The following is a 113,644-nucleotide window of genomic DNA, read 5'->3' as shown; positions in this document are numbered from 1 at the left end:
TCCGAAGGCCGGATGCTCTACGCGGTGGGTGGAAATCCCGAGGTGGCCCGGCTTGCCGGCATCAATGTCGGCCTTGTGACGATCGGCGTGTATGTCCTGTGTGCCGTGCTGGCGGGCCTGGCCGGGATCGTGCTCGCGGCACGCCTTGATGCCGTTCAGCCTTCGAGCGGTTTTGGCTACGAACTCGATACGATCGCAGCGGTCGTGATCGGCGGCACCTCGCTTTCCGGCGGCGCTGGAGGCATTGGCGGAACGCTCATCGGCGTGCTCATCATCGGCGTTCTGCGCAACGGCCTGAATCTGCTCAACGTCTCACCCTTTCTGCAGCAGGTCATCATTGGTGTCGTCATCGTCCTTGCCGTTGGCGCCGAGACGCTCCGCCGAAAGAAAGCATGAGGTTGGCCGCGCATTGGGCCGGCTAGAGAAGAATTCCTCTTCAGCAAATGGAGGGGATGTGAAGCCCGAGGACGGAGGACGTAACCGAGGGCAGGTTAAATATGGAGGAACTTATGAAAATTTCCCGCATTCTTCTGACCTCGGCTGCCGCCCTGGCCCTCTCTTTCGGTTCGGCGCAGGCTCAGGAAGTCAAAAAGCTCGGCCTGGCCGTAGCAAACCTTCAGGCAAACTTCTTCAACCAGATCAAGCAAGCCGTCGAGGCCGAAGCCAAGACTCGCGGAATTGAAGTCATCACCGTTGATGCCAAGGGTGACGGCCCGACGCAGGTGAACCAGATCCAGGATCTTCTCACGCAGGACATTGACGCGCTCATCTACATCCCGGCGGGTGCCGCGGCTGCTTCCGTCCCGGTAAAGCTTGCTCATCAATCGGATGTCCCGGTCATCAACGTCGACCGTAACGCCGACGGTGCCCCGGGCGACACCTTCCTCGCAACGGACTCGGTTGCTTCGGCCAATGCCGTTTGCAAGCACATCATCGAGAAGGCCGGCGGCAAGGGCAATATGGTCATCATCCATGGCCAGAAGGGCACGACGCCGGAAGTCGATCGCACGAAGGGCTGCATGGACGCTGTGAATGCCAATCCCGGCGTCAAGGTCGTCGCCGAACAGTGGTCCAACATGTGGAGCCAGGATGAGGGCTTCCAGATCATGCAGAACATGCTCCAGGCAAACCCGGATGTCTCCATTGTCTTTGCCCAGGCCGACGGCCTCGCATTGGGTGCCGCCCAGGCGATCAAGGTCGGCAACCCGTCGCAGAAGATCGTCGTTGGCGGCTTCGATGGCGACACCGCGGCTCTCGAAGCTCTCAAGGATGGGGTCTTCGATGTGACCGCGACGCAGCAGACCCAGAAGATGGGCCGCACGGCCGTCGATATGGCAGTCAAGATCGTCGCTGGCGAGAAGGTCGAGCCTGTACAGTTGATGGATGCGACGCTTACCACCAAGGACAACGTAGACGGGTTCATCGCCAACCATCCGTAAGGTTAGCGAAAGGAGCGGCGCCATGACTGATCCGGTTCTCTCACTCAGGGGTATCTCCAAGCGCTATGGCCCGCTGGAGGTGCTTAAGAACGTTAGCCTCGACGTTTATCCCGGAGAGGTCGTCGCGTTGCTTGGCGAGAACGGTGCCGGCAAGTCCACCTTGTCGGGTATCATTGCCGGATCCCGCACCCCTTCCGAAGGCACCATGACATGGCAGGGGCAGCCTTATGCCCCTGCCTCCCCGCGCGAGGCGATCGACAAGGGCGTTGTCCTCATCCATCAGGAGCTTCAACTGCTGCCGGAATTGACGATCGCGGAAAACGTCTTCATCGGGCGCTGGCCAATGAAGAACGGCGTTGTCGATCGCGCAGAAATGATCAAACGAGCGCAGGAGCAGCTCTCTCGCTTGAACCTGCATGTTCCCGCGACGCGAAAGGTTGCGGGACTATCGACCGCCAACCAGCAGCTCATCGAGATTGCCAAGGCCCTGGCGCTCGACGCGAAGCTGTTGATCCTCGACGAACCTACCGCCGCACTCGGTGGCGCGGAAACCGAGGCGCTTTTCGAGCAGGTTCGAAAGCTGCGTTCCGAGGGTGTCGGGATCATTTACATCTCGCACCGGATGGAGGAAATCAAACAGATCACGGACCGCGTCGTCGTCCTGCGGGATGGCGAGCGCGTCCAGGAATTCGCAGACAGCGCGACACCAGTTCGCACGATCGTCGAAAGCATGGTTGGACGGCCGCTCGACAGATTGTTCCCGGCATTGCCGGTTCCTCGGCAGCAGCCCGTGCTGGAGGTCGACGGGCTGACGGCTGCAGATGGCACGTTTCGCGATGTCACCTTCGAGGTTCGGGCTGGCGAGATTCTCGGCATTGCAGGGCTCGTGGGAGCCGGTCGTACGGAATTGGTCCGTGCAATCGCCGGTGCCGATCCGGTCAGGTCCGGCACGGTGCGCCTCAACGGAGAGGGGCTGACGCTCCGCAGCCCGGCCGATGCCATTGCGAAGGGCATTGTCATGGTCCCCGAAGACCGAAAGCTTCAAGGCCTGGTCGTCAGTCATCGCATCGGCGAAAACCTTGTCTATGCCAACCTCGATCGCTTCGGCGGGCGGTGGATTACTCCGTCCATGAAACGCGACCTCGCCAGGAAAGCCATCTCGACCTTTGGTATCAAGGGACGCGGCGAGCAGCTGGCATCGGACCTCTCGGGCGGAAACCAGCAGAAGATCGTGATCGCCAAGTGGCTCATGCGCGATCCGAAGGTTGTCGTGCTCGATGAGCCGACCCGAGGCATCGACGTCGGCGCTCGAGCCGGCATCTACGATATCATCGTCGGCCTCGCGAAAAAGGGAGTCGCGGTCATCGTCGTCAGTTCCGATCTGGAAGAGGTGCTCGGTGTTTCGAACCGGATACTCGTCCTTGCGCAGGGCAAGCAGGCTGGCATCCTGGATCGCGAGCAGGCGAATGATGTCTCGGTCATGGAATTGGCTACAATCTGAAAACGAAACGAGAAAGGAAGAGCGATGCCGGACATCACTCTCAACGCGCCCAAGCTTTTCGATCTTTCTGGCCAGATCGCCTTCGTGACAGGCGCCGGCAGCGGTATTGGACAGCGTATCGCGATCGGCCTTGCGCAGTGCGGCGCCGACGTTGCCTTGCTTGACCGCCGGAACGACGACGGTCTGTCGCACACGGCGGAGTTCATTCGCCAGGCCGGGCGCCGATCCATCCAGATCGCCGCCGACGTCACCAGCAAGGCGTCGCTGGCGGACGCTATTGAGCGGACTGAAAGCGAGCTCGGCCATCTTTCCCTTGCCGTGAATGCGGCCGGGATCGCGAATGCCAATCCCGCCGAGGAAATGGAAGAAGAGCAGTACCAGACGCTGATGGACATCAACCTGAAGGGTGTCTTCCTGTCATGTCAGGCCGAGGTGCGCTCCATGCTCAAGCGCGGCAAGGGCTCTATCGTCAATATCGCATCCATGTCGGGCGTTATCGTCAATCGTGGCCTCAGCCAGTGCCACTACAACGCTTCCAAGGCGGGCGTGATCCACATGTCGAAATCCATGGCGATGGAATGGGTGGATCGCGGAATCCGGGTCAATACGATTTCGCCGGGTTATACCGCCACGCCGATGAACACCCGACCGGAGATGGTTCACCAGACGAAGCTTTTCGAAGAGCAGACACCTATGCAGCGCATGGCAACCGTCAATGAAATGGTTGGTCCCGCGGTCTTCCTGCTCTCGGACGCTGCGAGTTTCGTGACGGGTGTCGACCTTCTGGTTGACGGCGGATTCTGCTGCTGGTGAGGAGAACGCCGAGGTGACGCCGCCTTGGATGCGACCCTTTCCAAGAGATGTGGAGCAAGCGAGATGGGCTTGTTGGCGGCCGCCCCCGCGAGGCATCCGACTTCGTCACGATCGTCGCGCTGCGCCCCTGAGGCAAGAACCCAAGCGCGATCGATGCGTCGGGAGGGTCCGCGCACGCATGCGGAAATGAAAAGGAGACGTGAATGCATCGCTTCGAAAACAAGACTGTCGTCATCACCGGCGCAAGCCGAGGCATCGGTGCAGCCATTGCGAGGCGCTTCGCCCGGGAAGGGGCCAACCTGCTTTTGTCCGCGAACGAAGAATCCGTGCATGCGGTCGCTGAAGACATCACGAGCAGCGGCGGTCGTGCAACAGCCTTCGTCGGCGATGTTACCGACAAAGCGAGCGTCGTCGCCCTGTTCAATGCCGCCGAGAGCACCTTCGGTTCCGTGGATGTTTCCATCCAGAACGCGGGCATTATTACCATTTCGCGGATCGAGGATCTGGCGGAGGCAGACTGGGACAGGGTCATGGCGGTCAATACGAAGGGTGTTTTTCTATGCGCGCAGGAGGCGATCTCGCGCATGCGCAAACATCGCCGTGGCGGTCGCATAATAAACACCGCGTCGGGCCAGGCCCGGGACGGCTTTATCTACACTCCGCATTATGCCGCGTCCAAGATGGGGGTCGTCGGAATAACGCAGAGCCTCGCAAAGGAAGTCGCGACCGAGAGCATCACCGTCAATGCCTTCTGTCCCGGTATCATCGAGACCGACATGTGGGCCTACAATGACCAGGCGTGGGGCAAGCTGCTTGGAAACTACGGTCCTGGCGAACTGATGAAGGAGTGGGTGCAAGGCATCCCGATGAAGCGGCCCGGATCGGGTGAGGATGTCGCAGGACTGGTTGCGTTCCTTGCCAGCGACGATGCGGCCTACATTACCGGGCAGACGATCAATGTCGACGGCGGCCTGATCATGTCCTGATCGCCTGACCAAGATGGCGGGCGTCGCTGGATCGCCAATGCCGTTGTCCGCCTCCAACCGCGCCAACGATGGTGCATCGGCGCCTATGTCACTTCCGAAAGGTTCGGCGGCCGGCAGGTCCAGTGTCCCGCCGCGCCCAGCTTTCCGACGACGGAAAGCAATATCTTGCGCACCTCGATCACCGCCCGCGTGGGTGGATGATTAACCGGCATGTCGAGGACGAAGCGACGCGCAAGGTCGGGATGCGTCAGGGCGGCGGCGGTCAAGGTTCTGCTTTCCTCATCGGTGTGCACTGCGCCGCGCCCGAGGATCGTCAGGCCGAGACCGGCACGGATTGCCGCCTTGGTGCTCGCCACGCCTTCGATTTCGCGCACGATATTGAGGTCTCGTCCGAATATCAGGGCTTGCCGCTCAAGGAGAATGCGGATCCCGTGCCGGCGAGTGGGCAGGATCAGTGGCAGGCCCAACGCTTCCTCGACCGTCAACGCGGCATCGGGCGCGAAGTGCCCGGAAGGCCCGACGACGTAGAGCCTTTCGTCGAAGAGCGGCGCGGATGCCGGCTTGGCGACATTGTCCAGCGTAACGGCCAAATCGTGGACACGCGTATCCACCGCCGTGCGAAGCGTCTGGCTGTCGCCCTCGCTGACCGTCAGGCGGATTTTCGGGAAGCGTCGAGCGCATTCCTCGATCACAGGGATCGAGAGTATCGGGCAAATCGAGCTCAGAATCCCGAGCGAGACGTCGCCTGTCGGATATTTCGCCTGTTCTTTCGTCGCTGCTTCTGCCTGATCGAGCGCGCGCAGGATGGCCTGCGCATGCGACAGCAGCGTCACTCCTGCTTCGGTGGCGACCACCCCCCGCGGCGTACGGGTAAGCAGCTGGACCCCCAGTTGCTCTTCGAGCGCACGGATATGCAGGCTGAGCGCGGGCTGCGCAACGCCCAGTTCGCTGGAGGCACGCGTAAACGAACCCAGTTCGGCAATCTTGGCGAAGTAGCGCATCTTCAACAGGTCGAGGGCCATACGGATTCCCAAAGGGACATATACTGAACCGATATAGCTAATATCTCCGATATATATTTGTTTGAATAGTCTCCCCTCGCTTAAAACAGGTTGGGAAGGGGAGGATGCGCCGTGGCGAAGCGACTTTCGAAGCACGCCCGGACTGTTTCGTCTCAAAGGACGCGCCTTCTCGTTCGCCGCAATCATCTTAAAATGACCGAGGACCGACATGATTCATATCAAGCCAATTCCTGAGCGCCCGGCCAAAGCCGACATAGACGCGATTGCGCCTTTCTCGCCAGCGACGCTCCATGAAGCGCAGGGGCGGCGCGGTGCATTGTCCTCTCGCATCAAACCGGTTGATTACCGAATGAAGCTGTGCGGACCGGCCTTCACGGTCAAGTGCGCGCCGCGCGACAACATCATGCTGCAGCTTGCCATCAACTACGCCAATCCCGGCGATATCATCGTGGTCTCCGCAGGCGAATATGAGGAGGCCGGTTCGTTCGGCGACGTCCTGGCCAATGCTTGCCTGGCCAAGGGCATCGGCGGGCTTGTCACCGACACCGGCGTTCGCGACACCTTGCAGCTTCGAGAACTAGGCTTCCCGGTCTTTTCGCTGAGTGTCTGCATCAAGGGAACGGTCAAGGAAACTCTGACGGCCGTCAACGATCCAATCATCGTCGGAGGCGAACTGATCCATCCGGGCGACATCATCGTCGGCGATGCGGATGGCCTGGTCGTCGTCCGCCGGAACGAGGCGCAGGACGTTGCGAAGCTCGCCCAGGCCCGCGAGGATGCCGAAGCCGGCTACATTGCCGCCTACAAGGCCGGCAAGTCGGTGATCGAAGTCAGCAATCTTGAACCGGTTCTCAAGGCCAAGGGCTTCAAGATCGACCTCTGACCGACGACCTCGCAGGCGATTCATGCCGAGAAAACATCGCCTGCGAGGCCAGAATTCGTCAGCATTTCGACCTTTCCAAGGCGTGCACCGCAGACAGCGCTTCAGCCTGTTCCCGCCCATGACGCCTGGGAAAAACCGGCAGCCGCGGCGATCGCGGCTCTTTGCCGTGGCGCCGGCCAGGGCGGAAACCGCTCGTGAAAACCCGCTCCATCAAAACTTCGTCTGACCCCATCGCGCCGGCACTGATGTACTCAGGATGCAGACCTGACGCTGGTCTTGCCAGCGGAATGAGGGCAGCCTTGAGTATGGGTGACGCATGGATCTTTCAAAAATAAGGACGTTGATCGACTTCGTCGGCCGGTCCAACATCACCGAGCTTGCGGTCACCGAAAAAGACACGACGGTGCGGATCTTCCGGACACGTTGCTCGCACGAAAGCGCGCCGCGCCTGGATGCGCCGGCAGCCGAGTCCACCGCGTCACCCGCCACAGCGCCGACCGAGACGACAGCCGCCATCCTTGCCCCGATCTTCGGAGTGCTGCATGTGGCGCCGGCGCCCGGAGAGAAAGCCTTCGTCACTTTGGGCGACGTGGTCGAGGCTGGCCAGACCCTGTTCATCATCGAGGCCATGAAAGTCTTCAACCCCATCGCCGCCCCCCGCGCCGGCCGGATCGCCCGCCTTGCCGCCATCGACGGCAGCGAGGTCGAGGCTGGCGACCTTCTGGCGGAGATCGCCGCATGACGGAGGGACAAAAGGACAGGGCCGGTAAGGATTGCCGCTTCGATACGGTGCTGATCGCCAATCGTGGGGAAATCGCGCTGCGGATCCTCAGGGCCTGCAGGGATCTCGGTCTGAAGACGGTCGTCGTTTGTTCACAGGCGGACCGGCAGGCAAGCTACGGCACGCTCGCCGACACCTTCCTGTGCATCGGCCCGGCCAGCGCCGGAAAAAGCTATCTGAACAGCGATGCGATTCTTCTCGCCGCCCGCACCACCGGGGCAGGGGCGGTCCACCCCGGTTACGGATTCCTGTCCGAGAACGCGGCATTCTCGGAAGCGGTCGAAAAGGCGGGAATGGTCTTCATCGGCCCGACGGCCCAGGCGATAGCGACCATGGGCGACAAGATTGCCGCCAAGAGCGCGATGATCGCGGCCGGCGTTCCCTGCGTTCCAGGGCCCGATTCGGCCCTTCCCGATGATCGAGCTGCGATCGAGGCGATTGCTTCTGAGATCGGCTATCCGGTCATCGTCAAGGCCGCGGGTGGCGGCGGCGGGCGCGGCATGCGCGTGGTGCTCGATGCCGGCGCGCTGCATGAGTCTGTTGCGCTTACCCGGGAGGAGGCGCGCCAGGCTTTCGGAACACCGGCTCTCTACATGGAAAAATTTCTTGAGTACCCGCGCCACATCGAAATCCAGGTGCTCTGCGATGTGCACGGGAACGCGATTTGGCTTGGCCATCGCGACTGTTCGATGCAGCGGCGCCACCAGAAGGTGATCGAAGAGGCGCCGGCGCCCGGCATCGCCTACGATATCATCGGGCCGGTCGCGGAAGCCTGCCTCAAGGCCTGCCGGCAGATCGGCTATCGCGGCGTCGGCACCTTCGAATTCCTCTATGAGGACGGTAGTTTCTATTTCATCGAGATGAACACGCGGCTGCAGGTCGAACATCCGGTGACGGAAATGACGAGCGGCATCGACATCGTCCAGGCGCAAATCAAAGCCGCGCAGGGCATTGCGCTCGACATCGCGCAGAGCGACGTCAAGATCGACGGCCATGCCTTCGAATGCCGGATCAATGCCGAAGACCCGGACACCTTCCTGGCATCCGCCGGCACGATTACCGCGTTGAAGCTGCCGTCGGGACCCGGCATTCGCGTCGATACCCATGTGCACGCCGGCTACAAGGTTCCACCCTATTACGATTCTCTTATCGGCAAGCTGATCGTGCATGCGCCGACGCGGGCCGAGGCGATCGCCGCCATGCGGACGGCACTTGCGGAAACCGAGATCGAGGGCATTTCGACCAATCTTCCGCTGTTGCGCGCACTTTTCGACGACGACGGCTTTGCGGCCGGCGGGACGGATATCCACTACCTCGAGAAATGGCTGAAACGGCGGAGTGCATCATGAGCGCGGTGGACTTCAGCGATCCGGCGACGATCGCCTTTCTCGCCGCTGCCCTGCAGGCCGCCGGCGTCGACGGCATCGAAATCGAGCAGCCCGCGCGCAAGGTGCGGATCGTCGTCGAGCGCGACGCTCCCGGTGCGGCGCCGCTCGTCCAGACATTGCAGACGAGCCCGGGTGCCACGCAGCTGGAGGCGGTTACGGCGCCAATGGCAGGGATCTTCGACGCGAACCATCCCGACTCCCCCGCTCCATCGTCGGAGCCTCCGCGAGAGGTCGGGGCCGGCGAGACCTTGGGCTTCATCCGGGTCGGCTCTGTTCTCCTGCCGGTCAAGGCATCACGGCCAGGCATGCTCACGGGCCGCGTTGCCAAGGATGGCGCCGTCGTCGGCTACGGCGATCCCCTCTTTGAAATCGAGCTACGCCCATGACCTCGTCCATGCCTCAGCCAGTAGACCGCTCGGCGGACACCCTTGCGAAAAAGCCGCCGAGTACACCGGCGTACCGGCGCCAGGCGCATATTTCGACGATCGGTGCCCGGGCATTTCTGCTCGAAGCGCCCGGCGACTTCGACCTCCCCGCGCAGCGGCGTATCTGGGCGCTTGCGCGCGCGCTGCGCCATTGGGACGACCTTGGCGAGATCGTGCCAGGAATGACCAATCTCCTGGCGATCTTCAAGACGACGCCCGAGGATCCGGACGCGGTCACGGCGCGGCTTCTCGACGCCTGGGAACGGGCCGAGAGTATCGACATCCGGGGCAAGACCATCGAGATCGGTGTCCATTACGGCGGCGAGCATGCCATCGATCTAGCAGAACTCTGCAATCGTTCGGGACTGAGCGCCCGCGAGGTCGTCCGCCTCCACTACGAGGGGACCTATACTGTCTTTGCTTTGGGGAGCGCCCCCGGTTTCGGTTATCTGCACGGCCTCGATCCACGCATCCACATGCCGCGCAAGACGGTGCCGTCGCTGAATATGGCCAGTGGCTGCGTCACCATCGGCGGCATGCAAACGGGCGTCGCGGTCCTCACCGGTCCGAACGGCTGGAACTCTATCGGTTTCGCCGATCTCCAGATGTTCGATCCCACCGCGGACGTACCGGCGATCATGGCGCCGGGCGACACTGTGCGCTTCCTGCCGGAAAGGATCGAGCTGTGATCGAGATTGTCGACGCCGGACCTTTCAACACGATCCAGGACCTCGGCCGGCCGGGCTATCGAAACATCGGCGTCACGGCGAGCGGCGCAATGGATCCGCTGGCGCTGAAGATCGCCAATCTGCTGGTCGGAAATGACGAAGGCGATGCCGCGATCGAAGTCCAGACCTTTCCGTTCCGCCTGCGCTTTCGCGAGGCCACGGTCTTTGCCGTGACCGGCGGCGGCGACGCAACGCTCGACGGCGTCGCCCTGCCACCCTGGTGGATGCAGACGGCCGGTGCCGGGCAATGTCTCGAACTGCGACCGTCTCCATCGGCGCGCGCCTATATCGCTTTCGGCGGAGGGGTTGACGTCCCGCCCGTCATGGGTTCGCGCAGCACCTCTCTGCGGGGCGCTTTCGGCGGTATCGACGGGCGTTTCCTGAAAAAGGACGATACGCTTCGCCTTGGCGAGCCCGCAGGCACCCTGCCGGTCGATGGGCTGGGGGCCGTGCCCCCGGCAAAGGCGCTGGCCGCATTCTTCCCCAACGCGCCGGACGGTACCTTGCTCATCCGGGCGCTGCCGGCGGGCGAACACGACCTATTTGGTGCCGATGCCGAACGCTTCTGGAGCCAGAGCTGGAAAATCTCCTCGCAGAGCGACCGGACCGGCTATCGCCTTTCGGGCGAGCCGGTGCGGGCTCCGGCGTCGGTGGAGATGCGCTCCTACGGGATCGTTCCGGGCGTCGTGCAGGTGCCACCGGGCGGCGAACCCATAGTGCAGATGAGCGACGCCAACACCGCAGGCGGATATCCGAAGATCGCCGGCGTCGTCGAAGCCGATCTCTGGCGTCTCGGCCAGGCGCGTATCGGCAGCCGTCTGCGCTTCGTCCGCTCCTCGCATGCCGAGGCGCGGACACTTGATCGGGCGCTCGCTGACTATGTGGAGGATGTTCGCAATACCTCGCAGATGGTCGCCCGTGCGCTAAAGACCATTGCAGGGCGATAAACGACCGTCCGGAAAGGAAGAACCGATGAAAATCGACGTAAATTCGGACATGGGCGAGGGCTTTGGGCCTTATCGGCTCTGTGACGACGAGGCGCTGATGACGGTCGTCTCCTCGGCCAACATCGCCTGCGGTTTCCATGCCGGTGATCCGGAGACGATGGCGCGCATGGTTCGCCTCGCCAAGGCGAACGGCGTCGGTGTCGGCGCTCATCCGGGATTGCCGGACAGAATCGGCTTCGGCCGCCGCGAATTGCCTTTCTCCGCCGACGAACTACGCCAGCAGATGCTCTACCAACTGGGAGCCCTGACGGCGATCGCAAAGGCGGAGCGCGTGCCTGTCGCCCATATCAGCTTTCACGCGGCCATGGGCAACATGGTCAACCGCGACCCCGCTCTGGCCGATCTGATGATGGATGCGATCCGCGCAGTCGATCCGAACCTCATCGTTTTTGCCATGCCCGACAGCACGATCGCGCATGCCGCAGCCCGCGCGGGCCTGAAAACCCTGCTCCTCTTCCTTGCCGACCGGGCCTATGACGCCGACGGCAAGCTCGTTGCACGCGGCCTCCCCGGGGCTGTCGTCAAGGAAGAGGAAGCGCTTCGCGCCCGTGTCCGCCAGTTCCTCAAGACCGGCACAGTCACGACCATCGAGGGCGCGACCCTTGCCGTGCCTGCCCGATCCGTTCTCGTTCACAGCGATACGCCGGGCTCGCTGGAACTCGCGCGGATCGTCCGCAGCGAGATCGAAGCCACGGGCGCAACCATTGCGCCGGCGGCCGAGATCGTCGGGTAGCCGCAGGGCCTGCCCAGTTTTCATTCTCACATCATCGAAAGCAACTCCGATGCCAGTAATTGCCGACCGCCTCAAGAATGTTTCCATTTCCGCTTCCGCCGCCATGACGCAGCGTGCCAGGGACCTTGCCGCGCAGGGCATCAAGGTCATCAGCCTTTCCGCTGGCGAGCCCGATTTCGCCACGCCGTCCCACGCGATCGAGGCGGCACATGCGGCAGCGCTTGCCGGCGACACGAAATATCCGTCGATGGACGGTACGCCGGCCCTGAAAGCCGCTATCGCCCGCAAGTTCAAGCGCGACAACAATCTCGACTATGATGTGAGCCAGATCGTCGTCTGCGGCGGTGGCAAGCAAGTGATCTTCAATGCCATGCTTGCGACCTGCAACCCCGGCGACGAGGTAGTGATCCCTGCGCCGTCCTGGATCAGCTATGCGGACATCGTCAAATTCGCAGGCGCCGTGCCCGTGCCGGTCGCCTGCCCGCAGCAGGCCGGCTTCAAGCTGCGCGCCGAGGATCTGGAAGCCGCGATCACGCCCCGGACGAAGTGGCTGTTCCTCAACTTCCCGAACAATCCGACCGGTGCCGCCTGCTCGCGCGCCGAGATGAAGGCGATCGCCGACGTCATGCTGCGCCACCCGCATGTGTGGATCATGACCGACGACATGTACGAGCACCTGATCTATGACGATTTCGAATTTTGCACGATCGCCGAGGTCGAGCCGAAACTCTACGATCGGGTGCTGACCGTCAACGGCGCGTCCAAAGCCTATGCCATGACGGGTTGGCGGCTCGGCTTCTGCGGCGGCCCGAAGGACCTGATTTCCGCCATCAGCAACGTCAACGGCCAGAACGGCGGCGGTACGGCAACCGTCGTGCAGGCGGCGGCAGCCGCTGTCCTTGACGGGCCGCAGGACCTGCTCAGGGAACGGGCCGCCATCTACAAGCAGCGGCGGGATTTCGTTCTTTCGCAACTCGCCGAGATCGACGGACTGAGATGCCACAAGCCGGAGGGCGCCTTCTACATTTTCCCGAATATCTCCGGATTGATCGGCAAGACCAGCAAGGGCGGGCACAAGATCGCGACCGACACCGATTTCGTCATGGCCTTGGTCAACGAGCATCACGTGGCGACGGTGCAGGGCGCTGCCTACGGCATGAGCCCGTTCTTCCGCATCTCCTATGCCACCAGCATGGAAAAATTGACGGAAGCCTGCGCCCGGACTGCCCAGTTCTGCGCCGAGATGCGCTGAGCCTCCTCGGTTACCCGCGCGGTGGCTTCAGCCGCGCGGTCAGTTCGATCAGGATGTCCTTGACCGCGGTCGCCGGTTCCGAGAGCGGCGTATTGTCGGAGACGCACAGCGAGAGCGTCTCCTCGATCCGCGGCGAGACCAGGCGGCAGATCAGCGGCTCGCTCGATTCCGTTACGATCCGGTCGGCGATGGCCTTCGGCATGATCGTCGCCCCGAGACCGCTGCTGACGGCCCGTGTCAGCGTCCTGACGATTTCCACTTCGCCGACCACCTTCAGATTGGTCCGCGACCGCGTGAAGGCGGTGTCGACGGCACGCCGCACGAAGTTGTAGGCGGGCGGCATGAGCAACGGAAGACCTTCGAGCGACGTGACGGAGACCGGCGCGTCGTCGGCCCCGATCGCGAAATCCGGATGCGCGACCAGAAAGAACTCCTCGCTGAGCGCCCTTGATCGGTCCCGCACCATGGATCAGTGCCATCTCCAGACGCCCGGTCATGATCATCTGGCTGTAGGTCTGGCCGACGCTTTCGGTCAGATGCAGGAGAATGCCGGGATGGCGCTTGCGCGTCTCCGCCAGCAGGTCGACGGAGAGCGTCGCCGCGCTGCTGAAGGGTACGAGTCCGACCGACACGCGTCCGGCGAGCGAGTTTCCGGCCGCAGAGGCATCGGCCTGGGCCTGCTCCATCTGCCGCAGGATGATCTGCGCGTGGCGATACACGGCATGTCCGGCATCGGTCATGCTGACGCCCTGCTGGCTGCGGATCAGAAGCTTTTGCCCGAAGTGCTCCTCGAGTGCGGCGAGTTGCTGGCTGAGCGCCGGCTGAGCGACATGCAGTATATCCGCAGCGCGCGTGATGCTGCCGGTGTCGACAATGACGATAAAGGATTTGAGCCGTCTGATATCCATCGTGATGCAACAGGATCCGATCTTTGTTGAGCGCATCGTACAGCCCGGCCGGGCTTTTGCAAATCTTGGAATCCCAGAAATTTCATGCCCTTACCCAAGCCGAGGAAACGCGTCGCGCGGCTTTGACAGTCCGGCGCCTGCCTCGCCCCGCGGCATCATAAGGCTTGCTTATTGCTCCAGAGATAATCGGTCTTAGGCAGCGCTTCGAAGTTCCACTAAAGTCCCAAAAAAAGCAGATGAGGAACAGAAATGTCATTTTCCGATTACAGGACAGCGTTGGTGACGGGCGCCTCTTCGGGGATTGGCGCAGCTGTTGTCGAGCGGCTCCGCCGTGAAAATATCGAGGTCCATGCGCTTGCCCGCAGCGCCGAGCCGCTGCAGAAGCTCGCTGAGAAGACCGGCTGCATTGCACATGCGATCGACGTGACCGACCGCGCCGCGCTGGCCGAACTGACGGCCCAGATCGAGTTCGACATCCTTGTCAACAATGCCGGCGTCGATCGTCCGAAGAAGTTCCTGGAAGCCGACGAAGGCGACATCGACCTTCTTGTCGACGTCAACCTGCGCGCCGTCCTGCATCTCTGCCGCATGGTCGTTCCGGGGATGGTCGCGCGCGACAATGGCCATGTGATCAACATTTCCTCGATCGCGGGCGCCTATAACTTCGGCGGAAATTCCTCCTATCACGCCACGAAGGCGGCGGTCAGCATGCTGTCCAACCAGCTGCGCCTCGATGCCTTCGGAAAGAGGGTGCGTGTGACGGAAATCTGCCCGGGCCGGGTGGCGACCGACATCTTCGCGCACGTCCACGGTGACGATCCCTCGATACGCGAACGCTTCATCGACGGTTTCGAGCTGCCACAAGCGGCCGATATCGCCGACGCCATCGCCTTCGCCATCGCCGCACCCATTGCCGTCAACATCGGCCACATGGAGATCACGCCGACCCTGCAGGTGATGGGCGGTCTGCAGACGGCCAAGCCGGCAACGCCGCGCCCGGCGGCTTCCTCGCAAGGATCAAAGCCGTGACCGGGTTCAATCTCTCAGCGATCCTGACCAATCCGGACTATGTGGCAATGCTGCTGCACGGCATCGAGATGACCTTCGTCATCGCGATCGGTTCCTGGCTCCTGGCGATGACGCTGGCCATCCTGCTGCTTGCTATCCGCTTCTCACCCGGTCGCTTCGGCGATTGGTTTGTGGCGGGCTACGTCTCCTACCACCGCAACGTCCCGACGCTCGTCCAACTGATGCTGTGGTACTTCGGCATCTTCACGCTGATGCCGGACTGGCTGACCTATTGGCTCGCCGGCCACAATGCCGAGGCGATATTCGCGGTCATCGGGCTTGGGCTTTGCCAGGCCGCGTATTTCAGCGAGGATCTGCGCTCGGGTCTTCGCTCGGTCGGCCCGGGCCAGATGGAAGCCGCCCGCGCGCTCGGTCACGGCTACCTGTCAGCGATGCGCTTCGTCCTGATACCGCAAGGGGTGCGCAATGCCTTGCCGCCGCTGATCAACCACAGCGTCTCGCTTTTCAAGAACAGCAGTCTGGGCGTGGTGATCGGTGCGTCCGAGCTCACCCATGCCGTCAAGGAAATCGAGAATCTCAGCTTCCAGACCTTTGAGATCTACCTGGTCGGAACCGTGCTCTACCTGTTCTTCTCGCTGATCATCATGGCCGGTGGCGCCTATGTGACGATGCGCGCCGATCCCGCCTGGAGGGCACGGGCATGATCAGCGATATCCTTGTCATCATTCACGACTACTGGCTTCTGCTGCTGATCGGGCAGTATCCGAACGGTCCGCTGGGCGGGCTTGCCAACACGCTGATCCTGTCGGCTTTGAGCATTGCCCTGGCATTCCCCATCAGTATTGTCCTGGCATTGGCCCGCCTGTCCAAGTGGCCGATCCTCCGCTGGCCGGTCACGGTGCTGGTCTACGTCACCCGCGGCGTGCCGCTGCTGATGCTCATCCTCTGGAGCTACTTCCTGGTGCCCTTGTTGACCGGCGCCGATGTGCCGAGCTTCATTACGATGCTGACAACGCTGGTCGTCTATCAGGGCGCGTTCCTGAGCGAGGTGGTGCGCGCCGGCATCGTGGCGCTCGGCAACGGCCAGATGGATGCCGGACGGGCGCTCGGCCACAGCTATCTGGGCACGATGCGCTACATCATCCTGCCCCAGGCACTCTACAACATGATCCCGAGCATCCTGTCGACCTTCGTCTCGACGATCAAGGACACGACGCTCGGCTATGTGATCAACGTGCCGGACCTCACCTTCGCCGCGAGCCAGGTCAACAACCAGCTGCTCACCCAGCCGTTCCAGGTCTTTCTCATCCTGGCGCTCGTCTATTACGCGATCTGCTGGAGCCTGACCTATGTCGCCCATCGTCTCGAGCGCCGGATCACCCGCAGGCGCGCCGGCCTGGGCGTTCGGCTCGCAGCGGTGATCGCGCCCGCCAAAATCGTATCGGAGCAGTCATGAGCACACCAGAATTGCAGCAGGATTTGCACGCGATCCGCATCTCGAAGGTCTCCAAGCGATATGGCGATTTTCCGGTCCTGAAAGAGATCAATGCCGAGGTTACCCGCGGCGAGGTGGTGGTCATCTGCGGACCTTCGGGTTCGGGGAAATCGACGCTGATCCGCACGATCAATCGGCTCGAGGAGATCAACAGCGGATCGATCTCCTTCGACGGGCGAGACATCCACGCGCCGATGAAGACGCGCGAGCTCAACCGCATGCGCAGCCGGATCGGCTTCGTTTTCCAGAGTTTCAATCTTTTTCCGCATCTCTCCGTCGTCGACAACGTCGCGATGTCGCCAATCCGAGTGAAGGGTGTCGCGCCGGACGTCGCCCATAAAAAGGCGCTGCTCCTTCTCGATCGGGTCGGGCTGGCCGACAAGGCCAACGCCTATCCCGGCCAGCTGTCCGGCGGCCAGCAGCAGCGCGTGGCGATTGCCCGTGCGCTGGCCATGGAGCCGCCGGTCATGCTGTTCGACGAACCGACCAGCGCGCTTGACCCGGAGATGGTCGGGGAAGTCCTGGCGGTGATGAAGAGCCTGGCTGCCGAGGGCATGACGATGCTGTGCGTGACCCATGAGATGGGCTTCGCACGCGATGTCGCCGATCGGATCTGGTTCCTCGACGCCGGCCAGATCCTCGAGATCGCGACGCCGGAAGAGTTTTTCAAGCATCCCCGCCATCCCCGCGCTCAGCGTTTTCTCGCTGATCTGCGGCACTGACCGTTCAATAATAACCAAAGGAGAACAGCAATGACCTTGAAATGCATCACCCTCGGCTTCGCACTTGCGGCGACTGCCGCCATCACTCCCGCCAAGGCCGACCGGCTGGACGACATCATGGCCGCCAAGACGCTGCGCTGCGCGACCTTCGCCGACGTGCCACCTTTTGCCTCACCTGATCCTAAGACCCGCGAAATGGCCGGCTTCGATGTCGATCTCTGCAACGCGATCGCCAAGCAGCTCGGCGTGGCGGCCGAGGTCAAGCCGGTTTCCGTCGAGGCCCGCGTGCCGGAGGTCAAGCTCGGCCGCGTGGACATCACGGTCGCTAACCTTGCCTATACCCAGAGCCGCGCCGAACAGATCCAGTTCAGCGACCCGCCAAGGAAATGCTGATCGTTCCGGCCGATGATCCGGGCCAGGCCAGGGCCGATTTCGCCGGTCAGCGCATCGCGTCCACCAAGGGATCGACCTCCGAAATGTCGATCAAGCTCAATAAATCCGAGCCGCTGACGTTCCAGGACACCGCATCGGCCTATCTCGCCGTCCAGCAGGGCAAGGCGCGCGGTATGGTTGCCAATACGATGACCACGACGAAGTTCGTCAACGAGTCCCAGACCAAGGGCAAGAAGATGCGGATGATCCAGGATCCGATGCTCTTCCAGCCGATCGGCGTCGGCATGGCCAAGGATCAGCCGGCTCTGACCGCCAAGATCAACGAGGCTCTGCACGCGCTCGACGCCTCCGGCGAACTCAACAAGATCTGGGACAAATGGCTCGGCCCGGATACGGAGTACAAGATGACCCGCACCGACAAGGTCGTGCCGATCACCGAATTGAAATTCACTCCGATTCCTTGAGTTGAGATCACTCTCATAATTCCTTAAGTCGGACTCGATTTAAGGAAATTATGCGGCAGTTTCATAGTACTACAGCGCCGCGTGTCATGGTTGACCCGCGGCGCTGTAGTCTTGATTTTACGGACAACCCCGATGCGCGACTGCGAAGGAGGAGCGTCGACCTTCGCGCGCCTCAAACTGCTTGCATCCGCCGTCTCTCAGGCCTTGCCGTAGCGAACCGCCAGTACCGAGAGTGCCGCGATGACCATGACGACGCCGTAAGGGACTTTGCGCGTCGCGCGGATTTCCTCGATGCGCATGAACAGGCTCAGATGCGCCAGCTGCAACGGCATCGGCAATCGTAAAGCCAGCAAAGCAAGGATGCCGCCGATCAGCAGAAAGACGGCGAAGGGCAGCATGCCGTGCCAGCCGATGAAGAGACCGATCGGCAGAAAAAGCTTGGCATCGCCGGCGCCGAAAAGGCCCAGGCTCCAGAGAACCACCCCAAGGACGAACAGCAGGAGGCCGGCGGCGGCATCGCCGCCGAAACCGGCGGTGGAGAAGAGCGCTGCGCCGAGATCGCCGGCCGTCAGCAATTCCGCAAGGGCCCGCAGGCAATAGAGCGCGAGGAGGGCGAGGATGGCGCCGTTCGGTATTTTCCAGCTGCGGAAGTCGCTCCAGGCAGCATAGAGGAAAAGTAATACTGAGTGCGCAGTAATAATGTGGATTATTTGCGTCATGTTCCCCTCGGTCGCTGAAAATCCTGTATTTTTACAAAATCAAAAAGATGCCAAACGGCGACTACGTCATTGGGGGTAGATGACGGTCAATCAATACTACCATACCTCCGGTTTGTACAGCATATGATCTAGCGATTGACGCCCCTCCCATCCTATCGGATTTTAACCATGAAATACAGATCCCAAAAATGACCATGCGTTAGCAATTGACGAAATAATAATTAAGGGATTATTAATAACAACAGTCGGAGGGGCGGTCTCGACGACGTGGCGGGCCAGGGGCACATTGCGGGCGCGTCGAATATTTTGGAGGTAATTCTCGATGAAAGCACTTTTGTCTGCAGTACGCGCTTTCGCGCGGGAAGAAGATGGCGTTGCGCTGACTGAATATCTGATCCTTCTTGCCTTGCTTGTCGGCGGCGTCATCACGGCGGTGACTTTGGCTGGTGACAATCTCGCCACCGTCTGGAATGCATGGGCAGGCTGGTTCACAACCGAACTGGCAGTTCCGGCCTGATATTACATTTATAATATGGAGAGGGGATGTTTATTAACCCCTCTCCATTAAAAATAAATTTAAGAAACGGACGTATTCTGTCCAGTGTTGCGAGTACCGGCGATGCGTTTCTCAACGATCCTTAGTCTAGTTGTTTCCATTTTACTTGCCGGCACCGCGGTTTTTGCGATGCGCAGTTATCTCGCCGACCAGCAGGCGCAGCTTGCGGCCAGCGGTGATAAGAAGGGGCAGGAGAAAATTCTCGTTGTCGCGGCCAAGGCGATGCGCTTCGGCGATGTGGTGCGGCCCGAAAGTCTCAGGGCCATTCCCTGGCCCGCCGGCGAGCGGCCGGACGGCTCGTTCGACAGCATCGAGGCGGTGGTCGGTGATGCCGACAAGCCACGCTACGCCATGGCGGCGATCGATCCCGGCGAGCCGGTGCTCGCCTCGAAGATCACCGGCGCCGGCGAGCGGGCGACATTGTCGGCGGCGCTCGACCAGGGCATGAAGGCCGTGTCGATCCGCGTCAACGACGTTCTCGGGGTTGCGGGCTTCGTGCGCCCATCGGACCGTGTCGATGTGCTTCTGACCCGTGTCGTCCAGAACCGGGAGAACAACAGCGAGCAGACCTATGTCGATGTGCTTCTCCAGGGCGTGAAGGTGCTGGCGGTGGACCAGACAGCCGACGAGCGCAAGGATGAGCCCTCCGTCGTCAAGACGGTGACCTTCGAAGTCACGACTGAAGAGGCGCAGCGCCTGACGCTGGGTGCCAATATCGGCACGCTGTCGCTCACCCTGCGCAATGTCGCGTCTGCGACGGCGGAAGAGACGCGGCCGATTACCGTTGCGGACCTCGGCGGCGGGCCGATCGCGACGGAACTCAGCAACGATATTGCGAAGAAGACGGACGACGGGAGATTCGACATCCTCGAGCGGCTTGTGCGCAAGGTTGGGGACGACCTTGGCAAGATAAAGATGCCGGAGCGCGAAAAACAAGTACAGATTGTTGAACGCAAACTAGAACCGGTCTTGCCGATCGAGCCAAAGTGGGCGACGGTAGGCGTCTGGAACGCGACGAAGCGCGAGGAGCACCGAGTCGGCCTGATCCAGTGACTTTGAAATGCGGCATGCCCGCATGCGCAGCAGCCAAGCGGCAGCAGCCAAGCGAGAGAGGGGCTTAAGCGGAATGACGAGGGGAAGCATCAAGGGGAAGGCGCGAGCTGGGGCGCTCGCGGCGACGACCGCAGCAATTCTGGCGTGTGCCAGCTGGGGTCTCGGCCTAGTCGGCCGGGCCGATGCCCAGGAGAAATTCATCAGCCTTGCCGGCTCCGTGCAGCAGGTGACGATACCTCCGAACGACACGATGACGATCACCACAGGCAAACCCTTTGGCGATCTGGTGATCGGCAGCGCCGAATTGATCGATGTCGTGCCACTTTCTGACAAGTCGCTGTTCATTCGCGGCAAGAAGAACGGCGCCACCAACATTTCGGTCTATGGCGACGACAAGTCGCTTCTCGGCGTCATCGATATCCGCGTGGCCAGCGATTTCACCGAAGTCGCTTCCGCCATTCGCTCCACCGCACCGTCTTCGCAGGTCAGGGTCTTCAATTCCAACGACCGCATTCGCCTGACGGGCATGGTGCGCGACGCGGTCGAGCTGCAGCGCGTGATGGAAATCGCGCAGTCCTATTCCGAATTGCCGGTGCTCAACCAGCTTCGCGTCGCTGATTCGCAGCAGGTCATGCTCGAGGTTCGGGTGATCGAGGCCCAGAGATCGACCGGCCGCGACCTCGGCATCGGCTGGTCCGGACAGGGCAGGAACGGCATCGGCAAGGCAACGACGAGCCAGGGTATCGGGGTCAATGATGACGACCAGCTCGTCCGCACCCTGGAAGATGCGTCGGGCGTCGCAACGGGCTTGCAGCCTTTCGGCCAGCTGATTGCCAAGGTGCTGGAAATTTCCGGCGGCCAGATCGACATCGTCATCAATGCGCTCGAGCAGAAGGGGCTGGTGCGCCGGCTGGCGCAGCCGAACCTGATCGCCATGAGCGGCGAGACCGCGAGCTTCCACGCCGGTGGCGAAGTGCCGATCCAGACGACGGTGGCGAACGGCGCAACAGTCGCAACCGAGACCGACTATCGGCCATACGGTGTTCGGCTCACCTTCACGCCGGTGGTGCTCGACGGCGGGCTGATCAACCTGAAGATCGAACCGGAAGTTTCCGAGCTCGATACGTCGGTCAGTGTCAACGGCAATCCCGGCTTCATTTCGCGCGCGGCGAAAACCACGGTTGCGCTGCGCGACGGCCAGAGCTTCGCCATGGCGGGCCTGCTGCAGTCGATCAATTCCAAGGACATCCAGCAATTGCCGGGGCTGGGAAAGCTTCCCATCATCGGCGCGCTGTTCCGCTCGACCAGCTTTGCGAAAAACGAGTCCGATCTCGTCATCGTCGTCACGCCGCATATCGTGCGGCCGTCAGCGCCTGGCGAGGATCTCTACAGCCCGCTCGAACAGACGCGCTCGTCGAATGACGTCGAACTCTTCGCGCTTGGTATGCTGGAGGTCGACAAGGATATGCTGCGCCGCTTTCGCAATGGCGAAGGCGTGAAAGGACCCTATGGTCACCGTCTCGATCTCGACGTGGGAGGCACCCTTGCTGTTGCAAAGAAATAAGCGAGTCCTCCTGGTTCTGGCTGCCGCAAGCCTAGTCTCGGGCTGCGCCGACTACATGAACCACCGTGATTCGATCACGTTTGGATTGGGCAATGCAGTGGAGGCCAACAAGGGCATCCACATACAGGATCCTTTCCCGCAGGTGGCCGAGAACACCCGCATCACCACGGACGGCAAGACCATCCAGAAGGTGATGCGCAACTACAACGGCGCCAGCCAGCCGGCCGCGACGCCGCAAACGGCGGTGATCCTGCCGGCGGCAACAATGGGAACGAACGGATCGCCGCTGTACGGGCAGTAACGGGGAGCCGGCGACGAGCGGGAATTGACGAGCGGAATAAAGAAGCAGCGGCGGAAAGGAATGCAGTAAACGCAACACGTCACGGCGGAAGAGGCGCCGTGATCGGGGGATAGGCCAATGTTATTGAGTACGGCTATCAGGCGATTCTGGAATGACAATCGTGGCTACGTCATCGCTTTGACGCTGATATCCATGCCGCTGCTGCTGGGCTTTTCGCTGCTGGTGATCGATGTCGGTCGCACCGGCAATCTTCATACCGACCTTCAGAACGCCGTCGATGCGATGGCGCTGACCGGCGCCCGTGAACTCGACGGGCGCGATGATGCGATCACGCGGGCCGAGGCCGCGATCGAGAAGCTTGCCAATACCGCTGCCTTTGCCGGCGGCGGCGCCGGCATGTCGCTCGGCTCCAGCCTCACGGTGTCCTACGACGCCGGTGACGATGCCGCGAGTACGGTCACCGTCACGTTCCTCACGGCTATTCCCGATGACGATGACGATCCCATCCCCGGTTCCATGGTGACGACGGATCCAAACGAGGCAGCCTATGCCTGGGTCGCTGCCAAGCCTCAGGCCATGCAGACGATCTTCCCGATACCGGTGGGCTTCAATCGGGATACGATCAATGTTTCGGCGGATGCGGTTGCCGTCTATCACGCAAGTGCCTGCGATATCACGCCGATCTTCATCTGCAATCCCTATGAGCCGGCTGGAAATACGAGCCAGGCCGCCAGCGAGCAGGCGGCGGCGGATCTCCATACCAACTTTGCGGCGGGCAATCTCTACGGCCGGCAGATCGAGATGCACACCACGTCTTCGTCCAATCCCGGGCCTGGCAATTTCGGGTTCCTGAGAACCCCTCTTGGCAATGGCGCGAACGTGCTGGCCGAAGCCCTTGCGACCGGCAATCCGGGAGCCTGCTATACGCAGGATAGCCTGGATACCCAGACCGGTGCCGTCGCCGGGCCGGTGGAGGCCGGCGTCAATACGCGCTTCGGTATTTATGAGGGTTCGTTCAAGAACGCGCGCAGTGATGGCCGTTATCGCCCCGCCCAGAACGTGCGTTCCGCACAAAAGGAAACGGGACAGAACGCCTGCAAGGGCTATGAACCCGTGATGGTCGGCGACATCGTCGGAGATGTCACCAAGGCGGTACCATTGGGTTACGGTGCAGCCATGTCCCCGCTCGGCGGCGGCAAGATCAGCAGCAGCAACAATTGGGACTACGCAAACTACTGGAGCGTCGCACAGGGCGGCACGGCGCCGTCGGTCAGCGCGGTCCTCAGCAACCACTCCAGCTATCCGCCGCAGGCAGGCGGAACACCGAGCCGGCCCTCCGCCTACGATGTCTATCGTTACGAGCTCAACACCGCGGCGCTGCTCAGCCATGCCTCGGCGAACGGCGAGATCGGCACGCCCACGACAGGCGGCGGCCAGTGCTATTCGGGCCCTGACCTTTCGAATTACACGGCGGACGAATACGGCGATCGTCGCGAGATATTCGCCGCGATCGTCAATTGTGGCTACGAGGCATCGGTTGATCATCTCAACGGCCACAAGCAGACGGAGGCGGTTGCCTTCGCGCGCATGTTCATGACCAAACCGGCGGTCAAGGCCGGCAGCGAGCGCTATCTTTCGCTTGAAATAATCGACATCACGGGCAAGGGCGGCCGCGGCACGCTTGATGAATTCCTGCGGGAAGAGGCGGAGCTGGTCAGATGATGGCGCTGCGAACCTTCATTCTCCGCCGGCTGCGGTTCGGCTTCTGGCAGAAAGAAGACGGGGCCGTGCTCGCCGAGGCGCTGCTGGCCGTGCCCTTCGTGACGCTGTTCGCCGCAGGCATCCTCGAATTCGGCAACATCTTCTGGGAGCGAATGCAGATCGACGCGGGTTTGAGGGATGCCGGGCGCTACCTGTCGCGTTGCAGGCCAACCTCGCCGACCTATACGTCAAGCTGTTCAACGGCGACCGCGAAACTGATCGCTTTCTATGGAACCCAGGGGCCGGCGGACGGCGCTGCGCTACGCGTGCGTGGCTGGGGTCCCGATCTTGCCGATATCACCGTCATTCCGGTCGATGCCGATGGCACGATCACCGTGCAGACAGCACATCTCTATGAAACCTCGCCGCTGTTCGCCTGGCTCGGTGTCGACGAGATCACCATCAATTCCTCTCACGAAGAGAGGTATATGGGATGGTAGATCTTCGACTTTCCTTCTGGAGGGACGATCGCGGCGTGTCCCTGACCGAAGGCCTGATCACGATCCCGATCGTGCTTCTTGTCTTCGCCGCCTTCGTCGAGTTCGGTTACGCCATGTCGCAGTGGAACCAGACGGTGAAGGCGCTGCAATATGGCGCGCGCCTTGCGGCCGTATCCGATCCGCTGACAAGTGATTTCGATGATGTCTTCCCGGCCGACGCTGACGATCCGCTGAATAATGGCGATGCAACGCCGAACGATTCGACGATATCCTCGGTGTGCGGACCTGGGCTTGCGAACTGCAGCGCTGAATTGAGCCGGATTGTGCAGGGAAGCGACGGGACCTGTGAGGCGGGGGATCCGCGGCCGGGCATTTGCGATTTAAACTGGCGCATTACCCCGGACAAGCTGGTGGTCACTTATCAGCGCTCGGGGCTCGGCTATTGGGGTCGGCCGGACGGGCCGGTGCTGACGATGCGGCTGGAAGTTCGTGATATTACTTTTGATTTGCCGGTTCTCGGTGCTTTGCTGGGGCTTAATGACGTCGTCATTCCCGCCCATCCGGTAACCATTACGACCGAAGACTTAAAGACATGTTCCACCTGCTGAAAGCTATAATGCTAAACCCTTGATATTGCGTGGTAAGCGACATGACGGCTCATATGAACTTTGCAGCGACCACTAAGATTCTTGTTCTCTCCGACGATGCGGCTGCTGCGAGCTTCATGCTCGACACGTTCGGTTCCCTTTCGCGCTACGATGTGCGCCATATGGCCGTGATGGCGGTCAAAGACGCAGCACGGATCGACGTGGCGCAGTTCAACCTGATCGTGCTGGATGTCGACGACGGGGAGATGCTGACCCATCCGGAGTTGTTTGCCTTCCGCAGCAAGCATCGCAGTACGCCGTTGGTGGTCGTCTCGGAAGATCTGCCGGATGATAAATTGCGGCTGCTGTTTCGCCTGAACGGCAACGACTGGCTGAAGAAACCGCTCGAACGCCGCGCGCTGATCGACATGATCTCGACCCACGCGCCGACCGCAGGCGCCAATGAAAGCCGAGTCCATGCCATCGTCTCGGCCGTTGGCGGGGCAGGCGCCAGCGTGATTGCCTCCTCGCTCGCCCACGTCTTGGCCCAGCCGACAAAAAATTCCTCGCCGCGCGTCGATCTGTTCGACATGGATTTCTCGTCCGGGTCGCTGGGCTACTATCTCAACCTTGTCAACGACTATGATCTGAAGCCCATCATGGCAAATCCGTCACGGGTCGATCTCGAATTCATCGATCTCGTGCGCAAGCGCCATCCGGGCGGCTTTTCTTTGCTATCGTTCAAGCAACCGTCGGTGCTTCTGACGCCCAAGGGTGCGGAACTTGTGCTGCGGATGCTGGATGTCGCAGCCTTCGAGAGCAATCACACGGTGCTCGATATTCCCTACTACAACACGCCGTGGAAGGAGGATGTGCTGGGGTCCGCCAACAGCATCTGCATCGTCACCGAAATGACGATCCCCGCGCTGCACGAGGCCAAGGAACTGTTCCTCAACCTGGTGCGGCTGCGCGGCAATTCGGACCAGATTTTTGTCGTCATCAACAAATACCGCACCAAGCTCTTCAGCCTTGGTGTGCGCCGCCAGCAGATCGACAAGATCTTCAAGGATGTCCGCGCGCAAATCATCGCCGATGATTGGGATACGCTGAACGAGGCGGTGAACCGCGGCGTATTGCCGTTCGAGGTCAATGCGCGTTCGCGTTTCTGCGGCTCTGTCAGCAAACTGGGAGCGCTCGTCAGATGAAGTGGCGCAGCCGACCAGAGGCACTGAGCGGCAAAAGGGTCGCCTGGCAACGAGTGATTCGCGGTATCGTGGTCGCTGCGTCTTTCTGGTTTGCGATCCCTGCGACGCAGGCCCTGGCGAGCGGGCTGGTGCCGCGAAACCTTGGGCCAACCACCGGCGTGATCGTGGCTGCGCAGCAAAATTATCCATCCGGCACCATCATCATCGTCAGCAAGGACCGGACGCTCGATCTCATCGTCTCCGGCAACCGTGCCATCCGCTACAAAATCGGCGTCGGCCGCGACGGCTTCCGCTGGAGCGGCGTTGTCAGGGTCGGTCATAAAGCCGAGTGGCCGGATTGGCGGCCGCCGGCCGAGATGAAGGTGCGCGCACCGGATCTTCCCGAGCTCGTGCCTGCCGGCCCGTTCAATCCGCTCGGCGCTCGTGGGATCTATCTCTACCGGGGAAATGCCGACACGCTCTATCGCATTCACGGGACCAACGATCAGTCGACGGTCGGCGGATTCGCGTCCTCGGGATGCTTCCGCATGAGCAATGCCGACGTGATCGATCTCTACAACCGGGTGAAGGTCGGAGCCACGGTAATTGTGAAATAGTCGACCAAGGGGGAAACTGATGACAAGCGGGTTCATCGGACGTTTTTACAAGCAGCGGCAGCCGGAAGGCGAGGAACATTCGGAGATTGCCGACCTCGCCGTCGATGGAGCCCAGATCGCGCCGCAGGCAAGCAGCGGGCCTGTGGCGACCGAACAGGAAACATCGCTTGGCCGGGACATGGTGGCCGAACGGGTCAACCTGCATCGCTATCTGCTCGATCGCATCAATCTCGGCATTCTTGACATGCTCGACAATGAAGAGATTGCGGCCGAGATCCGGCCGCTGGTCAAGGACTATATCCGACAGAACAACTTTCCGCTCAATGCCAAGGAAATCAATGATCTGATCCAGGACATCACCGACGAGATGCTGGGGCTGGGGCCCATTGAGCCGCTGCTGGCCGACGATTCGATCGCCGATATTCTGATCAACGGTCACAACAGCGTCTATGTGGAACGGCGTGGCAAGCTCGAGTGCACGGCGGTGCGCTTCAAGGACGAGGATCACCTGCTGCGGGTGGTCAACAAGATCGTCTCCGCCGTCGGGCGACGCGTCGACGAATCGACACCTTTGGTCGATGCCCGCCTCAAGGACGGGTCACGTGTCAACGTCGCCATCCGGCCGATCTCGGTCGATGGCCCGCTCGTTTCAATCCGCAAATTCACGCGTTCGCCGCTGACGCTGGAACGCCTGGTCGAATACGGGGCGATGCCAAACGCAATGCGCATCCTGCTCAGCGCCGCCGTCAAGGGCAAGGTCTCGATGATCATCTCCGGTGGTACCGGCTCGGGCAAGACGACCTTGCTCAACGCCATGTCGTCGCAGATCTCCGAGAAGGAGCGCCTGATCACCATCGAGGACGCGGCCGAACTCCAGCTGCAGCAACCGCATGTCGGTCGATTGGAAACCCGACCGCCGACGCTTGATGGTCGCAACGAGATTCGCCAGCGCGAACTGCTGAAGAATGCGCTGCGTATGCGTCCCGATCGCATCATCGTCGGCGAAGTCCGTGGCGAGGAGGCGTTCGACATGCTGCAGGCGATGAACACGGGTCACGAAGGATCGATGACGACGATTCATGCCAATACGCCGCGGGACGCCGTCGGTCGCCTCGAGCAGATGGTCGGCATGGCCGGCATGCCGATGTCTCAGCTCAGCGTCCGTTCCCAGATCGCGTCTGCGATCACGCTCATCGTCCAGGTCCAACGCCTCAGCGACGGCACTCGCAAGGTCGTCTCGGTTTCCGAAATCACCGGCATGGAGGGCGAAGTCGTCCAGATGCAGGAGATCATGAAATTCAAAAAGACCGGCACGGATGACGATGGCCGCATTCGCGGGGAATTCCGCGCCACCGGCCTTCGCCCCCGCTTCGTCGAGGAATTCGCCGAACTCGGCATCATCGTCCCTGCAGCGATCTTCGAACCCGGAGCACCCTTGCAGACGGGAGGTAAATCATGACCCTGACCTTGCTCCTCGTCTACGGCACTGTGTTCATCGCTGCGCTGATTTCCGCTGAAGTGCTGCTGCGCGGCTATTTCACGACGGCCGCCCGCCACAAGGCGGTGAACCATCGCTTGAGCCTGCTTGACGGAAGCGTCGATCATCGCAAGACCTACCGCGACATGCTGAAAGAGCGCGGTGCGGACCAGGACTGGCGATCGCTGCCCCTCATGCAGCGGCTCCGGCGGTTCTATGCGCAGTCCGGAATCAAGTTTGATGCGCTGCGGTTTGCGCTTTACGCCGTCGCCGGCGCACTGCTGATCTGGCTGGCTCTTCAGTTTGTGGTGCCGAGCACTCTGATCCGGATCGTGATTTTCCTGGTGGTTTGCCCTCTCGTCCCCGTCGTTGTCATTTGGCGGGTGCGGGCGATGCGGATGCGCAAATTTACGCAGAAGCTCCCTGAGGCGCTCGACGTTGCCGTCCGCAGCCTCGCTGCCGGGCATCCGCTGCCCGCGGCGATCGCTCTCGTTGCGCGGGAAATGCCGGACCCTATCGGCTCAGAATTCGGCCTGCTGTCGGACGAGCTCACCTATGGCGTGGCGCTGGAAGATGCGCTCGTCAACCTTGCGGATCGCGTGGGGGTCGAAGACTTGAACCTGTTGGCGATATCCCTGAGCGTTCAGGCCGGAACGGGCGGCAATCTCGTCGAAATCCTGCAGAATCTCTCAAAGACGCTGCGTGACCGGTTCATGTTGAAGGCGAAGGTCAGGGCGATCTCCTCGGAGGGTCGGATCACCGCGATATTCATGTCGGTCTATCCCTTCCTTCTTTACGCAATGATCAGGACGCTTTCGCCGACCTACTTCGATCCCGTCTGGGACAGCGGCCACGGACCTACCGTCGTTACTGTGTTGCTGGTCATCATGGCGATCGGGAATGTCATTCTCTACAAGCTGGTTAACTTCGAGTACTGAGGCTGCAATGTTCGGAGAGTATGGAATATACATCGTCGTATTTTTTGCGGTGCTGATCTTTTCCACTGCCGCTTCAGAATTTGTCTTCCGGCGGCGCGAGGTGGGCGCCCGTGTTTCGGAAACCGCCGAGGCGGCGGGCCAAGATCCGTACCTGGGCGACGGGGCAATTGCCGATCTGGGCGAGGCGGAAAATCGCTTGGTCCGCCGGTATTTCGAGATCACCCGGCGCGACACCAATGTCAACTCCACTCAGAACCGCCTGATTCGGGCGGGATATTTCAGCGCCGGCGCCGTCGCAACGTTCCAGACAGTCCGGGCGCTTGTATGCGTCGCGATGCTCGTCGCCGCCGTCTGGACCATCGACCATTTCTTTCCCGAGATGTCACGGCTCTCGACGCTCGTCATCGCGATGTTTGCCGCGGCCATCACCTTTATTCTGGTGAATATCTACATCGACCGGCGCGGTCAGGCCAAGGAACGCCAGTACCGGCGGCTCTTTCCGGATTTCATGGACATGCTGATCGTCTGTCTGGATGCCGGCATGAGCCTCGAGGCGGCGGCAAATCGCGTCGCACGGGAGTTCGTCAGCAAACGGCAGGATTTCGGTTTGCATCTTTCGATCATGATGCTGGAAGTGCGCGGTGGACGTCGGCTGCGGGAAGCCCTGGCCAATCTTGCCGCTCGATTGCGGATAGACGAGGCCCGGGCACTTTCCGTCCTGTTCCGGCAGTCCGAGGAACTGGGCACGAGCGTTACGCAGACACTGCGGGTCTACAGCAAGGAAATGCGCGACCTTCGCATTGTCCGCGCAGAGGAGAAGGCCAACGCCCTGCCGATCAAGATGCTGTTGCCGCTCGGTGCCTTCCTGTTTCCAGTCAGCCTGATCATCGTGCTCGTACCCATTGTTATCCGCGTCGTCACCCTTATCGTCGGCATGACGCCCGGTTCCTAAAAACAGCGAGGCTCACATGCAGTATCTAATGGACCAAGATCGTGGAGATATTGCCCTGGCGATCGACCCGCGCATGCCGCTGGCGCCGGCAAATCCCGAAGAGACCGGGCTTGAACTGTCCTTCATGCTGCGCCTCGCCGCAAAATGCGCGGCCGAACAGGATACCGTCACCCCCACGCATCTGGCTGACCGGATGAAACTGCCGAAGGTTCTGATCAATCTGCTGATCAAGGAACTGGTGAAGCTCGCCTTCCTCGAGGCACGCGGGCTTGCGGGAGAGGACGTCAAGTCTGATATTCGCTACGCGCTTTCGACCAAAGGCATGGAATACGCACGCGAAGCGGCACGGCTATCACAATATGTCGGGCCGGCTCCGGTGCCGCTGGAGGCATTCTCGCGACAGATCGGACTACAGTCGATCCATAACGAGCGGATAACACGTGCCCGTTTGATCGAAAGCCTCGAAGGGCTGGTGTTGTCGCCTTCCCTGGTCGGAAAGCTTGGGCCGGCCATGAATTCGGGGCTCTCCATTCTGCTCTACGGTCCGCCCGGCAACGGCAAGACAAGCATTGCTGAGCGAACGTCGCGCCTGTTTTTGCAGACGATCTGGGTGCCATACGCCATTGAGGTCGGTGGGCACGTAATCACCTTCTACGACGAAGCCGTGCATCAAGCCACGACCAGGGAGACGGGCAAGCCTTACCCGAAGGCGGATCAACGATGGATCGAATGCCGTCGCCCGGTCATCAAGACCGGTGGGGAACTGACGCTCGATCTGTTGGACCTGACGTTCAGCGAAGGCTCAACTGTCTACGAAGCGCCCATGCATCTCAAGGCGTCGGGCGGCGTTTTCATCATCGACGATTTCGGCCGCCAGCAAGTCGCGCCCCAGGCGCTCATCAATCGCTGGATCGTGCCCCTCGAGCGCGGATACGACTTCCTGTCGCTCCATACCGGCAGGAAGTTCAAGGTACCATTCGACGAACTCGTCGTCTTCTCGACCAATATCGCCCCGAAAGATCTATCCGACGAGGCGGGCCTGCGGCGTTTGAAGTACAAAATATATGTGGCTAACCCATCGCGCGACGAATATATCCGGATCTTCCAGTCGTATGCCGACAACGTTTCCGTGGAAATGGATATCCATGATTTGGGATTGTTCTATGATCGCAAGTACAATTGCAACTTGCTAGCGTCCTGCTATCATCCCAAATACCTGCTTGATTTCATCGGCTCCTATTGCGAATTCAATGCCTTGCCCAAGGTCGCGTCGCTGGAGATGTTGGAACGGGCGTGGGACGGGGTGTTTACGTTGGATTAGGAGTGTGCTGGCGGCCAGGATCATGGTAACCGCATAGGCCCATGTTAAGGTTTTCGGGAAATACTGGAGTGGCATTTACGAGGGGGGGCTGCGGCCCGGCTCGCGGGGAGAAACGCCGATGACCAATATTGTAAATGTGGATGTCGAATCTGACGGCCCAAGGCCGCGCAGCGAACAAACGGCCAAAGAACCGCCCCGGTCGAAAGGGGTGCCGTTCATCGCCATGGCCTTGATGCTTCTCCCGTTGAACGCGGGCATCCTGCTTTACACTGCAAAAAATGCCGCCGATGTGCGTGAAAGCAGCGAGACGCTGGCCGCGCTGAAGCTATCGATCGACGGGCTGAAGGCGCAGATCGACAAACAGGCGCATACCATCGCGAGGGGCGAGGATGTGGCGATCATCCGGCAAAACGTGGAAAGCCTGCGGAAGCAAGTTGCGGATCTGGATAACCAGATGGGGTCCAGCCTGTTTGCTTCTTCCGGCGGCGCTCAGATCCTGAGCGCGCCCGGTAAGGAGGTAACGCAACGCATTGCGCCTTCCTTTGGCGCGGTCTCGGCGTATCGCGAGGTTCCGAATGACAGCCTGGCCTCGATCGATGCCCAAGGCGTATCGGTCTCTGACCTGCCGCGCTATGAACGATCCGTCTCGCCGGAAGGCAAATTGATTCTCCGGAAAGTACAATAGTTGCGGGATCAGCGGGGTAGCGCTCGCGCTGTTTGGTAGGCGGCAGGTGACAACCGCGGCTGTCGATTGTTCCAGACAACAGAATTCGCAATGCGCCTTTAAGGGGCGCATTGTTCGTTTTTGGCGGCGCCGCGAGCGCCAAGCGGGTCTATCGCTGCGCGACGTTCACGCTGTTCTTCATCAATTCGAGGTTTCGCGCCGTCGTCTCGTTGGCCGGATCGAGCTCGTAGGCCTTGAGGAAATAGCGTCGGGCCTTGGGAAGGTCACCGCGCAAAAGATGGGAATAGCCGATATTGTTATAGTAGACCGGCGTGTTGCCGATCATCTTTGCGAGCTGCGCATAGGCGCGGTCGGAAGTATCGAACCGGCCGATCATATCCGACGATGCCGCAAAGCCCAGCCATGCCGCCGGATCTTGTGGAAAGACTGCAACTGCGCGTTTGTAGATCGCGTATGACTTTCCGTAGTTCTTTTCCCGGAACTGAAGCTTGCCCGTGGTGATCAATTCGTCGTCCTTGTAGAAGGCGACCGCCGAGTCATCTGCGACGGTCTGGGCGCTGTCGCCGAAAGCAGACATGTCTTCAAGGCTGGAAGACTGGCATCCGGCCAAGGTTGCAACACCGGCAAGCAATAACGTTAGGCATCCGACCCGCTGCATCATCTGAAACGTCACCATTCATACCCCCAACTTTCAGATATCCTAGCGTTGCATAAGTATGCGCTCACGGAAATCCTGATCAAAAAATGCTAACAAAGAAACAATCAGCATCGTGAGTCGCATTAAAGAGACACATCGGCCGTTTGTATAGTGTCACTCTTGCAACACAGCGCGATGGCAAGGCGAAATTTTCTCCGATGAAACTGCCATTTGCGCGAGAGTTTGGTTGGCTTGTGAGCAGCTAATCCTCATCTATGAGGGCGTGGGTTCTGTCAGCTAGGCGCCGTCCACAGTGTTTGTTAAGATTAACGGCTGTCGCCTTGGGTGTGCGGAGGCAACACGAGGCAAACCAGGTTTCCTCGTGCGTCCAACTGGGTCCGCCTGCCGTTTAGGCCCTGGCAGCGATCTTTCTGCTCAGGGTCGCTCTCGTTGCAACCTATCCGTCAAAGGCTTGGGCCTGGTGGCTCCGCCATCTCCCGGTGTCTGGCGATCCCAAGCATCGCATTCTGGAGCCCCCTCGCGCAAGTGTGCTCGCCGCGATCCCGTGCGGGATCACCGCATCAGCGCGACGGAGACGCTAAAAAAGCAACTCGGCAGTGAACTGGTGGCTTTCGGCTTTCATGCCACCCGCAAAGCGTCAATTCAGCCAGCTTTCGTGGCGCTGATTGCGTAGCGGTGCTGGATGCCGCGGGCCAGGCCCTTGAAGAGATTCCAGTGTTTCGCCTGCGCGCGATGAACCCTGGCGAGGTCGGTATCGATCGTCACAGTGTCGAAGCCGCTTTGGCGAAGGAGATCGGCGACCGCCTCCGCGCGTGCCCCTTGCGAGAAATAGACGCGCGAAAGAATACTGCGATGCGTATCCATCATTGCCGCCGACGCCTGTACCGCATCGCTCTTCAGGATGCCGAGGCGCGTGCCGAAAACGGCGAGCTTGGAGAGCAGCCGCTCGAGCGGTGTCGAACTGACGAAGTCGCCGTCGATGATCAGCAGCGTTCCGCCCGGTCTCAAAACCCGCAGCCATTCGGCGAAAGCTGCTTTCGGATCGACCAGCGTCCAGACGAGATGCCGGTTGACGATCACGTCATAGGCGTTGTCCGGCTCCATCGTGTTCTCGGCGTCGCCCAGGCGGAAGCTGATGCTGCGCTTGCGGATTTTTGCCTTGGATTGAGCGCGCTCCATCATCGGCTCCGCCCAATCCATGCCGGTCACCCGAAAGCCCAGATCATCCATCAGGTGCGAAATGACCCCGGTGCCGCTGGCAAGATCGAGTGCGGCGCGACCGTTGCCGGGGCCGAGGTGCCGTAGAAACAACTGGTGCCAGGCGGCGCGCTCTTCCTCCGAAAAGATCTCGTGACCGGGCGACTGGTCGAAGGTTGCGGCCCGTTCGGACCAGTATGCCTTGATCTCGGCGCGTAGGTCGTAATTCGCCAGTCTTTCGGTATTGCTCATCGTCATGTTCCCGGATTGCGCAGTGCAGCTTTCGTAACTTCCTGGAATTCTTCTAAAAGATAAAACTTGACTGTCAATATCATGAAATATTAAAAGCGCCGCAGTTTCCCGATGGAGTGAAGACAATGACGATGTTCGGCAGGGTGGCCTTGGCCGCCGTGGGTTTCTGCGCGCTTTTTTCTGGCCTGGCTTTTGCCGGTGAGAAAGTAACCATAAAGGATGTCACGGGTCGCGATATCGAAGTCAGCGTTCCGGTCGAGCATGTCATTCTCGGCGAAGGCCGCCAGATCTATTTCGTTGCCGCTCTCGACACGGACGCGCCGTTCAGCCGCGTCGTCGGCTGGCGCGACGATTTCAAGAAGGCCGATCTCGACGGCTACAATGAATATCTCGCCAAGTTTCCGGAAATGGACAAACTGCCGACCTTCGGCGGCATGAAGGACGGTACCTTCGACATCGAACAGGCCGTTGCGCTGAAGCCCGATGTCATCATCATGAACATCGATGCCAAGACGGCGACCGAAGAGGCTGGCTATATCGAAAAGCTCGGCAAGGTCGGCATTCCTCTTGTCTATGTCGACTTCCGCGAAAAGCCGATGGAAAACACCGAGGCCAGCATGCGGGTCATCGGCACGCTGTTCGGCAAGCAGGAAAGGGCCGAGGAATTCATTCGGTTCCGGGCCGAGCAGATCGCCCGCGTCACCGACGTCCTGGCCAAGGCTGATGCGAAGAAGCCGCTGGTGTTCATGGAGCGTGCGGGCGGCTATTCCGACGATTGCTGCATGTCGTTCGGCAATGAGAACTTCGGCAAGATGGTCGAGCTGGCCGGCGGCGCGAACATGGCCAAGGACATCATTCCGGGTACGTTCGGCACGGTCAACCCCGAGCAGATCATCGCTTCCAATCCGGACCAGATCATCGTCACCGGTGCTAACTGGGAACTCTATGTTCCCGGCGGCAACTGGGTCGGCGTCGGCCCGGATGCTGATCCGAAGGCATCGGTCCGCAAGCTCGCCAACCTGATGCAGCGTCCTGCGTTCACCGGCGTCAAGGCGGTAAAGGACAACAATGTCCACGCCATCTGGCACCAGTTCTACAACAACCCCTATCAGTTCGTCGCCGTGCAGCAGATCGCCAAATGGCTGCATCCGGAACTGTTCAAGAATCTCGATCCCGATGCCACCTTCAAGGAATTGCACGAGCGTTTCCTGCCCGTCGACTACAAGCCCGGCTATTTCGCCTCGCTCGCGGTCGCGGGCTGACCCGAAGGAGGACCGGCACGGGGCGGGCTTTCCGCCCCGATGCATCTGGTCGAACCGCTGACGAAGGATTGAGACAATGAAGATGCTGACGATCGCGCTGCTGGCGCTCACCGGCCTCGTCGGGCTTGCTACGGAACCGGCCCTGGCCGAGAAAGCCGCAATTACCGACGTAACCGGCCGCAGGGTGGAGCTCGATCTGCCGGCAAAGCGTGTCCTCCTCGGCGAGGCCCGGCAGGTTCATGTGGTTGCGACGCTGAAAGGCGACAAGACCTTTGAAACGATCGTCGGCTGGCGTGACGACCTGGTGAAGAAGGACGCGGACACCTATGCGAGCTATCGCGACCGGTTTCCCGACATCGAGAAACTGCCGCGCTTCGGCTATGTCGGCAACGGCACCTTCGATCTGGAAGCCGCGATCGCCCTCAAGCCGGATGTGCTGACACTCAATCTGGAATCGGTGAAGGCGGCCGAGGAGGCATCGCTCGTCGAGAAGGCGGAAGCCGCCGGTATCGCCGTCGTCTATCTCGATTTCCGGGTCGATCCGGAAAAGAACACCGAAAACAGCATAGCCCTGCTCGGCGAGATTTTCGGTGCCGAGGATCGGGCCAAGGAGTTGGCCGACTATCGCCGGGCACAGATTGCCCGGGTGACCGACCGGCTGGCCGCGGCAAAGCCCGCCTTTCCGAAGGTGTTCATCGAACGCTCGCCGGGCATTTCCGGCGATGTCGTCTGCTGCCGGACGTTCGGTCCGGTCAATTTCGGCCGGATGGTCGAGCTTGGAGGCGGCCACAATATCGGTTCCGACGTAATCACCGGCACATTCGGCGATCTCAACCCTGAGCAACTCGTGCTGGCCAATCCAGACAATGTCATCGTCACCGGCGCCAACTGGGCGGCCGAATCCGATGTCAACCAGTACGTCAATGTCGGACCGGGGGCCGATGCGAAGGCGGCGCGGCAGAGACTTGCCGATCTGATGCAACGGCCCGCCTTTCCGGGCCTGAAGGCGGTCAAGCAGGGTCAGGTTCACGCCGTCTGGCACCAGTTCTACGGCAACCCTTACGACTTCGTCGCGATCCAGCAATTCGCCAAATGGTTCCATCCGGAGCTCTTCGCCGACCTCGACGCGGAGGAGACCTTCAGGGACTTCCATCAGAAGTTCCTGCCGGTGTCCTATCGCACGGGCTATTTCGTCTCTCTTGAAGCGGGAGACATGTGATGACCCTGGCCATGGCGCAGCCCATTGAGGATACCAGCGGCGGACGCTACCGCGCCCTTGCCTTCCGCCGCCTGGTGCTGATCCTGTGTCTCGTCGCGGCGCTGTTCCTCAGCGTCGCGGTGGATATGGCGCTCGGGCCGGCAAATTACACGCTTTCGGACGTCCTGACGGCTCTGTTTTATCCGGCTTCGGTCGATGACCAGCGGCGTGTCGTCATCTGGGATATTCGCATGCCGATCGCGCTGATGGCGGTCACGGTCGGGGCATCGCTTTCGGTCGCCGGCGCGCAGATGCAGACGATCCTCGCCAATCCGCTGGCAAGCCCGTTCACGCTCGGCATCTCCGCAGCCGCGAGTTTCGGCGCAGCGCTGGGGCTTGTCGCTGGCGTCGCGATCTTCCCGGTCGCCGTCCACTACATGGTGCCGATCAACGCTTTCCTGATGGCGATGGTCGCCGCCCTGTTCATCCATTTCGCCTCGACCATGCGCGGCGTGACTGTCGAGACCATCGTGCTTCTCGGCATCGCACTCGTCTTCACCTTCAACGCGCTACTGTCGCTGCTTGAATATCTCGCCTCGGAGCAGGCCCTGGCCGCTGTCGTCTTCTGGACCATGGGCAGTCTCACCAAGGCGACCTGGGTCAAGGTCTGGGTGACCGGTGCCATACTCGTCTTCGCGGTGCCCTTGTTTGCCCGCCGCGCCTGGGCGCTGACGGCGCTGCGGCTCGGGGACGACAAGGCGGCGAGCTTCGGCATCAACGTGCGCGGACTTCGCCTGGAAACGATGCTGCTGGTCAGCCTTCTCGCCGCCATCCCGGTTTCCTTCGTCGGCACCATCGGCTTTGTCGGCCTGGTCGGGCCGCATATTGCGCGCATGCTGGTCGGCGAGGACCAGCGTTTCTTCCTTCCGGCGTCGCTCGTCTGCGGTGCGCTGCTGTTATCCGCGACCTCGGTCGTCTCGAAGACGATCATTCCCGGCGCCATTCTGCCGATCGGCGTCATCACCGCGCTCGTGGGTGTTCCCTTCTTCTTCGTGCTCATCTTCAGCAATCGGAGGCGGTCATGGTAAGTCTGGCACTCAAGGGGCTTGGCGCCAAATACGGCAAGCATGTCGTCCTGTCCGGCGTCGATACCGATGTGCTGGTCGGGGGTGCCATCACCGCCGTGATCGGTCCCAATGCGGCGGGCAAATCGACGCTTTTCAAGCGCATTGCCGGTCTCACCTCCGGCCCGGGCACCGTTTATCTCAGCGATACCGAGAAGGGGACGGAAACGATCTGCTACATGCCGCAGGATACCGGCGCCAATGCGGTCCTGACGGTTTATGAATCGGTGCTGCTGGCAGCCAAGCAGGGTTCGGGCTGGAAAGTTCACGATCGCGATCTCACGGATATAGATCAAGTCCTGCAGGCACTCCGGATCAATGATCTCGCCTTTCGCGGCCTCGGCGAGCTCTCCGGCGGCCAGCGCCAACTGGTGTCGATTGCCCAGGCGCTCGTTCGCAAGCCGGAGATTCTCCTGATGGACGAGCCGACCTCGGCTCTCGACCTGTTCCGCCAGATCGAGGTGCTGGGTTTCATGAAGGCACTGGCAGTCCGATCGGGCATGGCGGTGCTGATTGCGCTGCACGATCTCAATCACGCGCTTCGTTATTGCGACAACACCATCGTCATCGCCGACGGCAAAATGGCCGCCAGCGGCCCGACGGCCGAAGTCATAACTCAGGCGATGCTGCGCGACATCTACCGGGTCGAGGCGCGGCTCGAAGCCTGCTCGCAGGGGAAACCGCTGGTGATCGTCGACAGCTCCATCGTTTGATCGCAACGCGACGGCGGTCGCCGCCCAAACATAGTGTCTGTCGGCGCCTTCGGCGCCGATTGTCGTTTCCGGGCAATTCCGCAAGTCAACGCTCGTTGCAAAGCCGAGTTGACGAGCGCGTGACTATGCCTCTAAGTATTTGACTTAATGCAGCCCTTGATCATCGGAAGCAATGGATGGCTTGGCGCCATCGAACAGCCAGGCACGGTCACCTGACTGCCAACCGCACGGGTTCGACATGGATTATCTGGTCAATCTTTCACTGGTTAAACCTGTTCCCGCTCTCGACGCGCGAATGGAAAAAGCCGGTGTCATGATCCGGCGGGCGCTTGCACCGGAGCTTGAGCTCGTGACTGGCTGGGTGCGGGAAAAGTTCGGCTCCAGCTGGGCGAGCGAGACTACGGTCGCTTTCGCCAGGCAGCCGCCGACCTGCTTTCTCGCAATGCGGGCGGAAAAACTCATCGGCTTTGCCTGCCACGAATCGATCGCCCGCGGCTTCTTCGGGCCGACTGGCGTTGAAGAGTCGGCTCGCGGCGAGGGCATCGGCCATGCGCTGCTGCTCGCCTGTTTGCTGGATTTGAAGACCATGGGCTACGGCTACGCCATCATCGGCGATGTCGGCCCATCGGCGTTCTACGAGCGCACTGTGGGTGCCACCCCGATCCCCCATTCGGCCCCCGGCGTCTATGCCGGGCTGCTCAAAAGCGCCGACTGACCCCTTTCTCCGGAGCAGAGATGATGGCGATTGCGACCAAGGCCAATTGCCAGTTTGGAGACGGTCTGGGTGCCGGAGAGTAGGAGGAGAGCCCGGTCTATACGCTCCGCCTCACCCACGAGACCGACCAGCCGCTTGAAAATTTGACGCTGTGCGTTTCCGGTCCGGCGCGTGTCGGCTTCGGTGGTGGCGTGGCTGCTCCGCCCGGGCGGCGCCTGCTGCTCGGCTCGCTGCGAAAAAAAAACGTCGCCGTACTGGTGACGGCGCCGTTTTTCATGATGGTGGTGTCCTTGTCGCGGCTTATTCCGCGGCTTCCAACCCAGGCAGGACGGGTTGCGTGTGCAACGGCGTCACGGTGGCCGTTTCGGCGGGCGCTACGTGCGCGCCGGTTATCTTCAGTGGCCTGTTGCCGGTAAGTGCGCGGACCACGACGTAGAAGACCGGCGTCAGGAACAGGCCGAACAGCGTCACCCCGATCATGCCGGAGAACACCGCGACCCCCATGGCGTGGCGCATTTCCGCACCCGCGCCGGTCGAGGTCACCAGCGGTACAACGCCCATGATGAAGGCCATCGACGTCATCAGGATCGGGCGCAGGCGAAGACGGCTCGCCTTGATCACCGCATCGAAGGGCTTGGCTCCCTCGAACTCCAGTTCACGCGCGAATTCGACGATCAGGATGGCATTCTTCGCCGATAGCCCGACCAGCACGATCAGTCCGATCTGCGTGAAGACGTTGTTGTCGCCCGCCGTCAGCCAGACCCCGGCGAGTGCCGCCAGAAGCGCCATCGGAATGATCATGATGATCGACAGCGGTAGCGACAGGCTTTCATATTGCGCAGCCAGCACCAGGAAGACGAGCAGGATCGACAACGGGAAGATCAGCACGCCGGTATTGCCGGCAATGATCTCCTGATAGGTCAGTTCCGTCCATTCGAAGCTGACGCCGGCCGGCAGGGTTTCCGCCGCGATACGTTCGACGGCGGCGCGCGCCTGGCCGGAGGAATAGCCGGGAGCCGTGTTGCCGTTGACATCGGCCGAGAGGAAGCCGTTGTAGCGCATGGCCCGCTCCGGCCCGGCAGTGGAGCTGACGTTCAGCACGGCCGACAGCGGGATCATCTCGCCGGAATTCGAGCGAACCTGCAGCTTGCCGATGTCTTCGGCCTGGGCGCGGTAGGCGGCATCGGCCTGGACGCGGACGGAATAGGTCCGGCCGAACTTGTTGAAGTCGTTGACGTAGACCGAGCCGAGATAGATCTGCAGCGTGTTGAAGATCTCCGTCAGCGGCACGTTAAGCTGCCGTGCCTTGGCGCGATCGACATCGGCATAGAGCTGTGGAACGTTGACCTGATAGCTCGAGAACATGCCAACCAGTTCGGGCGCGGTATGGGCCTTGGCCATGAAGCCCTTTACGGCTGCATCAAGAGCCTCGTAGCCGAGACCAGCCTTGTCTTCCAATTGCAGCTTGAAGCCGCCGATGGCGCCGAGACCCTGCACGGGCGGCGGCGGGAAGATGGCGCTGAAGGAGTCCTGGATTGCGGAGAGCTCCTGGTTCAATCGCCCGGCAATTGCGCCAGCCGAAAGATCCGGTGTCGTGCGCTCCTCGAAGGGTTTCAACGACAGGAAGACGATGCCGGCATTGGAGGAGTTGGTGAAGCCGTTGATCGACAGGCCAGGGAAGGCGATGGCGTCTTCGACGCCCGGCACCTTGAGTGCGATGTCGCTGATGCGGCGGATAACCTCTTCCGTCCGGTCAAGCGAAGCGCCGTCCGGCAGCTGCGTGAAGCCGACGAGATACTGCTTGTCCTGCGGCGGCACGAAGCCGCCCGGCACCGCCTTGAAGAAGAACGCTGTGGCGCCGATGAGCAGCAGATAGACACCCATCATCAGCGTCTTGCGCGAGATCACGCCCTTGACGCCGGCGCTATAGCCATTCGCTCCACGCGTGAAGACGGTATTGAAGCCGCGGAAGAACCAGCCGAACAGGAAATCCATGATCCGGGTCAGACGATCCTTTGGCGCATTATGGCCACGCAAGAGCAGGGCGGCCAGGGCAGGCGACAGGGTGAGCGAGTTGAAGGCCGAGATGACGGTCGAAATGGCGATCGTCAGGGCGAACTGCTTGTAGAACTGGCCGGTGAGGCCGGAGATGAAGGCCAGCGGCACGAAGACGGCGACCAGCACCAGCGCGATCGCGATGATCGGGCCTGAGACTTCGGCCATCGCCCGATAGGTCGCCTCGCGTGGGGCAAGGCCGTTTTCGATGTTGCGCTCGACGTTTTCAACGACAACGATCGCGTCATCGACGACGATGCCGATGGCAAGCACCAGTCCGAACAGGCTGAGCGCGTTAATCGAAAACCCGAACATCTGCATGATAGCGAAGGTGCCGACGATCGATACGGGAACGGCGATCAGCGGGATGATCGAGGCGCGCCATGTCTGCAGGAAGATGATGACGACGATGACGACGAGGGCGATGGCTTCGAGCAGCGTGTGGATGACGGCCTCTATCGAGGCGCGCACGAACTGCGTCGTGTCGTAGACGATCTCGTAGTCGACATCCTGCGGCATCGTTGCCTTGACTTCCTTCATCACGGCGCGGACCTTGTCGGCGATCTCGATCGCGTTCGATCCGGGAGCCTGGAAGACGGGGACGGCAACAGCCTGCTTGTTGTTGAGCAGCGAGCGCAGCGAATATTCGGCCGAACCAAGCTCGATGCGGGCAACATCGCGCAGTCGCGTGATCGCGCCGGTCGGGCTCGTCTTGATGATGATTTCGCCGAACTCTTCCTCGCTCTGCAAGCGCCCTTGCGCGTTTACGGAAAGCTGCAGGTCGACGCCCTCGAGATTGGGCGAAGAGCCGATGACGCCGGCAGCCGCCTGGATGTTCTGGGCGCGGATTTCGTTGACGACGTCCGATGCGGACAAGCCCAGCTCCGCCATCTTCTGCGGGTCGAGCCAGATGCGCATCGAATAGTCGCCTGAGCCGAACAGTTGCACCTGTCCGACACCGTCGATGCGGGCGAGCCTGTCCTTGACGTTGATCAGCGCGTAATTGCGCAGATAAGTCATGTCGTAGCGGCCCTCGGGCGAGGTCAGGTGAACGACCATCATCAGGTCGGGAGAGCTCTTGACGGTGGTGACGCCGAGGCGGCGCACCTCTTCCGGCAAGCGTGGCTCAGCCTGGCTGACGCGGTTCTGAACGAGCTGCTGCGCCTGGTCCGGATCGGTGCCGAGCTTGAAGGTGACGGTGAGCGTCATCAGGCCGTCGGTCGTCGCCTGGCTGCTCATATAGAGCATGTCCTGGACGCCGTTGATCGATTCCTCCAGCGGCGTCGCCACCGTTTCGGCGATCACCTTGGGGTTGGCGCCCGGATAGTTGGCGCGCACCACGACGGACGGCGGCACGACATCCGGATATTCCGAGATCGGCAGGATCGTCATGGCGATCAGGCCGCCGAGGAAGATGAGGAAAGACAGAACGCCCGCGAAAACCGGGCGATCGATGAAGAATCTGGAAATATTCATGGCGCGATCGCCCTTGTTCTCAAGTGCCGGTTTACGGCTTATTGCGCGATGGAGGCTTGCAGCGCCGGGTCCGTGCTGGCGTTCATCGAGACCATTTCTGGTGCGACGAGCGAGCCGGGGCGGATGCGCTGCAGACCGTTGACGACGATGCGTTCCTGGGCCTTCAGACCCGATGTCACCACCCGCAGGCCATCGGATTTCGCGCCGACCGTGATTTCGCGATATTCGGTGGTGTTGTCGGGCTTGACGACGATCACGTATTTCTTGTTCTGGTCGGTGCCGATCGCCCGTTCATGAACCAGCACGGCGTCTTCCGTCTTCGACTGGCCCATGCTCAGCCGCGCGAATTGACCCGGCATCAGGGCGCCGTTAGCATTGTCGAACACTGCACGCACCCGGATGGTGCCGCTTTGCGGATCGACGCTGTTGTCGACGAGCTGGAGCTTGCCCTTGATATCCGGGTGGCCGGCGACATCCATGCGCACCGGAACGCGATCGAGGAAGTTGCGGGCATTCACGCCCTCCGGCAATTCTGCCAGGATGCCGGAGACGATCTGTTCATCCGCTTCGAAGCTTGCATAGATCGGGCTTAGCGATACCAGCCGGGTAAGGATCGGCGAAGACGGACCGGCGGCGATGAGGTTGCCAGCGGTGATCTCGATCTTGCCGACGCGGCCGGTGATCGGAGCGCGGATTTCAGTATAGCTCAGATTGAGCTCGGCCGACTGCAGCACGGCGCGCGCGGCTTCCAGGTCAGCCTCGGCACTTGCCTCGCCGTTCAGGCGCTGATCGTAGTCGCTTTGCGATACGGCGTTGGAGGCAAGCAGTTGCTTGCCGCGCTTCAGTTCGGTGCGGGCCAGGGAGGCCCGGGCCTCGGCTGCGGTCACGCTTGCCTTGGCGCGGGCCACTTCTGCCTGATAGGGAGCCGGGTCGATGGTGACGAGCAGGTCGCCCTTCTCGACGATCGCGCCTTCCTGGAAATGAACGGACTGGATCGCGCCGGCGACGCGTGAACGCAGTTCGACATGATCGATCGCCTCCAGACGGCCGGAGAATTCACTCCACTGCGTCACGGGCTTTGCCTCAACGACGGCGACCGAGACGGGAACGGCAACGGGCGCGGCGGCCGTGGCATCGGCTGCATTGCCGGTGCCGGACGGGCTGCCCTGGATTTCGAAGACGATCGTCGGTGCAATGGTTGCCACGGCAAGAATGAGCCCGGTGGCGAGAAGCTTGTTTCTGAAAGTTCCGAAAGACATGGCGTTATCCTGAATTTCTGGCCTCGGGGGAGGGATGTGCCGGTCATCTTTCGTGGGAGGCGAGAGATTTGGGCGAGGGTTGCATTGACGTTCAATACCGATCGGTATAAAAATAAGTTCCTGAACCGATCACTGTCAATGGAATTATACCGATCGGTATAAAAAAATTCGGGAGGTCCGGCCCATGGGACGGCCAAGAGAGTTTGATGTCGACGAGGCCCTTGAAACGGCCATGGAACTATTCTGGCGAAAGGGCTACGAAGGCACCTCTCTGACCGATCTGACCGAGGGAATGGGTATCACCAAGCCCAGCCTCTATGGCGTCTTTGGCAACAAGGAGGCTCTCTTCCTGAAGGCGCTCGAGCGCTACGAGCGCACCAAGATGAGCTTCTTTCATGAGGCTCTCAAAGAACCTAAAGCCCGTGTTACCGCCGAGAAGATTCTGCGCGGCTTTGCCGATGCGCAGACGGCTGATAAGGACCCGAGCGGATGCATGGGCATCAACAGTGCGCTCGCCTGCAGCGAGGCTGCCGCTGACATCCAGAAATGTCTGATTGAAAACCGCCACCGCGACGAACACGAATTGGGCAAGCGGTTCGAGCGCGCGGCGCAGGAGGGCGATCTGCCGCCCGGCCATGAACCCTTTGATCTTGCCCGCTATATCATGACGATTTCGCAAGGGACGGCCATTCAGGCGGCGTCCGGTGCGGATCGGGCGGCCCTTTATCGCGTCATCGACATGGCACTGCAATTCTGGCCGGAACCGGCTGCTGAAGGCAGCTGATTATCGGGCCCCATGTTCCATATACAATATAGCAGGTGTCTTGGCGATAATCAGTCGTCCGCCATTTTTCCGCTGCGTGATTCCAGCCGATAGCGGTTGCCGGGATAGACGAGACGGGCAAAGGAGACGACGCGCTTGGACGACCATGTGCGCCTGCGGATGAGCAGGCAGGGCTCGGTGCGCAGGATTACGAGGAGCTTACATTCCCAAGGTTGCGGCATGGCCGCTTCGACGATGTGTTCGGAGCCGCTCAACGGAGCCTCGGCAGTCAGGTAGGCGTTCGGCGTCTGTTTGGTGAAGTCCTGGTTAAGGTATCCGGGGGCTGCCTCCGGATTGACGAAACGGTCCTCAATCTGCACCGGAACGCCGTTTTCGCTGTGCACGATCAACGAGTGAAAAACCGGGGCGCCGATCGGCAGGCCGAGCGCATCGGCGACATCGGGTGCTGCCGTCTCCTGCGCCAAAACGATCACGGAAGCCTGGTGCACATGGCCTCGCTCGTCGATCTCCTCGGCAATGTTGCGGACTTCGAAGAGTTCTGAATAGCCCTTGCGCTCGGCAACAAAAGAGCCGACGCCCTGGATACGCACCAGTTCGCCCTCGCTTGCCAGTTCGCGCAGCGCCCGGTTGGCGGTCATCTTGCTGACGCCCAGTTCGGCGACCAGTTCATTCTCCGAAGGGACTCGGTGCTTGGGTGGCCATTCACCGCTCTGGATGCGGTCGAGGATCATCTGCTTGACGCCGGCGTAAAGCGGTGCGCCGTCATTGTCGCTGTTGTCCCACTTCAGTTGAGCGTTCTGGTCGATGCTGCGTTTCATATGCTCATTCCTTGGGCGAAATTAATTTTGCATCCAAATGCGGGCCTCCCTCTTGCATACCACAAAAATTCGCATATGGTACCATATACAACATGGATGTTCAGGGGCATTTTTGAAGCCGGCTCATAAGACGGCGGAGATCGGCGGACGTTGTGAAGATAAACCTCAGAGGAACCTGAACATGAACCTATCCAAATTTCTGATGGCCGGTGCCGTCGCATTCGCAACCCTTGCTGCTCCGATGGCTCAAGCCAAGGACTGGAAGACGGTCACCATCACGCTCGAAGGCGCCTATGCGCCCTGGAACCTGACCAATCCCGACGGTACGCTCGGTGGTTTCGAGCCGGAGCTTGCCAAATATCTCTGCGACCACATGAAGGTCGAGTGCAATCTCGTCGCCTCCGATTGGGACGGCATGATCCCGGCGCTCAATGCCGGCAAGTTCGACGTGATCATGGATGCGCTGTCGATCACCGAAGAGCGCAAGAAGATCATCGACTTCACCATTCCTTATGCTCATACCCACGCCGCTTTCGCGACGCTGAAGGATGGCCCGCTGGCAAACGCTGCCGGCACCGGCTCGGTCGTCAAGCTTGATCCAGGCGCAACCGGCGTCAAGGAAATCGATGCGATGAAGGCAGCCTTCGCCGGCAAGACGATCGGCATCCAGGCCGCCACCGTCTACTCCAAGTTCATCTATGACAACTTCGGCGATATCGCCACCGTGCGTGAATACAAGACCGGCGCCGAGCGCGACCTCGATCTTGAAACCGGCCGTATCGATCTCGTCTTCGACGATGCCGTCTACCTGATCTCGGCTTTCGAGAAGGCCAATGGCACGCTCGCCTTCACCGGCCCTGAAATCGGCGGCACGATCTTCGGCAGCGGTGAAGGCCTCGGCATTCGCCAGGCCGATACGGATCTGCGCGACATGTTCAACAAGGCTATCGAGGCAGCACTTGCCGACGGCACGATCAAGACCTTGTCGATGAAGTGGTTCAAAACCGACGTTACTCCCTGATCTCAACTCTGCCCGCCGCTTGCCATTCGCCCCCGGTGGGCACACTTTGCTGCGGCAGGCCGCCCACCCTCAGGTGCGGCCTTCCATATCCATCTGACGATCGGGAAGCCGGCCATGCCGGAAACGACGGGACGCCTGCGGCATGGCACTATTTCAATTGATCGGATTTGGCCCCACCGGCTGGGGCGGACTGCTTCTCCTGGCAGCGTTGATGACGCTTTGCGTTACCGCCGTTGCGCTGTTGATCGGCGCTATCCTCGGCTCGCTGGTCGCCTGGGCGAAGCTGTCGGGCAGCAGGATACTGCGCACGCTTGGCGGCACCTACACCACCGTCTTTCGCGGCGTTCCCGAACTGCTGATCATCTATCTCGTCTATTTCGGCGGATCGAGCGCGGTCACCGCGATCGGTACGGCGATGGGCTACGAGGGCTTTCTCGGCCTTCCGTCCTTCGCGGCCGGTGCGCTTGCGGTCGGCATCATCTCCGGTGCCTACCAGGCCGAGGTTTTTCGCGGTGCCTATCTCGCCATCCCGAAGGGTGAGCTTGAGGCGGCGCAGGCGATCGGCATGAACCGCAGCTTGCGCTTCCGCCGCATCATCGGCCCGCAGGTTTTCCGGTTTGCCATTCCGGGCATAGGCAATGTCTGGCAGCTCAGTCTCAAGGACTCGGCGCTCGTGTCCGTAACCGGGCTTGCCGACCTGATGCGGACCAGCCAGGTCGCGGCCGGTTCGACGCGGCAGCACTTCCTGTTCTTCATCGTCGGCGGCTGTCTCTATCTGATCCTCACCAGCTTCTCGGATCGCCTTTTCACCAGCGCCGAAAAGCGCGCCAATCGCAGCATGCCGACCAGCCTCGGCCAGGCCTGATCCCCAAGGAGCCGCGCGATGGATATCACCTTCATGTTCGAGACGATGAAAACGCTGCTGGCGGCTCTGCCGATGACGCTGGCGCTGTTTTCCCTCTCGGTTTTCTTCGGCGGCTTGCTGGCGCTCCTCATTGTCTGGATGCGGGTGAGCGGCAATACCACCGCCCGCAATTTCGCCAAGGGCTATATCTTCGTCTTCCGCGGTTCGCCGCTGTTGATCCAGATGTTCCTGATTTTCTACGGCCTCGGGCAGTTCGGCTTCATTCGCTACAGCTTCCTCTGGCCGGCTCTGCGCGAACCGTTCGTCTGCGCCGTGCTGTCGCTGGCGCTTTGCACGGCGGGCTACACGGCGGAAATCTTTCGCTTCGGCCTGCGCGCCATCCCGGCCAAGGAAATCGAGGCGGCCCGGTCGGTCGGCATGTCCGGCTTCCTGCTGACCCGCCGCATCCTGGCGCCGGTCGCCTTCCGCCATGCGCTGCCGGCCTATTCGACCGAAGTGGTGATGATGGTGAAGTCAACGGCGCTCGCCAGCCTCGTCACGGTCTGGGAGGTCACGGGCGTTGCCCAGCGGCTGATCTCGCAGACCTACCGGACGATGGAAGTCTTCCTCTGCGCCGCCGCCATCTATCTCATCCTGAACTTCCTGATCCTGCAGGCCATGGCGCTGCTCGAATACAAGCTGACCCCGCACCGCCGCGCGGCTCCCCTGTTTCCGGTGCCGCAGCGATGACCCCGACGACCCTCAACCAGACTGGAACGACCATGGCAGGCACGACCCGGCTTTCCGTCCGCAACATCCGCAAGAGCTTCGGCACGCATGAGGTGCTGCGCGGGATCTCGCTCGATGCCCGCGACGGCGACGTCATTTCGCTTCTCGGCGCCAGCGGCTCGGGCAAGTCCACCTTCCTGCGCTGTATCAATCTTTTGGAAATTGCCGATCACGGCGAGATTTCCGTCGATGGCGAACTGATCCAGATGGAGCAGCGCGGTGGCAAGAACGTTCCGGCCAACCGGCGCCAGGTGGACCGCATCCGCTCCGAGCTCGGCATGGTGTTCCAGTCGTTCAATCTCTGGTCCCACATGACGATCCTCGAAAATGTCATCGAGGGGCCGGTGCACGTCTTGAGGCGTCCGCGCGCCGAATGCATCGCGGAGGCCGAAGTGCTTCTGGAAAAGGTCGGTATTGCCGAGAAGCGCAATGCCTATCCGGCGCATCTGTCGGGCGGCCAGCAGCAACGCGCCGCGATCGCCCGCTCGCTGGCAATGAAGCCAAAGGTCATGCTGTTCGACGAGCCGACGTCGGCGCTCGATCCGGAACTGGTGGGCGAGGTGCTGCGCGTCATGCGCTCGCTTGCCGAAGAGGGGATGACCATGCTGGTCGTCACCCATGAGATGAGCTTTGCCCGCAATGTCTCCAACCGGGTGATCTTCATGAAATCCGGCGAGATTGACAGCGATGGAGCGCCGGACCAACTGTTCGGCTCAGGCGGTTCCCCCAGCTTCCGCCAGTTCATCGGCAATTTTGGAGGCTGATCGTGCAGGATATCGTGCTTGAAACGGCGCTCGACTGGCGCGCCGTGGCGGCGGTTGCCGATGGTGCGGCCCTTTCCCTGTCCGATAGTGCGCGCCAGCGCGTCGAGACCGCCAGCCGCATCGTTGCGGCAATCGTCGAAAGCGGTGCGCGCGCCTATGGCGTCAATACCGGCGTCGGCGCGCTGGCCGATACCGTCGTAGATCGTCCGTCCCAGAGCCGCCTGTCGCGCAACATCATCCTCAGCCACGCCTGCGGTATCGGCCCGCTGCTGGATGCCCGCGCGGTGCGTGCCATCATCGCGGCGCAGATAGCCAATTTTTCGCATGGGCATTCCGGCGTGCGCCCAGTGATCGTCGAGACGCTGCAGGCTTTCCTGCGCGAAGACTGCATTCCCGAAGTGCCCGCGAAAGGTTCCGCCGGCTATCTCTCCCACAATGCTCACATCGCGCTGGTACTGATCGGCGAGGGCAGGGCGCGGTTGAAGGGGAGACCGACAAGTGGCGCCGAGGCCCTGAAAACCCTCGGCATCGAGCCGCTGGTGCTGCAGGCCAAGGAAGGTCTGAGCCTCGTCAACGGCACTGCCTGTTCGACGGGCCTCGGCTCGTTGGCTCTGGCGCGCGCCGAGCGCTTCCTTGAATGGGCCGATGCCATCGCGGCACTGACCATCGAGGCGCTCGGATGTCAGGCGGCGGCCTTCGACGGGCCGGTGCTGGCGCTTCGCAAGTCGAAGGGCATCGCGAAGGTCGGCAGGGTGCTGCGCGAACGCCTGGCTGGCAGCGGCCTGATCGAGGCTGCCAAGGGGGCGCGCACGCAGGATGCCTTGAGCCTTCGCTCCGTCCCGCATGCGCACGGCGCCGGCTGGGATGTGTTCGATTTTGTCGGTTCGATCGTCGATCAGGAACTTGCGTCCGTAACCGATAATCCCGCCGTATCCGGCACGCCGGAAGCTCCGCTTGTTTCTTCCGAAGCACATGCCGTCGCACCCGGCCTCGGGCAGGCGCTCGATAGCCTGTCGGTCGCGGTCTCCCAGATCTCGGCGATGAGCGAGCGGCGGATCGACCGGCTGGTCAATCCGCTGGTAAGCGGCCTGCCGGCCTTCCTGGCGACCGATCCGGGCGCCGGGTCCGGCTTCATGATCGCGCAATATACGGCCGCGGCACTTGCTGCGGAAAACCGGCGGCTCGGTGCGCCGGCGAGCCTCGACGGAGGCGTCACCTCGGCGCTGCAGGAGGATTTTCTCGCGCATCCGACGGCTGCGGCCAACAAGCTGCTGGCAGTCATTGACAATGCCGAGCAGATTCTCGGCATCGAATTTGCCGCCGCCGCGCAGGCCCAGGATTTCAAGGTTGCGGTCGCGCCTCGAGCCAAGGGAACCGACGCGCTCTATCGTCATATCCGCGCTGTTCTGCCAACCTATGCCGATGATCGGCCACTCGGCTGGGATCTGGAAAAGGCGCGCGATCTCCTGCGCCGGACGCCTCCTCCCGGCATCTGAATCTCCTGAAAGGAACTGCCATGGCCGCCCATTTCGACGTTGCCGTTGTCGGCCTTGGCGCCATGGGCAGTGCGGCTGTTGCGCATCTGGCCTTCCGCGGCGTGAAGGTGATCGGCATCGACGCCTATTATCCGGCGCATGCCTTGAGTTCGTCCCATGGCGACAGCCGCCTGATCCGGCTCGGCTATTTCGAGGACCCTTCCTATGTGCCACTGCTGCTGCGCGCCTATGTCAACTGGCGGGCGCTCGAGGCGCGGCTGCGCGAGGATATCCTGACGATCACCGGCGTGCTGCAGATCGGCAAGCCGGACAGCAAGATCGTCAGCGGCACAAGGGAATCCTGCAATGTTCACGATCTGCCGCTCGAAACCCTCGGCCCCGACGAGATGCGCCGGCGTTTTCCGGTATTTTCGCTGGATGAAGACGAGGTGGCGCTGCTTGATCCCCAGGGTGGATATCTCCGTCCCAAAGCCGCCGTCATGGGCTATCTGAAGCTCGCCGCCGCCGATGGCGCCGCGCTGCATTTCGGGGAAAAGGTTACGGCAATCGAACCGGGGGACAACGGCGTGACCGTCGTCTCCGCCACGGGACGTTACACGGCCGCCAAGGTCATCGTCGCCACCGGCTCTTGGATCGGCGAACTGGTGCCGGCGCTGCGCGACCATGCCGTACCGATCAAGCAGGTCGTTGCCTGGTACCAGCCGACAGATGGTTTCGTCACCCAGCCGCAGCGCATGCCGGTATTCATCCGCGACGAGGGTGACAATGGCTCGTTCTTCGGTTTCCCGGCGATCGGCGTCGATGGCGTCAAGGTTGGCCGCCATGCGCATTTTCGCGAGCCGATCGATCCGAACCAGCCCAACCCGGCCGTCAACGAGCGCGATACTAACCTGCTCGACAGTTTCATCCGTCACCGGCTACCGGCCGCGGCCGGCCTGCGCGTCCGCTCCACCACTTGCCGCTACACGATGCTGCCGAGCGAGGATTTCCTGCTCGATCTCCTACCGGGCGACAGGCGCATCGTCGTCGCGTCCCCCTGTTCGGGCCACGGCTTCAAGTTCACCAGCGTCGTCGGAGAGATCCTCGCCGACCTGGCGCTCGATGGCGGCACGGACCTGCCGATCGACGCCTTCTCCTTCGAGGCGATGGAACGGTTTTCAAGGCCGGCGTAGGGCAAGTCCACCAAGCACTCGCCGGGGCGGGTGTGTAGAGCCTCAGACGGGCGAAATGTGGATCAGATAGGCCTCCGTCGGCATGTCGGAGGTAATCAGCACGACGCCTTGCAGGATGGCACAGTCCAGCCGGGCAAGCTCAACTGCGTGATCTCCGGAATCGATCCGTACATTGCCGAGCGACAGAAGCATGGTGACGCCGCCCTCGGCGTCCAGATGATGCTGCCCTTCGACAATCCGCTTTTCAACCTGATGGACCCACTGCCCGCGCCGGGTCATGACGTTCAGATCGACGATTGCGCCTGATACCAGCCGTGCCGAGGTCGCAGCGTCGGCCGGAAAGGCAAGCGGCTTGGATGCCTGCGTCAGCACGACGGGCGAGCGGCCTGCAATATCCAGTTCTATGCCATCGCCCTGAAGGATCGACAGGGTCCGGTCTATGCCCGGAAAAACCGAAAACGGCCCGTCGCTGCCGACAGTCGCCATGCTGACGCGCCAGCCGAAAGTGGCGAGATCGGCCTCCGGCGGGAATACGGCGATCTCCACGGTCTCGCCTGCGCCGTTTTTCCACGGCATACGGCGGTAAGTGTCTGCCTTTAATACCATCAGACGGTTGTGATTGGGCTGTTGCGCGATGGACATTGTAAACCTCTATGGAGTGGACTGAGTTCAGTGGACTAAGTCCACAGGAGGACGATGATGGAAACCGTCAATATACACGAAGCAAAGACACATCTCTCGCGCCTGATGGAAAGGGTGGCCAAGGGCGAATCCTTCATCATTGCCAAGGCCGGCAAACCGATCGGAAAGCTTGTGCCGCTCGATGAAGCGGAAACGCCGAAAAAACGCCGTATCGGGTTTATGAAGGGCGAAATTGTTGTCCCGGAAGATTTCGATACGATGATGGCGGATGAGATCGAGGAAATGTTTTACGGCGGCAGCCTGTTTCCCAAATGAGATTTCTCCTCGACACTCACATCCTGATCTGGGCGGCCGGCGATATTGCGCTTTTGCCCAAGATCATCAGACCTCTTATCGAGGAGACCGGCAACGAACTCCTCTTCAGCCCGGCCAGCATCTGGGAAACTGCAATAAAGCACGGGACCGGCCGCGGCGGCTTTCACGCCGACCCTTTCGTGCTGCGCTACCGTCTCCTGGAAAACGGATATGTCGAACTTCCGTAACAGCGAACATGCCATTGCGATTGCGCGTCTGCCCCTCTTTCACAACGACCCCTTCGATCGGATCCTGATTGCTCAGGCCATTATCGAGGGGGTCCCGCTTATCACTGTTGATCAGGCCGTCCTTCCCGGACTTCCGAAACACCCATGGGGAGAGATCAGTTCCCGAGAATTCCCGGCAGCCGCAGGCCCTTGTCCTTGGCGCAGTCGAGGGCGATCTCGTAGCCGGCGTCGGCGTGGCGCATGACGCCGGTCGCCGGGTCGTTCCAGAGAACGCGTTCGATGCGCCGCGCGGCATCGTCCGAGCCGTCGCAGCAGATGACGACGCCCGAGTGCTGCGAGAAGCCCATGCCGACACCGCCGCCGTGATGCAGCGATACCCAGGTGGCGCCGGATGCGGTGTTGAGGAGCGCGTTCAAGAGCGGCCAGTCGGACACGGCGTCGGAGCCGTCCTTCATCGCTTCCGTCTCGCGGTTCGGCGAGGCGACGGAGCCACTGTCCAGATGGTCGCGGCCGATGACGACCGGCGCGCTCAGTTCGCCGTTCTTGACCATCTCGTTGAAGGCGAGGCCGAGGCGATGACGGTCGCCAAGGCCGACCCAGCAGATGCGCGCCGGCAGGCCCTGGAAAGCAATGCGCTCGGCGGCCATGTCGAGCCAGTTGTGCAGGTGCTTGTTGTCGGGCAGCAGTTCCTTGACCTTGGCGTCGGTCTTGCGGATGTCCTCCGGATCACCCGACAGGGCAGCCCAGCGGAATGGACCGATGCCGCGGCAGAACAGCGGACGGATATAGGCCGGGACGAAGCCCGGGAAGGCGAAGGCGTTTTCCAGGCCCTCTTCCTTGGCGACCTGGCGGATGTTGTTGCCGTAGTCGAAGGTCGGGATGCCCATGTCCTGAAAGGCGATCATCGCCTCGACATGTTCGCGCATCGAGGCGCGGGCAGCCCTTTCGACGGCTTTCGGGTCGCTTTGGCGCTTTGCCTTCCACTCAGCCATGGTCCAGCCCTTCGGCAGGTAACCGTTGATCGGGTCGTGGGCCGAGGTCTGGTCCGTGACCATGTCGGGGCGGATGCCGCGACGGACCATTTCCGGCAGGATTTCGGCGCAGTTGCCGAGCAGGCCGACGGACTTGGCTTCACCGGCAGCGGTCCAGCGCTTGATCATGTCCATGGCTTCGTCAAGCGTTTCGGCTCTTGCGTCGACATAACGGGTGCGCAGGCGGAAATCGATCGAGTCCGGATTGCATTCGACCGCAAGGCAGCAGGCGCCGGCCATGACGGCGGCCAGCGGCTGGGCGCCGCCCATGCCGCCGAGACCGCCGGTCAGGACCCACTTGCCCTTGAGGTCGCCGTTGTAATGCTGGCGGCCGGCTTCGACGAAGGTTTCGTAGGTGCCCTGCACGATGCCCTGCGAACCGATGTAGATCCACGAACCGGCGGTCATCTGGCCGTACATGGCGAGACCCTTTTTATCCAGTTCGTTGAAATGGTCCCAGGTCGCCCAATGCGGCACGAGGTTGGAGTTGGCGATCAGCACGCGCGGCGCATCCTTGTGGGTGCGGAAGACGCCGACCGGCTTGCCGGATTGCACCATCAGCGTTTCGTCTTCATTGAGGTCGCGCAAGGTTTCGACGATCTTGTCGAAGTCGGCCCAGGTGCGGGCGGCCCGGCCAATGCCGCCGTAGACGACCAGTTCGTGCGGGTTCTCGGCCACTTCCGGATCGAGATTGTTCATCAGCATGCGAAGCGGCGCTTCGGTCATCCAGGATTTCGCGGTCAGTTCGGTGCCGCGGGCTGCGCGGACGTCGCGGATGTTGTGACGAGGATTGGTCATTTGGTTCCCCTTTTGGTGTGTGCCAGTGTCAGCGCCGTCGTTTCGATGCGCGTGAGAATGTCTTTGAGATGAATGCGAAGCTTGGTCGCCTTGGCTTCGTCATACGCGAAGGGCGGCGTTTCCGTGGTCAGGTGCGTGGATTGCGCCAGTTCCATCTGGATCGCGTGGACTCCGGTTTCCGGCCGGCCATAGTGGCGCGTCGTCCAGCCACCCTTGAAGCGGCCGTTGAGGATGCTGGTGTAGCCTTGCGCATTGAGGACGACATCGACGGCTGCATCCTGGATGGCTGGATCGCAGGTCTTGCCGCTGTCGGTACCGATGTTGAAATCGGGAAGCGTGCCTTCGAACAGGAACGGAATATCCGAGCGGATCGAATGGCAATCATAGAGCACGGCGATGCCATGGATTGCCTTGACCCGTTCGATCTCGGCCGCAAGTGCGGCGTGATAGGGTGCGTGAAAGTCGGCAAGCCGCGCGGCGATGTCGGCTTCGGTCGGCTCTTCGCCGTCTCTCCAGATCGAAACTCCGTCGAAATCAGTGCCGGGAACGAGACCAGTCGTGTTCTGGCCGGGATAGAGGCTGACACCCTCCGGATCGCGATTGGCGTCGATGACGTAGCGATGAAAGGTGGCGCGCACCGTCGTCACCTGCGGCAGCAGGCCGTCATAGAGGCGATGGATGTGCCAGTCGGTGTCGGCGAGGATGCGGCCATTATCGTTCAGCCGCTCCCAGATCGCCGGCGGAACGTCGATGCCGGTGTGCGGGAAGCCGAGAATGACGGGCGACGTGCCCTGTTTGACTTCGAAGACGGTCATAAAAACCCCTCCCCAACCCCTCCCCACAGGGGGGAGGGGTTAACCCGTGGCATCGCCGAAGACGAACCGATTGGCATCACTGGGTGGAAAGCTCGTTGGGAAAGCGGGTATGTGCCGCCTGCAAGTCCCTCCCCCTTGTGGGGAGGGGTTGGGGAGGGGTTCTTGTATCTCATCTTAAAGCCTCCAGAACCGGGAGTATGCCTGCGGAAACAGCCGCGTTCAGCGCGCCGGAGCCGACGAGGTCGCTCGCCGCCTTGAGGTCATCAGCCATGTAGCGGTCGATCTCCAGCGTCGGGACAACGGAGCGGATTGCGGCGATGGCCTTGGTCAGTTCCGGGCTCGTGACGAGCGGGGCGCGGAAATCGATGCCTTGCGCGGCTGTCAGGGCCTCGATGCCGATGATTGAAAACAAGTTTTCGGTCATCTGCAGCAAGCGGCGGGCGCCGTGGCAGGCCATGGAGACATGATCTTCCTGGTTGGCCGAGGTCGGGGTGGAATCGACCGAGGCCGGGTGCGACATCTGCTTGTTTTCCGACATCAGCGCCGCCGATGTGACCTCGGCGATCATCAGGCCGGAGTTGAGGCCCGGTTTCTTGGCGAGAAACGCCGGCAGGCCGTAGGACAGTGCCGGATCGACCAGAAGCGCGATCCGGCGCTGCGAGATAGCGCCGATCTCGCAGACGGCGAGCGCAATCTGGTCGGCGGCGAAGGCGACCGGCTCGGCATGGAAGTTGCCGCCCGAGACGACGGAATTGTCGGACAGCACCAGCGGATTGTCGGTGACGGCATTGGCTTCGATCTCCAGCGTGCGGGCAACCGAGCGCATGAGATCGAGGCAGGCGCCGTCGACCTGCGGCTGGCAGCGGATGCAGTAGGGATCCTGGACGCGCTCGTCACCCTCGATATGGCTTTCGCGGATCACCGAGCCCTTGAGCAGGCCGCGCAGGGCAGCCGCCGCGTCGATCTGGCCCTTGTGGCCGCGCAGCGTGTGGATGTCGGGATGGAACGGCGCCGAGGAGCCCATGGCGGCATCGGTCGAAAGCGCGCCGGTGATCAGCGCGGACTGGGCGGCCCGGTGGGCGCGGAACAGGCCGGCAAGGGCGAGCGCTGTCGAGACCTGCGTGCCGTTGATCAGCGCCAGACCTTCCTTGGCGGCCAGCACGACCGGCGTCAGGCCGGCGCGCTCCAGAGCTGTGCGGCCGTCGAGCCGTTCGCCGCCGAAGAACGCTTCGCCTTCGCCCATCATCACTGCTGCCATATGGGCGAGCGGCGCAAGGTCGCCCGAGGCGCCGACGGAGCCTTTTTCCGGAATGACCGGGATGACGCCCTTTTCCATCATCGCCTCGATCAGGCGGACGAGTTCGAGCCGGACGCCCGATGCGCCGCGTCCGAGCGAGACGAGTTTCAGCGCCATGATCAGGCGCACGATGTTCTCGCCAAGCGGCTGGCCGACGCCGCAGCAGTGGGAGAGGATCAGGTTGCGCTGCAGGGTGGCGACATCGGCGGCATCGATCCTGATGCTCGCCAGTTTGCCGAAGCCGGTGTTGATGCCATAGACCGGCGCGTTGCCTGCGGCGATCTCGGCGATGCGGGCGGCGGCCTTCTCGATGCCCTTGTCGAAGGACGGATCAAGCCGGGCGGGCTTGCCGGTCCAATAGATGGTTTCGAGTGTCGAAAGCGGGACGGAGCCCGGCTGAAGAATAAGGGTCATAAATCAGTCCTCACCAATGCGCGGAGCCAGGCTCACGCGTCTTAAAATTTCAATGTCCGTTGCGGACGCGCGCATGCAGCGGGTTGAAGCCCATGCGGTAGACGAGTTCGGCCGGTCGCTCGATATTCCAGATGGCGAAATCGGCCCATTTCCCGGGTTCCAGTGTCCCCACCTCATCGACGAGCCCGAGTGCGCGCGCCGCCTCCCGCGTCACGCCGGCGATGCATTCCGTCACCGTCATGCCGAACAAGGTCGCGGCCATGTTCATGGTCAGAAGCAACGAGGTTAGCGGCGAGGTGCCGGGATTGCTGTCGGTGGCGATCGCCATCGAAACACCGGCCTTGCGGAACACGTCGATCGGCGGCTTCCTGGTTTCGCGGATGAAATAGAACGCGCCGGGCAGGATGACCGCGACCGTGCCGCTCTTTGCCATGGCCGCAGCGCCGGCCTCGTCGGTATATTCGAGGTGATCGGCCGACAGCGCACCGTATTCGGCGGCAAGGGCTGCGCCATGCAGGTTGGAAAGCTGGTCGGCATGCAGCTTGACCGGCAGGCCGTGCGCCTTGGCCGCATCGAACACCCGCCGCATCTCGTCGGTCGAAAAGGCGATCCCTTCGCAAAAGCCGTCGACGGCATCGGCGAGGCCCTCTGCGGCGATGGCGGGCAGCATTTCGCCGGCGACCTTGGCGATATAACCCGCCTTGTCGTCCTTGAATTCGGGCGGAAGCGCATGGGCGCCGAGGAAGGTGGTACGGACGGCAATATCGCGCGCGTCGCCAAGCCGGCGCGCCGCGCGCAGGGTCTTCGCTTCGTTTTCGAGGTCGAGGCCGTAGCCGGACTTGACTTCGACAGTGGTCACGCCCTCGGCCATCAGGGCATCCAGGCGAGGAAGGGTCTGGCTTACAAGCTCGTCTTCGCTGGCTTCGCGCAGCGCACGGACCGAGGAGACGATGCCGCCTCCGGCCCGTGCCACCTCTTCATAAGTTGCGCCGGCAAGGCGCATCTCGAATTCGTTGGCGCGGTCTCCGGCATGAACGAGATGGGTGTGGCAATCGATCAGGCCGGGGGTGATCCAGCGGCCACCGCAGTCAATGATTTCGCCGGCGTTTTCGAGGGGAAAGGGCAGGCCTGCTTCACTGCCGGCATAAAGGATGCGTCCGTCCTCGACGGCGATGACGCCATCCTCGACAAGCCCGAGGCCCGGCATGGCAGGGTTCAGGGTCGCGAGCCGCGCGTTCCGCCAGAGGCGATCGCAAGCGGTTGGTCGGGACCCGTCCGGTGTCGATTTTATGGAAGACATCGTTTTCCAGCCTTTCCTTTTCGTGCTATTATGTATAGACATAAAGAAAATGAGCGCAAGTGGTTTTTTGATTTTATCGAAAACGGGAGAGGGTTCGGCCTTGGATAGCATTCATGTGAATTCGGCCTTGTTGCCGGCAGGGTGGCAGAAGGATGTGCGGATATCGTTCGAGGGCGGGCGGATTGTTTCGGTCGAAACCGGGGCGGCTGCTCAGACAGAAGATGAGCGCCACGATATCCTCGTGTCCGGCATGCCGAACCTGCACAGTCACGCATTCCAGCGCGGCATGGCGGGGCTTGCGGAAACACGTGGGCCCGGTGCCGACAGTTTCTGGAGCTGGCGCAATGTGATGTACCGTTTCGCGCTGTCGATGACGCCGGACCATGTCGAGGCCGTTGCCGGCCAGCTCTATATGGAAATGCTGGAGGCCGGCTTTTCCCGCGTCGGCGAATTCCACTATCTCCACCACGGTATCGACGGCAGCCCCTATGCCGACATTTCTGAGATGGCGCAGCGGATTGCAGCCGCGGCTTCGCAGACAGGCATTGGCCTGACGCTGCTTCCGGTGTTCTACGCGCATTCGACCTTCGGCGGCGCCGCACCGAACGAGGGTCAGCGGCGCTTCATCAATTCGCTCGAGAGCTTCGAGCGATTGCTCGACGGCTGCCGTTCCGCGGTCAAAGGTTTGCCGGATGGACGCGTCGGCGTCGCGCCGCACAGCCTGCGGGCGGTGACACCGGAAGAATTGACGGCCGTCGTTGCGATGGCACAGGATGGGCCGATCCATATTCACGTCGCCGAGCAGGTCAAGGAAGTGGAGGATTGCATCGCGTGGTCCAGCGCGCGGCCGGTCGAATGGCTGCTCGACAATGCCGGCCTCGATGGCCGTTGGTGCCTCATCCATGCGACGCACATGACGGATGACGAAACCCGACGTATGGCTGAAAGCAAGGTGGTCGCCGGCCTTTGCCCGGTGACGGAGGCCAATCTTGGCGACGGCACGTTCAATGCGGTCGTCTTTGGCGAAGCGGGCGGGAAATTCGGCGTCGGTTCGGATTCCAACGTGCTGATCGGGCTTCCCGACGAACTTCGGCAGCTCGAATATTCGCAGCGTTTGGCGCACCGCTCGCGCAACGTCCTTGCCGCCCCTGGCCAATCCACCGGCCGCGCTTTGTTCGACGGTGCGCTTGACGGCGGCAGCATCGCCTTGGGTTCAAAGGCGGGGTCATCGAAGACGGGAATTGCCGTCGGCAATCCGGCGGATTTCGTCAGCCTGGCGGTGCCGGATGGCCGCCTCGCCGATGACGCAGTTCTCGATTCCTGGCTCTTTGCCAATGGCACCAGGCCGGACTGCGTCTGGGTCGCGGGCCGCAAGAAGGTCGAAGGCGGACGCCATCATCGACGCGACGAGATATCCTCCCGGTTCCGCAAGGTGATGACTGAGCTTTTGGCCTGATGGAATTCGTTCGGTGCAACGCGTTTCAGTATGGGCGGCACCGGAAAATTTCTGCTAGGACCGGATGCATACACGAAAGCGAGTAATACGGTGAAATCGCAGGGCGAGGCAGATCTGGAGGCTGTGACCCCGCTTGCCGAAGGGGCGGGCGAGATGTCGCTGCATCAGCGCATCCTCGGCGATATCGAAGACCGGATCCTTTCCGGCGAATGGCAGCCGGGCTTTCGCATACCCTTCGAGGTCGATCTTGCCGAGCAGTACAAATGTTCGCGGATGACCGTGAACAAGGCGCTGACGCAACTGGCGAAAACGGGGCTGATCGAGCGGCGGCGCAAGTCCGGCAGCTACGTGACGCAGCCGCGCGCCCAGTCGGCGGTGCTTGAAATCCGCGATATCAAGCTCGAAGTCCAGTCATTGGGTCTCGCCTATGACTATAGGCTGTCGGCAAAGGCACGGCGCCGGAGCAATGCGGACGACAGAGCGAGGCTCGGCCTCGAAGTCGCTGCACCTGTCCTCGATATAATCTGCACGCATTTTGCCGGAAGCAGGCCGTTTTGCGTTGAGCAGCGCCTGATCAATCTGGCAGCGGTGCCGGATGCGGCGGAAGAGGATTTTGAGGAAATGGCACCAGGCCCCTGGCTGTTGAACCGGGTCCCCTGGAGTGCCGCCGAACACACGATCCGGGCAGTGGCGGCCAATGAACCGGTCGCCGCTGCCCTTGGCTTGGCCGTCGGGACCCCGTGCCTGACGGTCGAACGGCGCACCTGGAGCAATGGCTCCTACATCACCCATGTGCGCCTGATCTATCCGGGCGAGCGACATGCACTGGTCGCCAATTTCACGCCGTCGCAGCCGAAGTGACGGCAACTCGCCGATTATTTCTTCGGCTTGGCGCCGGACAGTTTGGGAACTTCCTTCGTGAGTGTCGCACTGAAGGGTGTTGCTGCCTTGGCCGCGACCTTGTCCTTCTTCGGTTTCCTGACTTCCTTGTTGCTCTTTGCTTGTCCCTTGGCCATGGCGTGTCTTCCTCGTGCAAAAAATGAACCGTCCGCGCACGTGATGCTATGCAATCAGTGGCACCGAACGCGGCGGATATTCCGACCATGAACGATGCCGTGGTTCGAGACAATCGGAAAATTTGAAAGCGATTGGCGCAACGAAAAAGCCAATCAATCCGCCGTTTTTGCCTCCACGCCAAATTCGAGGCTCATCTGGACGAGATCGTCCCACAGGCTTTCGGCGAAGCCACGCAAGACCATGAGTTCGAAGCTCTCCACGCCGGTTCGGGTGATCAGCGCCGAGATGTGGCCGATCAGGGTCATGGCCGAGTGGCCGATGGCGAAGTTCGCCTGATCGAGATCGACAGCCGTGCCCTTGGCGAGGACGGCTTCGACGGATGCACCGCCGATGCCGATCCGGACGCGACCGTGGCTTTGATCTGCAATCGACGCCCTGCTTGCAAGGAGCGCGGCCTTGCCGGAGAGATCTGCGGCGGAAAGAGCCGCGTCGCCGACGACGAACCATTGCCCGGGCCCATAGGCGCGGACCGCATAAGGACCGCCGTCGCCGATCTGTGCGACCAGGCCCCGCAGAGCGCCACTTCCATGCGCTGCGAGTACGTGCAGCACATGACCCTCGGACAGGGCCGTAAGCGCGATCCTTGAGCCCGTTGAAGCGGCACCGAACGAGCCAGTCTTTGCGCCCGCAAGGGCAGAGCGGTGGAAGAGGGCGAAATCAACCATGGAGCTTTTCGTTTTCCGGATCGAAGAAGACCGGGCTGCAGAGCACGGCCTTGGTGTATTCGTTCTTCAGGTCGTTCCAGACCGTCACCTGCTCGCCGTGGCGCTTCGGTCCATGCTTGACCAGCGCCAGACCGATGGTGGAGCCGAGGTTCGGCGAGAAGCAACTGGAGGTCACATAGCCCTGATCATTTTCCAGCGACGGCGTGGCGGCCTCGGAAAGGATGTGCGAGCCGGTCCTGAACGTCGTTGCCGGGTCGAGGGGTTTGACGCCGACGAGCGATAGCCGGTCCTGCGCCACCATTCCGTCGCGCGACAGCATCGCCTTGCCGATGAAATCCGGCTTCGTCGTCGAGACCATCTTTGCAAAGCCGAGGTCGGCCGGGGTGACCGTGCCGTTGATCTCGGAATGGGTGACATGACCTTTCTCGATGCGCATCACGCCGAGGGCCTCGACACCATAGGGGCATATGCCATGCGGGCTGCCTGCTTGCATGATCGCATCCGCGACGGCTTCGCCGTAGCCGGCGGGAACTGCCAGTTCGTAGGCGAGTTCGCCGGAGAAGGAGATGCGGAACAACCGACCGGTGAGCTTGCCGCCGAACAGCGAGACCTCCTTGGCGCCGAGGAACGGGAAGGCCACCTCGCAAATATCCTCATCGACCAGCGCCTGCAGGATGGTCCGCGACTTCGGCCCGGCGACGGCAATCTGCGCCCACTGGTCCGTCGAGGAAGCGAACTGCACGTCGAGATCCGGCCAGAGCGCCTGGGCGCAGAATTCCAGATGGTTCATCACGCCGGCCGCATAGGCCGTGGTGGTCGTCATGAAGAAGTGGTTTTCGCTGAGCCGGCTCGTCGTGCCGTCGTCATAGATCATGCCGTCTTCACGTAGCATCAGGCCATAGCGTGCCTTGCCGACCGGCAGTTTCAGGAAGGCGTTGCAGTAGATGCGGTTGAGGAACTCCGCGGCATCCTTCCCGAAGATCTCGATCTTGCCGAGCGTCGAGACATCGCAGATACCGGCGTTCTTGCGCACGTTCAGCACTTCACGATCGACGCTGTCGCGCCATGTCGTCTCGCCCGCCTTCGGAAACCAGGAGGAACGGTACCAGAGGCCGGTTTCGACGAAGACGGCGCCGTTCTTCCTGGCCCAGTCGTGCAGCGGCGATTTGCGCACCGGCTGGAAATGCTTGCCCTTCGAGGCGCCGGTCAATGCGCCGAAGGAGAGCGGCGTGTAGAAAGGGCGGAAGGTCGTGGTGCCGACATCGGCCGGCGAGACCTTGCGCGCCTCGGCGAGAATGCCGATGGCGTTGACATTGGACAGCTTGCCCTGATCGGTCGCCATGCCATTGGTAGTGTAGCGCTTGGCAAGCTCGACATGGCCGTAGCCTTCGCTGACGGCAAGCCGCAGGTCCTTCAGGTGCACGTCGTTCTGGTAGTCGACAAACGCCTTGCCCTTTGCGCCGCGCACACACCAGAGCGGCTTGGCGACGGTCGCGGTATCCACCGCCGGCGTGAAGGCAGCGGCTGCACTGGAAAAGCCGAGGCTGGGCAGGACGTTTCCGGCTTTTTCAGCGCCGTCGGCAAGGCAGGCTTCGAGGGCGCCCACGCCTGCGGCCGAACCGGCAATGGTCAGCCCGTCCTGCGTTTGCGGTGCGACAAACGCGGCTTTGGCATCCGACCAGACCGGCCTTGCGCCGCGATGGCAAGCGAGATGGATGATCGGGCTCCAGCCACCGGACATGGCAAGGGCGTCCGCCTTGATGGTTTCGAGCGCCCCGCCCTTGATCATCGTCACGCCAGTCAGTGCCTTGCCGCCCTTGGCGTCCTGAACCACGGCGCCGGGGAAGACGGGGGCACGGCCGGCCCATGACGAGGGCGCGCCGACACGGCTGTCGACGATGGCAGCCACCTCAAGCCCCGCTGCCTCTAGGTCGGTCGCCGTCCTGTAGCCGGATTCATCGTTGGTGAAAACGACGGTGCGCTTGCCGGGCGCGATCGCCTGCCGGTTGAGATAGGAGCGCATGGCGCCCGCCATCATCACGCCGGGAATATCATTGCCGCCGAAGACCAGCGGCCGTTCTTCCGCGCCAGACGCGAGGATCGCGTGCCTGGCGGCGAGGCGCCACAGGCGCTCGACCGGCCGGTTCGGGTCGATGGCCGCCGTGTTCTTCTGCACGCTCTCGACGGCACCGAAGACATTGCCGTCATACCAGCCGAAGACAGTAGTACGGGAGAAGATGCGGACATTGGCAAGGCTGGCGAGTTCGGCAAGCGTCTCCTCAAGGAGGACGGCCGCGGCTTTCTCGCCGATTGCCGCGGTCTCCGCAAGAAGCGAGCCGCCGGGCTCGAAACCTTCATCGGCGAGGATGACGCGCGCCCCGGCACGGCCGGCGGTCAGCGCGGCTGCAAGGCCGGCCGGGCCCGCGCCGATCACCAGCAGGTCGCAATGCGTCCAGCATTTCTCGTAGGTGTCCGGATCGGGCTCGTAGGTGGCGCGACCGAGACCGGCTGCCTTGCGGATGATCGGCTCGTAGACCTTCTCCCAGAAGGCCGCCGGCCACATGAAGGTCTTGTAGTAGAAGCCAGCGCCGAGGAAGGGCGAGAGCAGGCTGTTGACGGCGCCGAGGTCGAAATCGACGGACGGCCAGCGGTTCTGGCTTTTTGCTTTGAGGCCGCTGTAGAGCTCGACCAGCGTTGCGCGGGTATTGGCCTCGGTGCGCCCGCCTTCGCCGATCGTCACAAGGGCATTGGGCTCCGCCGCGCCCGCAGTCAGGATACCGCGCGGGCGATGGTATTTGAAACTGCGGCCGACAAGCTGGCGGCCGTTTGCAAGAAGCGCCGATGCCAGCGTATCGCCGGCAAAACCCTGCATCGGCTTGCCGTCGAAGGTGAAGTCGAGCGGCTTGGCGCGGTCGATCCGGCCGCCCTTGGAAAGACGGAAGGAACTCATGCGGTCTCTCCCTGAGCGCTCGCGTCCAATACGGCATAGACAACATGGGTCACGGTATCGCGCTCAACGACGAGCCAGCGGCGGCAGCCGGACGTGTGGTGCCAATATTCCTTGTGGCGACCGCGCGGGTTGTCGCGCAGATAGACGTAAGCGTACCAGGCGTCCTCGCCGGCATCCGCGGCGGGGCGGGCGATTGCGGCATCACCTTTTACGGTGAATTCTTCCTTGGGGCGCGGCCCGCAATGGGGGCAGGCGATCAGGCTGGCCATGAAATGTCCTCAGTGCAGATTGGGTTGCGAGCCGACGCCCTTTTCATCGATCATCCGGCCGCGTGAGAAGCGGTCGAGCCGGAAAGCCGTTGCCGTTTCGTGTGGCTGGTTCCCGGCGATCAGATGGGCGTAGCAGAAGCCGGAAGCGGGCGTGGCCTTGAAGCCCCCATAACACCAGCCGGCGTTCAGATAGAGGTTGTCGATATGGGTGCGGTCGATGATCGGCGAGCCGTCCATGCTCATGTCCATCACGCCGCCCCAGGAGCGCAGCACCCGAACACGCGACAGCGCCGGGATCATCGCGATACCCGCCTCGGCGACATGTTCGACCGTCGCCAGATTGCCGCGCTGGGCGTAGGAATTGTATCCGTCGATATCGCCGCCGAAGACAAGGCCGCCCTTGTCCGACTGCGAGACATAGAAGTGTCCGGCGCCGAAGGTGACGACGTTGTCGATGAACGGCTTCAACCCTTCCGAGACGAAGGCCTGCAGCACATGGCTCTCGATCGGCAGCTTCATGTCGACCATATCGGCAACGACGGTCGAATTTCCTGCCGCCGCCAGCGCCAGCTTGCCACAGCCGATGAAGCCCTGGCTGGTCTCGACGCCGGTGACGCGGCCGTGTTCGCGACGAATGCCGGTGACCTCGCAATTCTGGATGATATCGACGCCGCGACTGTCGGCGCCGCGGGCATAGCCCCAGGCAACTGCGTCATGCCGCACGGTGCCGCCGCGCTTCTGCATCAGGGCACCCTGGATCGGGAAGCGGGCATTGTCAAAATCGAGGAAGGGCAGCATCTGGCGCACGGTATTGCGATCGAGCAGTTCGGCATCGACGCCGTGCAGGCGCATCGCGTTGCCGCGGCGCGTATAGGCGTCGCGCTGGGCGTCGGAGTGATAGAGATTGAGCACGCCGCGCTGCGAGACCATGGCGTTGAAGTTGAAGTCCTGCTCCAACCCCTCCCAGAGCTTCATCGACAGCTCGTAGAACGGGTTGTTGCCCTGCAAGAGGTAGTTGGAGCGGATGATCGTCGTGTTGCGCCCGACATTACCCGAGCCGATATAGCCCTTTTCCAGCACCGCGACATTGGTGATGCCGAATTCCTTGGCGAGATAGTAGGCGGTCGCAAGGCCGTGACCGCCACCGCCGACGATGATCACATCGTAATGATTTTTCGGAACCGGGCTTCGCCAGGCCGGCTGCCAGCCTTTATTGCCGCGCAGGGCATTCAGAAAAACGGAGAAGGCAGAGTAGCGCATGATCGATTCACCGTGGGAACTGGCGCGATCATGACAGGATTGATTTTCATCACTTGCAGAAAAGAGACGTATTGCGTCATAAATAGGTCATGGCGGCAGAAGATCTCAAAAACGTGCAGAACATCGGCTTCATTCTCATTCCCGGGTTTGCGCTGATGTCCTACGCGTCGGCGATTGAGCCGCTGCGCGCCGCCAATCTTCTGGCAGGCAAAGAAATCTACAGCCTGTCGTCCCACGCGCCGGATGGCGACATGGCGCTCTCGTCCTCAGGAATTCCTGTTCCCTCGCAACCGCTTCCCAGACGCGGTTCCAGCCTGCACACGGTCTTTGTCTGCGCCGGCGGTTCGCCGGTGGATTGGAATGTGCCTGCGGTTCTCGCCTGCCTGCGCCAATTGGCGCGCGAGGGCGTTCGGATCGGCGGCATTTCCGGCGGGCCTTATCTGATGGCCGCCGCCGGCCTGCTGAGGGATCGTGACTTTACCATCCACTGGGAGCATGCGCCGGCCCTGAGGGAGGCTTTTCCGGATCTCGCGCCGCGTCAGGCCCGTTATGTGCTCGACGGCAACCGCATCACCTGCGGCGGCGGCGTCGCGCCGCTCGACATGATGCACGCCTTGATCTCCGAGCGTATGGGATCCGATTTCGCCCGGCGGGTCAGCGACTGGTACCTGCATACCCACGTGGAAGCTCCCGGTGCACCGCAACGGGCCGCGCTGGCCGAGCGTTACAGCGTCAATCACCCGGGCCTGCTGACGGTCCTTGAAAAGATGGAGGCGACGATCGAGGCGCCGCTCGACCGGCAGGCCATGGCCACCCTGGCCGGTGTGTCGCCGCGTCATCTGGACCGTTTGTTCTCAAGCCTGATGCAATCGTCTTTCCTAGCGGAGTATCGCAAGCTCAGGCTTAACCATGCGCGGCGACTGCTTCTGCAAAGCCCGCTTTCGATCTCCGAAATCGCTTTCGCCACCGGCTTTTCCAGCGCCGGCCATTTTTCGCGCAGCTACAGAGAGGCTTTCGGAGAGGCGCCGCGACAGGGGCGGCAGGTTATCCCCACCCCGCCTCCAGAATAATTTCTTCCGGGTTGAGAAATTTTCACTCTCAGGATAGGATTTTTGTCCGAAGGCATAGGGGAGAAGCATGGCGAAGAAGACTGCCGAAATCGATATTGGCCGGACGACGGATGACGAGCGCCCGGCGCTGAAGGCGGCCTTCTCGCAGGATCCGCACGCGCTGCGCGAGCCGAAGGAAAACAACCTCGAAATCGCCATCGGCCATGAAGTTCGCGCCTTTCGCAAGAAGCTCGGTATTACCGTCACCGACCTTGCCACGGCCACGGGCATTTCACTGGGCATGTTGTCGAAGATCGAGAACGGCAACATTTCGCCGTCGCTGACGACACTGCAATCGCTTTCACGGGCGCTTGGCGTTCCTGTGACAGCATTCTTCCGGCGCTACGAGGAGGTGCGCAACGCCGTTTTCGTCAAGGCGGGCGAAGGCGTTGAACTGGAGCGGCGCGGCACCCGCGCCGGGCATCAATACAATCTGCTCGGCCATATCGACAACAATACCGCCGGTGTCATCGTCGAGCCCTATCTGATTACGCTGACGGCCGATTCCGATACGTTCCCGGCCTTTCAGCACGAAGGCATGGAGTTTCTCTACATGCTCGAAGGCGAGGTCGTGTATCGCCACGGCGACCGGCTTTTCACCATGCAGCCTGGTGACAGCCTGTTTTTCGACGCCGATGCGCGCCACGGTCCCGAGGAATTGGTGAAGCTGCCAATACGCTATCTTTCGATCATCTCCTATCCACAGACGCGGGGCGCGATTTCCTGACGTCGTGGCGCAAAAATCTTGCCTTAAAAGAAAAAAACTTTCTTCCCAGTTGAAATTTGAAACGGCAACTGCTATCCCCTTTTTAGCAACGAAATGAGGGATCGTCTCCATGTGCGGAATTGTCGGATTGTTTTTGAAGGACAAGACACTGGAGCCCAAACTGGGCGCCATGCTGTCCGATATGCTGGTCATCATGACCGATCGCGGCCCTGACAGCGCCGGCATCGCGATCTATGGCGCACCGTCCGATGGCCGCGCGAAAATCACCGTTCAATCCGCCAAGCCCGCCGTCGATTTCGCCGGGCTTGAAGCTCTGCTGAAGCCCGTTGACGCCAGTGTCACCGTGGAGCTGAAAAGCACGCATGCAGTGATCGAGACGGATGCCACGCAGTCTGCAGCCGTGCGTGATCTGCTTGCTGAGCAGCGGCCGGACGTGCGGGTCATGGGCTCGGGCGACAGCGTCGAGATCTACAAGGAAGTCGGCTTGCCGAAGGACGTGGTTGCCCGTTTTGGCATTCGCGAGATGGGCGGCACGCATGGCATCGGCCATACCCGCATGGCAACGGAATCGGCCGTCACCACGCTCGGCGCGCATCCGTTCTCGACTGGCGCGGACCAGTGCCTGGTGCACAACGGGTCGCTCTCCAATCACAACAACCTGCGCCGCGAACTGGTTCGCGAAGGCATGAGCTTCGAGACGCAGAACGATTCCGAAGTCGCGGCTGCCTATCTCACCGCCGAGATGGCCAAGGGCAAGGATCTTGGTCAGGCATTGACCAGCGCGCTTGATGACCTCGACGGTTTCTTCACTTTCGTCGTCGGCACGAAGTCCGGCTTCGGCGTCGTGCGTGATCCGATTGCCTGCAAGCCCGCCGTCATGGCCGAGACGGATCAGTACATCGCCTTCGGTTCGGAATACCGCGCGCTCGTAAACCTGCCGGGCATCGAAGATGCGCGTGTCTGGGAACCGGAGCCCGCCACCGTCTATTTCTGGGATCATGAGAAGGCAGCTTAATCGTGGATATCAGCGTAAACCGAGAAAGTCTGGAAGCGATGCGAGTGTTCGATCTTGCCACCACGCCGCTGCGCGAGTTGAACAGTGCGCTGCACGCGATCGCTCCCGGCACGAACGACACGAATTTCGAAGTCGTCAACCCGCGTGGCAGCCATGCGGTGGCTGTCGGCATCGACCAGCCCGTCACCGTCGATGTGCGCGGCAGCGTCGGCTACTACTGCGCCGGCATGAATGACGGCGGCACGGTGACCGTTCACGGATCCGCCGGCCCCGGCGTCGCCGAGAACATGATGTCGGGAACCGTCGTCATCGAAGGCGATGCCAGCCAGTATGCGGGCGCCACCGGCCGAGGCGGCCTGCTCGTCATCAAGGGCAATGCGGCCTCGCGCTGCGGCATCTCGATGAAGGGTATCGACATCGTCGTCCACGGCAGCATCGGCCATATGTCGGCGTTCATGGGTCAGTCGGGCCATCTGGTCGTGCTCGGCGATGCCGGCGATGCGCTCGGGGATTCGCTCTACGAGGCCAAGCTTTTCGTGCGCGGCACGGTCAAGAGCCTCGGCGCCGACTGCATCGAGAAGGAAATGCGGTCCGAACATCGGGAGAAGCTTGCAGAACTGCTCGAAAGAGCTGGTGTCACCGATGTGAGCCCGACGGAATTCAAGCGCTACGGTTCGGCCCGCAAACTCTACAATTTCAACATCGATAACGCCGAAGCGTACTAAGGCAGGGACAGAGAGATGAGCTATCACAACCCGTATACCCCGCCGCGCAAGTCAGCGACCTTCGACGACTATACGCTGGCCGAAATCCGCCGGGCGGCGGCAACCGGCATCTACGACATCCGCGGCGCCGGCACCAAGCGCAAGGTGCCGCATTTCGACGACCTCTTGTTCCTCGGTGCCTCGATCTCGCGCTATCCGCTCGAGGGCTATCGCGAGAAATGCGACACGACCGTCGTTCTGGGGTCGCGCTTCGCCAAGAGGCCGATTACGCTGAAGACGCCGATCACCATTGCCGGCATGAGCTTCGGTGCCCTTTCCGGCAACGCCAAAGAGGCGCTCGGGCGCGGCGCGACCATCGCCGGAACCTCGACCACCACTGGCGACGGCGGCATGACGGACGAAGAGCGCGGCCACAGCCAGACGCTCGTCTATCAGTATCTTCCGTCGCGCTATGGCATGAACCCGAAGGACCTGCGCCGCGCCGATGCGATCGAAGTCGTGGTTGGCCAGGGCGCCAAGCCCGGCGGCGGCGGCATGCTGCTCGGCCAGAAGATTTCCGACCGCGTCGCCAACATGCGCAATCTGCCGAAGGGCATCGACCAGCGCTCGGCCTGCCGCCATCCCGACTGGACCGGTCCGGACGATCTGGAAATCAAGATCCTCGAACTGCGCGAAATCACCGATTGGGAAAAGCCGATCTATGTGAAGGTCGGCGGCGCGCGACCTTATTACGACACGGCGCTTGCGGTGAAGGCCGGCGCCGACGTGGTCGTGCTTGACGGCATGCAGGGCGGCACAGCGGCGACGCAGGACGTCTTTATCGAAAATGTCGGCATGCCGACGCTCGCCTGCATCCGTCCCGCCGTTCAGGCGCTGCAGGACCTTGGCATGCACCGCAAGGTGCAGCTGATCATCTCGGGCGGGGTGCGCTCGGGCGCCGATGTGGCCAAGGCCCTGGCGCTCGGCGCCGATGCGGTTGCCATCGGCACGGCGGCGCTCGTTGCCATCGGCGACAACGATCCGCATTGGGAAGAGGAATATCAGAAGCTCGGTACGACGGCCGGCGCCTATGACGACTGGCATGAGGGCAAGGACCCGGCCGGCATCACGACGCAGGACCCGGAACTGATGAAGCGCCTCGATCCGATCGCGGCCGGCCGCCGTCTTGCCAACTATCTAAAGGTGATGACGCTGGAGGCGCAGACCATCGCGCGCGCCTGCGGCAAGAACCACCTGCACAATCTGGAACCGGAGGATCTGGTCGCGCTGACGCTCGAGGCATCCGCCATGGCGCAGGTGCCGCTTGCCGGCACGAGCTGGATCCCGGGCAAGGGAGGGTTCTGACCCTCAAAACCCAAATGGCCGTCGTCTGATCTCCCAAGCCAGGCGGCGGCCTACTCCATGAAAAAGTGTCTGATAATCCAAAGGGGAACACAGTGACACTCGATCTTGCAAGCTTTGCCAAGGACCGCGGCATCAAATATTTCATGATCAGCTACACCGACCTGTTCGGCGGCCAGCGGGCCAAGCTGGTTCCGGCGGAAGCCATCGCCGACATGCAGAAGGACGGTGCTGGCTTTGCCGGCTTCGCCACCTGGCTCGACCTTACCCCCGCACACCCGGATCTCTTTGCGCTGCCGGACGCTTCCTCCGTCATCCAGCTTCCGTGGAAGAAAGACGTCGCCTGGGTCGCCGCCGACTGCGTCATGGAGGACCAGCCGGTGGAACAGGCGCCGCGCGTCGTTCTCAAAAGGCTGGTCGCCGAAGCCGCTTCGGAGGGCCTTCGCGTCAAGACCGGCGTCGAACCGGAATTCTTCCTGATCTCTCCGGACGGGTCGAAGATTTCCGACGAGTTCGATACCGCCGAGAAACCTTGCTACGACCAGCAGGCCGTCATGCGCCGCTACGACGTCATCGCCGAAATCTGCGACTACATGCTTGAACTCGGCTGGAAGCCCTACCAGAACGACCACGAGGATGCGAACGGCCAGTTCGAGATGAACTGGGAATATGACGATGCGCTGCAGACGGCCGACAAGCACTCCTTCTTCAAGTTCATGGTGAAGTCGGTCGCCGAGAAGCACGGTCTTCGGGCAACCTTCATGCCCAAGCCCTTCAAGGGCCTTACCGGCAACGGTTGCCACGCCCATATCTCGGTCTGGGATCTGGAGGGCAAGACCAATGCTTTCGCCGACAAGGAGATGCCGTTCGGCCTTTCCGCCAAGGGCAAGACCTTCCTGGGCGGCATCATGAAGCACGCCTCGGCGCTGGCGGCCATCACCAATCCGACGGTCAATTCCTACAAGCGCATCAACGCGCCGCGCACGATTTCCGGCGCGACCTGGGCGCCGAATACGGTGACGTGGACCGGCAACAACCGCACCCACATGGTTCGCGTCCCCGGCCCGGGCCGGTTCGAATTGCGTCTGCCGGATGGTGCGGTCAATCCCTATCTGCTGCAGGCGATCATTATTGCCGCCGGTCTCAACGGCATCCGGCACAATGCCGATCCTGGCCGTCACTACGACATCGACATGTACAGGGAAGGCCACACCGTCACCGACGCGCCCAAGCTGCCGCTCAACCTGCTCGATGCGCTGCGCGAATACGACAAGGACGAGGAGCTGAAAGTCGCGCTCGGAAAGAGCTTCTCCAGCGCCTACCTGAAACTCAAGCACCAGGAATGGAATACCTACACCTCCCATTTCAGCGAATGGGAGCGGCAGACGACGCTAGACATCTGACTGTCAGGCTTCTGCGAAGATCAGAAGAGACGGCATGGCCTGTTCCTGCTATCCGATGTCGCTAAACGGATGGACGGGCAGGCCGACGCCGCGCTAGCTTCCGCTCCACAACGTTGGCCGGGAGGGCCAGCCAATACCTCGAGCCAAGAGATCGATACCGATGAAAAGCTATGTGCTGACTGTTTCCTGCAAATCCACCCGCGGCATTGTTGCGGCGATCACCGGTTACCTTGCGGAGGAGGGCTGCTACATCACCGACAGCTCGCAGTTCGATGACATGGAGACCGGCCTGTTCTTCATGCGCCTGACCTTCATCAGCCAGGAAGGTGCTTCGCTCGAAAAGCTGACGGCCGGTTTCGAGGCGGTGAAGTCCCGCTTCGGTATGGTCGCCGACATTCGTGATAGCGAACATCGCATGAAGGTGCTTTTGATGGTGTCGCGGTTCGGCCATTGCCTCAACGATCTGCTCTATCGCTGGAAGATCGGTGCCCTGCCGATCGACATCGTCGGCGTCATTTCCAACCACTTCGACTACCAGAAGGTCGTCGTCAACCACGATATCCCATTCCATCACATTCCGGTCACCAAGGCCAACAAGGCCCAGGCCGAGGCCCGCATGATGGACGTGGTCGAGCAGACCGGTACGGAGCTGATCGTACTGGCCCGCTACATGCAGATCCTGTCCGATGCAATTTGCCAGAAGATGTCCGGCCAGATCATCAACATCCACCACTCCTTCCTGCCGTCATTCAAGGGCGCTAATCCCTACAAGCAGGCCTATGAGCGCGGCGTGAAGCTGATCGGCGCGACGGCGCACTATGTTACCGCGGATCTCGACGAAGGTCCGATCATCGAGCAGGACATCGCCCGCATCACCCATGCGCAATCGGCCGAAGACTACGTTTCGATCGGTCGCGACGTCGAAAGCCAGGTGCTGGCACGCGCCGTGCACGCGCATATCCATCACCGCACCTTCATCAACGGCAACCGCACCGTCGTCTTCCCGGCAAGCCCGGGCTCCTTCGCTTCGGAGCGCATGGGCTGATCCAACTTTTCTCCCGCCGACATCGCTGGAATATCGAATCCCCGGTGGCGTCACGCCACCGGGGTTTTTTGTTTGTGGCGCAGCGAAGGGCCGCCCCGGCGACAGGTCATGCCGACCGCCGCCGATATCCTCAAGCTCTGACCGCATCTACGCGCCGACGATCAGACCCGCGGCGCAATTTCGATCGGGGTGCCGTCGGAAAAGCGGGAGAAGCGAAAGGGTGCGGGATCGACGATCGGTGTGTTGCCCGTGACCAGATCGGCAGTGAGGTGCCCCGCGCCCGGGCCGATGCCGAAGCCATGACCTGAAAATCCCGTCGCAATGACCAGTCCGGGAAGACCGTCGAGCGTGGAGATGACCGGCACCGCATCCGGCGTCACGTCGATCAGGCCGGCCCAGACCTGTTCCACTTTCGCATCGCGCAGCACCGGCAGGGCTTCCGTGGCCGCCCGCAGCGCGTTCAAGGCGGCTCTGCCATCCGGTTTCGGATCGAGTATCCGATGCCGCTCGAATGCGCCGGGCCGGTCGAGGGAGACTGCGGCGATTTCGAACAGTTCCTGCCAGCTTCGAGCGCTGAGACTGAGCTGCACCGCGTCGCCCTCGGCTTTCCTGGCGGGTTGGAACTCGCGGAAGAAGGCAAAACTGTCCGGCACCAGCGCATGCATGTTGATGCCGCCATTGGCGATCGTGTAGCCGCCGTCCAGCCGTTTCCGATAGGCAAAGGTGGCTGTGGCGCCCGCGCCATCCGGCCCCCGGTTCACCGCGCCGGTGCGCAGCACCGAGTTGCGCACTTTCAGTTGCGGCAGCCGGATGCCGAGACCCTTGCAGAACAGCCGCGACCAGGCGCCGCCGGCAAGCACGACGGCGGATGTCTCGATGCGGCCCTTCTCGGTAATGACGGCGCTGACCCGGCCGGCGTTCCTTTCGATGCCGCGGACGGCGCAGCCTGTCAGGATGCGGGCACCGGCCCGGCGCGCGCCCGCCGCGATCGCCGGCACGGCCTTTTGCGGTTCGGCGCGGCCGTCGCTTGGCGTGTAGAGCGCGCCCTTGTATCGCTGCCCGGAGCCGAGCATCACGGCCGCTGTCTCGTCGGGGCCGATCTGGCGCGTGTCCAGCCCATGCGCCTGCGCAAGTTTCAACCAGGCGTCGCGATTGGCGATATCGGTCTCGGTTTGCGAGATATAGAGAATTCCGGAACGGCGAAACCCGGTCTGGCCGCTGACCCGTGCGTCCAATCCATCCCAGATTTTCAGGGATTCGATCGCCAGCGGAATTTCCCGCCGGTCGCGGCCCATGACCCGGACCCAGCCCCAGTTGCGGCTGGATTGCTCGCCGCCGAGCGCGCCCTTCTCGCAGAGCACGACGTCGACGCCGCGTTCGGCAAGGAACAGCGCCGTGCTTGTGCCGATGATGCCGCCGCCGATGACGACGACGCCGGCTTTTTTCGGCAGGATGTGATCGGTTTCAATCGGGTCGAGCACGGGGCCTGGCATGTGGGCTGTTTTCCAGTGTCAGAGGTGGGCCTTCCTGCTCTGCACCGGATACTGCCGGTGTTCAAGTCGCGAAGAATGGCCGTTGCTGCGGCTCGGGTGCCGATCAACCATGAGGCAACAGGAAGGCATCGCTTTCGCCTTCAATCAGCTCTTCATGCCAGATCTTGCGCAGTTCCGCATTCGGGTAAAAATGGCTGAAGGCCGGCATGGTTGCCAGCAGCGCTTCCGCCAGGGCGATGCCGAGATCACGCCGCGAGAGTTCGAAGCCGGTAAGGCTGGGCGACAGGAAATGCGTCTGCGGGCTGTGGCGGCCAATCACCGCTATATCGCGCCCCGGCTTCAGGCCGGCTTCGCTCAATCCGCGGTAAAATCCGATCGCGATGCTCTCGTTGACCAGCAATATTGCCGTCGGCCGGTCCTTCTTCGACAAAAGCTCGCGCGCGATCCGGTAGCCGCCTGCCTCGTTGGGTGTCGAGCGGAAGATGAGATCGGGGTCGAGAAAAAGGCCGTGGGCTTCAAGCGCGCTGGCGGCCTGATCGACGAAGATATAGCCGAGGTTGACGTCGTCATGCGGCCTCGTCACGGCGATCCGCTGATGGCCTCTTTCGACCAGCCTGTCGATCGCAGTCTGGGCCATGCCTTCGAAATCAAGATCGAGCCATGGCTGGCCGACATCCGTGAGGCTGCGCCCGAGCGTGGCGAAGGGGATCTTGCGCTTGGCGAGAAATTCCAGACGTGGGTCGTGCCGTTGGGTAGCCGAAAGGATGAGCCCGTCGGCGAAACCGCGGGCGACGACGCGCCGGAGATAGTCGTCCGGGTCCTCCTGCGATGAACAGAGGAGGGCGACGAGATCGAGGCGGTGGCGGGCAAAGACCGTCTGGACGCCGTCGAAGACGCTCATGAAGAAGGTGTCGCCCTGACCGGTGATTTCGGCGCCGGTCTGCATCATGAAGCCGATGATGTTGGTCGTGCCCTGGCGCAGGCTGCGGCCGGACTGGTTGGGCACATAGCCGAGTTCTGCGGCCGCTTCGAGTACTCTTTTGCGGGTTTCTTCGTTGACGTCCGGACGTCCGTTCAGGGCGCGGGAAACGGTTCCGATCGAAATGTCCAGATGCTGCGCGAGCCTGCGTATGCCTGTCATTCCACCCGCTTTCAACTTGAGAATCCGGTGTGCCCGATTTCCATCTATTGACACGTTTCAAAATTCGATCATAGTACCGTAAACGTTTACGGTTGGCGAAAAGGAGCGAAAACCGTAGACTTTCCGGAGGAGAATCCCATTTTGCGTGCAGTTTTGTGCGGGTGCGGAGCTATGGCCAGAGGTTGGCTGAAGGCGGTCGCGGATACCCCTGACATCAGAGCGGAGGTCGAGGTCGTTGGCCTTGTCGACGTCAATCCGGCGGCCGCTAAGTCGCTTGCCGGAGAGTTCGGTCTGACGGACGCAGTCATTGGTTCCGACCTCGCAGCCGTGCTTGCCGAAACAGCGGCAGACGTGGTTTTCGATGTGGTCATTCCGTCCGCCCGTCACCACGTCGTTGCGACCGCTCTGGCGCATGGATGCCACGTGCTGAGCGAGAAGCCGATGGCTTCCTCGATCCAGGAGGGGCGGGCAATGATCGCCCAGGCTGCTGCTGCCGGCAAAGTCCATGCCATTGTCCAGAACCGGCGCTTCATCGCGGGCATCCGTCGCATCCGCCGGCTTGTCGAAAGCGGCGCGCTCGGCGAGCTCACCGCCATCCATTGCGATTTCTTCATCGGCGCGCATTTCGGCGGTTTCCGTGAAGAGATGGACAATGTGCTCTTGCTCGACATGGCGATCCACACCTTCGACGCCGCCCGCTTCGTCGCCGACAAGGCGCCGGTCGCGGTCTATTGCCACGAAAGCAACCCGCGCGGCTCGTGGTATGCGCATGGGGCAGCGGCCAATGCGATTTTCGAGTTTTCCGACGACGTCACCTTCACCTATCGCGGCTCGTGGTGTGCCGAAGGTGCCAATACCAGCTGGGAAAGCCGGTGGCGGATCATCGGCACGCAGGGCACGCTGCTCTGGGATGGTGCCGAGGATTTTCAGGCACACAGGGTATCAGGCACGGAAGGGTTTCTTCGGCCGGTCGATAGCGTCCTTGTCCCGGAGCCCGCAAACGTGGCCGAGACCCATGGCCATGCCAGCGTCATCGCCGACTTCCTCACCGCCATCAAAACCGGCCGCACGCCGGAAACGGCAAGCAACGACAATATCAACAGCCTTGCCATGGTGTTTGCGGCGATCGAAAGCGCCCGCACCCGGCAGCGCGTGACCCTATGAACAGGACCCCTTGATGAGCAATCCGGCAAAAGCCATTCGCATCGGCACCATGATCAGCGCATCCGGCGGCAAGGCTGCGACACGCATCGGCGAGATTGCCGGAATGGGCTTCGAAAGCTTCGAGCCCTTCTTCTGGCAGACGACCAACGGCCAGAATCTCGCCGATCTCGGCAAGCGCTGTGTCGAGGCGATCGGCGACCGCGACATCACTATCTCGACGCTCGGCATGTTCGGCAACCCCCTGGAGACGACGGATATCGATCGCGACACGCTGCAGGGCTGGAAAGACTGCATCGACAACGCCCACCATTTTGGCGCCACCTGCGTCGCCGGCTTTACGGGAAGAATTCGCAACAAACCGCTGACTGACAGCCTGCCGCGCTACAAGGAGGTGTGGAGCGAACTTGCCAAGCGCGCCGCCGACAAGGGCATCAGGATTGCCTTTGAAAACTGCGCCATGGATGGCAACTGGGCGACGGGCGACTGGAACATTGCCCACAATCCGGACGCCTGGGAGCTGATCTTCAACGAAACGCCGGACGATCACATCGGTCTTGAATGGGAGCCCTGCCACCAGATGGTCTATCTGATCGAGCCCATCCCGCAGATCCGCAAATGGGCACACAAGATTTTCCATGTGCACGGCAAGGACGCGACGATCCGCTGGGACGTCATCCGCGAGCACGGCATTTTCGGCAAGGAGAAATTCGTCTTCATGCGCACGCCGGGCTTCGGCGACACCAATTGGACGGATGTCATTTCCGAACTGCGCCTTGCCGGCTGGTCCGGTTCCATCGACATCGAGGGCTGGCACGACCCGGTCTATCGCGATCAGCTGGAAATGACCGGCCAGGTGCATGGCCTCAACTATCTGAAGGCTTGCCGGGGCGGCGACTTCGTCGTCGATCCCGCCTGATTGATCAGGCCGGCCTGACCAGTCAGGCGGGTCTGAACTGACTGGAATGGACTGAAGAAGGCCGGCATGGAGGATGACGGCCGACAATGGATAACCAACAGGAGGAAACGATGGGTATCCGCAAATATGCAGTCATTGGCGCGCTGGCGCTTGCAGGCGTGTCGCTGTTTGGCCTGTCCGCCAAGGCGGAAGACGTGAAATTGACCGTCTGGTCGCTCGACCGTGATATTCAGCCGGCGCCAAATCTGGTGGCCGAGTTCAACAAGCTCAACAACGGCATCCAGATAGAGTACCGGCAGATCCAGTTCGATGATGTCGTCAGCGAGGCCATGCGCGCCTATTCGACGGGCCAGGCGCCGGACATCATTGCCATCGACAATCCGGAACACGCGCTGTTTTCGTCGCGCGGCGCCTTTCTCGATCTCACCGACATGATCTCCAAATCGACCGTCATCAAGCCGGAGAACTATTTCCCCGGGCCGCTGAAATCGGTCGAGTGGGACGGCAAATATTACGGTGTGCCGAAGGCCACCAACACCATCGCGCTTTACTACAACAAGGACATGTTCAAGGTGAAGGGGCTTGATCCCAGCAAGCCGCCACAGACCTGGGACGAACTGGTGGATGCGGCGCGCAAGCTGACCGATCCTGCTGCCAACGTCTATGGCCTCGCGTTTTCGGCCAAGGCCAACGAGGAGGGCACCTTCCAGTTCCTGCCCTGGGCGCAGATGGGTGGCGGCAGCTATGAGAACATCAATGCCGAGGGCGCAGTAAAAGCGCTCGAAATCTGGAAGACGATCATCGATGAAAAGCTCGCTTCGCCCGATACGCTGACGCGCGGTCAGTGGGATTCGACCGGTACCTTCAATTCCGGGAATGCCGCCATGGCGATCTCGGGCCCGTGGGAACTCGACCGCATGACGCAGGAGGCGAAGTTCGACTGGGGCGTGACGCTGCTTCCGGTGCCGAAGGAAGGCGCCGAACGCTCCTCGGCCATGGGCGACTTCAACTGGGCGATTTTCGCTTCGTCCAAGCATCCGGCAGAGGCCTTCAAGGCGCTCGAATTCTTCGCCTCGCAGGACGACAAGATGTTCAAGAACTACGGCCAGCTTCCGGCCCGCTCCGACATCTCGATCCCCGAGACCGGCCAGCCGCTCAAGGACGCGGCCCTCAAGGTGTTCCTCGAACAGTTGAAATATGCAAAGCCCCGCGGCCCGCATCCGGAATGGCCGAAGATCTCCAAGGCGATCCAGGATGCCATTCAGGCCGCCTTGACCGGCCAGGCGAGCCCGAAGGACGCGCTTGATCAGGCCGCCGAAAAGATCAAGGCTGTCCTGGGCTGATCTGACGGGCGATGAAGCGGCTCTTGTTGCTCTTCTCCCCGGCGGGGAGAAGAGCCGAGAAGAGCGAGACGATGAGGGGATGTGAGCGTCGGTCGACGCGACTGCCCCGAGCACAAGCGAGGACAGCTATGCCGCACTCTCCCTCATCCGGCCCCTCGGGCCGCCTTCTCCCCGCCGGGGAGAGGTTGAACCGGATGGCGGACGCGCCGTCCAGCATTTCCTCCCGGAAGGGGTTGCCTGCCGCGCAAGCGCCCGGCAACCCCGTTCGGGACGTCGGAGGCCCGATTAAGAGGCTTCTTTCCAGTGTCAGGGACGGCCGCGGTTTCGATATCGTGCTGGTCGCCTTTCCGCTCGGTTTCCTGTTCCTGATGGCGGGCCTGCCGCTGCTCTACAACGTGTTGATGAGCTTTCAGGAGGTCGACATGTTCAGCCTCGGCACGCTGATGCGCCCCTTTGTCGGCTTGAAGAACTATCGCGACCTTTTCGCGCAGCCGGAAACGCTGCCGATCCTTGCCAATACGGCGATCTTCGTCGCCGGCTCGATCGCCGGGCAGTTCCTCATCGGCTTTGGGCTGGCGCTGTTCTTCTGGGTCAATTTTCCCGGCGCCTCCTGGTTGCGCGGCCTGTTCCTCGTCTCCTGGGTGATGCCGGGTCTCGTCGTCGGCGCCATCTGGAACTGGATCCTGTCGGGGGATTTCGGTGTGCTCAACTTCATCCTGAGGGAAGGTGGCGTCATCTCAGGCAATATCTTCTGGCGCTCGGATCCGAACTATTCGCTCTATGCCGTCATCCTGGCCAATATCTGGCTCGGCACTGCCTTCAACATGATCCTTCTCTCGGTCGGTCTTTCCGGTATCCCCGCCGATCTCTACGAGGCCGCCGAACTCGATGGCGCAAATGCCTGGCAGCGCTTCTGGACCATCACCCTGCCGATGATGCGCTCCACCATCGGCGCCATCATCGCGCTTGGCCTGATCTTCACGCTGCAGCAGTTCGACCTCTTTGCCGCGATCACCTCCGGCGGGCCGAACAATTCGTCCAACGTCACGCAATACTGGGCCTGGGAGCAGTCCTTCCGACAGTACGCCTTTGCCAAGGGCGCGACGATTTCCGTCCTGATGATCATCTTCGTCATGATCGCCTCGGTCGTCTATGTCCGCTCGACACGTCACGAGGTGCGCGGATGACCGAGACGAACCGCAATCGCCTGATGCTTTTGATCGCAATCGTCATGGCGGCGATCTATCTGTTTCCGCTCTACTGGATGTACATCACCGCTCTGAAGAGCGGATCGGAGATGTTCGCCACGCCGCCGACCTTCTGGCCGTCGGTGCCGCAGTGGAGCACCTATGCCTTCGTCTGGGAAAGCCGCGGCATGGGACGCTATCTCTGGAATTCGCTTATCATCGCCTCCGGAGCCGTGGTGCTGATCACGGTGCTCGGCGTCGGCTGCGCCTATGTGCTGGCGCGCTACCGCAATGGCTGGGTCGATATCGGATTGTTCCTGATCCTGATGCTGCAGGTCCTGCCGGCGTCGCTGATGATCACGCCGATCTTCGTCGGCTTTTCGCAACTCGGCATGTTGGACTATCCGCGTCTTGCCGTGATCATCGCGATCGCCGCGAAAAGCATGCCGTTCTTCGTTGTCCTGGTGCGCGCCACCTTCATGGCCGTGCCGATGGAACTGGAGGAGGCGGCGCTGGTCGACGGCAATTCGCGTGTCGGCGCTTTCTTCCATATCGTCCTGCCGCTTGCCCGCAACGGCATATTGGTGAGCGCCATCCTGATCTTCATGCAGGCCTTCGGCGAATTCGTCTATTCCAAGTCGATCATCCAGGACATCGAGCTTCAGCCAGCCAGCGTCGGCCTCAATTCCTTCATGGGCCCGAACACCAATGAATGGAACAACATCATGGCCTACGCCACGATCTACGTGACCCCCATTCTCGCCATCTTCGTGCTGCTGCAGCGGCGCATCGTCTCCGGCCTTACCTCGGGAGCCATCAAATGACCAAGCAGATCGAACTCTCGGGCGTCAACAAATATTACGGCGCCTACCACGCGCTGAAGAACATCGACCTCAGCATCGAGAAGGGCAGCTTCGTCGCGCTCGTCGGTCCTTCCGGCTGCGGCAAGTCCACGTTGCTGCGTTCGCTGGCCGGGCTTGAGAGCATTTCGACCGGCGACCTGAAGATCGCCGGCGAACTGATGAACAACGTGCCGCCGCGCAAGCGCGACATCGCCATGGTGTTCCAGTCCTACGCGCTCTACCCCCATATGACGGTCGAGCAGAACCTGACCTACAGCCTGCGCATTCGCGGTGTCGCCAAGGCCGAGGCGAAAAAGGCGGCAGAGGAAGTCGCGGCCACCACCGGGCTTTCGCATCTCCTCGGTCGCTATCCGCGCGAACTTTCCGGCGGCCAGCGCCAGCGCGTCGCCATGAGCCGGGCCATCATCCGCCATCCCAAGGCCTTCCTGTTCGACGAGCCGCTGTCCAATCTCGATGCGGCGCTGCGCGTCCATATGCGCAAGGAAATCCGCACCCTGCACGACCGGCTGCACGCGACGTCGGTCTATGTCACGCACGATCAGATCGAGGCGATGACGATGGCCGACCATGTGGTGGTGATGAAGGACGGCGTGATCGAGCAGCAGGGCGCGCCGCTGGAACTCTACGACCGGCCGGCCAATAAATTCGTCGCCGGCTTCATCGGCTCGCCGGCGATGAACTTCGTGCCTGCGACGGTCGGCGAGGATGGCCGCTCGCTGGCGGTCGATATCGGCGAAAAGCAGACCATCCCTCTGGATCGCCAGCTCCAGCCGGGCCGCAAGGTGACAGCGGGACTGCGGCCCGAGCACCTGCATTTCGTCGAGCCGGGACAAGGCGTCTTCCGTCTGCCGGTCGGGATCGTCGAGACCACCGGCTCCGCCACCTACATCACCACGTCGACGGCAACGGAGGTGACGGTTGTCGACACGACCCGCAGGCCCGTCGGGGCCGGGGACGTCATCGATGTGTCCATCCGCCCCGCGGACGTGCACATCTTCGATGCGGAAACCGGATTGAGGGTCTGAAGGCCGGATCAACCGCATTTGGTTTTTTCTGTATAAAAATACGTTCGTCGCCCTTGACAAGCGGGGACCCGGCGATATTCCCTGTCGGCAAATGGATGCGGACCATGGCCGCGACAGGGAGGAATGAGATGAGTGGACTTCTGGCCGGCAAACGCGCCGTGATCACGGCAGCAGCACAGGGCATTGGCCGCGCTGCCGCCGAGGCGTTCCAGCGCGAAGGGGCGATCGTCACGGCCACGGACGTCAATGAGGAAAAACTCGCCGAACTTTCCGCCCTTGGCATGAACGTCGCGAAACTCGATGTCATGAATGCCGACGCGATCTCGGCCTTTGCCGCGCAAACCGGAACCATCGACGTGCTTTTCAACTGCGCCGGGACGGTGCATGCCGGAACGATCCTCGAAGCCAGTGAGCGGGACTATGATCTCGCCTTCGATCTCAACGTCAAGTCGATGTTCCGGCTGATCCGGGCCGTCCTGCCGGGCATGATCGACAACGGCGGCGGCTCGATCATCAACATGTCGTCGGTTGCGGGCGTCCCGATGGGTGTGCCCAACCGCTTCGTCTATTCCGCCAGCAAGGCGGCCGTTATCGGCCTCACCAAGTCGATCGCCCTCGATTACATCAAGCAGGGCATCCGCTGCAACGCGATCGCGCCCGGCACGGTGCAATCGCCCTCACTCGAGGAGCGGATGAAGGCGCAAGGCAACTACGAGGAAGCCCGCGCCGCCTTCATCGCCCGCCAGCCGATGGGCCGCATCGGCCTGCCGGAAGAGATTGCGGCGCTTGCCGTTTATCTCGGCAGCGACGTCTCCAACTATACGACGGGGCAGGTGCACGTCATCGATGGTGGCATGAGCCTGTAGCCCCGCGTACTGCTGCAGCAGGCACGGCCGCTATACAGCGGCAGACGGGCGCTATAGTCTCTGCCGATCCGGAGAAGGCGCGCAGCAATCGCATGACACCGAAGGAACCCACCAGTCTCGAACCCGTCCTGAGGATCGATTTTCCTCACGCAGAGCGGCTGGGCCGGGGCAAGATTGCGCTCTTGGAACACATTCGCGAGACGGGCTCGATCTCGGCGGCGGGCCGCGCCATGGACATGTCCTATCGGCGGGCCTGGCTGCTGGTCAGTGCGCTCAACGGGATGTTCGGCCAAGATGCGGTCTTGTCGCAGCGCGGCGGAAAGCAGGGCGGTGGCGCGCTCGTCACGCCTTTCGGAGAAGAGCTGATCCGCCGGTTCCGGGCGATGGAGGCAAAGGCCGCGGGGGCGCTTTCTGAAGAGCTGGCCTGGCTGGAGAGCAACCGCAATCCTCATGCGATGCCGGCCGGTGAACTCACAGATCCAGCGCAACGCTCTTGATGACGGCATGAACCGGTTTGCCCGCCTGCAGGCGGAGCAGATCGCGTGACAGGGTGGTCACCCGCGACAGGATCGTCACGCCGCCGCAATCCAGACGCACATCGACCATGCCATGTTCCGCTTGTCCGATCCCGACGATCGTGCCCGGCAGGATGTTGAGCGCGCTCAGGCCCTCCGGCCGGCTGGTGGCCAACATGACATCGCGGGCCGCGATGTGCAGACGCACCGGCTTGCCCGCTGGCGCCTCCAGATGCGGTACTTGAATCCGCAGGGTTCCGGCGCGAACGATCGTGATCTGGTGCGAAACATCGCTGGTTTCAACTGTGCCTTCGATCAGCGTGCCCGCCTCGCGGCGGCTGATCGCCGGTGATGGCGCGCTCAAAATGGTCGCCGCGTCGCCGGACGCGCTGATCCGGCCGTTTTCGAGCACGATGACCCTGTTGGCCAGCCGGGCGACTTCGACGACCGAATGGCTGACATAGACGATCGGAATTGCCGTTTCATCCCGCAACCGCTCCAGATAGGGCAGGATCTCCGCTTTCCGCTCCTCGTCGAGCGCGGCCAGCGGCTCGTCCATCAAAAGCAGGCGCGGGCTTGAAAGCAACGCCCGGCCGATGGCGACGCGCTGTTTTTCGCCGCCTGAAAGATTGGCCGGCGCGCGATTGAGCAGCGCTGCGATGCCGAGCAGATCGACGATCCTGTCGAAATCCGCTCCTTCACCGGCGTGCCGGGCGAACCAGCGGCCGTAGCCGAGATTACGCCGGACGTTGAGGTGGGGGAAAAGCCGCGCCTCCTGAAAGACATAGCCGAAGCGGCGTTTGTGCGGCGGCACAAAAATGCGGGCCTCGCTGTCGACGAGAACATCGCCGTTGAATGTCAGCCGCCCGTCTTCGGGGCGCAGCAACCCGGCGATGATGTTGATCAACGACGTCTTGCCCGATCCGGAGCGGCCGAAGAGGGCGGTGACACCCTTGTCCGCAGAGAACGCAGCCGTCACGGAAAACGCGCCGAGACGATGGCGGATAGCGACCTCGAGGCTCATGCGGCGTCCATCTTCTTCACCGCGAGATTTGCCAGCATTTCCGAGATCATCAGCGCCGCCATGGATATCACGACGGAAATGATGGTCAGGCGAAATGCGCCGGCATCGCCGCCGGGCACCTGCGTAAAGGTATAGATCGCCGAGGAAAGCGTCTGGGTCTCGCCGGGAATGTTGGAGACGAAGGTGATCGTCGCGCCGAATTCGCCCATCGCCTTGGCAAAGGCGAGAATCATGCCGGCGATGATGCCGGGCAGGACGAGCGGGAGCGTGACCGTCAGGAAAACCCAGACGGGTCCTGCGCCGAGTGTGGCCGCTGCCTGCTCGAGCCTGCGGTCGACCGCCTCGATCGACAGCCGGATGCTGCGCACCATCAGCGGAAAGGCCATGATGGCGCAGGCAAGCGCTGCTCCCGTCCAGCGGAAGGAAAAGACAATGCCGGTATATTCGGCGAGAAATGCGCCGATCGGCCCGCGTTTTCCAAACAGGATCAGCAGCAGAAAGCCGGTCACCACCGGCGGCAGAACCAGGGGAAGATGAACGATGCCGTTGAGCACGGCCTTTCCCCAGAAGCGGCCGCGCGCCAGGATCAAGGCAATTCCGATAGCAAACGGCAGGCTGGCAAGCATGGCGACAGACGATACGCGCAGGCTGAGAAGGATCGCCATCCACTCCGCATCGCTCAAAACCAGCCAGTCCAAATGCCGCTCCCGTCTTTGTGGCAGACGATAGGCGCTCCATCCTCTGGCGGCTGGAGCGTCTCTTACCTATTTCAGGATCGTAAAGCCCTGGGCCTCGAACAGCGCCGCGGCCTTTGCCGATTTGATGAACTCCAGATAAGCGGCGGCATCCGGATTGCTGCTCTCTGCCGTGACCGCGATCGGGTAGACGATCGGCGGGTGGCTGTCTTCAGGGAAGGTGCCGACGATCGCCACGCCTTTGTCTGCGGCGGCGTCCGTCTTGTAGACGATGCCATAGGGTGCTTCGCCCTTGGACACCAGCAGAAGCGCCGCGCGGACGTTTTCAGCGCCGGCCACGTTCTTTTCGACGGCAGACCAGACGCCGAGCTTTTCAAGCGCGGCCTTGCCATATTTGCCGGCCGGAACGGAATCGACGGCGCCCATCGCAAGTTTCTCGTCGCCCAGCAGGCCCTTCAGGTCGAAACCCTGCTTGATATCGACGGGTGCCGTATCCCTGCTGCCTGCCACCAGCACGATCCGGTTGCCGAGCAGATTGGCGCGGGTATCGTGCTTGATCAGCTTCTTTTCGGCGACGTAGTCCATCCAGGCCAGATCGGCGGAGATAAAGACATCGGCCGGCGCGCCGGCTTCGATCTGCTTGGCGAGCGCCGAGCTTGCCGCATAGGAAACGGTCGCTTCCTTGCCGGCTTCCTTTTGCCAGGCGGCATTGACGGCATCGAGCGCATTCTTCAGGCTGGCTGCGGCAAAGACCGTCACTTTTTCGGCGGCGGCTGCCGGCTGGGCAAATGGCATTCCGCTCACCCCGAGGGCGGTGACAGCGGCGGTGACAAATTTCAGCAAGGTTCGACGTTCTGTGCGCATGCGGTTCCCTGGCGGTCGAGATATTTCCCTAGATATAACGGGTTGGGAGGAATGGCCAGCGTTATATTTCTATGAATACATTGAAAGTCATTGGCGGCTGTTTGACGTTGATGCTTGCCATCAACCACTCTGCCGTTACATTCGGGAGCGTCCGAGGGACGAGCATAGAGAGGCCGGAAAACGACGATGGAATCGAGTGTGACGCTTGAGGAAAGCTGGAAAACGGTTTTGGCGCCGGAATTCTCCAGTTCCTATATGGCCGAGCTGAAGGCATTCCTGCTTGAGGAAAAACGCAACGGCAGACAGATTTTCCCCAAGGGAGCGGAGTATTTCCGAGCCTTGGACCTGACGCCGCTGGAGACGGTGCGGGTCGTCATCCTCGGCCAGGACCCGTATCACGGGGAGGGGCAGGCGCATGGGCTGTCGTTCAGCGTCAAACCCGGCGTGCGCTCTCCGCCGTCGCTGGTGAATATCTACAAGGAACTGCAAAACGATCTCGGTATTGCGCCCGCTCGCCATGGTTTCCTGGAGAGCTGGGCGCGACAGGGTGTGCTGCTCCTCAACAGCGTGCTGACGGTGGAGCGGGCCATGGCCGCTTCGCACCAGGGCAAGGGTTGGGAACGGTTCACCGATGCGATCATCCGGGCGATCAACGAGCAGCCTCATCCGGTCGTCTTCATCCTGTGGGGATCCTATGCACAGAAGAAGGCGGCCTTCGTCGATCGGTCGCGCCATCTCGTGATCCGCTCGGCACACCCGTCGCCGCTATCGGCCCATAACGGTTTCTTCGGCAGCAAGCCTTTTTCCAAGGCCAATGATTTTCTCGTCGCCAACGGGCGCGAGCCCATCGACTGGGCGTTGCCGGCCAATCCCGAGGCGCAGGCTCAGGTCAGCGTCTGAGAGGACGGTGGCTCCGGCGACCTGGCCTTCCGGCGGGCAACGACGCTTTCGCGCCAGACGGTGAAAATCCCCGCGCAGACGACGATCACCGATCCGGCAATCACATTCAGGCCGATCGTTTCGCCGAAGACGACGACGCCGATGATCGAGGCGAAGACAAGCTGGAGATAGGTGAGCGGCTGGACCTCGGCTGCGTCGAGCAGTTCATAGGCCTTGATCAGGAAAAAATGGCTGGTCGTTCCGGTGATGCAGAGCATCAGCATCCAGACCCAGTCCTGCGCCGCAAGTGTCGTCCAGTAGAACGGACCGACGGCGGTGATCGCCACGGCTCCGGCGACCCCCGTGTAGAAGAAGCTTGTCATGGCGGTATCGTCGCGGCTGACGAGCCGCGTCGAGATCACGTAGATCGCAAAGATCAGCGATGATGCGAGCGGGATCAGCAGCTTGAGATCAAAGCTGCCGCTGCCCGGTTCCAGGATCAGCAATACACCCAGCAAGCCGATGATGATCGCCGTCCAACGCCGCCAGCCGACACGCTCTCCGAGAAGCGGCATGGAGAGAAGGGCGACGAAAAGCGGCCCGGAGGAAAAGATCGCCTGCGAATGCGCAAGGCCGACCGTTGCAAACGAAAAGATGACGATGACGATCTGGAGTGCAAGCAGAACGCCACGCAGGATCTGCAGCACCGGTCGCTTGGTTTTCGCGGCCGCCAAAAGGCCGCCCTGGGATCGCGATGCCAGCGCGATCGCAAAGGTGGCAAAGGCCCAGTACCGGATCATCGTGATCAGGACGGGCGGGTAGAGGCCGCCCAGATGCTTGGAAAGCGCGTCCTGGATCGAGAATATCGAGATCGCCAGCAGGACGAAGATGTAGCCGGTTCGCTTGGAAGTCATGAGTACGGTCTTACACCGGTTGCGCCGCAGGCGGCCATGCAATTTTTGCAGTGCAGCAAGGAATTTCCCAATCGGCGTTTTCCGGCAGCACGCGCGACGTTGCGCCGCGCGTGCTGCCGGCAGCTTATTCCTCGCGGAACGTATGCTGCAGCTGTTCGGTCAGCGGCTTTGCCAGGTAGGATATCACGGTGCGGTCAGCGATCTTGATGAAGACCTCCGACGGCATGCCGGGATAGAGCGTCAATCCCTTCAGCTTTGCAAGGCTGTCCGCCTTGGGCTTGATACGCAGCGGGTAGTAACTGGTGCCGGTGCGCTGGTCGGTGACAATGTCCGGCGCGATGGTCACGACTTCCGCCTCCACGATCGGCGTGGTGCGCTGGTTGAAGGCGCTGAAGCGGATTTCGACCGGCTGCCCCACACGTATCTGGTCGATGTCGTGCGTGGCGATCTTGGCCTCGACCGTGAGGCCGTCTGCGCCAGGAACGACAAGCATCAACACTTCACCCGGATTGATGACGCCGTTCACGGTATGGACGGCGAGCTGGTAGATCCGGCCATCCAGCGGCGAGCTGATATCGAGCCGTTTCAGCTGGTCCTGGGCGGCAATGCGGCGGTCTTCATACTCGGCGATCTTGCCCTCGACGTCGGTCAGTTCCTTGGCAATCTCGGTGCGGCGGTCCTCGTCGAGCTGCAGAATCTGCAGGTCGATCTCGCTGGATTTGCCGGCAGCCTGAGCCCGGGCGGCGATGCGTGCACCGCGGTCGCCTTCAAGCTGGGCGCGGTTGCGCTTGAGCTCGGTCAGCCGTTGCATGGACACCAGGCCCTGGCCATAAAGCTTGTCGAGACCCGTCAGTTCCTCATTGATCAGCTTCAGCGCATCCTCGATGGCTGCCAACTGTACCGTCAGGCCCTTGGTTTCGTCGGCCAGCTGGCTCTTGCGCGACGCAAGCTGGCTTTTCATGCCGACAAGCGCGCTCTTGCGGCTCATGAACAGCTTGCGTTCACTTTCTTCGAGAAGGATGGCTGGTGTGCTTGAGCCCGCTGTGAGCGCGTTCAGGTCTTCCGGAATGCTGAACTCCGCAGCATTGGTCTGTTCGGCCACCAGGCGGGCGCGACGGGCATAAAACTGCGCCAGCGTGTTCTGCACGATCGACAGATTGGCCCGAACGGTCGTGCCATCGAGCTTGATCAGGGTCTGCCCGGCCTTGACGCTATCGCCTTCCTTTACCAGGACCTCGCCGACGATGCCGCCGGTCAGGTGCTGGATTTTCTTGACGTTGTTCTCGACCACGACGGTGCCGGAAGCCACGATTGCGCTGGACAGCTCGGTCGTCGCCGCCCAGCCGCCAACGCCGACGACGAGGGCGAGGGCGAGGATCGAGACGGCGGTCACGTGCCGGGCGAGAGAACGGCGGGAGTTCACCGGTTTTGTTTCCATGGAAGTATCGGTCACGATGCGGACTCCTGGCCTTCACCCACGACTTTCAATGAGGCGGCGCCGGCAATTTGTGGCGGGCGGTTTTGCTTGCGCAGGATCTGCGCAAGCACTTCATCCCTCGGTCCGAAGGCCTGCATCCGTCCCTCGCTCATCATCAACACCATATCGGTGGCGGCAAGCGCGCTCGGCCGATGGGCGACGACGATGACGATGCCGCCGCGGGCGCGCACACCCATGATCGCTTCGGTGAGCGCCTGTTCGCCCTCGGCGTCGAGGTTGGAGTTCGGCTCGTCCAGAACCACCAGGAAGGGGTCACCGTAGAGCGCGCGCGCCAGCGCGACACGCTGGCGCTGGCCGGCGGAAAGCGCCGTGCCGCCTTCGCCCATCTCGGTTTCATAGCCGTTCGGCAGTTTGAGAATGAGATCGTGGACGCGCGCGGCGCGGGCCGCGGACACGACGGCCTCGGCCGAGGCGTCGGCCGCAAACCGCGCGATGTTCTGCGCCACGGTGCCTGAGAACAGTTCGACATCTTGCGGCAGGTAACCGATATGACGGCCGAGCCTGTCGCTATCCCACTGGTCCAGCGCTGCCCCGTCGAGCCGGACAGAGCCCCGATAGGATGGCCAGATGCCGATCAGCGCGCGCGCGAGCGAAGACTTGCCCGAGGCACTCGGGCCGATGACGCCGAGCGCGCTGCCGGCCTTCACGCTGAAATTGACTTCGGCGAAGGTCAGGCGCTGCCCGCCGGGCGGGCCGCCGGCAAGACTTTCGGCGCTCAGTTTTTCCTTGGGCACGGGCAGTTCCAGCGGGGCGTCGCGTTCCGGCAGGGCGGTCAGCAGCTCCTTCAGCCTTTGCCGGCTTTGCAAGGCGGAAACAAAACCGCGCCAGTTGCCGATCGCCAGTTCGACAGGCGCGAGAGCGCGGGCCGTCAGGATCGAACCGGCGATAATGATGCCCGGCGAAGCCGAGCCCTCGATGACGAGAACCGCACCGGTTGCCAGCACCGCGGATTGCAGCGCCATGCGCGACACCTTTGACAGCACGCCATAGCCATTGCCGACGTCGGAGGTCTCGCGGTTCTGTTCCCGGTAGGTCGTGTTTCGAAGATCCCAGAGCTGCGACATGCGGCCGAGCATGCCCATGGCCTGCATGACCTCGGCATTGCGCTGAGAGGATTGCGCGAAGGCATTGCGCTGGTTGCCGGCCTCAGCCGCCCTTTTCGAGGGCGCCTGGGTGCCGCGGTTGGTGAAGAACGTCAGCGTGATCAGGATAATCGAGCCGATGACCGCGACGGTACCGATCCAGTAATGAAACATGAAGCAGATGACGATATACAGCGGCAGCCAGGGCAGGTCGAGGAAGGCTGCGGGGCCGGATCCGGAGAGGAACGAGCGAATCTGGTCGAAATCGCGCAATGCCTGCAGGCCGTCACCCTGGGTGCGCAGTTTCAACGGGGCCTGAACCACGGCGCGATAGATGCGGCCGCTCAGGGCTTCATCGAGCGCGCCGGCAATGCGCACGAACATGCGGCCGCGCACCATTTCGAAGGCACCTTGGAAAGCATAGAGGAGCAGGGCCAGCAAGCAGAGCGCGACAAGGGTCGGGATGCTTCTGCTGGGCAGTACCCGGTCATAGACCTCCAGCATGAAGAAGGAGCCCGTCAGGTAGAGGATATTGACCAGAGCGCTGGCAATGAAGACGCCGACGAAGGCACTCTTGCAGTCGCGCAAGGCGAGAATCGGATCGGTGATGCTCTGGTTACTTTTCGAATGTTTCACTGTAGAGGTCCTCGCGAGACGTCTGTCGCCTCATTGGAATGCACCAGCGTGCCACAATTAAAGTCGCACGACCCCGTGGGTCTGTCGCGTCGGAACATGCTTTTGCGCGTTCGTTTCCGGCTTTTTTGCGCTAAATATATGAAATTTTCGCGTTCTTAGTGGAACTCGCCGCATATTGCCATGTTTCGCGTTGTGTTTCTCAAAAATATTTCTTCTGTATAATCGGATACTTAAGCCGAGGTTGAAATACGTCACGCCGTGGCGCGGATATCTCTCCAAAAAACAAGGCCCCTTGCTTCAATCCGGCCAATCGGCCAAAGACGGGGACGCGGCGTGGCAAAGGCTTGGGCATGAAAAACGTTCTGATCGTGGGTATCGGCACCGGCAATCCGGAGCATATCACCATTCAGGCGGTCAACGCGCTGAACCGCGCCGACGTCCTGTTCGTCCCCACGAAGGGCGAGGCGAAAGCGCAGCTTGCCGATATCCGCCGCGATATCGTTTCGCGTTACGTGACGCGGCCGCAGAGCCGCGTCGTCGAGTTCGCGGTCCCGGTCCGTCAGACGGCGGAGCGCTCCTACCACCAGAGCGTCGATCAGTGGCATGCGGCAATCGCCGAGGCGTATCAGCGGCTGCTACTCGAGGAATTGAAGGACGCAGAGACCGGCGCCTTTCTCGTCTGGGGCGATCCGATGCTCTATGACAGCACGATCCGGATCATCGAGCGGGTTCGCGCCCTGGAGACCGTGCCGTTCGATTATTCCGTCATTCCCGGTATCACCAGCATCCAGGCGCTCGCCGCCAGTCACCGGATACCGCTCAATCTCGTCGGCAAGCCGGTGGAGATTACCACGGGGCGCCGGCTTGCGGAGAGCTTTCCAGAAAAAACCGGGACGGCAGTCGTCATGCTGGATGGCGAGCAGGCCTTCATGAAAATCGAGGATCCGGATGCGCGGATCTATTGGGGCGCCTATCTCGGTACGGCGCAGGAGATCGTCATGTCCGGCCGGCTCGCCGACGTGAAAGACGAAATCCTGAAAACCCGGGCGGAAGCGCGGGCACGGCATGGCTGGATCATGGATATCTATCTCCTGCAAAAGGGTCGGGATTTCGAGGAATAGCGGCTGGCGCGGTCGATCCCGCTATTGGCCGTGTCGCATGGCGACTGGTTTGTCCCTGCTGTAGAATGCTATATGGACGGGGCCGAAGGCATCGGCGATCTGAAGCAACGGGCCGCGCCTATGAAACGGAAGATGACCAGCCAAACGCGATGATGATCTGTGCTGCACCAGTTGAAAATCCGGCCGGACATCGATCCTCGATGCGCCGCGGCGCTTGTCCGTCGCTGGCAACGCCAATGGTGACGGGCGACGGCCTTCTGGTGCGTCTGCGCCCGGCAAAACCGGGCTTTGCGCTGCAAGAACTGGTCGCCTTGGCGGAGGCGGCCGATGTCTGCGGAAATGGCATTCTGGAAGTCACCGCGCGGGGGAGCCTGCAAATCCGCGGGCTGACGGCCGCTATGGTACCGTTTCTTGCCTCGAAAATAGCAGATGCAGGGATCGATATTGCCAAAGGCCTCGCGATCGAAACACCACCCCTTGCAGGGTTGGATGATTCCGAGATCGTCGATCCGTTGCCGCTCGCCGCGCAACTGCGGGCAGCCGTGGCGGCATGCCAGCCGCGGCTTGTGCTTGCGCCGAAATTGTCGATCACGGTTGACGGTGGCGGGCGCCTGCATCTCGGTGGCGTGACCGCTGATATCCGCCTGCGCGCCGTCCGGATCGACGGACAGACATTTTGGCTGCTGGCCATTGCCGGTACGGAGGCGACGGCCAAGCGGATCGCCGTGCTGGACGAGCCGTTGGTCACCCCGGCCGTCGTGTCCGTTCTGAAATCGCTTGCTGCGATGGGCGACAGTGCCCGCGCGCGCGACCTTGATGCCGCCATCCTGAAAGCCGGCTTGGTCTCGGCGGCGGATGTCGACGCTGTCGAGCCCGTGGAGCCCGCGCCAAATTCTGCAGGCATTCATGAGCTTGGCGAAAACGGCAGGGCCCTGGGGCTCGGCCTGGCATTCGGACAAATCCGGGCACGAGAGCTTCGAACATTCCTTGAGGCGCTGGAGATTTTCGGCGCGACGGACATCCGCCTGGCGCCCGATCACGCCTTGATGGTCTTGGGAATGGCCCTCGACCGGGTCGCTGCCGCCCAGGCCCTAGCGTTGGGCCATGGTTTCAGAGCGTTTCCGCTCGATCCGCGCAATCACATCGCTGCCTGTGCCGGTGCGGGTGCCTGTGCTTCCGCCTTGTTCGATACGCGCGTTACAGCGCAAGCGGTGATCGACGCTGCGCCGTCGCTTCTCGATGGCTCGCTGACCGTCCACGTCTCCGGTTGCGCAAAAGGGTGCGCCAAACCGTCGGCGTCGGCGCTGACGATCACGGCTGCGCCAATAGGCTATGGCCTTGTCGTAAATGGTGCCGCCTCGGCAGCGCCAAACGCCTACATCGAAGAGAAAACGATAAGATCCGCGATGGAACGCCTCGAGGCGCTGGTGCGGGAGAGGAAACGGGCTGGCGAATCGGCACGCTCCTGCCTTACACGGCTCGGAGCGGAGGTCATCGCCGCCGCGGTTCGACAGGGATAGAGATGCCTGAATACGATTACATCCGGGATGGCGACGCCATCTACGAGCGCTCCTTTGCAATTATCCGCAGTGAGGCCGATCTTTCCCGCTTTTCCGAAGATGAGGCCGATCTCGCCGTGCGCATGGTGCATGCCTGCGGATCGGTGGAGGCTGCTCAATATTTCCAGTTCGCGCCCGGGTTCGTTTCCGCTGCCCGCACCGCTCTCAAGAGCGGCGCGCCGATCTTTTGCGATGCTTTCATGGTTGCCCACGGCATTACGCGTGCGCGCCTGCCGGCCGACAACGAGGTGATCTGCACCCTGCGCGAGCCGCAGACCGCCGACATCGCCCGCGAGATCGGCAATACCCGCTCGGCCGCAGCGCTGAAGCTCTGGGTCGAGCGCCTGGCCGGGTCAGTCGTTGCCATCGGCAACGCCCCGACGGCTCTCTTCTATCTGCTTGAACTGCTGCGCGACGGCGCGCCGAAACCGGCGGCGATCATCGGCATGCCCGTCGGCTTCGTCGGTGCGGCTGAATCGAAGGACGCGCTGGCTGAAAATTCCTATGGCGTGCCCTTTGCCATCGTGCGCGGCCGCCTCGGCGGCAGCGCCATGACGGCGGCTGCCGTCAATTCGCTGGCGAGGCCCGGCCTGTGAGCGCGGTTTCGCCAGGCAGGCTGATCGGTGTCGGGACCGGTCCGGGCGATCCTGAGCTCCTGACCCTCAAGGCCGTCAAGGCGTTGGAAGTGGCCGACGTGCTCGCCTATTTCGCCAAGGAAGGGCGGCGTGGCAACGGCCGGGCCGTGGTCGAGGGGTTGCTGAAGCCGGGCCTGATAGAGCTGCCGCTCTATTATCCGGTGACGATCGAGATCGACAAGGAACACGACGACTACAAGAGCCAGATCACCGGCTTCTACGATGCCTCGGCCGCGGCTGTTGCCGAACATCTGGAGGCCGGACGCACAGTTGCCATCCTCAGCGAAGGCGATCCGATGTTCTATGGTTCCTACATGCATCTGCATGTGCGGTTGGCCGGGCGTTTCCCGGTGGAGGTCATTCCGGGCATCACCGCCATGTCCGGCTGCTGGTCGCTCGCCGGCCTGCCGATCGTGCAGGGCGATGACGTCCTCTCCGTCCTTCCCGGTACGATGGCCGAGACGCAGCTCGTTCGCCGTCTTGGCGATACGGAAGCGGCCGTGATCATGAAGGTCGGCCGCAATCTGCCGAAGATCCGCCGGGCACTCGCCGCCGCCGGCAAGCTCACCCAGGCGGTTTACGTCGAGCGCGGCACAATGGCCAATTCCGCCATGATCCCGCTTGCTGAAAAGGCCGATGACGAGGCGCCCTATTTCTCGCTGGTGCTGGTGCCCGGATGGAAGGATCGGCCATGAGCGGCACGCTCTATGTGATCGGCACCGGCCCCGGCGGTCCGCAGCAGATGACGCCGGAAGCGCTCGATGCCGTGTCGAAATCGACGGATTTCTTTGGCTACGGTCCCTATCTTGACCGCCTGTCGCTGCGCCCGGATCAGAACCGTATCGCCTCTGACAATCGCGAAGAGCTCGATCGTGCTCAGGCGGCACTGCGCCACGCGGCGGAAGGCGTCAATGTCTGCGTCGTCTCCGGTGGCGATCCCGGCGTCTTCGCCATGGCCGCAGCCATCTGCGAGGCAATCGACAAGGGACCGGACGACTGGCGCGCGATCGACCTCGTCGTCACGCCCGGCGTCACCGCCATGCTCGCCGTCGCCGCCCGCATCGGCGCGCCGCTCGGCCACGATTTCTGTGCCATCTCGCTTTCCGACAACCTCAAGCCGTGGGATGTCATCACGCGCCGGCTGAAGCTGGTGGCGGAGGCCGGCCTGGTGATCGCGCTCTACAATCCGATCAGCAAGGCACGGCCCTGGCAGTTGGGCGAAGCCTTCGACATCCTGCGCGGCGTCCTTCCCGCGCAAACGCCGGTGATCTTCGGGCGTGCCGCCGGGCGTCCCGACGAGCGCATGCTGGTGATGCCGCTTGGAAGCGCCGACGCGCAGAAGGCCGACATGGCGACCTGCCTCATCATCGGCTCGCCGGAAACACGGATCATCCCGCGTCCGGGCAAGCCGGATCTCGTCTATACGCCGCGGTTCATTTCCGGGGAGAAAAGGTGATCGACAAGGGCGAGCGCTTCTTCGACGGTACCCACGGTGCGGACATCGGCCGGCTCCTGGCGCTCGACCATTATCACCTCGATGCCAAGGCGGCGCGCCGCCGCGATCTTGCCGTAGGTCGCCTTGCCGCCGCTGTTCTTGGCGACGATGACCTCGATCTGGTTGATCATCAGAAGCTGCCTTTCCGCCTCTTCCTCGAACGGGCCGGTAGCGAGCAGGTAACGCGCATGGCGAACGCCAAGCGGCGGCGTGACCGGATCGACACTGCGGATCAGATAGTGGTGCTGCGGCGCGCTTTCGAAGTGGAAGGCCTCCTGCCGGCCGATGGCGAGGAAGACGCGTCTCGGCGTCTCGCCCAGCACGCCGGCTGCTTCGGCAACCGAGGCAACGCTGGTCCAGCGGTCGCCGGGTCGCCGTTCCCAGCCGGGACGTCGCAGCGCGAAGAAGGGGATTTCGGTTCGCTTCGCCGCCATCGCCGCGTTCTGCGAAATCCGTGCCGCGAAGGGATGCGTCGCGTCGATCATCAGGTCGAATTTTTCCGTCTTGAGGAATGCGGCAAGGCCGTCGCTGCCGCCAAAGCCGCCGCTGCGCACGGGTGCCGGCTGGGCCAGGGGCTCGGCCGTTCGTCCGGCCAGAGACAGCAGCAGGTCGCAATCCGCGCGATCCGCCAGGGCGGTCGCCAGGTGCCGCGCTTCGGTCGTTCCGCCGAGAATCAGGATGCGGTGTTTGCTCATGTCTGACGCCCAGTCCCTGTCTGCCGGTAAAAGTGCGCCCTGGCTGACGATCATCGGCCTCGGCGAAGAAGGTGTAGCGGGTCTCGGCGACGAGGCCAAGCGGTGGATTGCCGCGGCTTCAAAGGTCTTCGGCGGGGCGCGTCATCTGGAATTGGCGGGGTCGCTGATCCATGGCGAGCGCCATGCGTGGCTGAGCCCGTTCGAACGTTCCATGGAGGCCGTCGTCGCGCTTCGCGGCACGCCTGTCGTGGTGCTCGCCTCCGGCGATCCGTTCTTTTTCGGCGTCGGCGTCACGCTCGCCCGGGATATCGATCCTACCGAGATGCGGGTGCTCCCGGCGCCGTCCTCCTTCAGTCTGGCCGCCTCCCGCCTTGGCTGGGCGCTGCAGGACGTGGTGACGGTTTCGCTGCATGGCCGTGCCATCGATCTGATCCGGCCCCATCTTCAGCCCGGCAGCCGTGTTCTGGCACTGACCTCGGACGAGCAAGGCCCGGCGACGCTGGCTGCGTTGCTCGCGGGGAGCGGGTTCGGCCAATCGAAATTGACCGTGCTCGAGGCTCTGGGCGGGGCGCATGAGCGGGTTACCGCGCAGATTGCGTCCGAGTTTGCCTTGAGCGCCGTCAACCCGCTGAACATCTGCGCCGTCGAGGTCGTGGCGGGTGAAGGCGCGCGGGTCCTGCCGCTGGCGAAGGGGCTCGACGACGGCCTGTTCGAGCATGACGGCCAGATCACCAAGCGTGAAATCCGCGCGCTGACCCTGTCGGCGCTGGCGCCGCGCCGTGGCGAATTGCTCTGGGATATCGGCGCCGGCTCGGGATCGATCGGCATCGAATGGATGCTGTCGGACCCGGCCATGAAGGCAATCGCGGTTGAGGGCTCTGCCGAACGCGTGGAACGCATCAGGCGGAACGCGGCGAACTTCGGCGTGCCGGGCCTCAGCGTCGTTCAAGGCACGGCGCCTGCGGCGCTTAACGGATTGCCGGCTCCGGACGCGATCTTCATCGGCGGCGGAGGGAGCGAAGACGGTGTCATGGACGCGGCACTGGCGGCTTTGAAGCCCGGTGGCCGGCTGGTCGCAAATGCCGTGACGACGCAGATGGAAGCGGTGCTTCTCGATCATCATGCCCGGCTGGGCGGCTCGCTGATCCGCATCGATATCGCCCGCGCATCGCCGGTCGGAGCGATGACAGGCTGGCGCCCGGCCATGCCGGTGACTCAATGGTCATGGGCAAAGCCGGAATTTCAAGAGGAAACAGCATGACAGTTCATTTCATCGGCGCAGGCCCGGGTGCCGCGGACCTGATCACCGTTCGCGGCCGGGACCTGATCGCCCGTTGTCCGGTCTGCCTCTATGCCGGCTCGATCGTTTCGCCGGAGCTGCTGCAATATTGTCCGCCGGACGCCCGTATCGTCGATACCGCACCGATGTCGCTCGACGAGATCGAGGCCGAATATGTCAGGGCTGCCGCAGAGGGGCACGATGTGGCACGCCTGCATTCCGGCGATCTCTCGGTCTGGAGCGCCGTTGCCGAGCAGATCCGCCGGCTGGAGAAGCACGGGCTTGACTATACGATGACGCCGGGCGTCCCCGCCTTTGCCGCTGCTGCCGCCACCCTTGGCCGGGAACTCACCATTCCCGCCGTCGCCCAGAGCCTCGTGCTGACCCGTGTTTCCGGCCGTGCGTCGCCGATGCCGAATGCGGAGACGCTGGCCGGTTTCGGTGCGACGGGTGCGACGCTGGCGATCCATCTGGCGATCCATGCACTGCCACAGGTGGTCGCGGAACTGACACCGCTTTATGGCGCCGATTGCCCGGTTGCCATCGTCGTCAAGGCGTCCTGGCCGGACGAGCGGGTGGTGCGGGGAACGCTTGGCAATATCGAGGCCAAGGTTGCGGCGGAGCCCATTGAGCGCACGGCCCTGATCTTCGTCGGCCGGACGCTGGAAGCCAGCGGCTTTCGTGAAAGCTCGCTCTATGACGCCGCCTACCAGCGTCGCTTCCGCGGCCGCGAATAGTCTTTGCGATCAGATATCGATTGCCGACAGGTCCGGCTCCGGACCCGTGGTCTTGCGCGGCACGTCCGTACTCCCCTCGATGCGATCGCGATAGAGCGCCGACTGCCCGAGCAGCATCAGCGTCACCGGCGTCGTCAGGATGACGAAGAGGACGATCAGGACCTCGTGGAAAATCCAGCGGTTCTGCAACACGGCAAAGGCGATCATCGAGGCAAGGCAGATCAGGATGGTGCCGGCGCTGGAGCTCAGCGTCGGCGCATGCAGGCGGCCGTAGAAGGTCTTCAGCCTGATCAGCCCGATCGAGCCGACCAGGGTGATGGCCGAACCACCAAGAAGCAACAGGCAGACCGGGATCGCCGCCCAGACCGGAAGGTCGGTCAAATGGCTCATTCGATCACCTCGCCGCGCATCAGGAATTTTGCAAAGGCGATCGAGGAGACGAAGCCGAGCAGGGCGATGATCAGCGCCGACTCGAAATAGATCGAATTGGCGGTGCGGATGCCGAATGTCAGCAGCAGCAGCATGGCGTTGATATAAAGCGCATCGAGGCCGAGGATGCGATCCTGCGCGCGCGGACCGCGGACGATGCGAAACAGGGCGCATGCCATCGCCAGGCCGATCAATATCTGGGAGACGAGAATCGACCAGATGATGAAGAGCTCGTTCATTCGAAAATCTCCTTCAGCGGCGCCTCGTAACGGCGCTTGATCAGCTCTGACCAGCGCGCGCCGTTTTCCAGATCGAGGACATGGATCGTGAGAACGCCCGTCTGCCGATCGAATTCCAGCCATGCCGTGCCGGGCGTTGCCGTCAGGATACAGGCGAGCAGTGCCAGCGCATTGTCGTCACGCAGGCTGAGGTCGATCGCCACGAAGCCGGAATTCACCGGACGGCTTCCGCTGCGCAGGATCACGCGCATGACGGTGAGATTGGAGCGCACCACGTCGATGGCGACGTGGCCGGTGAGGACGGCAATGCGGCGAAATTTGTGCAGCCGGGTCTTGTCCGGCTGCAGGTTGACCATGATCCAGGCCCATGAAATGCCGAGCGTGCTGCCGAGCAGGATATGTCCGGTCGAAAGCGACTGGTTGATCAGAAGCCAGAGTGCGAGAAGCGACAGGGAGAGCAGCGGATAGGGGAACCAGTAGCGCATCGCTCATTGCCCTCCCGTCGGCCCGGCGCGCGGCGCCGACATCACCCGGCCGATGTAGTTTTGCGGTTCGGACAGCGCCTTGGCGGTGGCGTCCATATAGCGCATCGCCGAGCCGGCCTGCAGGCTCAGGAAGGCGCAAACCGCCAGAAGCATGAGGACCGGGGCGATCTCGATCAAGAAGACGCGCGGGATGGTGCCTTCGATCGAGGTCCAGAAGGTGCGGATACCGACGCGGTTCATCGCGATCATCGCGGCGAGACCGGAAAGGATGAGCAGCGCGGTATAGGTCCATTCCGCTCCCGAAACAGGCGCGTCACCGCCGAAGCTGCCGGGATTGAACAGGCCGTGCAGCATCGCGAATTTCGCGATGAAGCCGGAGAGTGGCGGCAAGCCCGAGAGGAGAATGGCGCAGGCCGAGAAGGAGAGGCCAAGCACGGCCATGGTGCCGGGTACCGCCACGCCCTCCTCCTTTTCCTCCTCGTTCTCGTCGATATCGCCATAGGCTTCCATGGTGACGGCCAGGACGTCGGCGCCGGCGTCACGGGCACGCTCGACCAGTTCGATCAGCAGGAAAAAGGCGCAGATCGTCAGCGTCGAACTGACGAGATAGAACAGCGCGCCGCCGATGACCGCGCCATTGCCAAGCCCGATGGCCGCCATCAGCGTGCCGGAGGAGACCAGGACGCAGTATCCTGCCAGCCGGCCCATCGCCTGCGAGGCAAGGACGCCGATCGCGCCGAAACCTATGGTCAGCAAGCCGCCATAGAGCAGGACCGGTTGCCCGAAACCGGCCGAGTTCCCCGCATCGCTGCCGAACAGCAGGAGCGAGAGGCGAAGGAGGATGTAGACGCCGACCTTGGTGAGGATGGCGAAGATCGCAGCGACCGGCGGCGTTGCCGCCGAATAGGCCGCGGGCAGCCAGAAGCCGAGCGGCCACATGCCGGCCTTGACGAGGAAGGCGATGCCGAGAAGGGCCGCACCCGCCTCCATCAGCATCCGGCTTTCCGGGCCGATCGTGCCGATCCGCATTGCAAGGTCGGCCATGTTGAGCGTGCCGGTCGCGCCATAGATCATGCTGACGCCGATCAGGAACAGCGAGGAGGCGGCAAGGTTGACGGCGATATAATGCAGGCCGGCCTTGACGCGCAGCGGCCCCGAGCCGTGCAGTAGCAGCCCGTAGGACGCCGCCAGCATCATTTCGAAGAAGACGAAGAGGTTGAAAAGGTCGCCGGTCAGGAAAGCGCCGTTCAACCCGGCAAGCATGAGCTGGAACAGCGAATGGAAATGGTGGCCCGTCCGATGCCATTTCGACATCGAAAACGCCTGCGTCGCCAGCGCCAGCACCGAGGTCAGGACCAGCATCAGTGCCGAGAGGCGGTCGAGCACCAGGACAATGCCGAAGGGTGCCGGCCAGTTGCCGAGCAGGTAGACGCTTGCGCCGTGCTGGGAGGTGGCGGCGGCGCGCATGAGAACGACGCCGGCGAGAAAGACCAGCATGGTCGAGACGAAGCCGATGACACCCTTGGTCGTGCGATTGCGCTCGTCGACAGGGATCAACACCGCCGCTGTCACCAGCGGCAGGAGGATTGGCAGGACGATCAGGTGGTGCAGCCCGTTCATGCCGCGCTACTCCCTGCCGTCGACATGGTCGGTTCCGGTAAAGCCGCGCGAGGCGAGCAGCACGACGAGGAAGAGCGCCGTCATGGCGAAGCCGATGACGATGGCGGTCAGTACCAGCGCCTGAGGAATGGGGTCGGTATGCGTCAAGAGCCCACCGGCGCCACCCGGCTCGAGCAGTGGTGGCGCGTTCACCCTGAGACGTCCCATGCCGAAGATGAAGAGATTGACGGCATAGGAGAGGAGCGAGAGGCCGATGATCACCTGATAGGTGCGCGGCCTGAACAGCAGCCAGACGCCGGAAGCGGTCAGTACGCCGATGGCTGCGGAAAGCACGAGTTCCATTAGGTGCTCTCCTTCGCCGCCGCTCTCGCGGCCCTGACGTGCTGGGCGCGCGGTGCGCGTACCGACTGGTGGGCGAGCGCGATCAGCATCAGCACGGTGGCGCCGAGCACCAGTGAGAAGACGCCAAGATCAAACAGGATTGCGGTCGCCAGCGGGATCTTGCCGATGATCGGCAGCGATGCGTACTGGGCATGCGAAGTGAGGAACGGATAGCCGAACAGCCATGAACCAAGGCCTGTCGCCGTCGCAATGACGAGCCCGATCGCCATCCAGCGCAGCGGGTGGATGCGCAGCCTTTCCTCGACCCACCGCGTGCCGCCGGCCATGTACTGCAGAATGAAGCCGATCGACATGGCGATGCCGGCCGCAAATCCGCCGCCCGGCAGATCATGGCCACGGAAGAACAGGAAGGCTGAAAGCATGCCGATGACGGGGAACATCCAGCGCATGATCACCGACGGCACCAGCAGGTATTCGGCGATGCTGTCGCCCGTCTTGCGGTGCGGATGCTCGTCGTCGAAGGCGTTCTGCACGCGCTGCTGTTCGGGCGTTTCCAGGCTTTCGGTCGCCGGGCGGAAGCGCAGAAGCAGGGCAAACACCGTCAGCGCGACGATGCAGAGCACGGCGATTTCGCCCAGCGTATCGAAGCCGCGGAAATCGACGAGGATGACGTTGACGACATTGGTGCCGCCGCCTTCGCTGTAAGCGCGCTCGAGGAAATAACTCGAAATCGTCTCCGGCATCTCGCGGCTCATCATCGTGTAGGAGATGATCATCATGCCGAGGCCGGCAAACAGGGCGAAAGCCAGATCGCGCAGACGGCGCATGCGGGTGGAAAACGTCATTATCTCCGGATCGTTGGGGTCTTCGATGCGCTTCGGCAGCCAGCGCAGGCCGAGCAGGATCAGCACCGTGGTGACGATCTCGACAAGCAGTTGCGTAACAGCGAGATCGGGCGCCGAAAGCCAGACGAAGGTAATGCAGGTCACAAGACCCGCGCCGCCAAGCAGGACCAGCGCCGCCAGCCGGTGGAATTTCGCCTGATAGGCAGCGCCGACGGCGCAGATCATGCCGATCAGCCAGATCAACGCAAAGGCCGGATCGATGCTGCGCAGAACGATCGCCGCCGGCTTGAACCCTTGCGTCAGCAGCGTCACCGCGCCAGCGAGCAAGGCGACGGCAACGAGGATGCGCATCTGTGGCTGCAGGCGGCGCGTGCCGGCCCGCATCTCGATCGACCGCGCCCATTTCCACGACAGGGTGACGAGCACGCGCTCGAAGATGCGCTGGCCCTCGAGGCGACGAAAGAACGGCGGCCCTTCGACGCTGGTGGCGAGGTAGCGCTTCATGATCAGGAACAGGCCGACACCGCCGACAAGCGCGATCACACTCATGAACAGCGGCAGGTTCCAGCCATGCCAGATCGCGAGGCTGTAGACCGGCGTTGCATCGCCAAGCACAGATTTGACGGCCGTATGCAGGAAGGGGCCGATGGTCCAGGAGGGGACGATGCCGACGACCAGGCAGGCGAACACCAGGAATTCGATCGGCGCGCGCATCCAGTGCGGCGGTTCGTGCGGCATTTTCGGCAGGTCGTGGGGCTGCGGGCCGAAGAAGACGCTGTGGATGAAGCGCAGTGAGTAGGTCACGGCAAACATGCTCGCCAGCGTCGCCACATAGGGCGTCATCGTGTCGAGGATGTTGTATTTGTGCGTCTCGATCGCCTCGGCGAAGAACATTTCCTTTGACAGGAAGCCATTGAGCAACGGCACGCCGGCCATAGCGGCGCTGGCGACCATGGCGAGCGTTGCCGTAAACGGCATGTGTCGGAAGAGGCCGCTCAGCCGCCGCATGTCGCGGGTGCCGGTTTCATGGTCGATGATCCCCGCCGCCATGAACAGGGAGGCCTTGAAGGTCGCATGGTTCATCGTGTGGAAGATCGCGGCGACCGCAGCCAGCGGGCTGCCAAGGCTGAGCAGCACGGTGATCAGGCCGAGATGACTGATCGTCGAATAGGCGAGCAGGCCCTTCATGTCCTGCTGGAAAATCGCGAAATAGGCGCCAAGCAGCAGCGTGCTCAGCCCCGCCAGGCCGACGATCCAGAACCAGGCGTCGGTGCCCGCGAGGACCGGCCAGAGCCGGGTGAGCAGGAAGACACCCGCTTTGACGAGCGTCGCCGAGTGCAGATAGGCCGAGACCGGCGTTGGCGCGGCCATGGCATGCGGCAGCCAGAAATGGAACGGGAACTGCGCGCTCTTGGTCAGCGCGCCGAGCAGGATGAGGGCCAGCACGGTCGTGTAGAGCGGATCGCTGCGGATCAGGTCGCCCGAGGAGAGGACGACATCGAGATCATAGCTGCCGACGATATGGCCGAGCAGCATCAGTCCGACGAACATGCTCAGGCCGCCGGTGCCGGTGATCGTCAGTGCCATGCGGGCGCCTTCGCGGGCGTGCGCATTGTGGTGCCAGTAGCCGATCAGCAGGAAGGAGACGATGCTGGTCAGCTCCCAGAAGATCGCCAGAAGGATGAGATTTCCGGAAAGGACGACGCCCAGCATCGCGCCCATGAAGGCTAGGAACAGCGAGAAGAAACGCGGCACCGGATCGCTGGCCGACATATAGTAGCGGGCGTAGACAACGACGAGCAAGCCGATCGCCGTCACCAGGCTCGCAAACATCCAGGCGAAGCCGTCCATGCGCAGGGTGAAATTTAGCCCGAATTCCGGAAGCCAATGCACATCGTAGCGAAGGACCCTGCCGGAGGCGATGACGGGATAGAGACCGGCCGCTGTCGCAAGACAAAAGAGGGCAACACCTCCGGAAAGCCAGGCGGCGGGCGTAGCCTTGTCGGTCGGAATGCAGATTGCAGCGAGGCTTCCCGCGAAAGGTGCGAGGACCAGGACCAGGAGCAATGTTTCCGCGATCTCTATGTGCCCGTTTCCTTAAAGTTTTCGACTGGAAAGACCGCAAGGGGTCTGCGAATGCCCTGGCATCTGTGCGCGAGGATCGCGCCCGAAGCGCGCCGCGAAACGGCGCAAGGGCATTGTGTTTTTATGTCTGCTTTCCACCCCGATGCCAACCCGCCGCCATGATAAAAAATGACGGCTGCGGCAATTCGTTGCTCCTGAAAGTGCTGCATCGGCCGCGGCCGTTTCACCCGCGGCTGCGCGTCGATCGGAGCATGCCGGGAAATGTTCAGGCGGCGGTTTTGTAACGAAACGTAATCTTCAGGCAGGCAGAAATATTTCGAGACGGAAATCGGCCGTGTGGCCCGACTGGATCGCGTGCGTTTTGGTTTGCTGCTGGTATAACTGCGGCATGGATACACTAGCGCATATTCTCGTTGTCGATGACGATCCGGAAATCCGCCGGCTGCTCGGAAAATATCTCGACGGGCAGGGGTTCCGTGTCAGCCTTGCGGGCAGCAAGGGCGAATGTGAGGCAAAGCTTACGGAGTTGAAGATCGATCTTCTCGTTCTCGACGTCATGTTGCCGGACGGTTCGGGCCTCGATCTCTGCCGTGTCCTGCGCGAGCGCATGCCGAAGCTCTCGATCATCCTGCTCACGGCGCTGAAGGAAGATGTCGACCGGATCATCGGTCTCGAATTCGGCGCCGACGACTATCTCGGCAAGCCGTTCAATCCACGTGAACTTGCCGCGCGCATTCGTGCGGTGCTGCGGCGGGGTCGCAGCGACCCGCAGCCCGCAGGCGGGCGGCAATATGTCTTTGCCGATTACGTCGCGGATATCGGAAGCCGCACTTTGCTTGCTCCCGACGGCACGCCCGTCGATCTGACCGGCGGCGAGTTCGAATTGCTGATGGTGTTTCTCCAGCGTCCTGGCCGCGTCCTGTCGCGGGATTCGCTGCTCGATCTGACGCAAGGCCGCGTCGCCGATCCCTTCGATCGTTCGATCGACATTCTGGTCAGCCGGTTGCGCCGCAAGCTCGGCGATGCGAGCGTGTTCAACATCCTGAAAACCGTGCGCAACAAGGGCTATCAGCTTGCGGTTCCCGTTGAGCAAAGCAACTAGCAATGTGGTCGCTGCGCACCCGGTTTACCGCGCTTTTGGTGATTTCGGTCGTTCTCGTGCTGGTCGTCGCCGCCTTCGTGACGGCGACATTGCTGCGCAAGCCACCGGAAGCCATGTTCGACCGGGCCCTGGCGGAAAAGGCGGAGCTGACGTCACTGTTGCTGCGCGCCGATCCGTCGGTCGCGGAAAAGATGCACATCCGGATACGTGAGAGGCCGCCGCAGTACCGCATCGATCGCGAGGAGACCGAGCATGTTCGCGCCGAAGCGAGCCGCGAGGGCTACACCTCGGAGACCCTCGTGCTGGAAAGCTTCGGGCCACATTCCAAGGCTATTGCCGTTCGTCTGGATGGCGACCGCTGGGCCTATCTGGATTTCCCGGGCCCTGGGCCTGGCCCATTTCCGTTTCTGCCGCTTGCGGCCTACCTCGCCCTCGTCGCAACCGGCATGGCGGGCATCGCGATATATGCCAGCAACGTGATGATGCGGCCGCTGCGCATCCTCGACGAGACGATCGCCAAGATCCGCCCCGACGGCATCATTCCGGAACTGCCGGAAACGGGGCCGATGGAAGTGCGCACGACCGCAAAGACCATCAATCGCCTGTCGACGCGCCTCAATGCCGCGGTATCGAGCCGCATGCGCATGATCGCGGCCGCCGGCCATGACATGCGCACGCCAATGACGCGCATGCGCCTTCGGGCGGAGTTCGTGAGCGATGGCGACGACCGGCAATCCTGGCTGAAGGATCTCGAGGAACTCGATCATATCGCCGACAGCGCCATTCGGCTGGTGCGCGAGGAAGTGAGCCCCGCTGCACAGGAGGAAGTGTCGCTGGACGCCGTTCTGCGCTCGGTCGCTGAGGAAATCCGAGAGACGGAACTGCCCGTGGAGCAAGGGGCGATCGCGCGCGCCTTGGTCAAGGGGGCGCCCTTTGCGTTGAAGCGCGCCATCCGCAATCTTGTGGTGAATGCCGCCACCCATGGTCGGGGTGCCGCCGTCGTTCTGTCCAGCAATGGTGAGGAAGCCGAGCTGACGATCTCCGACAGCGGCCCCGGCATCCCCCAGAACCTTCTCGACCGGGTCTTTGAGCCGTTCTTCCGCGTCGATCAGGCACGCCGGCAGCTTGTGCCCGGCGCCGGTCTCGGTCTCGCCATCTCGCGCGAGATTATCGAAAATCACGGTGGCAGCATCACTATCGTCAACCGTCGCGAGGGCGGTCTCCTGCAGACCGTTCGCCTGCCGCTGTGCACGCCGGCGCAGGATTGATCGCAGCCTTCGCTGCGGCCTTCTGTGTCTTTAAAGAACGACGAGGACAGTACTACCGGAACCGCAAACGAAAACGCGGCCGATCGAAATCGGCCGCGCCCGTGATGGTCATATCTGCACCGTTTAGTAGGCTGCGGCCGATTTGGCGTCGCTGGGCTTAGCCTGCGGCGGTTCGATGGCTGAACCGCCGCCGATGGCGACGTTCAGGGAAACGTAGCTGTTGGCCAAGTTGCGGATACTGGCCGCGAGCGAGACACGCGACGCGGCGAGCGAGCGTTCTGCATCCAGCACGTCGAGCAGCGACGTTGCGCCTCCCTTGTAGCTCTCACGTGCCAGTCCGAGGGCTCGTTCTGAGGAGTCGACGACCTTGCGCAGTGCTGCAACGGTCTCGTAGTTGTTGCGCAGACTGACCAGCGCGTTCTCGACTTCCTCGACACCGTTCAGCACGACCTGCTTCCATGCGAGATACTGCTGTTGAGCGCTGGACTTGGCGATGTCGACATTGGCCCTCAGACGGCCGCCATTGAAGATCGGCAGGTTGAGGCTCGGGCCGAAGGACCAATTGGAGAGACCGCCGGTGGCAGTAGAAGCAATGATGCGCGAACCATCGATGGTGCCGCTCAGCGTCAGGCTCGGGTACAGCTGGGCTTCGGCGACGCCGATCGATGCCGTGGCGGCTGCGAGCTGACGCTCGGCCCTGCGAATGTCAGGACGGTTGCGGATCAGGTCGGCGGGGATGCCGATCTTGGTGTTATAGCGCGGCCACGGTTGCGCCGCCCCTTTGCGCAGCTCGGCGGTCACCGATGTCGCCGGCAGAGCGAGCAGCGTGGCGATATGGTTTGCTGCCTGATTGAACCCCGTCTGATAGCCAGGCAGTTCGGCAAGCGTCGTATTGACGAGACCTTCGGCCTGAACCACGTCGAGGCTTGACGCCGCACCCGCCGCCTTGATGTCCTCGGTCAGCTTCAGGGTCTCGCGCCGCGAGGCGAGGCTCTGCTGCTGCAGTGCGTAGGCTTCCTGGTTATACCGCGCCTCGATGTAGGTGGTGGCCAGGTCTGACAGGTAGGCAAGGCGGGCGACGTTGACGTCATCGTAGGCGGCGTCGAGCGAAGCAGTCGCCGATTCCTTGGCGCGGCGATACTGGCCGAACAGGTCAAGCAGCCACGACGCGTCGCTGCCGGCCGAAAGCGTTTTGGTTTCCGTGTGGCCGCCTCCAATGAAGGAACCATCCTGTCCTTCCGCAGTCGCCGATCCGCCCACGTTGACTTCCGGCAGGCCGCCGGCGCCGGCAACGATGACGTTGGCGCGAGCCTCGACAATGCGCTCCAGCGACTGCTGGACATCGAGGTTTTCGCCCATGCCCTGAGCCACGAGGCTGTTCAATTTCTTGTCGCGGAAGGCTTCCCACCAGGGGTTCAGGGTGACATCGGTCTGCTCCTGGCCGCCTTGCGAAAATTTTGCCGGCAGTGCTGCGTTGGGAGCCTGATAGTTGGGGCCGACAACGCAGCCGGAAAGGAGAAGAAGGCTTAAGGGAAGGAGCACTTTTACTGTTTTCATCTAAATCCCCATCCGGCCGCCACGAGCCGGTAACAAACGATTCACTTTTCCCGTGTTTAACATTTTCCGCGCCGCTGGCGAGGGGACAATTGCAAACACGGGGGGTAATCGGGCGATCCCCACGGTCGGGTGTTTCCCAAGTGCCACGGCTTGGTCGTTGCGCCTCTGATTTCAAGGGGTACGAAGAAAATTCCCCGGCAGGCGCTCTCAACCAGCGGTGTGGCCAGCGAGCCGCCCGAATCACCGAACACAGCGTGACCCACAAAGGTTACTCATGTCTGAAAATTTCGGTGCGCTGCAGCGGAGCAGCCCGGGTCTGGCGATCATTGCCGAAGCTGCTCGCGATATCTATCGCGGGCGGTGTCATGATGGCCTGGTCAGCGGGTGATCAGACCCGGAGTTGGCGGCCTTCGGGCTTTTTGAGCTTCGCGCCGGCCGTGGCGGCATGCGCGTTTTGCTGCTCGGCAAAGATTTCCGCGGTCACCACGATAACGAGAGAGCACCGCAGGTCGGCAGATAGTTCGGTTTGAAGACCGACCTGGCAAGGGGTCGCCTTCACGGTACGTGCGCGAAGGCTGAATTTCAGACGGCGTACTTACTTGGATTTCTTCTTCTCCGGCAGTTTCTTGCGATCCGTTTCCGCCAGCTCCTTGAGTTCCTTTTCAGACATGGATTTTTCCATGCTCTTGGAGGCACCCTTGAGCTCGGATTTCTTCATATCGCCGCGTTTGGCGGCAAGGGCTGCACCGGCAGCCTTCTGCTGGGCTTGGGATTTGGCAGGCATCGTCTTTCTCCTTTGGTCGGATGCTGCCCGGTTAACCGTCACCTGTTAAATTGGTTCCCGATTTCCTCCATATCGGCTCCCTGCTGGCCGATCATGGCCAGCAGCGTTTCAAGCCGGTCGGCGTCGCGTGGCAACTTGTCCGTTCGAAGCCTGGAAATGCGGGGAAAACGCATGGCGACCCCGGACTTGTGCCGGGTGGAAAAGTTGATGCCCTCGAAGGCGACCTCGACGACGAAGCCGTGGTCCGGCTCGGCGCGGATTGCCCGAACCGGCCCAAACCGTTCGACGGTATTGTTGCGAACATATCTGTCGAGCACCTCCATTTCTGCGTCGGTAAAGCCGAAATAGGCCTTGCCGACCGGCACCAGCCCGTCCCTGCCGTCGCTTTGCGTCCAGACGCCGAAGGTGAAATCCGAATAGTAGCTCGACCGCTTGCCGTGCCCGCGCTGGGCATACATCAGCACGGCGTCGACATTGTACGGCTCGCGTTTCCACTTGAACCACGGCCCTTTCGACCGGCCGGCGGTATAGGGCGAATCCAGCCGTTTCAGCATGATCCCTTCGACGACGGGATCGGGCGGATCGGCGCGCAGGCGATCGAGTTCCTCCCAGCTTGAGAAAGGCACGAGAGGAGACAGGTCGAAATGCGAAGGGGCAGCCTTGTCGATGAGTGCGGAAAGCTCGGCCCGCCGCGTCAGGAAACTTTCCTGCCGGATATCGCGCCGGCCGGAGAACAAGAGGTCGTAGCCACGGATGAACGCCGGATATTCCTCCAGCATCTTGCGGGTAACGGTCTTCCTGTTCAGTCGTTGCTGCAGGTCGGAAAAGGTTCGGGTGGCCCGGTTGGTGCGCATCGTGCCGCCGACCAGCAGTTCGCCATCGATGATGCCCTCGAAATCCGCTGCCTCCAGAATATCGGGAAAAGCACCGGAAATATCGTCGCCGCTGCGCGAATAGAGCCGGCGGGTGCCCGCCAGGTTGGCAAGCTGCACGCGAATGCCGTCCCATTTCCATTCCGCAACGAATGCCTTCGGGTCGAGCGTCGCGAGATCGCTGTCTGCCACCGGCGTTGCCAGCATGACCGCATGGAAGACGGCCGGCATGTCCAGTTCCGGCTTGTCCGATTTGCCGTCGAGCCAGCGGAACAGCGCCGTGTAGGGCGGAGACAGGCCGTGCCACAGGGTCTCGATCTCGGTGATATCGACATTGCCCATGTCGGCAAGCGCCTGCTTGACGAGCCGTGCCGAAACGCCGATGCGCAAGCCGCCGGTGATCAGCTTGAGGAAGGCAAAGCGGCTCGACCCTTCGAGCTGGTCGAGCAGGTTGCGGACGAGGCCGTGCACATTGGCGCGTCCGGCCATTTCAAGCTGGTGCATGACGGCGCCGAGCGAAAGGTCCTGCTGCGCCGTTTCCCCGCCGGCTTGTCTTTCCCAGACCAGCGAGATCGTCTCGGCAAGATCGCCGATATAGTCGTAGGAATAGCGGAACAGGACCTCGTCCAATCGCTCCAGCACCAGTTGCCTGAGCACGTGCGGCTTGACGGTCTTGAGCGTCAGCGTGCCGGCGATCGCCGCCAGCGCATAGCCGCGATCGGGGTCGGGAGCGTTGCGAAAATAGTCCGCCATCAGCTTGATCTTGGCGTTGCGCTGCGGGGTGAGGACCAAGCGGTCGAGCAGTTCGGCGAAGGCGCGCATCGGCTATTCTCCCTCGTCGTCATAGCCGACGAGATGCAGCGGCCGGGCAGCGATACCCTCAAGCTCGCACCAGCGCACCAGGGCCTCCTCGCGGCCATGGGTTACCCAGACCTGCGCCGGATTGATTTCGCGGATGGTCTCGGTCAGTTCCGTCCAGTCGCAGTGATCCGAAATGATCATCGGCAATTCGACGCCGCGCTGCTTGGCCCGCTGGCGAACCAACATCCAGCCGGAAGCGAAGATTGCGACGGGATCGGGAAAGCGTCTCGCCCATTTGTCGGCGAAGGCGGCAGGCGGGCCGATGACGACAGCTCCGGCAAAGGATTGCCTGTCCTGCACGTCTTGGGTCGCCGGGCGAATGTCACCGAGGCCGATGCCGCGTTCCTCGTAGTAGTCGCACAGCCTGGCCAGCGCGCCGTGGATGAAGATCGGTTGGTCGTAGCCCGCTTCCCGCAAAAGCGCGATGATCCGCTGCGCCTTGCCGAGCGCATAGGCGCCGATCAGATGGGCGCGCTCGGGAAACTGGCGCAGCGAGGTAAGAAGCTTGGCGACCTCGCCGCGGTCGTCGGGATGGTGGAAGACCGGCAGGCCGAATGTCGCCTCGGTGATGAAGACATCGCAGGGCACCGGCTCGAAAGCGGCGCAGGTCGGGTCGCGCCGCCGCTTGTAGTCGCCGGAAACGACGATGCGCGTGCCGTCGGCCTCGACCGCGATCTGCGCGGAACCGAGGACATGGCCGGCCGGGTGAAAGCTGGCGGTGACGTCGCCGATGCCGGTTCGCGCGCCGAGCACGACTGCTTGCGAGCTCACGCAGAAGGCATCGCCATAGCGGATGCGCATGATGTCCAGCGTCTCCCGCGTCGCGAGAACATGGGTGTGACCGGCGCGCGCATGATCGGCATGGCCATGCGTGATCAGCGCCTTCTCGACCGGCTGAACGGGATCGATATAAAAGCCGCCCTTCTCGCAATAGAGACCCTTGGGCGTCGGATAGAGCAACGTTTCCGGTTTCATGGAAACGAAGATAGCTGGCAATCCACCGGCTGCCAGCCATCGCGGTTGAATTTTTGTGCGTCAGGCTGCCGGGTTCAGCGCGAGGGTCTCTGAGATCAGGTCGAGCACCGCGTCGGCGTCGATTCCGACGCTGACGTTCTGGCTCGGCAGATTGTCCCACGCATTCGGCGGGAACAGGTGATCGTCGGCCTTCTGGATTGTCTGGCCGTCGGCAATGCCGCCGCAGACGACGCGGATCGCGCCGCTGCGCAGCGTGAAGAGCTGCGGCGCGACGACATAGACGCAGGCGCAGCTGTCATGGATCACCATGCCGTCCTCGACATGCTGCTCGTAGAAATCGATGTAGAATTGCGAGATGTCGGAGAGCAGCTTCGCCCGTTCGCCGCCGGTTGCGACGATGGCAGCCAGCCTTGCGCGGGTCATCACCGTCTCTTCCGTGACGTCGAGGCCGACGACGACGACCGGCCAGGGGGCAGTCATCACCGCATCGGCGGCTTCCGGGTCGCCGTGGATATTGGCTTCGGCGGCCGGCGTGATGTTGCCGCGCATGTCGAATGCGCCGCCCATGATGACGACTTCCTTGACGAGCACGGCAATGTCCGGATCGTCGCGCAGCGCTAATGCCAGATTGGTCATCCGGCCGACGGCGACGAGCGTCACTTCGCCGGGATTGGCGTGCACGGTCTCGATGATAAAGCGATGCGCCGGTCGCGGATCGCAGGCAAGATCGACGGTTTCGGGGGCGCCGATATTGCCGAGGCCGTCATGGCCATGGATGCCGGTCGGCCAGTCGACATGCGGACGCGACGGATCGAGCGTTTCGCCAGCTCCCCTGGCGACGGGAGCGGGGATGTTCCACTGCTGCTTCAGGTACAGCGCATTGCGCGTCGTCGTGTCGATCGAGGCATTGCCGAATACCGAGGTGATGCCGATCAGGTCGATTTCAGGGTGA

The 113,644-nt window shown here is 62.2% G+C and carries 109 protein-coding genes and 2 pseudogenes (2 of these 111 cut by a window edge); 73 read left to right on the top strand and 38 right to left on the bottom strand.

Annotation, left to right across the window (positions count from 1 at the left end; translation table 11 throughout):
• The 5 genes from A3AY_RS0123495 to A3AY_RS0123475 all read left to right on the top strand — a co-directional run.
• Positions 1-396: the end of an ABC transporter permease gene (locus tag A3AY_RS0123495; protein ID WP_018328138.1), read on the top strand. It extends 585 nt beyond the left edge of the window; only the last 396 of its 981 coding nucleotides appear in the window; its start codon lies off the left edge, out of view; its stop codon occupies positions 394-396.
• Positions 397-509: 113 nt separating this feature from the next.
• A complete protein-coding gene (locus A3AY_RS0123490; protein ID WP_026203747.1) occupies positions 510-1,439 on the top strand; it encodes a sugar ABC transporter substrate-binding protein in 930 nt (309 codons plus the stop codon).
• Between the two features lie 22 nt (positions 1,440-1,461).
• Positions 1,462-2,940, top strand: a complete 1,479-nt coding sequence (locus tag A3AY_RS0123485; protein WP_018328136.1) for a sugar ABC transporter ATP-binding protein — start codon at positions 1,462-1,464, stop codon at positions 2,938-2,940.
• 24 nt (positions 2,941-2,964) lie between these two features.
• Positions 2,965-3,753 (top strand): SDR family oxidoreductase, encoded by a 789-nt coding sequence (locus A3AY_RS0123480; protein ID WP_018328135.1) that lies wholly within the window; start codon positions 2,965-2,967, stop codon positions 3,751-3,753.
• 203 nt (positions 3,754-3,956) lie between these two features.
• Positions 3,957-4,739: a glucose 1-dehydrogenase gene (locus A3AY_RS0123475; RefSeq protein ID WP_018328134.1), complete on the top strand. Its 783-nt coding sequence runs from the start codon at positions 3,957-3,959 to the stop codon at positions 4,737-4,739.
• An 83-nt stretch (positions 4,740-4,822) separates the two neighbouring features.
• Here A3AY_RS0123475 and A3AY_RS0123470 read toward each other — a convergent pair whose 3' ends face one another.
• Positions 4,823-5,761, bottom strand: coding sequence for a LysR family transcriptional regulator (locus A3AY_RS0123470; protein WP_018328133.1), 939 nt, complete (start codon positions 5,759-5,761; stop codon positions 4,823-4,825).
• A gap of 208 nt (positions 5,762-5,969) precedes the next feature.
• Here A3AY_RS0123470 and A3AY_RS0123465 point away from each other — a divergent pair, with 208 nt between their 5' ends.
• The 8 genes from A3AY_RS0123465 (at position 5,970) to A3AY_RS0123430 (ending at position 12,958) form a co-directional block, all read left to right on the top strand.
• The gene (locus A3AY_RS0123465) at positions 5,970-6,644 is read left to right on the top strand and encodes a 4-carboxy-4-hydroxy-2-oxoadipate aldolase/oxaloacetate decarboxylase (RefSeq protein WP_018328132.1); all 675 of its coding nucleotides are present in this window, start codon (positions 5,970-5,972) and stop codon (positions 6,642-6,644) included.
• A 316-nt stretch (positions 6,645-6,960) separates the two neighbouring features.
• A complete protein-coding gene (locus A3AY_RS0123460; RefSeq protein WP_018328131.1) occupies positions 6,961-7,386 on the top strand; it encodes an acetyl-CoA carboxylase biotin carboxyl carrier protein in 426 nt (141 codons plus the stop codon).
• Positions 7,383-8,774, top strand: a complete 1,392-nt coding sequence (gene accC, locus A3AY_RS0123455; protein WP_018328130.1) for an acetyl-CoA carboxylase biotin carboxylase subunit — start codon at positions 7,383-7,385, stop codon at positions 8,772-8,774. Before A3AY_RS0123460 ends, accC begins: the two co-directional genes overlap by 4 nt.
• On the top strand, positions 8,771-9,199 hold the full coding sequence (locus A3AY_RS0123450) for an acetyl-CoA carboxylase biotin carboxyl carrier protein (RefSeq protein WP_018328129.1): 429 nt from the start codon (positions 8,771-8,773) through the stop codon (positions 9,197-9,199). The genes accC and A3AY_RS0123450 overlap by 4 nt, the downstream gene beginning before the upstream one ends.
• A gap of 8 nt (positions 9,200-9,207) precedes the next feature.
• A complete protein-coding gene (gene pxpB, locus A3AY_RS0123445; protein ID WP_051108402.1) occupies positions 9,208-9,927 on the top strand; it encodes a 5-oxoprolinase subunit PxpB in 720 nt (239 codons plus the stop codon).
• A complete protein-coding gene (locus A3AY_RS0123440; protein ID WP_018328127.1) occupies positions 9,924-10,913 on the top strand; it encodes a 5-oxoprolinase subunit C family protein in 990 nt (329 codons plus the stop codon). The genes pxpB and A3AY_RS0123440 overlap by 4 nt, the downstream gene beginning before the upstream one ends.
• Positions 10,914-10,938: 25 nt before the next feature.
• Positions 10,939-11,706: a 5-oxoprolinase subunit PxpA gene (locus A3AY_RS0123435; protein WP_018328126.1), complete on the top strand. Its 768-nt coding sequence runs from the start codon at positions 10,939-10,941 to the stop codon at positions 11,704-11,706.
• 49 nt (positions 11,707-11,755) lie between these two features.
• Positions 11,756-12,958, top strand: coding sequence for a pyridoxal phosphate-dependent aminotransferase (locus A3AY_RS0123430; RefSeq protein WP_018328125.1), 1,203 nt, complete (start codon positions 11,756-11,758; stop codon positions 12,956-12,958).
• Positions 12,959-12,968: 10 nt separating this feature from the next.
• On the opposite strand, the pseudogene nac reads toward A3AY_RS0123430, so the two are convergent.
• Positions 12,969-13,866, bottom strand: a pseudogene (gene nac, locus A3AY_RS35895) (nitrogen assimilation transcriptional regulator NAC).
• 249 nt (positions 13,867-14,115) lie between these two features.
• Between nac and A3AY_RS0123420 the strand changes: the two are divergent.
• The 5 genes and pseudogenes from A3AY_RS0123420 (at position 14,116) to A3AY_RS35890 (ending at position 17,969) form a co-directional block, all read left to right on the top strand.
• The gene (locus A3AY_RS0123420) at positions 14,116-14,895 is read left to right on the top strand and encodes an SDR family oxidoreductase (protein ID WP_018328123.1); all 780 of its coding nucleotides are present in this window, start codon (positions 14,116-14,118) and stop codon (positions 14,893-14,895) included.
• Positions 14,892-15,599 carry an amino acid ABC transporter permease gene (locus A3AY_RS0123415; protein WP_018328122.1) on the top strand — a complete coding sequence of 236 codons (708 nt, stop codon included), beginning with the start codon at positions 14,892-14,894 and terminating at the stop codon, positions 15,597-15,599. The genes A3AY_RS0123420 and A3AY_RS0123415 overlap by 4 nt, the downstream gene beginning before the upstream one ends.
• Positions 15,596-16,351 (top strand): amino acid ABC transporter permease, encoded by a 756-nt coding sequence (locus A3AY_RS0123410; protein WP_018328121.1) that lies wholly within the window; start codon positions 15,596-15,598, stop codon positions 16,349-16,351. The genes A3AY_RS0123415 and A3AY_RS0123410 overlap by 4 nt, the downstream gene beginning before the upstream one ends.
• The gene (locus A3AY_RS0123405; protein ID WP_018328120.1) at positions 16,348-17,112 is read left to right on the top strand and encodes an amino acid ABC transporter ATP-binding protein; all 765 of its coding nucleotides are present in this window, start codon (positions 16,348-16,350) and stop codon (positions 17,110-17,112) included. The genes A3AY_RS0123410 and A3AY_RS0123405 overlap by 4 nt, the downstream gene beginning before the upstream one ends.
• A gap of 30 nt (positions 17,113-17,142) precedes the next feature.
• Positions 17,143-17,969 (top strand): annotated as a pseudogene (locus A3AY_RS35890) (ABC transporter substrate-binding protein).
• A 197-nt stretch (positions 17,970-18,166) separates the two neighbouring features.
• Here the strand turns inward: A3AY_RS35890 and A3AY_RS0123395 are convergent.
• Complete coding sequence (locus A3AY_RS0123395; RefSeq protein WP_018328119.1) at positions 18,167-18,688, bottom strand: prepilin peptidase; 522 nt, start codon at positions 18,686-18,688, stop codon at positions 18,167-18,169.
• A 322-nt stretch (positions 18,689-19,010) separates the two neighbouring features.
• Between A3AY_RS0123395 and A3AY_RS0123390 the strand changes: the two genes are divergently transcribed.
• The 14 genes from A3AY_RS0123390 to A3AY_RS0123325 all read left to right on the top strand — a co-directional run bounded on the left by A3AY_RS0123390 (position 19,011) and on the right by A3AY_RS0123325 (position 32,124).
• Positions 19,011-19,205, top strand: coding sequence for a Flp family type IVb pilin (locus tag A3AY_RS0123390; protein ID WP_018328118.1), 195 nt, complete (start codon positions 19,011-19,013; stop codon positions 19,203-19,205).
• 102 nt (positions 19,206-19,307) lie between these two features.
• Entirely contained in the window at positions 19,308-20,297 is a 990-nt protein-coding gene (gene cpaB, locus A3AY_RS0123385; protein ID WP_018328117.1) for a Flp pilus assembly protein CpaB, read from the top strand.
• A 73-nt stretch (positions 20,298-20,370) separates the two neighbouring features.
• Complete coding sequence (locus A3AY_RS0123380) at positions 20,371-21,861, top strand: type II and III secretion system protein family protein (RefSeq protein WP_018328116.1); 1,491 nt, start codon at positions 20,371-20,373, stop codon at positions 21,859-21,861.
• A complete protein-coding gene (locus A3AY_RS0123375) occupies positions 21,842-22,162 on the top strand; it encodes a pilus assembly protein (protein WP_174371927.1) in 321 nt (106 codons plus the stop codon). Before A3AY_RS0123380 ends, A3AY_RS0123375 begins: the two co-directional genes overlap by 20 nt.
• A gap of 117 nt (positions 22,163-22,279) precedes the next feature.
• On the top strand, positions 22,280-23,884 hold the full coding sequence (locus A3AY_RS0123370; protein ID WP_018328114.1) for a TadE/TadG family type IV pilus assembly protein: 1,605 nt from the start codon (positions 22,280-22,282) through the stop codon (positions 23,882-23,884).
• A complete protein-coding gene (locus A3AY_RS0123365) occupies positions 23,881-24,363 on the top strand; it encodes a TadE/TadG family type IV pilus assembly protein (RefSeq protein WP_018328113.1) in 483 nt (160 codons plus the stop codon). Before A3AY_RS0123370 ends, A3AY_RS0123365 begins: the two co-directional genes overlap by 4 nt.
• A complete protein-coding gene (locus A3AY_RS0123360; RefSeq protein ID WP_018328112.1) occupies positions 24,357-24,971 on the top strand; it encodes a TadE/TadG family type IV pilus assembly protein in 615 nt (204 codons plus the stop codon). The genes A3AY_RS0123365 and A3AY_RS0123360 overlap by 7 nt, the downstream gene beginning before the upstream one ends.
• Before the next feature lie 41 nt (positions 24,972-25,012).
• Positions 25,013-26,155: a pilus assembly protein gene (locus A3AY_RS0123355; RefSeq protein ID WP_026203745.1), complete on the top strand. Its 1,143-nt coding sequence runs from the start codon at positions 25,013-25,015 to the stop codon at positions 26,153-26,155.
• On the top strand, positions 26,152-26,751 hold the full coding sequence (locus A3AY_RS0123350) for a L,D-transpeptidase (RefSeq protein ID WP_018328110.1): 600 nt from the start codon (positions 26,152-26,154) through the stop codon (positions 26,749-26,751). Before A3AY_RS0123355 ends, A3AY_RS0123350 begins: the two co-directional genes overlap by 4 nt.
• A gap of 19 nt (positions 26,752-26,770) precedes the next feature.
• On the top strand, positions 26,771-28,210 hold the full coding sequence (locus A3AY_RS0123345) for a TadA family conjugal transfer-associated ATPase (RefSeq protein WP_018328109.1): 1,440 nt from the start codon (positions 26,771-26,773) through the stop codon (positions 28,208-28,210).
• 2 nt (positions 28,211-28,212) lie between these two features.
• Positions 28,213-29,166 carry a type II secretion system F family protein gene (locus A3AY_RS0123340; RefSeq protein WP_026203744.1) on the top strand — a complete coding sequence of 318 codons (954 nt, stop codon included), beginning with the start codon at positions 28,213-28,215 and terminating at the stop codon, positions 29,164-29,166.
• Between the two features lie 7 nt (positions 29,167-29,173).
• Positions 29,174-30,118, top strand: coding sequence for a type II secretion system F family protein (locus A3AY_RS0123335; protein WP_018328107.1), 945 nt, complete (start codon positions 29,174-29,176; stop codon positions 30,116-30,118).
• Between the two features lie 16 nt (positions 30,119-30,134).
• Complete coding sequence (locus A3AY_RS0123330) at positions 30,135-31,439, top strand: P-loop NTPase and SpoVK domain-containing protein (RefSeq protein WP_026203743.1); 1,305 nt, start codon at positions 30,135-30,137, stop codon at positions 31,437-31,439.
• A 118-nt stretch (positions 31,440-31,557) separates the two neighbouring features.
• Positions 31,558-32,124 carry a hypothetical protein gene (locus tag A3AY_RS0123325; protein WP_018328105.1) on the top strand — a complete coding sequence of 189 codons (567 nt, stop codon included), beginning with the start codon at positions 31,558-31,560 and terminating at the stop codon, positions 32,122-32,124.
• Positions 32,125-32,272: 148 nt separating this feature from the next.
• Here the strand turns inward: A3AY_RS0123325 and A3AY_RS0123320 are convergent, their stop codons facing one another.
• Positions 32,273-32,785 carry a tetratricopeptide repeat protein gene (locus A3AY_RS0123320; protein WP_026203742.1) on the bottom strand — a complete coding sequence of 171 codons (513 nt, stop codon included), beginning with the start codon at positions 32,783-32,785 and terminating at the stop codon, positions 32,273-32,275.
• Positions 32,786-33,424: 639 nt separating this feature from the next.
• A complete protein-coding gene (locus A3AY_RS0123315; RefSeq protein WP_018328103.1) occupies positions 33,425-34,231 on the bottom strand; it encodes a class I SAM-dependent methyltransferase in 807 nt (268 codons plus the stop codon).
• 125 nt (positions 34,232-34,356) lie between these two features.
• Here A3AY_RS0123315 and A3AY_RS0123310 point away from each other — a divergent pair, with 125 nt between their 5' ends.
• The 5 genes from A3AY_RS0123310 to A3AY_RS0123290 all read left to right on the top strand — a co-directional run bounded on the left by A3AY_RS0123310 (position 34,357) and on the right by A3AY_RS0123290 (position 39,243).
• Positions 34,357-35,493 carry an ABC transporter substrate-binding protein gene (locus A3AY_RS0123310; RefSeq protein WP_018328102.1) on the top strand — a complete coding sequence of 379 codons (1,137 nt, stop codon included), beginning with the start codon at positions 34,357-34,359 and terminating at the stop codon, positions 35,491-35,493.
• Positions 35,494-35,569: 76 nt separating this feature from the next.
• On the top strand, positions 35,570-36,712 hold the full coding sequence (locus tag A3AY_RS0123305) for an ABC transporter substrate-binding protein (RefSeq protein ID WP_018328101.1): 1,143 nt from the start codon (positions 35,570-35,572) through the stop codon (positions 36,710-36,712).
• The gene (locus A3AY_RS0123300; RefSeq protein ID WP_018328100.1) at positions 36,712-37,779 is read left to right on the top strand and encodes a FecCD family ABC transporter permease; all 1,068 of its coding nucleotides are present in this window, start codon (positions 36,712-36,714) and stop codon (positions 37,777-37,779) included. The genes A3AY_RS0123305 and A3AY_RS0123300 overlap by 1 nt, the downstream gene beginning before the upstream one ends.
• Complete coding sequence (locus A3AY_RS0123295; protein ID WP_018328099.1) at positions 37,773-38,528, top strand: ABC transporter ATP-binding protein; 756 nt, start codon at positions 37,773-37,775, stop codon at positions 38,526-38,528. Before A3AY_RS0123300 ends, A3AY_RS0123295 begins: the two co-directional genes overlap by 7 nt.
• 238 nt (positions 38,529-38,766) lie before the next feature.
• Positions 38,767-39,243, top strand: a complete 477-nt coding sequence (locus A3AY_RS0123290; protein WP_026203741.1) for a GNAT family N-acetyltransferase — start codon at positions 38,767-38,769, stop codon at positions 39,241-39,243.
• 300 nt (positions 39,244-39,543) lie between these two features.
• Here the strand turns inward: A3AY_RS0123290 and A3AY_RS0123285 are convergent, their stop codons facing one another.
• Positions 39,544-42,774 carry an efflux RND transporter permease subunit gene (locus A3AY_RS0123285; protein WP_018328097.1) on the bottom strand — a complete coding sequence of 1,077 codons (3,231 nt, stop codon included), beginning with the start codon at positions 42,772-42,774 and terminating at the stop codon, positions 39,544-39,546.
• 38 nt (positions 42,775-42,812) lie between these two features.
• Complete coding sequence (locus tag A3AY_RS0123280) at positions 42,813-44,033, bottom strand: efflux RND transporter periplasmic adaptor subunit (protein ID WP_018328096.1); 1,221 nt, start codon at positions 44,031-44,033, stop codon at positions 42,813-42,815.
• A 184-nt stretch (positions 44,034-44,217) separates the two neighbouring features.
• Between A3AY_RS0123280 and A3AY_RS0123275 the strand changes: the two genes are divergently transcribed.
• Positions 44,218-44,817 carry a TetR/AcrR family transcriptional regulator gene (locus A3AY_RS0123275; RefSeq protein ID WP_018328095.1) on the top strand — a complete coding sequence of 200 codons (600 nt, stop codon included), beginning with the start codon at positions 44,218-44,220 and terminating at the stop codon, positions 44,815-44,817.
• Between the two features lie 50 nt (positions 44,818-44,867).
• Here A3AY_RS0123275 and hutC (A3AY_RS0123270) read toward each other — a convergent pair whose 3' ends face one another.
• Entirely contained in the window at positions 44,868-45,635 is a 768-nt protein-coding gene (hutC, locus tag A3AY_RS0123270) for a histidine utilization repressor (RefSeq protein ID WP_018328094.1), read from the bottom strand.
• Positions 45,636-45,816: 181 nt separating this feature from the next.
• Here hutC (A3AY_RS0123270) and A3AY_RS0123265 point away from each other — a divergent pair, with 181 nt between their 5' ends.
• The 6 genes from A3AY_RS0123265 to solA all read left to right on the top strand — a co-directional run bounded on the left by A3AY_RS0123265 (position 45,817) and on the right by solA (position 51,721).
• Complete coding sequence (locus A3AY_RS0123265; RefSeq protein WP_018328093.1) at positions 45,817-46,656, top strand: transporter substrate-binding domain-containing protein; 840 nt, start codon at positions 45,817-45,819, stop codon at positions 46,654-46,656.
• 142 nt (positions 46,657-46,798) lie between these two features.
• Positions 46,799-47,521 (top strand): ABC transporter permease, encoded by a 723-nt coding sequence (locus tag A3AY_RS0123260; RefSeq protein WP_018328092.1) that lies wholly within the window; start codon positions 46,799-46,801, stop codon positions 47,519-47,521.
• A gap of 18 nt (positions 47,522-47,539) precedes the next feature.
• The gene (locus tag A3AY_RS0123255; RefSeq protein ID WP_018328091.1) at positions 47,540-48,250 is read left to right on the top strand and encodes an ABC transporter permease; all 711 of its coding nucleotides are present in this window, start codon (positions 47,540-47,542) and stop codon (positions 48,248-48,250) included.
• Positions 48,251-48,282: 32 nt separating this feature from the next.
• A complete protein-coding gene (locus A3AY_RS0123250; protein WP_018328090.1) occupies positions 48,283-49,053 on the top strand; it encodes an ABC transporter ATP-binding protein in 771 nt (256 codons plus the stop codon).
• A 2-nt stretch (positions 49,054-49,055) separates the two neighbouring features.
• On the top strand, positions 49,056-50,549 hold the full coding sequence (locus tag A3AY_RS0123245; RefSeq protein ID WP_018328089.1) for an HAL/PAL/TAL family ammonia-lyase: 1,494 nt from the start codon (positions 49,056-49,058) through the stop codon (positions 50,547-50,549).
• A 20-nt stretch (positions 50,550-50,569) separates the two neighbouring features.
• On the top strand, positions 50,570-51,721 hold the full coding sequence (gene solA, locus A3AY_RS0123240) for an N-methyl-L-tryptophan oxidase (RefSeq protein WP_018328088.1): 1,152 nt from the start codon (positions 50,570-50,572) through the stop codon (positions 51,719-51,721).
• Between the two features lie 42 nt (positions 51,722-51,763).
• Here the strand turns inward: solA and A3AY_RS0123235 are convergent, their stop codons facing one another.
• Positions 51,764-52,363, bottom strand: coding sequence for a HutD/Ves family protein (locus A3AY_RS0123235; protein WP_234913065.1), 600 nt, complete (start codon positions 52,361-52,363; stop codon positions 51,764-51,766).
• 57 nt (positions 52,364-52,420) lie between these two features.
• On the opposite strand from A3AY_RS0123235, the gene A3AY_RS0123230 reads away from it, so the two are divergent.
• Positions 52,421-52,678 carry a type II toxin-antitoxin system Phd/YefM family antitoxin gene (locus tag A3AY_RS0123230; protein ID WP_018328086.1) on the top strand — a complete coding sequence of 86 codons (258 nt, stop codon included), beginning with the start codon at positions 52,421-52,423 and terminating at the stop codon, positions 52,676-52,678.
• A complete protein-coding gene (locus A3AY_RS35885) occupies positions 52,675-52,905 on the top strand; it encodes a hypothetical protein (protein ID WP_018328085.1) in 231 nt (76 codons plus the stop codon). Before A3AY_RS0123230 ends, A3AY_RS35885 begins: the two co-directional genes overlap by 4 nt.
• Before the next feature lie 155 nt (positions 52,906-53,060).
• Here A3AY_RS35885 and hutU read toward each other — a convergent pair whose 3' ends face one another.
• The 4 genes from hutU to hutI all read right to left on the bottom strand — a co-directional run bounded on the left by hutU (position 53,061) and on the right by hutI (position 58,560).
• The gene (gene hutU / locus A3AY_RS0123220) at positions 53,061-54,734 is read right to left on the bottom strand and encodes a urocanate hydratase (RefSeq protein WP_018328084.1); all 1,674 of its coding nucleotides are present in this window, start codon (positions 54,732-54,734) and stop codon (positions 53,061-53,063) included.
• Complete coding sequence (gene hutG, locus A3AY_RS0123215) at positions 54,731-55,549, bottom strand: N-formylglutamate deformylase (RefSeq protein ID WP_018328083.1); 819 nt, start codon at positions 55,547-55,549, stop codon at positions 54,731-54,733. The genes hutU and hutG overlap by 4 nt, the downstream gene beginning before the upstream one ends.
• A gap of 169 nt (positions 55,550-55,718) precedes the next feature.
• Positions 55,719-57,260, bottom strand: coding sequence for a histidine ammonia-lyase (hutH, locus tag A3AY_RS0123210; protein WP_018328082.1), 1,542 nt, complete (start codon positions 57,258-57,260; stop codon positions 55,719-55,721).
• Positions 57,261-57,309: 49 nt separating this feature from the next.
• The gene (gene hutI, locus A3AY_RS0123205) at positions 57,310-58,560 is read right to left on the bottom strand and encodes an imidazolonepropionase (protein WP_026203739.1); all 1,251 of its coding nucleotides are present in this window, start codon (positions 58,558-58,560) and stop codon (positions 57,310-57,312) included.
• A gap of 100 nt (positions 58,561-58,660) precedes the next feature.
• On the opposite strand from hutI, the gene A3AY_RS0123200 reads away from it, so the two are divergent.
• Both A3AY_RS0123200 and hutC (A3AY_RS0123195) read left to right on the top strand, forming a co-directional pair.
• Positions 58,661-60,016, top strand: a complete 1,356-nt coding sequence (locus A3AY_RS0123200; RefSeq protein WP_018328080.1) for a formimidoylglutamate deiminase — start codon at positions 58,661-58,663, stop codon at positions 60,014-60,016.
• A gap of 153 nt (positions 60,017-60,169) precedes the next feature.
• Positions 60,170-60,877: a histidine utilization repressor gene (gene hutC, locus A3AY_RS0123195; protein ID WP_040669143.1), complete on the top strand. Its 708-nt coding sequence runs from the start codon at positions 60,170-60,172 to the stop codon at positions 60,875-60,877.
• Positions 60,878-60,891: 14 nt separating this feature from the next.
• On the opposite strand, the gene A3AY_RS39830 is transcribed toward hutC (A3AY_RS0123195), so the two are convergent.
• The 5 genes from A3AY_RS39830 to A3AY_RS0123170 all read right to left on the bottom strand — a co-directional run bounded on the left by A3AY_RS39830 (position 60,892) and on the right by A3AY_RS0123170 (position 66,237).
• Entirely contained in the window at positions 60,892-61,032 is a 141-nt protein-coding gene (locus tag A3AY_RS39830) for a hypothetical protein (protein ID WP_018328078.1), read from the bottom strand.
• Between the two features lie 153 nt (positions 61,033-61,185).
• Positions 61,186-61,758: a sarcosine oxidase subunit gamma family protein gene (locus A3AY_RS0123185; RefSeq protein WP_018328077.1), complete on the bottom strand. Its 573-nt coding sequence runs from the start codon at positions 61,756-61,758 to the stop codon at positions 61,186-61,188.
• A complete protein-coding gene (locus A3AY_RS0123180) occupies positions 61,751-64,708 on the bottom strand; it encodes a sarcosine oxidase subunit alpha family protein (RefSeq protein WP_018328076.1) in 2,958 nt (985 codons plus the stop codon). The genes A3AY_RS0123185 and A3AY_RS0123180 overlap by 8 nt, the downstream gene beginning before the upstream one ends.
• On the bottom strand, positions 64,705-64,977 hold the full coding sequence (locus tag A3AY_RS0123175; RefSeq protein ID WP_018328075.1) for a sarcosine oxidase subunit delta: 273 nt from the start codon (positions 64,975-64,977) through the stop codon (positions 64,705-64,707). Before A3AY_RS0123175 ends, A3AY_RS0123180 begins: the two co-directional genes overlap by 4 nt.
• Positions 64,978-64,986: 9 nt before the next feature.
• Positions 64,987-66,237, bottom strand: a complete 1,251-nt coding sequence (locus A3AY_RS0123170; protein ID WP_018328074.1) for a sarcosine oxidase subunit beta family protein — start codon at positions 66,235-66,237, stop codon at positions 64,987-64,989.
• Between the two features lie 89 nt (positions 66,238-66,326).
• Between A3AY_RS0123170 and A3AY_RS0123165 the strand changes: the two genes are divergently transcribed.
• The 7 genes from A3AY_RS0123165 to purU all read left to right on the top strand — a co-directional run bounded on the left by A3AY_RS0123165 (position 66,327) and on the right by purU (position 73,602).
• Positions 66,327-67,307, top strand: a complete 981-nt coding sequence (locus A3AY_RS0123165) for a GlxA family transcriptional regulator (protein ID WP_018328073.1) — start codon at positions 66,327-66,329, stop codon at positions 67,305-67,307.
• Between the two features lie 67 nt (positions 67,308-67,374).
• The gene (locus tag A3AY_RS0123160) at positions 67,375-68,073 is read left to right on the top strand and encodes a helix-turn-helix domain-containing protein (RefSeq protein ID WP_018328072.1); all 699 of its coding nucleotides are present in this window, start codon (positions 67,375-67,377) and stop codon (positions 68,071-68,073) included.
• 109 nt (positions 68,074-68,182) lie between these two features.
• A complete protein-coding gene (locus A3AY_RS0123155) occupies positions 68,183-69,088 on the top strand; it encodes a class II glutamine amidotransferase (RefSeq protein WP_018328071.1) in 906 nt (301 codons plus the stop codon).
• Between the two features lie 38 nt (positions 69,089-69,126).
• Complete coding sequence (locus A3AY_RS0123150; RefSeq protein WP_026203736.1) at positions 69,127-69,813, top strand: GltB/FmdC/FwdC-like GXGXG domain-containing protein; 687 nt, start codon at positions 69,127-69,129, stop codon at positions 69,811-69,813.
• A 15-nt stretch (positions 69,814-69,828) separates the two neighbouring features.
• On the top strand, positions 69,829-71,157 hold the full coding sequence (locus A3AY_RS0123145) for an FMN-binding glutamate synthase family protein (protein ID WP_018328069.1): 1,329 nt from the start codon (positions 69,829-69,831) through the stop codon (positions 71,155-71,157).
• A gap of 92 nt (positions 71,158-71,249) precedes the next feature.
• Positions 71,250-72,557 (top strand): type III glutamate--ammonia ligase, encoded by a 1,308-nt coding sequence (gene glnT, locus A3AY_RS0123140; protein ID WP_018328068.1) that lies wholly within the window; start codon positions 71,250-71,252, stop codon positions 72,555-72,557.
• Positions 72,558-72,717: 160 nt separating this feature from the next.
• Entirely contained in the window at positions 72,718-73,602 is an 885-nt protein-coding gene (purU, locus tag A3AY_RS0123135) for a formyltetrahydrofolate deformylase (RefSeq protein ID WP_018328067.1), read from the top strand.
• A gap of 161 nt (positions 73,603-73,763) precedes the next feature.
• Here the strand turns inward: purU and A3AY_RS0123130 are convergent, their stop codons facing one another.
• Together A3AY_RS0123130 and A3AY_RS0123125 are read right to left on the bottom strand one after the other, a co-directional pair.
• Positions 73,764-75,095, bottom strand: a complete 1,332-nt coding sequence (locus A3AY_RS0123130) for an NAD(P)/FAD-dependent oxidoreductase (protein ID WP_018328066.1) — start codon at positions 75,093-75,095, stop codon at positions 73,764-73,766.
• A 103-nt stretch (positions 75,096-75,198) separates the two neighbouring features.
• Entirely contained in the window at positions 75,199-76,236 is a 1,038-nt protein-coding gene (locus A3AY_RS0123125; protein WP_018328065.1) for a LacI family DNA-binding transcriptional regulator, read from the bottom strand.
• A gap of 138 nt (positions 76,237-76,374) precedes the next feature.
• Between A3AY_RS0123125 and A3AY_RS0123120 the strand changes: the two genes are divergently transcribed.
• The 8 genes from A3AY_RS0123120 to A3AY_RS0123080 all read left to right on the top strand — a co-directional run bounded on the left by A3AY_RS0123120 (position 76,375) and on the right by A3AY_RS0123080 (position 84,097).
• A complete protein-coding gene (locus tag A3AY_RS0123120) occupies positions 76,375-77,400 on the top strand; it encodes a Gfo/Idh/MocA family protein (RefSeq protein WP_026203735.1) in 1,026 nt (341 codons plus the stop codon).
• A gap of 13 nt (positions 77,401-77,413) precedes the next feature.
• A complete protein-coding gene (locus tag A3AY_RS0123115) occupies positions 77,414-78,316 on the top strand; it encodes a sugar phosphate isomerase/epimerase family protein (protein WP_018328063.1) in 903 nt (300 codons plus the stop codon).
• 110 nt (positions 78,317-78,426) lie between these two features.
• A complete protein-coding gene (locus A3AY_RS0123110) occupies positions 78,427-79,659 on the top strand; it encodes an ABC transporter substrate-binding protein (protein WP_026203734.1) in 1,233 nt (410 codons plus the stop codon).
• 284 nt (positions 79,660-79,943) lie between these two features.
• Complete coding sequence (locus A3AY_RS0123100) at positions 79,944-80,846, top strand: carbohydrate ABC transporter permease (RefSeq protein WP_026203732.1); 903 nt, start codon at positions 79,944-79,946, stop codon at positions 80,844-80,846.
• Complete coding sequence (locus A3AY_RS0123095; RefSeq protein WP_018328060.1) at positions 80,843-81,670, top strand: carbohydrate ABC transporter permease; 828 nt, start codon at positions 80,843-80,845, stop codon at positions 81,668-81,670. Before A3AY_RS0123100 ends, A3AY_RS0123095 begins: the two co-directional genes overlap by 4 nt.
• On the top strand, positions 81,667-82,734 hold the full coding sequence (locus tag A3AY_RS0123090) for an ABC transporter ATP-binding protein (protein WP_018328059.1): 1,068 nt from the start codon (positions 81,667-81,669) through the stop codon (positions 82,732-82,734). The genes A3AY_RS0123095 and A3AY_RS0123090 overlap by 4 nt, the downstream gene beginning before the upstream one ends.
• 128 nt (positions 82,735-82,862) lie before the next feature.
• Positions 82,863-83,600, top strand: a complete 738-nt coding sequence (locus A3AY_RS0123085) for an SDR family oxidoreductase (RefSeq protein ID WP_018328058.1) — start codon at positions 82,863-82,865, stop codon at positions 83,598-83,600.
• A gap of 92 nt (positions 83,601-83,692) precedes the next feature.
• Positions 83,693-84,097: a winged helix-turn-helix domain-containing protein gene (locus A3AY_RS0123080; RefSeq protein ID WP_018328057.1), complete on the top strand. Its 405-nt coding sequence runs from the start codon at positions 83,693-83,695 to the stop codon at positions 84,095-84,097.
• On the opposite strand, the gene modC is transcribed toward A3AY_RS0123080, so the two are convergent.
• The 3 genes from modC to modA form a co-directional block, all read right to left on the bottom strand.
• Complete coding sequence (gene modC / locus A3AY_RS0123075; RefSeq protein WP_018328056.1) at positions 84,072-85,139, bottom strand: molybdenum ABC transporter ATP-binding protein; 1,068 nt, start codon at positions 85,137-85,139, stop codon at positions 84,072-84,074. The two genes, A3AY_RS0123080 and modC, sit on opposite strands and share 26 nt — an antisense overlap.
• Positions 85,136-85,837 (bottom strand): molybdate ABC transporter permease subunit, encoded by a 702-nt coding sequence (gene modB / locus A3AY_RS0123070; protein WP_018328055.1) that lies wholly within the window; start codon positions 85,835-85,837, stop codon positions 85,136-85,138. The genes modC and modB overlap by 4 nt, the downstream gene beginning before the upstream one ends.
• Before the next feature lie 66 nt (positions 85,838-85,903).
• Positions 85,904-86,698, bottom strand: a complete 795-nt coding sequence (modA, locus tag A3AY_RS0123065; RefSeq protein WP_018328054.1) for a molybdate ABC transporter substrate-binding protein — start codon at positions 86,696-86,698, stop codon at positions 85,904-85,906.
• A 186-nt stretch (positions 86,699-86,884) separates the two neighbouring features.
• Between modA and ung the strand changes: the two genes are divergently transcribed.
• Positions 86,885-87,598 carry a uracil-DNA glycosylase gene (gene ung / locus A3AY_RS0123060; protein ID WP_018328053.1) on the top strand — a complete coding sequence of 238 codons (714 nt, stop codon included), beginning with the start codon at positions 86,885-86,887 and terminating at the stop codon, positions 87,596-87,598.
• Here the strand turns inward: ung and A3AY_RS0123055 are convergent.
• From A3AY_RS0123055 to A3AY_RS0123045, 3 genes are all read right to left on the bottom strand, one after another.
• Positions 87,583-88,491 carry a DMT family transporter gene (locus A3AY_RS0123055; protein WP_018328052.1) on the bottom strand — a complete coding sequence of 303 codons (909 nt, stop codon included), beginning with the start codon at positions 88,489-88,491 and terminating at the stop codon, positions 87,583-87,585. The genes ung and A3AY_RS0123055 overlap by 16 nt on opposite strands.
• Before the next feature lie 124 nt (positions 88,492-88,615).
• Positions 88,616-89,929, bottom strand: coding sequence for an HlyD family type I secretion periplasmic adaptor subunit (locus tag A3AY_RS0123050; protein ID WP_018328051.1), 1,314 nt, complete (start codon positions 89,927-89,929; stop codon positions 88,616-88,618).
• An 11-nt stretch (positions 89,930-89,940) separates the two neighbouring features.
• Complete coding sequence (locus tag A3AY_RS0123045) at positions 89,941-91,707, bottom strand: type I secretion system permease/ATPase (RefSeq protein WP_018328050.1); 1,767 nt, start codon at positions 91,705-91,707, stop codon at positions 89,941-89,943.
• 350 nt (positions 91,708-92,057) lie between these two features.
• Between A3AY_RS0123045 and cobF the strand changes: the two genes are divergently transcribed.
• From cobF to A3AY_RS0123020, 5 genes are all read left to right on the top strand, one after another.
• The gene (cobF, locus tag A3AY_RS0123040; protein ID WP_018328049.1) at positions 92,058-92,828 is read left to right on the top strand and encodes a precorrin-6A synthase (deacetylating); all 771 of its coding nucleotides are present in this window, start codon (positions 92,058-92,060) and stop codon (positions 92,826-92,828) included.
• Positions 92,829-92,977: 149 nt separating this feature from the next.
• The gene (gene cobG, locus A3AY_RS0123035; protein ID WP_018328048.1) at positions 92,978-94,348 is read left to right on the top strand and encodes a precorrin-3B synthase; all 1,371 of its coding nucleotides are present in this window, start codon (positions 92,978-92,980) and stop codon (positions 94,346-94,348) included.
• A 2-nt stretch (positions 94,349-94,350) separates the two neighbouring features.
• Entirely contained in the window at positions 94,351-94,983 is a 633-nt protein-coding gene (locus A3AY_RS0123030) for a precorrin-8X methylmutase (protein WP_018328047.1), read from the top strand.
• A complete protein-coding gene (locus tag A3AY_RS0123025) occupies positions 94,980-95,717 on the top strand; it encodes a precorrin-2 C(20)-methyltransferase (protein WP_018328046.1) in 738 nt (245 codons plus the stop codon). Before A3AY_RS0123030 ends, A3AY_RS0123025 begins: the two co-directional genes overlap by 4 nt.
• Complete coding sequence (locus A3AY_RS0123020) at positions 95,714-96,478, top strand: precorrin-3B C(17)-methyltransferase (protein WP_018328045.1); 765 nt, start codon at positions 95,714-95,716, stop codon at positions 96,476-96,478. Before A3AY_RS0123025 ends, A3AY_RS0123020 begins: the two co-directional genes overlap by 4 nt.
• On the opposite strand, the gene A3AY_RS0123015 is transcribed toward A3AY_RS0123020, so the two are convergent.
• Positions 96,442-97,212 carry a cobalt-precorrin-6A reductase gene (locus tag A3AY_RS0123015; protein ID WP_018328044.1) on the bottom strand — a complete coding sequence of 257 codons (771 nt, stop codon included), beginning with the start codon at positions 97,210-97,212 and terminating at the stop codon, positions 96,442-96,444. The two genes, A3AY_RS0123020 and A3AY_RS0123015, sit on opposite strands and share 37 nt — an antisense overlap.
• On the opposite strand from A3AY_RS0123015, the gene A3AY_RS0123010 reads away from it, so the two are divergent.
• Together A3AY_RS0123010 and cobM are read left to right on the top strand one after the other, a co-directional pair.
• Positions 97,211-98,473 (top strand): bifunctional cobalt-precorrin-7 (C(5))-methyltransferase/cobalt-precorrin-6B (C(15))-methyltransferase, encoded by a 1,263-nt coding sequence (locus A3AY_RS0123010; protein WP_018328043.1) that lies wholly within the window; start codon positions 97,211-97,213, stop codon positions 98,471-98,473. The genes A3AY_RS0123015 and A3AY_RS0123010 overlap by 2 nt on opposite strands.
• A complete protein-coding gene (gene cobM, locus A3AY_RS0123005; RefSeq protein WP_018328042.1) occupies positions 98,470-99,228 on the top strand; it encodes a precorrin-4 C(11)-methyltransferase in 759 nt (252 codons plus the stop codon). Before A3AY_RS0123010 ends, cobM begins: the two co-directional genes overlap by 4 nt.
• 9 nt (positions 99,229-99,237) lie before the next feature.
• Here the strand turns inward: cobM and mnhG are convergent, their stop codons facing one another.
• From mnhG to A3AY_RS0122975, 6 genes are read right to left on the bottom strand one after another with little or no spacing between them, the layout of a single operon-like run.
• Positions 99,238-99,618, bottom strand: a complete 381-nt coding sequence (gene mnhG / locus A3AY_RS0123000; RefSeq protein WP_018328041.1) for a monovalent cation/H(+) antiporter subunit G — start codon at positions 99,616-99,618, stop codon at positions 99,238-99,240.
• Positions 99,615-99,896, bottom strand: a complete 282-nt coding sequence (locus A3AY_RS0122995) for a K+/H+ antiporter subunit F (RefSeq protein ID WP_018328040.1) — start codon at positions 99,894-99,896, stop codon at positions 99,615-99,617. Before A3AY_RS0122995 ends, mnhG begins: the two co-directional genes overlap by 4 nt.
• Positions 99,893-100,381, bottom strand: a complete 489-nt coding sequence (locus A3AY_RS0122990) for a Na+/H+ antiporter subunit E (protein WP_018328039.1) — start codon at positions 100,379-100,381, stop codon at positions 99,893-99,895. The genes A3AY_RS0122995 and A3AY_RS0122990 overlap by 4 nt, the downstream gene beginning before the upstream one ends.
• A gap of 3 nt (positions 100,382-100,384) precedes the next feature.
• Positions 100,385-102,001 (bottom strand): monovalent cation/H+ antiporter subunit D, encoded by a 1,617-nt coding sequence (locus A3AY_RS0122985; protein WP_018328038.1) that lies wholly within the window; start codon positions 101,999-102,001, stop codon positions 100,385-100,387.
• A gap of 6 nt (positions 102,002-102,007) precedes the next feature.
• Positions 102,008-102,343 (bottom strand): Na+/H+ antiporter subunit C, encoded by a 336-nt coding sequence (locus A3AY_RS0122980; protein ID WP_018328037.1) that lies wholly within the window; start codon positions 102,341-102,343, stop codon positions 102,008-102,010.
• On the bottom strand, positions 102,343-105,255 hold the full coding sequence (locus A3AY_RS0122975) for a monovalent cation/H+ antiporter subunit A (RefSeq protein ID WP_018328036.1): 2,913 nt from the start codon (positions 105,253-105,255) through the stop codon (positions 102,343-102,345). The genes A3AY_RS0122980 and A3AY_RS0122975 overlap by 1 nt, the downstream gene beginning before the upstream one ends.
• A 406-nt stretch (positions 105,256-105,661) precedes the next feature.
• Between A3AY_RS0122975 and A3AY_RS0122970 the strand changes: the two genes are divergently transcribed.
• Both A3AY_RS0122970 and A3AY_RS0122965 read left to right on the top strand, forming a co-directional pair.
• Complete coding sequence (locus A3AY_RS0122970; protein ID WP_018328034.1) at positions 105,662-106,375, top strand: response regulator; 714 nt, start codon at positions 105,662-105,664, stop codon at positions 106,373-106,375.
• Between the two features lie 2 nt (positions 106,376-106,377).
• Positions 106,378-107,643, top strand: a complete 1,266-nt coding sequence (locus A3AY_RS0122965; protein ID WP_018328033.1) for an ATP-binding protein — start codon at positions 106,378-106,380, stop codon at positions 107,641-107,643.
• Between the two features lie 123 nt (positions 107,644-107,766).
• On the opposite strand, the gene A3AY_RS0122960 is transcribed toward A3AY_RS0122965, so the two are convergent.
• The 5 genes from A3AY_RS0122960 to A3AY_RS0122930 all read right to left on the bottom strand — a co-directional run.
• Complete coding sequence (locus tag A3AY_RS0122960) at positions 107,767-109,200, bottom strand: efflux transporter outer membrane subunit (protein ID WP_026203731.1); 1,434 nt, start codon at positions 109,198-109,200, stop codon at positions 107,767-107,769.
• Positions 109,201-109,795: 595 nt separating this feature from the next.
• Positions 109,796-109,984 carry a DUF3008 family protein gene (locus A3AY_RS0122945; RefSeq protein ID WP_018328029.1) on the bottom strand — a complete coding sequence of 63 codons (189 nt, stop codon included), beginning with the start codon at positions 109,982-109,984 and terminating at the stop codon, positions 109,796-109,798.
• 38 nt (positions 109,985-110,022) lie between these two features.
• Complete coding sequence (locus tag A3AY_RS0122940; RefSeq protein WP_018328028.1) at positions 110,023-111,678, bottom strand: cisplatin damage response ATP-dependent DNA ligase; 1,656 nt, start codon at positions 111,676-111,678, stop codon at positions 110,023-110,025.
• A gap of 3 nt (positions 111,679-111,681) precedes the next feature.
• Complete coding sequence (locus A3AY_RS0122935) at positions 111,682-112,692, bottom strand: ligase-associated DNA damage response exonuclease (protein WP_018328027.1); 1,011 nt, start codon at positions 112,690-112,692, stop codon at positions 111,682-111,684.
• A gap of 60 nt (positions 112,693-112,752) precedes the next feature.
• Positions 112,753-113,644 carry the 3' portion of a nucleoside hydrolase gene (locus A3AY_RS0122930; RefSeq protein ID WP_018328026.1) on the bottom strand. It continues 68 nt past the right edge of the window, so only the last 892 of its 960 coding nucleotides appear in the window; its start codon lies off the right edge, out of view; the stop codon is at positions 112,753-112,755.

Origin of the sequence: Rhizobium giardinii bv. giardinii H152, assembly GCF_000379605.1 — a bacterium.
In the GTDB taxonomy this organism is placed as follows: domain Bacteria; phylum Pseudomonadota; class Alphaproteobacteria; order Rhizobiales; family Rhizobiaceae; genus Pararhizobium; species Pararhizobium giardinii.
This window is presented reverse-complemented; position numbering and strand designations above follow the sequence as displayed.

Coding starts and splice junctions, on each gene's coding strand:
- A3AY_RS0123150 (WP_026203736.1), top strand. CDS start 69,127: ATGCGAGTGTTCGATCTTGCCACCACGCCGCTGCGCGAGTTGAACAGT.
- A3AY_RS0123390 (WP_018328118.1), top strand. CDS start 19,011: ATGAAAGCACTTTTGTCTGCAGTACGCGCTTTCGCGCGGGAAGAAGAT.
- A3AY_RS39830 (WP_018328078.1), bottom strand. CDS start 61,032: ATGGCCAAGGGACAAGCAAAGAGCAACAAGGAAGTCAGGAAACCGAAG.
- A3AY_RS0123175 (WP_018328075.1), bottom strand. CDS start 64,977: ATGGCCAGCCTGATCGCCTGCCCCCATTGCGGGCCGCGCCCCAAGGAA.
- A3AY_RS0122965 (WP_018328033.1), top strand. CDS start 106,378: ATGTGGTCGCTGCGCACCCGGTTTACCGCGCTTTTGGTGATTTCGGTC.
- A3AY_RS0123110 (WP_026203734.1), top strand. CDS start 78,427: ATGGGTATCCGCAAATATGCAGTCATTGGCGCGCTGGCGCTTGCAGGC.
- A3AY_RS0123115 (WP_018328063.1), top strand. CDS start 77,414: ATGAGCAATCCGGCAAAAGCCATTCGCATCGGCACCATGATCAGCGCA.
- A3AY_RS0123090 (WP_018328059.1), top strand. CDS start 81,667: ATGACCAAGCAGATCGAACTCTCGGGCGTCAACAAATATTACGGCGCC.
- A3AY_RS0122980 (WP_018328037.1), bottom strand. CDS start 102,343: ATGGAACTCGTGCTTTCCGCAGCCATCGGCGTACTGACCGCTTCCGGC.
- A3AY_RS0122970 (WP_018328034.1), top strand. CDS start 105,662: ATGGATACACTAGCGCATATTCTCGTTGTCGATGACGATCCGGAAATC.
- hutU (WP_018328084.1), bottom strand. CDS start 54,734: ATGACCAATCCTCGTCACAACATCCGCGACGTCCGCGCAGCCCGCGGC.
- A3AY_RS0123050 (WP_018328051.1), bottom strand. CDS start 89,929: ATGGAAACAAAACCGGTGAACTCCCGCCGTTCTCTCGCCCGGCACGTG.
- ung (WP_018328053.1), top strand. CDS start 86,885: ATGGAATCGAGTGTGACGCTTGAGGAAAGCTGGAAAACGGTTTTGGCG.
- A3AY_RS0123365 (WP_018328113.1), top strand. CDS start 23,881: ATGATGGCGCTGCGAACCTTCATTCTCCGCCGGCTGCGGTTCGGCTTC.
- A3AY_RS0123170 (WP_018328074.1), bottom strand. CDS start 66,237: ATGCGCTACTCTGCCTTCTCCGTTTTTCTGAATGCCCTGCGCGGCAAT.
- A3AY_RS0122995 (WP_018328040.1), bottom strand. CDS start 99,896: ATGAACGAGCTCTTCATCATCTGGTCGATTCTCGTCTCCCAGATATTG.
- A3AY_RS0122945 (WP_018328029.1), bottom strand. CDS start 109,984: ATGCCTGCCAAATCCCAAGCCCAGCAGAAGGCTGCCGGTGCAGCCCTT.
- hutG (WP_018328083.1), bottom strand. CDS start 55,549: ATGACCGTCTTCGAAGTCAAACAGGGCACGTCGCCCGTCATTCTCGGC.
- A3AY_RS0123405 (WP_018328120.1), top strand. CDS start 16,348: ATGAGCACACCAGAATTGCAGCAGGATTTGCACGCGATCCGCATCTCG.
- A3AY_RS0123010 (WP_018328043.1), top strand. CDS start 97,211: ATGTCTGACGCCCAGTCCCTGTCTGCCGGTAAAAGTGCGCCCTGGCTG.
- A3AY_RS0123080 (WP_018328057.1), top strand. CDS start 83,693: ATGACACCGAAGGAACCCACCAGTCTCGAACCCGTCCTGAGGATCGAT.
- cobG (WP_018328048.1), top strand. CDS start 92,978: ATGATGATCTGTGCTGCACCAGTTGAAAATCCGGCCGGACATCGATCC.
- A3AY_RS0123460 (WP_018328131.1), top strand. CDS start 6,961: ATGGATCTTTCAAAAATAAGGACGTTGATCGACTTCGTCGGCCGGTCC.
- A3AY_RS0123410 (WP_018328121.1), top strand. CDS start 15,596: ATGATCAGCGATATCCTTGTCATCATTCACGACTACTGGCTTCTGCTG.
- A3AY_RS0123295 (WP_018328099.1), top strand. CDS start 37,773: ATGGTAAGTCTGGCACTCAAGGGGCTTGGCGCCAAATACGGCAAGCAT.
- A3AY_RS0123125 (WP_018328065.1), bottom strand. CDS start 76,236: ATGACAGGCATACGCAGGCTCGCGCAGCATCTGGACATTTCGATCGGA.
- A3AY_RS0123310 (WP_018328102.1), top strand. CDS start 34,357: ATGACGATGTTCGGCAGGGTGGCCTTGGCCGCCGTGGGTTTCTGCGCG.
- A3AY_RS0123420 (WP_018328123.1), top strand. CDS start 14,116: ATGTCATTTTCCGATTACAGGACAGCGTTGGTGACGGGCGCCTCTTCG.
- A3AY_RS0122940 (WP_018328028.1), bottom strand. CDS start 111,678: ATGCGCGCCTTCGCCGAACTGCTCGACCGCTTGGTCCTCACCCCGCAG.
- A3AY_RS0123335 (WP_018328107.1), top strand. CDS start 29,174: ATGTTCGGAGAGTATGGAATATACATCGTCGTATTTTTTGCGGTGCTG.
- A3AY_RS0123185 (WP_018328077.1), bottom strand. CDS start 61,758: ATGGTTGATTTCGCCCTCTTCCACCGCTCTGCCCTTGCGGGCGCAAAG.
- A3AY_RS0123020 (WP_018328045.1), top strand. CDS start 95,714: ATGAGCGGCACGCTCTATGTGATCGGCACCGGCCCCGGCGGTCCGCAG.
- A3AY_RS0123450 (WP_018328129.1), top strand. CDS start 8,771: ATGAGCGCGGTGGACTTCAGCGATCCGGCGACGATCGCCTTTCTCGCC.
- A3AY_RS0123315 (WP_018328103.1), bottom strand. CDS start 34,231: ATGAGCAATACCGAAAGACTGGCGAATTACGACCTACGCGCCGAGATC.
- modA (WP_018328054.1), bottom strand. CDS start 86,698: ATGCGCACAGAACGTCGAACCTTGCTGAAATTTGTCACCGCCGCTGTC.
- A3AY_RS0123470 (WP_018328133.1), bottom strand. CDS start 5,761: ATGGCCCTCGACCTGTTGAAGATGCGCTACTTCGCCAAGATTGCCGAA.
- A3AY_RS0123085 (WP_018328058.1), top strand. CDS start 82,863: ATGAGTGGACTTCTGGCCGGCAAACGCGCCGTGATCACGGCAGCAGCA.
- A3AY_RS0123475 (WP_018328134.1), top strand. CDS start 3,957: ATGCATCGCTTCGAAAACAAGACTGTCGTCATCACCGGCGCAAGCCGA.
- A3AY_RS0123430 (WP_018328125.1), top strand. CDS start 11,756: ATGCCAGTAATTGCCGACCGCCTCAAGAATGTTTCCATTTCCGCTTCC.
- A3AY_RS0123465 (WP_018328132.1), top strand. CDS start 5,970: ATGATTCATATCAAGCCAATTCCTGAGCGCCCGGCCAAAGCCGACATA.
- A3AY_RS0123360 (WP_018328112.1), top strand. CDS start 24,357: ATGGTAGATCTTCGACTTTCCTTCTGGAGGGACGATCGCGGCGTGTCC.
- A3AY_RS0123330 (WP_026203743.1), top strand. CDS start 30,135: ATGCAGTATCTAATGGACCAAGATCGTGGAGATATTGCCCTGGCGATC.
- A3AY_RS0123165 (WP_018328073.1), top strand. CDS start 66,327: ATGGCGGCAGAAGATCTCAAAAACGTGCAGAACATCGGCTTCATTCTC.
- A3AY_RS0123370 (WP_018328114.1), top strand. CDS start 22,280: ATGTTATTGAGTACGGCTATCAGGCGATTCTGGAATGACAATCGTGGC.
- A3AY_RS0123290 (WP_026203741.1), top strand. CDS start 38,767: ATGGATTATCTGGTCAATCTTTCACTGGTTAAACCTGTTCCCGCTCTC.
- A3AY_RS0123325 (WP_018328105.1), top strand. CDS start 31,558: ATGACCAATATTGTAAATGTGGATGTCGAATCTGACGGCCCAAGGCCG.
- cobM (WP_018328042.1), top strand. CDS start 98,470: ATGACAGTTCATTTCATCGGCGCAGGCCCGGGTGCCGCGGACCTGATC.
- A3AY_RS0123350 (WP_018328110.1), top strand. CDS start 26,152: ATGAAGTGGCGCAGCCGACCAGAGGCACTGAGCGGCAAAAGGGTCGCC.
- hutH (WP_018328082.1), bottom strand. CDS start 57,260: ATGACCCTTATTCTTCAGCCGGGCTCCGTCCCGCTTTCGACACTCGAA.
- A3AY_RS0123490 (WP_026203747.1), top strand. CDS start 510: ATGAAAATTTCCCGCATTCTTCTGACCTCGGCTGCCGCCCTGGCCCTC.
- A3AY_RS0123345 (WP_018328109.1), top strand. CDS start 26,771: ATGACAAGCGGGTTCATCGGACGTTTTTACAAGCAGCGGCAGCCGGAA.
- hutI (WP_026203739.1), bottom strand. CDS start 58,560: ATGTCTTCCATAAAATCGACACCGGACGGGTCCCGACCAACCGCTTGC.
- A3AY_RS0123305 (WP_018328101.1), top strand. CDS start 35,570: ATGAAGATGCTGACGATCGCGCTGCTGGCGCTCACCGGCCTCGTCGGG.
- A3AY_RS0123030 (WP_018328047.1), top strand. CDS start 94,351: ATGCCTGAATACGATTACATCCGGGATGGCGACGCCATCTACGAGCGC.
- cobF (WP_018328049.1), top strand. CDS start 92,058: ATGAAAAACGTTCTGATCGTGGGTATCGGCACCGGCAATCCGGAGCAT.
- A3AY_RS0123435 (WP_018328126.1), top strand. CDS start 10,939: ATGAAAATCGACGTAAATTCGGACATGGGCGAGGGCTTTGGGCCTTAT.
- A3AY_RS0122990 (WP_018328039.1), bottom strand. CDS start 100,381: ATGCGCTACTGGTTCCCCTATCCGCTGCTCTCCCTGTCGCTTCTCGCA.
- A3AY_RS0123480 (WP_018328135.1), top strand. CDS start 2,965: ATGCCGGACATCACTCTCAACGCGCCCAAGCTTTTCGATCTTTCTGGC.
- modC (WP_018328056.1), bottom strand. CDS start 85,139: ATGAGCCTCGAGGTCGCTATCCGCCATCGTCTCGGCGCGTTTTCCGTG.
- A3AY_RS0123300 (WP_018328100.1), top strand. CDS start 36,712: ATGACCCTGGCCATGGCGCAGCCCATTGAGGATACCAGCGGCGGACGC.
- A3AY_RS0123230 (WP_018328086.1), top strand. CDS start 52,421: ATGGAAACCGTCAATATACACGAAGCAAAGACACATCTCTCGCGCCTG.
- A3AY_RS0123380 (WP_018328116.1), top strand. CDS start 20,371: ATGACGAGGGGAAGCATCAAGGGGAAGGCGCGAGCTGGGGCGCTCGCG.
- A3AY_RS0123145 (WP_018328069.1), top strand. CDS start 69,829: ATGAGCTATCACAACCCGTATACCCCGCCGCGCAAGTCAGCGACCTTC.
- mnhG (WP_018328041.1), bottom strand. CDS start 99,618: ATGAGCCATTTGACCGACCTTCCGGTCTGGGCGGCGATCCCGGTCTGC.
- accC (WP_018328130.1), top strand. CDS start 7,383: ATGACGGAGGGACAAAAGGACAGGGCCGGTAAGGATTGCCGCTTCGAT.
- A3AY_RS0123485 (WP_018328136.1), top strand. CDS start 1,462: ATGACTGATCCGGTTCTCTCACTCAGGGGTATCTCCAAGCGCTATGGC.
- A3AY_RS0122960 (WP_026203731.1), bottom strand. CDS start 109,200: ATGAAAACAGTAAAAGTGCTCCTTCCCTTAAGCCTTCTTCTCCTTTCC.
- purU (WP_018328067.1), top strand. CDS start 72,718: ATGAAAAGCTATGTGCTGACTGTTTCCTGCAAATCCACCCGCGGCATT.
- A3AY_RS0123235 (WP_234913065.1), bottom strand. CDS start 52,363: ATGTCCATCGCGCAACAGCCCAATCACAACCGTCTGATGGTATTAAAG.
- A3AY_RS0123355 (WP_026203745.1), top strand. CDS start 25,013: ATGACGGCTCATATGAACTTTGCAGCGACCACTAAGATTCTTGTTCTC.
- A3AY_RS0123265 (WP_018328093.1), top strand. CDS start 45,817: ATGAACCTATCCAAATTTCTGATGGCCGGTGCCGTCGCATTCGCAACC.
- A3AY_RS0123395 (WP_018328119.1), bottom strand. CDS start 18,688: ATGACGCAAATAATCCACATTATTACTGCGCACTCAGTATTACTTTTC.
- hutC (WP_040669143.1), top strand. CDS start 60,170: ATGTCGCTGCATCAGCGCATCCTCGGCGATATCGAAGACCGGATCCTT.
- cpaB (WP_018328117.1), top strand. CDS start 19,308: ATGCGTTTCTCAACGATCCTTAGTCTAGTTGTTTCCATTTTACTTGCC.
- hutC (WP_018328094.1), bottom strand. CDS start 45,635: ATGAAACGCAGCATCGACCAGAACGCTCAACTGAAGTGGGACAACAGC.
- A3AY_RS0123275 (WP_018328095.1), top strand. CDS start 44,218: ATGGGACGGCCAAGAGAGTTTGATGTCGACGAGGCCCTTGAAACGGCC.
- A3AY_RS0123160 (WP_018328072.1), top strand. CDS start 67,375: ATGGCGAAGAAGACTGCCGAAATCGATATTGGCCGGACGACGGATGAC.
- A3AY_RS0122985 (WP_018328038.1), bottom strand. CDS start 102,001: ATGAACGGGCTGCACCACCTGATCGTCCTGCCAATCCTCCTGCCGCTG.
- A3AY_RS0123095 (WP_018328060.1), top strand. CDS start 80,843: ATGACCGAGACGAACCGCAATCGCCTGATGCTTTTGATCGCAATCGTC.
- A3AY_RS0123280 (WP_018328096.1), bottom strand. CDS start 44,033: ATGTCTTTCGGAACTTTCAGAAACAAGCTTCTCGCCACCGGGCTCATT.
- A3AY_RS0123130 (WP_018328066.1), bottom strand. CDS start 75,095: ATGCCAGGCCCCGTGCTCGACCCGATTGAAACCGATCACATCCTGCCG.
- A3AY_RS0123320 (WP_026203742.1), bottom strand. CDS start 32,785: ATGATGCAGCGGGTCGGATGCCTAACGTTATTGCTTGCCGGTGTTGCA.
- A3AY_RS0123250 (WP_018328090.1), top strand. CDS start 48,283: ATGGCAGGCACGACCCGGCTTTCCGTCCGCAACATCCGCAAGAGCTTC.
- A3AY_RS0123260 (WP_018328092.1), top strand. CDS start 46,799: ATGGCACTATTTCAATTGATCGGATTTGGCCCCACCGGCTGGGGCGGA.
- pxpB (WP_051108402.1), top strand. CDS start 9,208: ATGCCTCAGCCAGTAGACCGCTCGGCGGACACCCTTGCGAAAAAGCCG.
- A3AY_RS0122935 (WP_018328027.1), bottom strand. CDS start 112,692: ATGAAACCGGAAACGTTGCTCTATCCGACGCCCAAGGGTCTCTATTGC.
- A3AY_RS0123285 (WP_018328097.1), bottom strand. CDS start 42,774: ATGAATATTTCCAGATTCTTCATCGATCGCCCGGTTTTCGCGGGCGTT.
- A3AY_RS0123155 (WP_018328071.1), top strand. CDS start 68,183: ATGTGCGGAATTGTCGGATTGTTTTTGAAGGACAAGACACTGGAGCCC.
- solA (WP_018328088.1), top strand. CDS start 50,570: ATGGCCGCCCATTTCGACGTTGCCGTTGTCGGCCTTGGCGCCATGGGC.
- A3AY_RS0123055 (WP_018328052.1), bottom strand. CDS start 88,491: ATGACTTCCAAGCGAACCGGCTACATCTTCGTCCTGCTGGCGATCTCG.
- A3AY_RS35885 (WP_018328085.1), top strand. CDS start 52,675: ATGAGATTTCTCCTCGACACTCACATCCTGATCTGGGCGGCCGGCGAT.
- A3AY_RS0123255 (WP_018328091.1), top strand. CDS start 47,540: ATGGATATCACCTTCATGTTCGAGACGATGAAAACGCTGCTGGCGGCT.
- A3AY_RS0123180 (WP_018328076.1), bottom strand. CDS start 64,708: ATGAGTTCCTTCCGTCTTTCCAAGGGCGGCCGGATCGACCGCGCCAAG.
- A3AY_RS0123015 (WP_018328044.1), bottom strand. CDS start 97,212: ATGAGCAAACACCGCATCCTGATTCTCGGCGGAACGACCGAAGCGCGG.